The sequence below is a fragment of the Streptomyces cadmiisoli genome (assembly GCF_003261055.1).
Lineage (GTDB): Bacteria > Actinomycetota > Actinomycetes > Streptomycetales > Streptomycetaceae > Streptomyces > Streptomyces cadmiisoli.
Window position 1 is genome coordinate 748386 of the sequence record NZ_CP030073.1, and the last position, 115343, is coordinate 863728.

Consider the following 115343-nt stretch of genomic DNA (forward strand, 5'->3'; position numbering starts at 1 on the left):
TGCTCGCCGGCCTCAGTCATGGCTCGTGTCCTTGTCGGTGTGCAGCAGGTCGAGCGCGAGAGCGGCCGTCCAGGAGAAGTTGCGGGCGCCGCGGGCCTCGCCGGTTGCCGGGTCGATGTATTCGGCGAACCCGGAGCGTCCGGCCTCCGTGACGACGGCTCGGCTCAGGCGCCGGGCGTCTTCGTGCCGGCCGTGCGTACGCAGTCCGCGTTCGATCAGCCAGGCTGTGTTGAACCAGGCCGGGCCGCGCCAGTATCGCTTGGGGTCGAAGCTGGGTCCGGTCAGGTCGTAGCTGGGGACCAGGTCGGTGGCCGGTGCCCGGAAGCCGGGTCCGTTCAGAGTCTCCACCAGAGCGTTCACCAGGTCGGTGGGCAGGCCGGGGATGATGAGCGGGACGAGGCCGGCGACGCTGCGTTCGTCGATGAGGGTGTCGTCGACGAGGTCGCGGGCGCGGAAGAGGCCGGACTTGTCGTCCCACAGGCGGTCGACGACGGTCCGGGTCAGCTGGGCGGCTCGCTCCGTGTGCGGTTCGGGGGAACGACCGAGGTGTGCGGCGATGCGCGCCAGGGCGAGCTCGCTCGTTACCAGCAGGGCGTTGAAGGCCGGGTCCTCGACGGCGAAGCGGTGAGTCGCCGTCCGGTCGTCGTAGTTGGCGGCGCGATAGCTTTCGGCCAGGCGGACGTAGCGGCCGTAGTCGAGGTCGGTGGGGCGGTCGGCGGGGTTGCCGTTGGCGAGGTCGGCGCGGCGGAAGGCGTCGGCGGGCTCGACACGGGCGAGCGGCCGGTCCCAGCAGGGGCTGTTGTCCATGCCGGGCTCCCACGGGTGGATCACGGCGGCCAGTCCCCCGTCGGCCAGTCGGCGCCGGGTGAGGAGGTAGTCGTGCCAGGCAGTCAGCCCGGGGTACATCCTGCTCAGGAAGCCGCGGCGGTCCGACTCGGCGGGGTCGGAGCAGTGCACCAGCCATGCGGCGAGGGCGTGCACCGGGGGCTGGACGATGCCGGAGGTCTCGGGGGAGGCCGGGGCGCCCCCGGCCCGACCGGCCTGGGAGGACTGCCAGAAGTCGGGGCTCGGGAAATAGGCGCCGTACGGCACACGCGGGTTGAACACGATGTGCGGGAGGCGGCCGTCCGCCCATTGTCCGGCCAGCAGGGACTCGAGTTCCTGCTGGGCGCGGCGTACCGAGAAATGGCGCAGCCCTATGGCGATGAACGCGGAGTCCCAGCTCCACTGGTGGGGGTAGAGGGTGCGCGAGGGCACCGTGGAGCTACCCGTCCAGTTGTCGATGAGGACCCGCGCCGCACCGCGCCGCAGTGTCAGGTGGTCTGCGGGCGCGGTGGGCGCGGGCTGTTCCAGGAGGGACTTCACGCGCCGGACCTCTTGAGGAAGGCGGGAACGGAACGGACGGCGTCGACGGGGTCGCCGGTCAATCGGCACTCGGCGGCGAGGTATCCGTCGTAGGCGATGGTGTGCAGGGCGCCGAGCCAGGCGGGCCAGTCGAGGTGTCCGGCGCCGGGCTGGAAGCGGTTGGAGTCGGAGACCTGGGCGTGGCCGATGACGTCCGCGTGGGCGAGTATCGCGGCGGCGGGGTCGGACTCCTCGATGTTCATGTGGTAGCTGTCGATGCCGATCCTGACCGAGTCGAGGCCGGTGGCCCGGATCAGGTCGGCGGCCTGGTCGAGCCGGTTGACCATGTGGTCCTCGTAGCGGTTCAGCGGTTCCAGGAAGAGCGTTACGCCTTCGCTGCGCGCGTGTTCGCCGAGTTCGGTGAGACCCGCCAGCAGGATGTCGCGGTCTTCCTCCTCGGTACGAGGGGGCTCGAAGGGGGGCAGGCGGCGGGAGAACATGCCGTAGGACGCGGGGGTCTGGGCGCCCAGGCCGCCGATCTCGCCCATCACGGTGAGCTGCGACTTCATCTGACGGATGGCGTCGCGGCGCAGCTCCGGGTCGAAGGCACCGAAGAAGTGCAGCATCTCGACGCAGACGGTGGGCATGACCACACCGTCCTTGCGTGCCTGCTTGAGTTCGTCGAGCCGGGAAGCGAAGTGCTGGTCGCCCTTGCCGCGCAACTCGATGGCGTCGTAGCCGGCGTTCTGCGCGAACTCCCATTTGGCCTGCAGGGTGTCTCCGGGCAGGAGTTGCTCCTGTGCGGCGGTCTTGAGCATGTGGGGGCCTTTCAGGGCTCTCAGAATTCCAGGACGACCTGAAGCGCCTCGGCGGGGCGCTCGTCCAGCAGTACGTAGGCGTCGGCGGCGTCGGCGACCGGGATCACATGGCTGACCAGGGAGGTCACGTCCACGGATCCGTCGGCGATCAGCCGCAGGAAGGTCTGCTGAAGGCGCTCGACGCTCCAGCGGTTCGACAGCTGAGGGGGGACGCCGCCGATCTGGGAGCAGATGAGCTGCACGCGGTTGTGGTGGAACTCGTCGCCCAGGCGAAGGCCGATGCCGTCGCCCTGGTAGAAGCCGGAGGCCACCACGCGGCCTCCGACGGCGACGGAGCGGAGGGCGTCGTGCAGGGCGGGGTAGGCGCCGCTGATTTCGATGGCGAGGTCGGCACCGGCGCCGGCGGTGGCCTCGCGGATCCGTTCGGCGACCTGGTCGGTGCGGGCGTTGAGGGTGTGCTGCGCGCCGTAGCGCCGGGCGGTCTCCAGCCGGCTGTCGAGTGCGTCGACGGCGGTGACGCGGGCGCCGCTGAGCTGGGCGAGGCGGGTGGTGAGCAGGCCGATCACACCTTGTCCGAAGACGGCGACGTCCTCGCCCAGGTGGATGTCACCGGCCAGGACGGCGTTGTAGGCGATGGCACCGACGCGGGCGAAGGCGCCGCCCAGCGGCTCCAGTCCGGCCGGGAGGGTGTGGCCCACCATGCGCTCGGCGGGGACGATGCCTTCGCTGCGGTGGCCCCAGATGCCCCACACCAGGTCGCCGGGGACCGGCATACCCGCGGTGCCGGCCAGCTCCGGCGACACCTCGACCACCTCGCCGACCTCGGAGTAGCCCCACCCGGCCACCGGGTACTCGATGCCGGCCGCGCCTTCGCGGAAGAGGCGGGCTTCGGGGTCCCAGGTCCGCGTCAGGTACGGGTTGGTGCCCCGGTAAGCGGTGAGCTCGGTGCCGGCCGAGATGCCCGAGTAGAGGGTGCGAACCCGCAGATGCCCGAGGGGCAGTTCGGCTCTGACCTGCTCGGTTACCTCCACCTGGCGAGGGCCGGTGAACTGGACGACGCGTTCCACGAAGGGCTCCGGATGGTGCGATGGGCTGTGCGATCAACTGGTTGCGTCGACGATATCTCGAACTTATGTCTTGTCAACCAGCAAAAGTGATGCTGAGATGCGTGACCAGTAGACGTAAGTGGGAACGAGGACACGCATGCGCATCAGGACCCTGCGGTCAAGGATGACCGTGGCCGGCGTCACAGCCGCCCTGGGCACCGGGCTACTGGCCGGCTGCTCCACCGGCGGCACCGGGCCTGGCACGCCGGACCGGCAGATCACGGTCTGGTCACAGGAAAACCTTCCGGACCGCATCGCGGCGACGCAGAAGATCATCGACGGGTTCGAGAACGAGACCGGGATCAAGGTCAAGCTCGTCGGTGTCGACGAGGGCCAGATGCCGCAGCTGATCATGTCGGCCGCCGCCGCGGGCAAACTGCCGGACGTCATCGGCGCCGCGCCGATGGGCCAGGTCTGGCAGATGTACAGCAACGGCCTGCTCAACACCGACATACCGAAGAAGATCATCTCCGGTCTCGGGCGGGACACCTTCAACGCCAACGCCGTCGACCTGACGTCCGACGGGGCCACCAGTCTGAGTGTCCCTTCCGACGCCTGGCTCCAACTGCTGGTCTACCGCAAGGACCAGTTCGGGCAGAAGAACCTGGCGACCCCGGACACGTACGCACACGCCGTATCCGCGGCCAAGGCCCTCACCGGCAAGGGCAACGACGGCATCTCGGCGGCCACCGACCCGAGCGACGTCTTCACCTCGCAGAGCTTCGAGAGCATCGCCCTGGCCAACGACTGCCAACTGGTCGACGACCGGCACGAGGTCGCCCTCGACTCCCCGCGGTGCGCGACCGCGTTCCGCACCTACGACCAGCTCACCCGTGCCTACGGTGCACCGGGCACCCAGACGGTGGACTCCACCCGAGCCACCTACTTCTCCGGCCGGTCCTCGATGATCATCTGGTCGTCGTTCCTGCTGGACGAGCTCGCAGGACTGCGCAAGGACGCCCTGCCCAGTTGTCCCGAGTGCCGCGACGACTCGCGATACCTGTCGGACAACAGCGGCATCGTCACCGCCATGAAGGGCCCTGACGCCCGCGAGGCGGCGCAGTTCGGCGAGATCACCTCCTGGGTGACCACCAAGACAGCGGAGACCGACGCCTCCCGCGAGTTCATCGAGTACATGATGGGCAGCGGCTACGAGTCCTGGTTCGGCATGTCCCCCGAGGGCAAGATCCCGGTCCGCAAAGGCACCGCCGCCGAGCCCGACCGCTATATCGACGCATGGCGGCACAGCGAGATCGGCGTCGACACGAAGAAGCCCTTCGACCAGGTCTTCCCCACGAGTCTGCTCAACCAGCTCGCCGACGGCGTCAGCAACATGCGCCGCTGGGGCATCACCCAGGGCGAGGGAGCACTCGTCGGCGCGACCAACGGCGAACTGCCCGTTCCCAAGGCCATCGGCGCCATGAGCGGCGGCCAGACCTCCCCCTCCGAAGCGGCACGCGAAGCCGACGACGAGATCTCCGCCCTGCAGAAGTCTCTCCAGTAGCCGCCCGCATGCACGTCACGAAGGTCCCCTCATGACAACTGTCCCCACCGGCACGCCGAAGCGCCGGGACATCAGCCCCCCGTCCACCGGCGGGCCGGCCCCCACCGGGCGACGCCCCATGACCGCCAGCCGACGCGCCAACCGCGCGGGCCTGGCATTCGTATCGCCCACCTTCCTCGTCGTCCTGGTGGTCGTCGTCCTGCCCATCCTGTGGACCGTCCTGCTGGCGTTCCAGGACGCCAAACTGGTCGACATCCAGGGCATGAGCCTGCTCGGCAACTGGTCCCTGGACAACTTCACCCAGGTCTTCGACTCCGCCGGATTCTGGTCCAGCCTCAACACGACCCTGATCTACACCGCGGGCAGCACAGCCGGGTCGGTCCTGCTCGGTCTGATCGCCGCGCTCGCCCTGCGCACACCGTTCCGGGGCCGCGGACTGCTGCGCGCCGCCATGCTGCTGCCCTACGTCGCACCGGTCGTGGCGGTGGCGTTCGTCTGGGAGGTCGCCCTCAGCCCGCAGTACGGCATCATCAACAACTGGGGCCAGCGCTTCTTCGGCTGGGACGACCCCCTGGCCTTCCTCTCCACCCGCTCGTACGAAGTCGACTTCCTCGGGCTGCACTTCGGCATTCCGCTGGCCCTGCTGACCGTCATCGCCTTCGAGATATGGCGCTACTTCCCCTTCGCGTTCCTGTTCATCCTGGCCCGGCTGCAAGCCGTCCCCGACGGCCTGGAGGAGGCCGCCCTGGTGGACGGCGCCACGCCGACCCAGCGCTTCCGGCACATCCTGCTCCCGCAGCTGATGCCCGTCATCGCCCTGCTCTGTGTGCTCCGGTTCATCCTGACCTTCAACAAGTTCGACGACGTCTACCTGCTGACCGGAGGCGGCGCCGGCACCGACCTGGCAGCCATCCGCGTCTACGACTTCCTCACCTCCCGCTACGACGTGGGAGCCGCGGCAGCCCAGGCACTCGTCCTCGCCATCTCGCTGATGATCCTGCTGGGCCTCTACTTCAAGTTCTTCGGCAACAAGGTCCAGGAGGAATCGTGACCCGCAAGGCCGCCCTGACAAGGGCCCAGTTCGAGGACAGGTTCTTCGGCGTCCTGCGCTGGGTGGTCATCGCGTTCCTCGCCGTGATCACCGTCCTGCCCTTCTACTACATGGTGCTGCTGTCCCTGAAGCCCATCGACGCCCTCCTGCTCGACCCGGGATCGCTGTGGGTCTCGGCGAAGGACTTCACACTCGCCACCTACCGCGACGTGCTCAAGTCCACCGACTCCGGCGGCCAGGGCTTCATGAAGTTCCTGATCAACTCCGCACTGGTGTCACTGGGAACGGTCCTGCTGACCCTGCTGGCGGCCGTGCCGGGCGCCTACGCGGTCAGCCGGCTGAAGTTCTTCGGACGGCGACAGGTCAGCGCCCTCTTCCTGGCCGTCTACATGTTCCCAGCGACCCTGCTGGCCGTCCCGCTGTTCGTCATCTTCGCCAAGCTGGGCCTCTCCTCCAGCCTGTTCGGACTCGCCGTCGTCTACGTCGCGCAGACCGTCCCGGTGTCCATCTACATGCTGAAGAACTACCTCACCACCATCCCCTACTCCATCGAGGAGGCGGCGGCGCTCGACGGTTGCAGCAGGCTCCAGACGGTCCGCAAGGTGATCCTGCCGCTCGCCCTGCCCTCCCTGATGGCGACCGGACTCTACGTCTTCATGATCGCCTGGAACGAGTTCCTCTTCGCGCTGCTCTTCCTGGCCGCCGAACCCGACAGCTGGACGGTCTCCCTGGGCCTGGCGCAGCTGTCCAACGGCATCGAAGTCTCCAAGACCGTGCTCATGGCGGGTTCCGTGGTGCTGACGATCCCGGTGGTCCTGCTGTTCTTCGCCGCCGAACGCCTGCTGACCGAGGGCCTGACCAGCGGCGCCGACAAGAGCTGAAACGTAGGGGACATTGTGACAACGCCGAGCCAGGTCAGCGCGGGAGAACTGCTGCAGCTCATCCGCAGCGGCCACGCCAACACCCGCGCCGACCTGCTTCGGGCGACCGGTCTGTCGCGCTCCACCATCGGGCAGCGACTCGACCTGCTCAACCGGGCAGGTTGGCTGCGGTCCACCACGGGCGCCTCCACCGGGGGCCGCCCGTCGGAGCAGATCGTCTTCGACACCAGCCACGCCTACGTCATCGCCGTGGACCTGGAGACCCGGCACGCCCGCGCCGCCGTACTCGACCTCGCGGGTCACATCATGGCCGAGCACACCGGCCCGATGGACATCACCGACGGGCCCGAGCAGGTCCTGGACCAGATCACCACCTGGTTCCCGGACCTGATCACGGCGGCGGGTGTCGACGCCACCCGGATCGGCGGGATCGGCCTGTCCGTGCCCGGGCCCGTCGACTGGGAGGCCGGTCATGTCGCGGAACCGCCCATCATGCCCGGCTGGGACCGGTATCCCATCCGCGAGCGCCTGCAGAAGGCCTACACCCACACTGTAGGCGCACGGCGCGAAGAGGGACCGGTCCCCGTCTTCATCGACAACGACGCCAACTTGATGGCACTGGCCGAGCAGCAGGCCAACCACCGCGACTGCTCCGCCTTCGTCCTCGTCAAAGTCTCCACCGGCATCGGCGCCGGTGTCGTGATCAACAACGAGGTGTACCGCGGCATCGACGGAGGCGCCGGCGACATCGGCCACATCCGCCTTCACGACGAACCCGATGCCTTGTGCATGTGCGGGTCCTACGGCTGCCTGGCGGCGGTCGCCAGCGGCCGCGCCCTCGCCAAGAAGCTCTCCGCCCTGCACACCGACACCGTGTCCGGCTCCGACGTGAGGCGTCTGCTCAGCGAAGGACACCCGGCTGCGGTCCGACTGGCCAGGGAAGCGGGCCGACGCGTCGGAGAAGTCCTCGGCACCGTCATCACCCTTCTCAACCCCGGCGTACTGATGCTCGCCGGCGACCTTTCCGGGGTGCCGTTCATGACCGGGGTACGCGAACTGCTGTACCAGCGCGCCATGCCCCGCACCACGGCCAACCTGCAGATCGTCATCTCACAGCTCGGCGAGCACGCCGCGCTGACCGGGGCGGCGACCATGGTGGTCGAATCCCTCTACTCCCCCGCCCGGGCCGACGCCCGGCTGGGCGCTTTGGCCCCCTCCCCGCAGACAGGAACAACGTGACCACCTCTCCCGCCCCCTGGGCGCATCGCCCTGTCGAGGTCGGCCTCGTCGGCGCCGGCCCCTGGGCCCGAGCCATGCACGCCCGCATGCTGGCGACGGGCCCGGAGACCCGCCTCGCCGCCGTCTGGGCCCGGCGCACCGAAGCCGCCGAGCAGACCGCCGCACCCTACGCGGCACCGGTCGCGCACAGCTTCGAGGAGCTGCTCGACCGGTGTGAAGCGGTGGCCTTCGCCGTCCCGCCCGCGGTCCAGGCCGAACTGGCGCCGCTCGCGGCGAAGAAGGGCAAGGCACTGCTGCTGGAAAAGCCTCTCGGGCCGGATCTGGCCGCCGCCCGACGTGTGGCGGACGCCGTCGCCGAGACCGGCGTCGTCTCCCAACTGGTGCTGACCAAGCGCTACCACCCGGCCACCCGGGCCTTCCTCACCGCCGCCCGGCGCCTCGACATCACCGGCGCCCGTTCCTGCTACCTCCACGGTGCCTTCCTGGGCGGCGACTTCGCCACCGGCTGGCGCCTGGAGCAGGGTGCGCTGCTGGACCTGGGACCGCACCTTCTCGACCTCCTGGACGCGGCGATCGGCCCCATCACAGCGATCCGCAGCTCGGGTGACTCACGACGCTGGACAGAGCTGACACTCGATCACGAGAACGGTGCGGTCAGCCAGGCATCCCTGTCGGGGGCGGTGAATGTCTCCCGCCCCATCACCCGCGTCGAACTCTTCGGTTCCGAACCCGACCTGAGCTACGACACCGCAGGCATCGATCACGAAGAGTGCTGGCCGGTCCTGCGACAGGAGTTCGCCGCAGCCGTACGCACGAACACCGCGCCCGAACTGGACGCGGCCCGCGGCCTTTATCTCCAAGAGCTGATCGAGCAGGCTCTGAACAACTGAACTCGTCAACGGATCAAGCGCAGGGATCCGGCACGCCCGAAAGCCCTGGCGGGGCAGCATTCTCCTTGCTTCGCGGCCGACTGCCCGGTCCCTGAATTCCTTTTCCCTGAAAAGGAAAACGTGATGTCTCCTGTCTCGGTGACAGGAGACACCACGTCTGAAAACGATCTCATGGATGGGTCTGAGTGACAGTCCCCGTCAAAATCCACAAGCCATGAATGCCGGTCCCGGCATCAGCGGTCGGTGGAGGCGAGTTGCTGCGGCGTGTATCGTGCGCCACTGACCGTGTCCGGCCGAATGACACTCTCCAACGACGAGAGTTCCTCCGCCGTCAATTCGATGTCGGCCGCCGCAGCGTTCTCCGCGAGGAATCCACGTCGCTTGGTTCCCGGGATGGGAACCGCACCCTGCGCCGCCACCCACGCCAGTGCCACCTGAGCAGGCGTTGCTCCCCGCTGTTCCGCGATCCCCCGCACATGGTCGACCAGGACCAGGTTGGCCTCGATGTTCTCGGGCGAGAACCGGGGCAGCCCTCGTCGGGAATCGTCGGGATCCAGGTCGTCCACGCTGCGGATGGAGCCCGAGAGGAAGCCTCGCCCCATCGGCGAGTAGGCCACGAGACCGATCCCCAGTTCATCCATGGTCGCCTTCGTCCCGTTGTCCAGCAGATCACGGCTGAACAGCGACATCTCCGACTGCACCGCGGTCAGCGGATGTACCGCGTGGGCGCGCCGGATCGTTGCCGCGGAGACCTCCGACAGGCCGATGTACCGTACCTTCCCCGCCTCGACCAGCTCCGCCATGCCCCCGATCGTCTCCTCGATGGGGGTGTTCGGGTCCACCCGATGCATGTAGTAGAGGTCGATCACGTCGGTGTTCAACCGTCGCAGCGATCGTTCCACGGCCCGGCGTATGTGAGCCGGTCTGCCGTCCAGCGGGCCGGGCTGCCCGTCGTCCGAGAAGTCGAGGCCGAACTTCGTCGCCAGATGAATTTCGTCCCGGCGATGACCGAGTGCGCGGCCGAGGAGCCGTTCGTTCTCGAACGGGCCGTAGGATTCCGCCGTGTCGAAGAAGTTGATGCCGAGGTCCACCGCATGATTGAGCGTGGCAATGGACTCACTGTCATCGCGGCGCGACCCGTACTCCCCGCTCATCCCCATCGCGCCGAATCCCTGCGCGGAAACTCCCAGTCCCTGACTTCCCAGTTCGACTGTCTTCACCGCTGTCGTCGTCTCCCGCCTGCGCGATATCGCACGGTGCTACTGATCTCTCGGCCCGGACGCGGGGTCGCGGCTTTCCCCACCACGCGTCTTCAGCCTGAATCTGTGCGCTGTTGGCAGGGGGTCCACGACCGGCCCGCCCATGCACATGAAACTCTACACAACGTTTCGAACCAAAACACTTAATGGTGGATCCGAACAGTGTGACTCGGCTGCGAGTACGGCATCCGAGCGGTGCGCAACAAGGGGAAGGATCGCCCGGCAGCGACCAGCGGGCTCGATACCCGCCCGGTCGGCAGGGGCGGCAGCCGTGGCGGACAGCTCACGTCGCCACGGCCGGCCCAGCGGTCAACTGTGTTCTGGGAGCGGCATCTTTCACCACTCGCACAGGCACTTCACCGTCTCTCGAGTTCGTGTGAGGTCCTCAGGCTGACAGCAGGCGGTTGAAGAACGACCGGTACTTCCGCAGGGCCCTGCGCAGGTCTTCGGTGTTCGCCTCCTCACCGCGGTTCCACTGCCCCTCCAGGTCCTTCTTGTGCTCGGCGAACGTTGCCGCCATCGTCTGCATCACGTCCGCGACCAGTGTGTCCGCAGCTCGGACGGCTTCACGAGGGTCGTCGACGAACTCGTTCTGGATCTCATGCCAGCGGGCGTGGAAGTTCTCCTCGTCCTCCGACGGCAGGAGTTACACCTCTTCCTCCGCCATCGGCATGGCCTCGTCCCGAGCGGGAGGTGCCGTGGATTCACCGGCCGGTTCGGTGGCTTCGCCGGGAAAGGCGGGGGACCCCGTCCGGCCTTCGTCTTCGATGCTGCCGCGGGGGGTGGCGAGGTCCTCGGTGGACAGGCCGCTCCCGCCGGATCCTGAAGTGTGCTCGCGTCGCATCTCTCCTCCGCTCATCGTGTGTGTCCGGTCGGAAGTTCCGATGTCCGTCCGACGTGGTCACGCTCGGGCGTGCCGGGCCTGGCCACCATCTGAAAGCAGTTCCTCGAACAGCACGCGGTAGTGCACCATGGCACCCCTCAGCTGCTCCGTGGTCGCCTTGTGCGTCCTGCTGAGCTGGTTGACCTCATGAGCCGCGCGATAGTGCTCGAGCGTACGGCCGTGCTCGACGGAGAGGTCCTTGAGGCGCTGTGACACACCCTCGGTGGGGTAGCCGCGCTCACGCATCAGTGAGGTCACCAGGATGTCGGCGTCCTGCACGGCGTCCTCGGGGCGGTCCACGAACTCTCCCTGGACGCTCCGCCAGTCCTCGGCATACCGCTCCCGGACGCCGGTGGACAGCGGCCGGATGTCCAGCTCGTCGTGGCGCTTCTGGCGGGCCTCGAGGTCACGCTCCGCCGCGCGCCGACTGCCGGTGTCCTCGACCGCACGCTCGTACTCAGGGCCGAACCGTTCACGCAGGCGCTGCCGCCGCATGACGAAGAGGCCTGCCACGGCAAGCACCGCAACCACGATGACGATGGGAAGGATGATCGCTAGGAGGGTCTCTGTTGACATCGGACCGACCTCCTCACAGGCGCCGAATCTGCTTCAAGCTGTGTCCGCACGATGCGGAGATGCCGTCCCGAGCAGGCCTGTCACCGCACCGGCGACGACTTCCGGCAGTGGTTCGTTCCGTCTCCGGATCCGGAATGGCTACACACACCGGACTCCCCACCACTCAAAAGAACAAACATCGCATTTCAGGCTGCGGCTCACCATGGCCGGCTGCGCCGTGCGCATGACACGCAGGTTCTCCGAACGCTGTCACAACCGCGGCCAGGGGCGGGGGTTGACCGTCACAGCAACGGTCGTGACCCACGGCCGCCACTCGGCGAGTTGCTCCCCGGTGGGTGGCGTCTCGCGAACGAACGCATTCGCCGCGCACCGCAGAAGGCTCAAGGGCCCTGCGCCTGTTACGCCTTCAGCTTGGCGGCGACCGGCCGGTGGTCGCTGCCGGTGGCGGGGAGGGTCCAGGCGTCGGTGGGGGTGACGCCCCGGGTGAGGATGTGGTCGATACGGGCGACCGGGAACGCGGCGGGCCAGCTGAACCCGAAGCCCCTGCCGGCTTCGTCCTGGACGGACGTGAGCCGGGAGTTGAGCGGGGCCAGGGCCCGGTCGGTGGTGGCACCGTTGAGATCGCCCATCAGCAGGACCTTCTGCTGCCGTTCCTGGCCAACCGCGTGATCGAGTGCGGTCAGGACGTGGTCGCGCCGTGCGGTGGCGAAACCGGAGACGCCGACGCGAACGGAGGGCAGGTGCACCACATAGACCGCGAGCGGGCCCTTCGGGCCCTGGACGCGGGCGCGCAGGGAACGGCTCCAGCCGGGGTCGATGGTGACGCGCTCCGAAGCGGTGACGGGGTAGCGGCTCCACAGGGCAACGGTGCCGACGCGGACCGAGTACGTGAGCCGATGGTCCAGCACCTTCCGGTAGACGGGCAGCGTGTCGTCGGTGATCTCTTCCAGGGCCACCAGATCGGGGTCGGCGGCGAGCAGCGTGCGGGCGGTTCCCACAGGGTCGGCGTTGGCAGCGCCTACGTTGTGGGTGACGACCGTCAGATTCGCCCCGGCGTCCGACTGCCGGCCGAGAAGCAGTGGCCCGAACATCGCAGCCCATGTGGCACCGAGAAGGAGGACGGCGACTCCGGCCGGCACCGACCTGCGGAGGAAAGCGGCCGACAGCAGCACAGGTACGGCCAAGCCCGTCCAGGGCAGCAGGGTTTCGAGCAGGCTGCCGAGACGGCCGACCGAATTGGGCACCAGCGAGTGACAGGTCAGCACGATCCAAGCCACAAGCGCGAGGACGGTCGGCACCCGGTCTCTGTGCCGTCCCCGACCACGCCAAGCGGATGTACGGCCCGGCTGGTCGGGTGCCGGCTCAGGGTGAGGTGATCGCTGCCCGGCCCCGTGCGGGTCAGCCGGCGGCATTGTTCCGGGGCGTGGGACAGGTGCCGCCGGGGCTGGTCAGCAACTCGAAGTGCCACAACTCGTTGGCGTATGCCTGGCACAGGCCGTACGCGGAGCCGAAGCGGATGAGCCAGTCGTCGGCGTCGGTGGGGCCGATGTCCACCGCTTCCCCGGACACATGAGTCGACTTCTCCGGGGTGTTCACGAATTCCCGCGCCTTCTCCAGACTCCCGTACTTCTCGATGCCTTCCTCCAGCAGCCGCTGCTGATGTTCCTTGCTGCGCCATCCCGACGTGACCACGAACGCGACGCCGTCTTCGCGGGCATCACGGGCCGCTTCCTGCACCGCCTTCAGCAGACGCCTTTCCAGACGGCTGACGGCCGGGTGCCAGGTGTCGAAAGGGGTGATGTCACGGTCGGCCGGCAGGGCACCGTCGTCGTCCGCCTCGGGAGGGACGGCCGTGGGCGCCACGCCACCGTCCGGCGAATGCGCTGTTGGCGCGGTTGCCCGCGCGGCAGGTTCGCTCCAGGTCGTCACGACCCATGTGGCCGACAGCACCAGCACGGCGAACGCGCAGATTCCCGCCACCAGTGAGCCGCGGGATCGGCGCGCAGCCGTGACTGAGGGGCTCGCCCCGTGGTCGTTGTACATCGTGGCCTCCAGGCGTCTGCGACGGAGCGGCGGGTTCCGCTCGGTGCTGCCTGGAGTCAAGGACCGGCCGCGTTTCCGGGCCGTCTCGATTTCCCGATACGTTTTCGATACGCCCGAACCGCTCGAATGGACAGGGCCGGACACGGCGCCGGCCGCCGGTCCGGCGCACGGCGGGAAGGTCGGCGGGGGCGTTCCGCAGCACGGAGATCACTCTTCGTGATCGCCGCTCGTCGAGCCGTACGCTGGACCGTCAGCCGAATATCGGCTGGTTTGCGACAAGAGCGGGAGAGGCCGTATGCGCGTGCTGATTGTCGAGGACGAGCTGTATCTCGCCGAGGCGGTGCAGGCCGGTCTGAGGCTCGAAGCCATCGCTTCCGACATCGCCGGGGACGGCGACACCGCCTTGGAGCGCCTCGACGTGAACGAGTACGACGTCGTCGTCCTCGACCGCGACATCCCCGGCACGCACGGCGACGACGTGTGCCGGACCATCGTGGAGCGCCGCCTCGGCTGCCGCGTGCTGATGCTGACGGCGGCGGGCCTGCTCAACGAGAAGGTCACCGGGTTCGAGATCGGCGCCGACGACTACCTGACCAAGCCTTTCGACCTCAAGGAGCTGGTCGTACGGCTCCGGTCGCTGGCCCGCCGGCCCAAGGACAGCACTCCCCCTGTCATCGAGTACGCCGGAATCCGGCTGGACCCGTTCCGTCGTGAAGTCTTCCGCGACGGGAAATACGTGGCGCTCACCAGGAAGCAGTTCGCCGTCCTGGAAGTCCTCATGACGGCCCGGGGCGGGGTCGTCAGCGCGGAGACGCTGCTGGAGCGTGCCTGGGACGAGAACGTCGACCCGTTCACCAACGCGGTCCGCATCACCATGTCCACGCTCCGCAAACGGCTGGGCGAGCCGTGGTCGATCCACACCGTGCCCGGCGTCGGATACCGGCTCGCCGAACCGGCGGAGCACAGCCGGTGAACCCGCGATCAGGACGCCACCCGGCCGCCGTCTCGGCACCGGCGGCGGACGACCCGGCACGCCCCCTTCGGCCCCGGCGGCTGACCGCCCGCATGAAGCTCACCCTCACGTACGCCCTGTTCGTCGTCGTCGCGGGCGCCTTCACCCTGGCTGTCATCTACCTGGCCATGCGCTTCGTACCCAACTACCCCCTGACCGCCGCGAACCCACGGGACGAAGGCGGCGCCCCCTCCCGGCAGGAGATCCTGGAGACCCTGCTCGAAGCCTCCGGCATCACCCTGCTCCTGCTGGCGCTCGTCGGGGTGGGCGGCGGATGGTTCATCGCGGGCCGCGTCCTGCGCCCCTTGCAGGACATCACCCGAGCGGCCAGGCGGGCTGCCGACGGCTCCCTGGACCACCGTGTCGGACTCACCGGTCCGCGCGACGAGTTCACGGACCTCTCCGACACCTTCGACACCATGCTCGCCCGACTGCAGCGGTCCTTCGACGCGCAGCAACGCTTCGCCGCGAACGCCTCGCACGAGCTGCGCACCCCGCTCGCCATCAACCGCACCATGCTCGACGTCGCCACCGCCGACCCCGACGGCCAGGACTACCCCCGACTCGTGGCCCGGCTGCGTGAGACGAACCAGCGCGGTATCGAGGTCACAGACGCCCTGCTGCAACTCTCGGTCCTCGAGAACACGCCGCCCACCACCCAGCCGCTCGATCTGGCGGACACCGGAAGCGAAGCCCTCGACCTCGTCCGCGAGGAGGCCGGGACCCGGGATGTCACCCTGTTCACCGACATCCGCCCCGCCCCGGCGACCGGCGACGTCGTACTGCTCCGGCAGCTCACCCTGAACCTGCTCCACAACGCCCTGAGGCACAACCTGCCCACCGGCGGATCGCTCACCCTGACCACCGGCGTCGATCCGGCACACCCCGGGCGCGCCGTCCTGACCGTCAGCAACACCGGACCCCTCCTGCCCGATACGGTCGACCACCTGACCGAACCGTTCCTGCGTGGCAGCGGGCGCCTGGCCGAGAAGGATCCCGTACGCCGCGGGCACGGCCTCGGTCTGGCCATCGTCGCCGGCATCGTCCGGGCCCACCACGGCGATCTGCTGCTGACACCCGACCCCGGCGGCGGACTCACCGTCCGTGTGTCACTCCCGGCGGGTGTGCCGGCTTAGCGGCTGATCTCGGAGGAGACCGGCTCCGCCTTCGGATCGTCCGGCGACGAACGGGTTCATCGGGCAGGCGGGAGACGAACGGCCAGGAGGGCGATGTCGTCGTTGCTGCCGCCCGCGAGCCCGGCGAGCAGTTCGTCGCAGAAGGTGGACAGCGGTTCTCGGGCCAGGGCGGCGGCGTGTTCACGCAGCCGGGCCAGGCCGCGGTCGATGTCTTCGCCGGGGCGCTCGATCAGACCGTCGGTGTAGAGGAGCAACGTGGAGGCCGGCGGCAAGGTGTGGATCCTGCTGGGACGGGGGGTGTGCGGGTCGATGCCGAGCAGAACGCCGTTGTGCGTGTCCAGATAGCAGGTGTCGCCGTCGTGCGCCACGAGCAGTGGGGGCGGATGCCCGGCGTTGGCGATGTCGAGTTGCCAGCGGCCCTGCGGGGCGGGCTGGGGAACGGGTTGCAGGTGCGCGTAGATACAGGTCGCGGTGTGTCCGCCGTAGAGGGTGTGGGCGATGGCGTCCAGGCGGCGCAGGATGTCGCCGGGCGGTTCGAGCCGGTCGCAGACGAGAGCGCGGAGCATGTTGCGCAGTTGCCCCATGGTGACCGCGGCCGACAGGTCGTGACCGGTCACATCTCCGATGATCAGCGCTGTCGCGCCGTCCGGGAGCGGGAAACAGTCGTACCAGTCCCCGCCCACCTCCACCGCGGCACGAGCGGGCACATACCGAGCGGCGACGCTCAACGGAGTCACATCGGGCAACACCGGCAGCAGGGAGCGCTGGAGGTGTTCGGCGGTGCTCTGCACCGAGGTGTACAGACGGCTGTTGTCGACGGCCAGGGCGGTGCGGTGGGCCAGGTCTTCCACCAGCGCGAGGTCGTTCTCGGTGAGGGCCAGGGCCTCGCCGGTGCGCGCCAGCGTCAGGGCCCCGAGGACCTGCCGCCGGGCCCGCAGCGGCGCGATCACCGCTGAGCGGGCACCCAGACGGGAGAACAGCGCGACCTGCTCCGTATGGAGGGCGCTGTCGTCGACCATCGAGGTCATCGCGGACGGATCGACCAGCAGCGGGCCCGCACCGCGGAGTACCCGCGCCAGCGGATCGGCCGACGTCTCCGGTACGGGTGGGAGCTGCCCCTCCAGATGAGAGGTGGGCAGCCGCTCCCAGTGCGCCACCACCACCCGGCGGGGACGCCGGTGCTCATCGAGCAGATCCGCCGCGCACCAGTCGCCCAGCTGCGGCAGGAGGACCTGGCACAGCCGCCGCAGAGCCAGCGTGCCGTCCAGGGTGCTCGACAGGGCATCGGTGGCCTCGGCCAGCAGGGCGAGGCGCTGCAAGGCCGCCTGCAACACGCCGTCGACGTCGCTCCCGCCGTCGACATGCTCCTCATCCACCATCCGCTCATCGTCACACGCGACACGTGACGGATCGCGGCGACACAGGCTGCCTCAGGCAGCCCGGCACGATGATCGCGGCGCCTCGCATCGGGGGCCGGCCGTCCAGCTCACCGAGCTCGGCACGGGCCGCGGCCGAGGACGACAAGAGCATCAGAGGCGGGCTTCCGCAGCCATCCTGCGGTGATCATCCGCGATCTGTACGGCCAGCGACTCGGGCACCCTGCCGCTGTCCAGCCCGCATGTGCACCGCACCACCGCGCACCCGGTCGGGTCGTGCTCGACCCACCCACCCCGGTGAGTCCTGTCCCGGACAACGGCATGCACGACGGTCGTGTGTTCCACCATTCGCCCAGGCTGAGGGCCGAAACCCGGCCCTGCCAACCCCACGGCCGCCAATCGAGTCGGCACACGTCGTTCCCCGCGGGCTGTCACGCGGTGCGCCGGACGTGGAGCCCGTCGGGCGGACGCCCTCGCAGCCGTCACGACGCCGATGCGTCATCAGGTCGGCATGTCGGGGGTCAGCTCGCCTGTGACCAGGTAGACCACGCGCTGCGCCATCGACACCGCGTGATCGGCGAACCGCTCGTAGTACCGGCCGACGAGCGTGACGTCCACGGCCGTCTCCACCCCGTGCTGCCACCGGTCGTCCATCAGATGCTGGAAGATCACCCGGTGCAGTTCGTCCATCCGGTCGTCGTCCTTCTCCAACTGCAGCGCCGCGTCGACGTCCTCCGTCACGACCACTTCGGCGGCCTGCGCCATCAGGCGCTGCGCCAGTTGGCCCATCTCCAGCACGGTGCGGCGCAGGTCACGCGGCACGGGGCGTGCGGGGTAGCGCATCCGGGCCAGCTTGGCCACGTGCTGAGCCAGCACCCCGCAGCGTTCCAGGTCCGCGCTCATCCGCAGGGACGTGACCACGACCCGTAGATCCCTGGCGACAGGCTGCTGCCGCGCCAGCACCGCGACCGCCCGGTTCTCGAGGTCGCGCTGGAGGTCGTCCAGCTTCTCACCGGTGGCGATGACACTCTCGGCCAGCCCCAGATCCGCATCCAGCAGAGCCGTCGTCGCCAGGCCCATGGACGAACCGACGAGATTCGCCAGCTCCACCAGGCCGTCCCTGATCTCGTCCAGCTCCCCGTGATAGGCCTCCCGCATAGCGTCCTCACCGCCCGTTCGTGCACTTGTCGGCCGTCCCCCGAATGCCAGGCTCGCACAGAACCCCGCGGGGCAGGCGTCGAGGCGATACGGCTGGCTGATCCGAGGCGGGGACCCGGCCACAAGCGTCCGAAAGCGCTCCGGGCATGCGCACTGGGCAGAGGGCCGTCCGTACACCGGCCGGGCCCTCCGGCCGGCCGCGGTCGCCGGCGTCGGCATCAAGCACACGGATGTCACGTCTCGCTTCCCGATGCACTCACCGTCGGCGATCGCGTTCCCGGCCGCCCGCCGTGCGGGATGTGCCGGCTGCCGTCCCGGCCGGGTCGATGGCGATGACGCGCCGCTGCTACCCCGCTGGGGGGCTGACCGGCGGCTCGGTCGTGGGCAGCCACACGCGCATCGTCGAGGGCCCGCGGTTCGCCCAGGAGTGGTAGGGGACCAAGGTGATGCCGGTGCGCTCCGCCGTGGTGGGGGTGGCGGGCTCGTCCGGGCCGTCCGTGGGCGGCTCGGTCGGCCCGTCGAGCGGACGGTAGGGCCATGGAGTGTCCCGCGCCTGGTCAGATGTGATGAGCTCGCCCTGTACGACGACGGTGCCCTGCGGTCCGTCCACCGGCTCTGCGGACCGGTCCACTCGCACCGCGTCCACCTCGTGCCCTGTCGGCAGGTCCACCGACTCCGCGCAGTGGACGAGGGGGCCCCGCTGGACGGCCAGGGTGCCGCGGATCGCGTCGACGCGCGGATCGGGTGCGATCCAGCGGGGGGTCACAGGCAGTTCGAGACGGATCTCGTCCCCGGGCCGGAAACGTCGCGTGACCTCGGCGGTGCCCGGGGCGACGGCCCGGCGTGTGCCGTCCGGCTCGGTCAGCCATGCCGTGGTGCCCTCGGTCCACGCGGGGACCCGCAGTGACAGGGTCCAAGAGTGACCGGGTGAGCTGCTGATGCCTACGGTCACACGTCCGCCCGAGGGGTAGTCCGTACGGACCTGGAGCGCGACGCCCTGGGTGGCGATGTCCATGTCGGTGTACTGGTGCAGTTGGATGCCGTGGTCGTCCGTCGTCGCCAGGTACGCGGGGAGCACGGCCAGGGTTCGGGCCACGTTCGTCGGGCAGCAGGACACCGCGAACCACGGTGCGCGCAGGCTCGATTCGGCGCGTGGGCTGTCGGTGCCGGCGGGCGGTACGGTGCCCCGACGGCGCCGGTGGAGGGTGTTGGCGTAGAAGAAGGAGCGGCCGTCCTCGGACGGTGAGGCGGCGACCACGTTGAACAGGGTCCGTTCGGCGAGGTCGGCGAAGCGCGGCTCGCCGGTGGCCAGCAGGAGGCGCCAGCAGAGCATGACGGAGGCGACACCGGCGCAGGTCTCGGAGTAGGCGCGGTCGGGCGGCAGGACGAAGTCGTCGCCGAAGGCCTCGTCGCGGTGGTGGGAGCCCATGCCGCCGGTGAGGTAGGTGCGGCGGGCGACGGTCGCCTCCCACTGCCGGACGACGGCGGCCAGCAGGTCGTCGTCGCCGGTCTCCACCGCCACGTCGACGGCGCCGGCCGCGAGGTAGAGGGCGCGGACGGCGTGGCCGCGCAGGATCGTGGCCTCCCGCACGGGCATGTCGTCCTGGTAGTAGGCGCGACCGAACTCGGGGTCGGCGAGAGTGCCGCGGCCCCGGCGGTCCACGAAGAGGGCGGCCTGGCCGAGGTAGCGCTGCTCCCCCGTCGCCCGGGCCAGCTCCACCAGGGCGGTCTCGATCTGCGGGTGTCCGCAGACGCCCTCGATGCCGCCCGGCCCGAAGGTGGCGCAGACGTGGTCGGCGGCCCGGCGGGCGATCTTGGCGAGCGCGCCTTCGCCCCGCGCCCGTGTCTGGGCGACGCCGGCCTGGATCATGTGGCCGTAGCAGTACAGTTCGTGGCCCCATTCGAGGTCGCCGTAGCGGGGGCCCTGACCGGGCCGGCCGAAGGCGGTGTTGAGGTAGCCGTCCGGTTCCTGCACGGGGGCGATCGCGTCGGTGATGGTGTCGAGTGCTGCACCGGCGTCGGGGCCGCGCTCCCAGGCCATGGCTTCGAGGAGCTTGTAGACGTCGGAGTCGGCGAACTCGCGGCCACGCCGGTCCTTTGGGAGGCGGCCCTCGGCGGCGGCCCGGAAGTTGCCGATCCAGCCGACGCGTTCCATCCAGTCGTGGCAGTGGCCGAGGGTGGCGGTCGTGTTGATGTGGCGGCGCCGGGCCCAGAAGCCGGAGGTGATCGTGACCTCGTCCAGGCCCAGGGGGCGCAGCCGTCCCCGGGTCGGCGCCACGGGCAGGACGGTCGACGGCTGTGTGTTGTCCTTCACGCGTTCATGCCTTCGGTAGGTCCTTCCGGTTGTCCGTCAGGTGGTGGGGGTGCCGCGGAATTCAGCCTTGATCGGTATTCAGCCCTTGAGCGCGCCCGACATGAAGCCGCGTACGTAGTGCCGTTGCAGCAGCAGGAAGACCAGCAGGCAGGGGACGGCGAGGACGACCACACCGGCTTCGGTCGCCCCGTAGTCGACGGCTCCCATGCTCTGCTGCCGCAGGTTGGCGACGGCCAGCGGCAACGGCGCCTTCTCGCTGTCGGAGATGAGGATCAGGGGTGCGATGAAGTCGTTCCAGGCGGCGAGGAAGGCGAACAGTCCCACGGTGATCAGCCCGGGGCGTACCGCTGGGAGGAGGACGCGGCGCAGCGCGCCGGCCGTGCCGCAGCCGTCGACGAGCGCGGACTCCTCCAGTTCGCGTGGTACCGCCTCGAAGGAGATCCGCATCATGAAGGTGGCGAACGGCAGTTGGAACACGGCCAGGACGAGGCTCAGTCCCACCAGCGAGTTCTGGAGGTGGATCCTGTCGAGCAGCACATAGAGCGGGATGAGGAGCGTGGCGTAGGGGACCATCAGGATGGCCAGGGTGAGCAGGAACAGCGCGTTCCTGCCGGGGAAGTCGAAGCGGGCGAAGGCGTAGCCGCCGAGCAGCGACACGCCGAGGGTGACCGCGACGGTGAGCGCCGAGACGGCGGTGCTGTTGAGGAGGTAGCGCCACAGTCCGGCGTCGTAGTCGAGCAGGGTGCGATAGTTGCCGAGTCCGTAGCCGGACTGCTGGGCGGTGCCGGGCTGGGGGCTGACCGAGGCCCAGGTGTTCCACAGCAGCGGGAAGAGGAAGAGGACGGCCAGTCCTCCGGCGACGATGTAGTGGGGTGTGCGGCCGAGGGCACGGTTGAGCACGGCCGGGTCCCTCCTCATGACTCGTCGGCGCGGCGCAGGCCACGGAACTGCAGGACGTTGAGCAGGAGCAGCGCGCCGAGCACGATGATCGACAGGGCCGCCGCGGTGCCGAGGTCCAGCCGCTGGAACGCCTCGCGGTAGATCAACTGCACGATCGTGACCGTGCTGTTGTCGGGTCCCCCCTTGGTGAGGATGAAGAACTGGTCGAAGGCCAGCAGCGAGCCCGTGACGCAGAGCAGCAGGGACAGGGCGAGGGAGGGGCGCAGCAGCGGAAGGGTGATGGAGCGGAAGATCTGCCCTCGGCTCGCGCCGTCCGTCCGGGCCGCCTCGTACACCTCGTGGGGGATGCGCTGGAGACCCACGAGGAGGATGAGCATGTAGAAGCCGGCGAACTTCCAGACGACCAGGAACACGGTCGACAGCAGGGCGGAGGTCGGCGAGCCCAGGAACGAGACGGGGTCGTCGACGAGTCCCAGGCTTTCCAGGATCCGGCTGAGGGGGCCGGTCGTGGGGCTGTAGAGGCCCCAGAACAGCAGGGAGGCGGAGGCCAGTCCGACGGCCCCGGGCAGGAAGTAGACCGTGCGGAAGAAGCCCGCGGCGGGGCGGGATTCCTGGACGAGCAGGGCGAGCAGGAGCGCCAGGCCGAGGAGTACGACCGTGACGAGCACGGTGTAGAGGAGCGTGAAGCGGATCGCGGGCCAGAACAGAGGGCTGTCGGTGACGTCGGTGTAGTTCTCAGGGGCGTTGCCGCCCCGGTCGCCCGCGAGCAGGGGCCAGTCGCTGAGCGACATCTGTCCGACGAGCAGGAGCGGCAACAGGAAGAAGACGGCCACGAACACGGCCGTGGGGGCGGCGTACGCGAGGCCCTGGGCGGTGCGGGACCTCCACAGGGGCGTGGTCGGTCGGGGGCGGACGGGGTGCTCCGGCCGGGCAGGTGACGCATGGGTCGCCCGGCCGGGCGCCTTGACCTGCATGGCTCTCCTCTGCCGATGGACGTGGGAGGTGGCGTGCCGGGTTGAGCTTCTGCCGGCGGGCCGGGTGCAGCGGTACCGGTCAGTCGCCCAGGGAGGCCGTGACCGCATCGTTGTCCTTCGCCACGGACGATCCGTCGCCGAACACCGCGTCGCGCATCAGGGCCAGCCAGGGCCCGTTGGGATCGTTGAAGGTCTGGCCGAACTTCAACGCGTAGGGGGTCCGGCCGTGCGCGACGAGTTCGTTGATCGTCACCAGCCGCGGGTCCGCCTCGGAGTGCTTGTTGGAGGCCAGATCGGTGCGTGCCACGACATCTTTGTTGGCGGCGACCACGTCCACCTGCGCCTCGTCGTCGAGGGACCAGGCGAGGAAGTTCCAGGCCTGGTCGGCGGACTTGCTGGTGGCGGAGATACCGACGGCGTCGCCGCCGACGAACGTGGACTTGCCGCCGTCGGGTCCCGGGATGGGGGCGACCCCGAGGTCGAGGTCCTCGGGCATCAGGCCGAGGGTGGTCGACGGCATGGGCATCACGCCGACCTTGCCCTTGGGGAACACGCCGGTCCAGGTCGCGCCCGTCTCGTCGCGGGCACCGGGCGCCACGATGTCGTCCTGGACCCATCCGCGGTAGGTGTCGTAGACCTTCCGCGCGGTGTCGGAGGCGAGGTCGGCCTCGGTGCCCTCCTCGTTCAGCACGTCCTCGTCGGCGGCCCAGATGGACGGCCACCAGGTGAAGACACCGCAGCCGCCGCAGTTGCCGCCGAAGAACGTGCCGCTGACGTCGCCGCCCAGCGCGTCCACGGCGCGTGCCTGCTCGTCCCACTCGGCGAGCGTGGTCGGCGGCTTCTCCGGGTCGAGCTTCGCCTCGCGGTACAGGTCCTTGTTGTAGAAGAGGACCGAGAGGTCGAGGGTGTGCGGCACGACGTACTTCTTGCCCTCGTACGTACCGGCCTTGATGTGCGACTGGGCGAGGGAGTCGGCGAACGGCAGGGCGTCGACACGGTCGGTGAGGTCGGAGAAGAGGCCGCTGGAGGTGTAGTTCGGCACGAACACCACGTCCGAGGCGAACAGGTCGGGCAGATCGCCGGAGCCGGCCGCTGCGCCCACCTTGGCCTGGTAGTCGTCGGTGGGGATGACGGTCAGTTCGATCTCGTTGTCGTGGTTCGCGTTGTACGCCTTGACCAGCGCCTCGCTCTGCGGGCGGGTCGCGGCCCGGGTCCACATCGTCAGCTTCGTGCCGTCGTCGACGCCCTTCGCGTTCGCCGCGCCGCCTCCTCCGTTCCCGCCGCCCGAGCCACCGTCCCCCGATCCGCAGGCAGTGATCAGGCCCACGGCGGCCAGGAGCGCGACGGCGCCGGTGGCGATCCGGTGTACGGGCCTGCGTGGTCCGGTCGTGCTCCCCATGGCGACTCCCCCTCTGTGATCGGCTTCCACAACGATGTGCGCCGAGGCAGAAACAGCCCGAAAAGGCTTTCAGAAAGCTAGGACGGGCCTGATGCCCCGTCAATCCCTGCGGAGCACACTGGTACAGCCCTCCGCCGAAACCTGCGGAAACTGCCAGGACACCTCGTCGCCGAAAGTTCTCGCGTACGGTTTACGCACGCGGCGTGAGACAGGAGAACACCCCATGGCACAGGCCACCGGCCCCTCTCGTTCGTATCCCGCCACGCTCAGCGACGTCGCCCGGCTCGCGGGAGTCTCCGTCGCCACCGCGTCCAAGGCCCTCAACGGCCGCAGCCAGGTGCGCGCGGAGACCAGGCAGCGAGTGATCGACGCAGCCGAGCGGCTGTCGTTCCGGCCCAACCAGTTGGCCCGCGGTCTGCTCGCCGGGCGTACGGGCACCGTCGGCCTGCTCACCAGTGATCTGGAGGGCCGGTTCAGCATTCCGATCCTCATGGGCGCCGAGGACGCGTTCGGCGCCGGCGAGGTCGCCGTGTTCCTCTGCGACGCCCGCGGAGACGCGATCCGCGAGCAGCACCATGTGCGCGCGCTGCTCGGAAGGCGCGTCGACGGACTCATCGTGGTGGGCAGCCGGACCGACCCGCGTCCGTCCCTCGGCCGTGAACTGCCCGTCCCCGTCGTCTACGCGTACGCCCCGTCGCAGGACCCGGCCGATGTGTCGATCGTTCCGGACAACGTCGGCGCCGGACGGATCGCCGTGGAGCATCTGCTCGCCTGCGGCCGCACCCGGATCGCGCACATCACCGGAGACCCCGGATACCTCGCGGCACGCGACCGGGCCGAAGGCGCGCTGGCCGCGCTTGCCGATGCCGGCCTGTCGCCGGTCGGCGAGCCGCGCTTCGGGGCGTGGTCGGAGGGGTGGGGGCGAGCGGCCACCGCGCTCCTGCTCGACCGGCATCCGGATGTGGACGCGGTGCTGTGCGGCAGCGATCAGATCGCGCGCGGCGTCATGGAGGTCCTGCGTGAGCGCGGACATCGCGTCCCGGAGGACGTGGCGGTCATGGGCTTCGACAACTGGCAGGTCCTGACGTCCGGTGCACGGCCGCCGCTGACCAGCGTCGACATGAACTTCGAACAGGTCGGGCGCGCCGCCGCGCACGCCCTGTTCGGCGCGATCGACGGCGGCCGCCGAGCGGGGGTCGAGGCCCTGCCCTGCCGGGTGGTGATCAGGGGGTCGACGGCGGCGCTGTCCTGAGCCGCCGTCGGGCGGCTCGACGTCAGTGTGCAGGTCCGGTCGTTCCCCTGAGGGACCAACCGCCGTCTCGGAGGACGCTCAGTCGAGACAGAACTCGTTGCCCTCGATGTCCTGCATCACGATGCACGACTCGTTGTCCTCATCGGCAGTCAGCAGTCGCACGCGTACCGCACCGAGCGCGACCAGTCGAGTGCATTCGGCTTCGAGCGTGGCCAGGCGCTCCTCACCCACGAGTCCGGTGCCGACGCGCACATCGAGATGCACCCGATTCTTGACGACCTTGCCCTCCGGAACGCGCTGAAAGTACAGCCGCGGGCCCACACCTGAGGGATCACTGCACGCGAACCATGAACCCCGCTCCTCAGCCGGCAGTGAGCGATTGAAATCGTCCCAAGTGGCGAACCCTTCCGGTGGCTGCGGTACGACATAACCCAACACCTCGCACCAAAAACGAGCGACGCGCTCAGGCTCTGCGCAGTCGAAAGTGACTTGGAACTGCTTCACCGATGACATCGGCCCACCGTAGCAGGGAAGCTCTGTTACGCACTTTCCGGTTGCCGCACAAGAACCGCCGCCGACGACCCCTCACCGTCGCCACGCCCGCGTCCCCGCCGGGCCGTCGACCACCCTGGACAACAGCCAATCAAACCGGACAGTCCGCCAGAATTCATGGGTTTGGGAAGCGGACAGCAATCACCGATCAGGGAATCAATCCCACTTCTCACACCGCATCGAAGCGGAGTATGGCACCTCACCTGAACCAGGCAAATCAACCAACGGTCGCCGCCACCAACGGACCTGACGAACCCGCCCTTCACCTCAGATTCACTGCGCAGTCGTGAGCGGTTCATGCTAGCTTTGCAACCCCTCCGGCACCCTTCCGCAGGTATGTGAATTTCTCCCAACGGCCTTGTCGCCACTACAAGAGATGCTCCGGCAGGGAGGGGCCCCGCATTTCCGGGAGAGCATGACGATGACCGGCCCGACCGTTTCGGTAATCATCGCCGCGTACAATGCGATGCCTTATCTGACGCGCTGCGTTTCATCAGCCGCCGAGCAAAGCATCGGCCGGGACGCGTTGGAAATCATCGTGGTGAACGACGGCTCGACCGACGGCACCGCCGCCGAACTCAAGCGTCTGGCCGATGAGTACCCGGGGCTGCTGCGCCTCTTCGACCAGCCGAACTCGGGTGGACCGTCGGTACCGCGCAACGTCGGGCTCGATCACGCCCGTGGCCGCTTCGTCTTCTTCCTGGACGCCGACGACCACCTCGGGCCCGAAGCCCTGGAACGCATGGTCGCCATGGCAGAGGAGAACGACACCGACATCGTTGTCGGCAAGATGGTGGGCGTCGGCGGCCGTAAGGCACCCACCTCGATGTTCCGCCACAACCAGCCGAAGACCGACGTCTTCTCGTCCCGCGTGTACTGGACGCTCAACCCGATGAAACTGTTCCGTCGGGACTTGCTGGAGCGGCACGAACTGCGCTTCCCCACCGACCTTTCCATCGGCGAGGACCAGCTGTTCGTGGGCGCCGCCTACCTCCACGCCGCCGGTGTCTCCGTACTGGCCGACTACGACTGCCTGTTCTGGATGCTGCGCGAGGACGAGAGCAACATCACCGTGCAGTCCGGAGGCTCCGAACCCCGCCTGCGATACCTGCCACGCGTGGTCGACATGATTCTCGAGAACGTCCCACCCGGCCCTGGACGCGACCACCTGGCCCACCGGCACCTGACCGTCCCGGTGCAGAAGTTCCTCCACAATCAACTGGTCCGCGAGGACCCCGCCACCCAGCAGAAGACGCTGCGGCGACTCGCCGAGATCATCGAACCGCTGTGGCACGACGGGATGAACGAGCGCCTCTCCGCGCTGGCCCGGCTGCGCCTCCACCTGGTGCGCCACCGCAGGCTCGACGAACTCCTCGAATTCATCACCTTCGAGGAGACGCTCGCGGACAGCAGTGTGGCCACGCCGGTCCTCGTCGAGGACGGTCGGGCACTGGCCCGCTACCCGTTCCTCCGCGACCCCGCACTCGCCGTCCCCGACATCTGCTACGACGTCACCGCCCAGCTCGGCACCCGCCACCAGGTGACCCGAGCGGAGCTGTACGGCACAACCCTGCACCTGGCCGGCCATGCCTACATCCACCGGGTGGAGACCGACGACGTCACCACCGAACTCGTGCTGCGCGAACGCGACCGGGGGACGGAGTACCGGCTTCCCGTGGACCACACGGCGACGCCCGGGCTCGGCGCCGAAGAGGACGAGGGCCACTACACGTACGAGCATGCCGGTTTCGAGGCAAGCGTCGACATCACCACGGCCGCCGACGGCGAGCCACTGGACGACGGGCTGTGGGACATCTCCCTCGCGATCGGCGCACAAGGCCTGTCCCGAGAGGTCCGCATCGGCAGCAAGCGGGCCACCACCGTCTCGGGAAAGCCCACGACACATGTCGTCGACGTGACCGGAGACCTGCGGGCCATCACGCTCTACACGACCAAGCCGCACGGCAACCTCACCCTCGACCTCGGCGAGAACAAGCACACGGTGCCGGCACACCTGAGCCTGACCGGGGCCCGTTGGGCCAAGGACGCACCGAGCGAACTGGAATTCACCGGACGGTGCACACTGTCCGCGTTCCCGGACTCCACCCTGACCATCGCCCTCGACCACGGCCAGGGCGGCACCGGGCCCACCTTCCCCGTCAGTCACCTCTCGGCAGACGGGACCTTCTCGATACGGATCCCGGTCACCAGCCTCCCCGCCGGCGTGTGGCAGGGCGAGCTTCGTCTCGGTCGGTGGGCGCTGCCCCTCCCGGCCCGGCCCAGGCAAGCGGCTCCCGCCAAGTGGCGCCGCCACGGCCTGCCCTGGTACGCGAAGCCCACGACCACCGGCAACGACCACTTCGCACTGCACGTCGCACGGACCGATGTCGTACGAGCCCTGATCCGACGTTTCAAGCGTTGAGGGTCAGATATTCGCCGTCAGCTCACGAGCGGCTGCGTTCCTGCATGTCACGCAGCGCTCGCCTTCGCCTCACGAGTGTCCTGCATCGTGTTGGCATGCCTGACGGGGAGGGTTGGGCGTCAAAGGACTGATGACGTCGACTTCTTCACAAAGGGTGCTATTTTGCACAGAACTTGGCGAACTGTCGGACAGGACGGCAGCTCGGGCCGGTGGCCGAAGCACTCAGGAAAGGCGTCGATGGTTCATGTCAGGTGGATTCGGTGACACGGCACAGGATCGCCGGGTGCGTGTGCAGGGTGAGCCCGTCAACTCCTTTCCTCGGCTCGCACCGGAGGCGGAACGAGGCGAGGTGCGCCGGATCACCGTGGTGGGCGAAGAGATCCTGCATCGCCGATGCCGAGAGGTGACCGAATTCGGAAGCCCGGAGCTGGCGAAGCTCATCGACGACATGTTCGCCACCAATCAGGTGGCGGAGGGGGCGGGTCTCGCCGCCAACCAGGTCGATGTGGATCTGCAACTGTTCGTGTGGGACATCACCGACGACTGGGGTGTCCGTCATGTCGGGCACATCGCCAACCCGGTCCTGGACGAGGTGCCCGCCGAGCATCGCCGTCTGGTGGAGGAGCCCGAAGGGTGCCTGTCCGTGCCCGGCCCCTACCGCGTCGTCCCCCGCCTCGATCGTGCCGTCGTCCGGGGCCGCGACAAGGACGGCGATCCCCTGGTGATCGAAGGCCGGGGCTACTTCGCCCGGTGCCTGCAGCACGAGACCGACCACCTGCGCGGCCACTTGTACGTAGACCGTCTCGCGCAACGGGAACGCAAAGCAGCCCTCAGGGAGATGAGGGACACCCAGGACGAGGTGTTCGCCCGGCGCGCTGCTGTGGCCAGACAACTCGGCAAGTGACACCGCCGTCCCGCTGACCGCGCCGGTCCCAGGCGATCCCCACGGCTCCGCTCACAGCTGTGTCCGGCGCCAGGTCGTCGCACACCCCACTCCCGCTCACGGCGATGTGATGCGCATCGCCCATGCCGTCAGCGCGGCGAAATCGTCGGGCTCAAGGCCGCGCCTGGGGTCGACCCGGTGCAGTAGAGCAGGACCGTGGTGATGTTCCTGCACCCAGGCGTGATCTGCCTCCGAGATCTCGTCGTCGACCCAAGCGAATGGACGGCACTTCGCCCATGCCACGATCTCCGGTGTCTTCCAGAACACACCACCCGCGGGCTCGGGACGTGGTGAGGGCCAGGGTATGTAGGGCAGCGTAGGCAGCCCCAGAACCGGCGCGATGAATTCGTCGGCTTCCTCCTCCCACGTCGTCGCCCAGACGAGGTCGAAGGGAAGGGCCGTCAGCGCCGGACCGTGGTTCGGGTTCAGCCACACCCGAAGAGGCTTCACCGGCCTGTTCGGTAGTCCCCACTCGGCCAGTCTGCGTCGTTCCGCGGCCTCCCAGCGGGGCGTCATCATGCGATGCGTCTCATACCCCTCGGGCCGACGGTACGGCTTGGCCGCATACGGATTCAGCGGTCCGTCCACATCGACAAGCAGCACCGGACGCACCACCTCACCCCCTTTTCATCCTCCGTCCGCAGATTAACGGCCGACGACCGGATCACCCAGTGAGATTCCCGGGAGAACCGCTCCCGTGATCGTGTCCCCAGACGGCGTGGGCTGCCGACCGGCACGCCCGAACCTCGCACCACCCCACTCGTACTGTGATCCAAGGAGGGATCGGCCGCAGCGGGCGCGCTGTCATCAGCACGTTCAAGGTTTGTTCCAGGTTTCCGCAAGCGCCGTCGTGCAGGGTCGTGACACCACCCAAGAGGGGGTCACACGGCGGCTCCAGCCACTCTGCCGTTCGACCCGCCTCCCCGTGCAGGGGGATGACGAGGAGGAGTCGCATGCGCAGCAAGACCGCACCGACCACCACGGCTAAGGGGCGTACGGTCCCCTATCTGCTCACCACGCTCGCGTCGGCCGCGGCACTCGCGCTGGTTCCGTCTGCCGCGGGGGCGCAGACGGCCGGCACGGTCTACGGGGCCACCTACGGGGACTGCTACGAGGCCTTCGGCTGGTACGAGTGGACAGCCGACGGGTCGGCCGGGGGGTACCCGAAGTACGACACCGACGGCAGCATCGAAGTCATTCAGCTGGAGAACTGCAACAGCTGGATCGACAAGGGGATTCTCCAGTACTCCGGCAAGAAGTGGCAGAACGGCGGCTGGACGACGCTCGGTTGGCGGCAGCCGCCCGGCTTCGTCGGAGGCGACGGAAGCGGCCCCGGAGAGATCGACTACTTCGTCGACTTCAAGGACGTACGTGACATTCGCTTCCGCGTCTGCAACGTCCACGACGGCATCGTGGACGGATGCAGCTCCGTCTCCTGATCGAGCGCAGCGCAGGGACAGGGGCCGGGTCCGCGTGACCCGGGGGGCCCTTGCGATACGAGCCGCAGTGCGGGGGAGAAGGCCCGTTCGTTCAAACGCCGGCGGGGTGTTTGGGCGAACGGGCCCTTCGAGCGTGCTCCTTTGCCCTACTCGAAGAACTTCAGGCCCCACCCGGTGTCCGTGTTGGGGCCGGGGACGTTGGCGCGGCTGTAGGCGGTGTTGCCCCACCAGCAGAAGGTTCCGGTGTACCAGTACCGGTTCTGCCAGGAGTACGGCGTCCCCTTCGGTACCGCGTGGAACATCATCGGGAACGTCGGCCCGGCGGGAGGGCTGGTGGCGATGTCGCCGTCGAGCAGGACGAACGTGTGGTGGCCGGGGCCGTTGACGTGCAGGGTCGGGTCCCAACCCGCCATCATCGTGGCGCGATTGGAACCGAACAGGCAGCCGTTGGACTTGTACCAGTCCCACACGTACGTCGGGTCGCCGCCGGCCCGCAGCCGCAGATCGGCCAGACAGTACTGGTCGCTCCAGCTGCCGTTGGCGGAGTACACGATGTGCAGCTGCCCGTTGGGGTCCTTGATGGCCTCGGGTGACTCGTTGATGTACGGGTTGCCGACCACCCGCTCCCAGCTCTCCCGCGGCTGGGAGATGATGTGGCGCGCGCCGGTCGGTGTGGTCGGGCTGCTCATCCGGGCGATGTAGAGGTTCTGCTCGATGTCGGTGTCGCCGGCCCAGCCGGACCAGACGAACCAGCGCTGTCCGTTGAAGGTGAACAGGGTTCCGTCGATGGCCCATTTGTCGTCAGGCAGGGCCAGTTTCGTCTCGGCGGTGTAGCCGCTGTCCGGGGTGGCCGAGCTGATCACGTACATGCGGTGGGCGGGTCCGCGGCCGGCCGTGAAGTAGATGTAGTAGCGGCCGGTGTCGCGCACGATCTCGGGGGCCCAGACGTCGCCCAGGTTCCGGGTGTCCGACCAGACCTGCCGGGCGGGTGCCGAGGCCAGGCCGGCCGTCGAGGGGGCCTGCCGCACCGTGATGCCGGCACCGGTGGACTGCACCGCGATGTATGTGCCGCCGACTCTGATGACGCTCGGGTCCGCGGCCCGCAGCCCGGTCTGCTCCGCCCGGGCGGGTTCGGCGGATGTCAGCGCCAGTACGGCGGCGAGGACGCCGGACAGCACAAAGGCGGCTGCGCCGGAGAGACGGCGTGAAAGCTGCATGGTCCCGCCCATCGTTGGCCTCCGCTGCGACGCCCCGGCCGCCGGAGATCTTTTACATCGATGAAAGAACGCTCCCACAGCATCGTGAGCGGCGTCGGCATTGTCAACGGCCCGGAGACTGCCGAGGTCACCCGTGCAAGTGGGGCGCGGGGATCAACTGCCGTCGGTGCGGCCGTCCGTGACGGCGCGGCAGTCCAGTGATGCGAGAGGTCTGGACAGCCACCCGAGGGCGTGTTGTCATTCCGCTGTCACAGGATTTCCAACGTTGAAAGAGCCGCCTGACCGCACCCGTACCGGCGTTCTCCTGTGACCGGTTCCGGTCGAAGGCCTTCGTGCGAGGAAAGGTTCGATGACAAGACGACACATCCGCCCACGCGCCAGAGTGTGGGCGCTGCTGACCGCGGCGGCCCTGGTACTGCCTCCGAGCGGGCTGATGGCCACCGCCTCCGCCGCGGAGCCGGCCGGCCAGGCGTCCGCGCCCGGCGCCGAGCAGTCCGGCGTCGAGGTGCACGGCCTGAAGGGCGAGTACTTCAGCATGTCGGCGCCCGGCGCCCGGGACTTCGCCGAGCTCGGTGGCACCCTGCTCGATCCGCAGATCAACTTCTCCGGCCTCACCAGCACCTTCCAGGAACTGAACGGCAGGACGGAGCACACGACGGCCCGCTGGACGGGGCAGATCGAGGCACCGACCACCGGTGACTACACCTTCTACGCCATCGGCGACAACGGCTTCCGCCTCTTCATCGACGGAAAGCCGGTCATCGACCACTGGGAGCCGGACTGGGACCGGGAACAGACCAGCGCCCCGGTGAAGTTGACCGCCGGCCAGAAGTACGACTTCCGCCTGGAGATGTTCCAGGACTTCGGCGGCTCCAACATGTTCCTGCGCTGGTCCACCCCGGACCAGCCCAAGCAGCTCGTGCCCATGTCGGCGTTCACTCCGCCGGAGGGCTTCGAGGTCTACCCGGTAGAACTGTCCGTGGCAGCGGACGGCCGGCGACTGCGGGCCCGGTTCGAGGGCAGGGTCGGTGACCTCCGGACGGTCAAGGACCACCTGAAGGTCGAAGCCGACACCACGGCCATGCCCCTGAAGTCGGTCACCACCGCCCCCGGCGACCGCAACTCCCTGCTCGTGACGCTGGCCGAGCCCATCCAGAAGAACCAGCAGGTGCGGGTCACCTACGACGGTGAGGGCGGTCTGACATCGGGCGGCGAGACCGTGCCCAAGGTCATCCGCTACGCCGAGAACGCCTCCACCCACCGGCTCACCACCACCTGGGGCGACCGGCTCGACGAGAAGAACCCGCTGCCGGAGTACCCGCGCCCGCAGCAGGTGCGCTCCAAGTGGAAGAACCTCAACGGCTCCTGGCAGTTCAGCGGCGCCGAGGCGGGCGAGCAGCCGGTGTTCGGCACGGACCTCGACGAGAAGATCGTCGTACCCTTCCCGGTCGAGTCCCAGCTCTCCGGGCTGGAGCGGCACGAAGACCACATGTTCTACCGCAAGCTGGTGAACGTGCCGAAGGACTGGAAGGTCGGCAAGGACGGCAAGAGCAACCGGCTGAAGCTCAACTTCGGCGCCGTCGACTACCAGGCGCGGGTATGGGTCAACGGCACGCAGGTCGCCCAGCACACCGGCGGTTACGACGCCTTCAGCGCCGACATCACCGACGCGCTCGAGGGCAGCGGGCCGCAGGAGGTGGTGGTCGCCGTCACCGACACCGGCGGCGCCGACCAGCCGATGGGCAAGCAGTCCGTCAACCCCGGCGGCATCTTCTACACCCAGTCGTCGGGCATCTGGCAGACCGTCTGGATGGAACCGGTGGCCACTACAGCCATCGATAACGTTGTCACCACTCCGGACATCGACACGAGCAGCCTCGCCGTGACGGTGGAGTCGGACAAGGCCTCCGCCGGGGCCCGTGTCGAGGCTGTCGCCCGCGACAAGCGCGGCAAGGTCGTCGGCAAGGTGAGCGGGCCGGCCAACAAGCAGCTACGGCTGCCGGTGGCCGACCAGCACCTGTGGAGCCCGGACAACCCCTACCTCTACGACCTCGACGTCCAGCTCACCGACGGCAGGTCGACCGACAAGGTCGGCAGCTACTTCGGTATGCGGAAGATAGGCATCGAGAAGGTCGGCGGTTTCCAGAAGCTGGTCCTCAACGACAAGCCGATCTTCTCCCTCGCCACGCTCGACCAGGGCTTCTGGCCGGACGGCCTGTACACCGCGCCCAGCGACGAGGCCCTCGCGTTCGACCTCGAGGCGCACAAGGAACTGGGCTTCAACGCCGTCCGCAAGCACATCAAGGTGGAGTCGCCGCGCTGGTTCTACCACGCGGACCGGCTCGGTCTGCTGGTCTGGCAGGACTTCGTCTCCGGGAACATCACCAACGAGACCGGGCGGCGCGCCTTCGTCGACCAGGGCAGGGAAGTGATGCGGGAGCACCACAACTCGCCCTCCGTGATCAGCTGGATCGTCTTCAACGAGGGCTGGGGCGAGTGGGACCGCACAGAGACCGGCCGCATCGCCGAGTCCGTCAAGGCCGCCGACCCGTCCCGTGTCGTCAACGCCCACAGCGGTGTCAACTGCTGCAACTCGAAGGGTGACTCGGGCAAGGGCGACATCATCGACCACCACGACTACAACAACGAGGACCCGCCGTTCCCCGACCACCGGGCCGCGATGGACGGCGAGCACGGCGGCTTCGTCCTGCGTACGCCGGGCCACATGTGGCCGGGTGCCCCGACGGTGATCTACAGCGGTGTCGCCGACAAGGAAGCGCTGACCCGCAGGTACGTGGAGAACACCGAGGAGTTCTACCTCGACCAGGCCGGGGCCGAGCTGTCCGGTTCGGTCTACACCCAGATCACCGACCTGGAGAACGAGCTCAACGGCCTGTACACGTACGACCGCCGGGAGATCAAGGTCGACCCGGTCAGGGTCCGTGAGATCAACCGCAAGGTCGTCGCGGCCGGTGCCGCCGCGGGCGAGCGGCAGCCGCTGAAGGGCGGCGGCCACTGGTCCCTCGACGAGGGCAGTGGCACCACCGCGAAGGACGGCGGCCCCAAGGCCAAGTCCCTGACCCTCACCGAGGGCACCACGTGGACGCCCGGCGTCAGCGGTAGCGCCCTGACGTTCGACGGCCAGGGCCAGCACGCCGAGACCGACGGCCCCGTGCTGGACACCACCGGAAGCTACTCGGTGTCCGCCTGGGTGCGGCTGGACGAACTGCCCGGCAACTACGCCACCGCGGTCAGCCAGGACACCCGGCGCCAGGCCAGCCCCTTCTACCTCCAGTACGGCCAGGGCGCCTTCGCCTTCAGCACCCCGGGCGGGAACCGCGCCCGGCTGGTGACCGCAGCGGAGAAGGGCCGCTGGTACCACCTCGTCGGCGTCCGCGACAGCACGGACAACACGATCACGCTGTACGTCGACGGAAAGCCGGCCGCGACCGTGACCGGTGGCGCGGCCTACCCCAGCACCGGTGCCCTCACCGTCGGCCGCGCCCAGTGGGACGGCAACGACACCGACTTCTGGAACGGCTCGGTCGACGAGGTGCACGCCTATGACAAGGCGCTCACCGCCGAGGAGGTGAGCGCGCTCCACACGGACGAGATGCCGTAGCGGAGCAGTGTTGAAAGGGCCCCGGCGGGAAGCACCTTCTGTTCTAGCGGTCGTTGCAACACTGCCTGGCTCAGGTGGTGAGTAGATCACGTAGACGCTCGGCTGGTGTATCCCAGCCGAGCGTCTTGCGTGGACGGCCGTTGAGCTCCTGGGCGACGTGTTCGAGGTCTTCGGGACTGTGCAGGCTCAGGTCGGTGCCCTTGGGGAAGTACTGCCGCAACAGGCCGTTGGTGTTCTCGTTCGAGCCGCGCTGCCAGGGCGAGGCAGGATCGCAGAAGTAGACCGGCATCCCCGTGGCCATGGTGAAGTGCTTGTGACGTGCCATCTCGGTTCCCTGGTCCCAGGTGAGCGAGCCCCGTAGGTGCGGGGGCAGGTTCTGGACGGTGCGGACCAGGCCGTCACGGACTGCTGCGGCGTCGTGAGAGCTGCCGGGCAGGTGGACCAGCATGGTGTAGCGAGTGGTCCGCTCGACCAGCGTCCCGATGGCGGACCGGCCGTAGGCGCCGACGATGAGGTCGCCTTCCCAGTGACCCGGCACCGCCCGGTCTTCGACCTCGGGGGGACGGCTGCTGATCATCACCATCGGGTCGTTGAACCGGGGGGTGCGACGACCCGGGTCGCGTCGCGGCCTGCGGCGCGTGCGACCCGTGCGGACGGCTGCCTGGACTTCCCGCTTCAGACCGCCCCTGGCCTGCAAATACAGTGCCTGATAGATCGTCTCCACGCTCACCCGCATGTCCTGGTCGTCGGGATGGCTCTTGGTCAGAGCGTGGCAGATCTGTTCCGGAGACCACCGTCTGCGCAGACCGTCCTGGACGAAGTTGCGCAACGGGCTCTCGCCCACGAGTTTGCGTTGCTTCGGCCGGGGCCTGCGTGCGGCGGCGACCCTGTGTGCCGCGTAGGGGAGGTAGCCGGCGGTCCCCGAGTTGTTCCGCAGCTCGCGTGAGATGGTGCTGGCCGGGCGTCCCAGGGCGCGTCCGATGGCCCGCAGGGACTGGCCGGCGGCGCGGAGGTCGCGTATCCGCTCCCGCTCCGAGAGGGACAGGAAGCGGGGGTGCAGCTTCTTCTCAAGAGACTTGAGGCTCACTACTGGCCTGACCGGCGTCTTCATGATCACACCGGACATCGTGACGGTTCCCGTCGTGTAGTTCACACGTCGGCCGTCGGGGTAGACCCGACCATTGCCGGACTTCCGGACGCCGTAGTCCCAGTCCTTGGCCGTGCGCACGTGCACTCCGACCCGTTCGGCAGCCTCCCGTCGCGAGACGCCCCGGGCTCGCAGCTCGACGTACTCCTCGCGCCGCGGATGCCCCAGATGCCCAGTGGTCATGCCCGCCTGACGGGCCAGCGTGAACGCTGTATTCAGGTTCAGCCCCAGCTCACGGGCCACGGGAGACACGCTCCCCACAACATCCAGCCGATCGAGGAAACGCCTCTTCAACGCCGGATCGAGCCTCTTACCGCCCACGGTCCTCGCAACTCCCATCGATCATGAGTGTTGCGAGGACCGCTAGAACCTAAGCACTCCCGCCGGGGCCCTTTTCGTGTGTCCTCGCACCGGCGAGACCGCGCCGCATCGTCGAGGTGACGCGCGGCCGATGGGGCGGTCCCGGGGCAATGACCATCCGGTGGGCCCCAAAGGGTCCGTCCGCCGCCGGCACGTACAGCGGTCGACGGCCGGCAACTGGCAGTGGCCACAGCCACAGCCACAGCCACAGCGCACGATGCCGTCGAACTGGGGCACGCCGAAGCGGCGGCGCGTCATCCGACACGCCGCCGCCCGCTCGGCTCTGTGCCTTACGCCCGGGTCACGGGGCCCACGGAGCCTCCACCGTCCATGTGGTGTCTTCCGTGAAGAGGGCGGGGTTGTCCCAGGTGTGCGTGCCGCCCGGCGTGGCGAGCCACAACTGGGCGTCGTAGTGGCGCAGATACTGCTCCGGGAAGTTGTACGCCGACAGCCGCACTCCCCCGTTCGCGCCGCGGACCGGGCAGAAGGTGGCGTCGGCCCGGAACAGATCGCCGCTGCCGGCCTCCTTGTAGACGCGGTACTCGCGGTGTCGCAGGTACTCACCGGGGTAGTTGCGCGACTCGAAGCTGTAGCAGGAGCTGTTGGCGAGGCCGGCCACGATCCTCCACGTGGCGTCGTTCTTCAGCAGGGCGTCGCTGGCGCTGCCGACGACCTCCGTGAAGGCTGCGCCGTCCTTGTGGCGGATGTACCGGTCGGTGAGGCCGGGGGTGGTCACGCGCAGCGACCTGTATTGGCCGGTGGGCAGTGTGAGGGGCGCCGTCGAGCCGCGGGAGGCGTCGACGAGGGCGCGGTTGGCGGCCCTGATGCGGGCCTCGTCGACCTTGACGACCTGACGGTCGTAGGTGAGCAGGCCGTTGGCCTCGTTCTCGACGTCGGTGATCTCGGTGTACACGGACGCGGACAGGCCGCGCGGCATGCGTACCTCGCGGATCGCGTCCAGCAGGCCGGTCAGGCGGTTGTTCAGGTGGGCCGCGCTGGGCTGGTCCTCGTAGCTGAAGCCGCCCCCGGGGTACCACTCGTGGCCGGCGACCTTGAGACCCAGGCCGCCGAACTCACCCAGGACGGCGGCCCGGGTGGCGCTGGGCACGGTGGTGCCCGGACCGACGTAGACATGGTGGTCGACGATGTCGCCGTTGCCGCCGTCGACGGCACCGCAGCAGTTGACGCCGCTCATGTTGTTGACCAGCCGGGAGGGGTCGTAGGCCTTCACCTCGGTGGCGATACGGGCCTGGTCGTACTGGCCCCAGCCCTCGTTCTGGTTGACCCACATGATCAGTGAGGGTGAGCTGCGGTGCTGGTCGATGACACGGTCGTACTCGGCCTCCCACTGGGTGCGGGCGGCGGCGTCGGGGGTGCGCAGGTCCATGGAGGGCATGTCCTGCCAGACCAGCAGCCCGAGCCGGTCGGCCCAGTAGAACCAGCGCTGCGGCTCGACCTTGATGTGCTTGCGGACCATGTTGAAGCCCAGGTCCTTGTGCTTCTGGAGGTCGTGGCGGAGGGCCGCGTCGGTGGGCGCGGTGTAGATGCCGTCCGGCCAGTAGCCCTGGTCGAGCGTGCCGGTCTGGAAGACGAACTGCCCGTTGAGGACCGGGCGCAGGAGTCCGTCGACGCGGGCCAGTCCGACGGAACGCATACCGGTGTAGCTGCCGACGGAATCGACGGTCGTACCGCCGGAAAGCAGGTCGGCCCGCACGTCGTAGAGGAACGGGTCTTCGGGGGTCCACAGGCGCGGGTTCGGGACCGGGACGGTGAACTCGGCGCCGACCGGGCCGGTGGCCGTGCCGACCGTGCTGCCGCCGGTGGAGACGGTGACGCGGGCCTGGTGGCCGTTGGTGCCGGCGCCCCGGACGGTGACCTTGAGGCGGTTGTTCGCCAGGTCGGGGACCATGTCCAGACGCGTGATGTGCGCGGGGGCCGTGGGTTCGAGCCACACCGTCTGCCAGATGCCGGACGCGGCCGTGTAGAAGATGCCGCCGCCGGGGTGCGGGGCGACGTCGCGGATCCGCTGCTTGCCGACCGCCTGGCCACCGGTCTCGGTCGGGTCCCACACGGAGACGACGATCGTGTTGGTGCCGCCGTTGAGGAGGTCCGTGATGTCGTGGGAGAAGGCGTCGAAGCCTCCGCTGTGCGCGGCACCCGCCTGGCGGCCGTTGACCCACACGGTGGTACGCCAGTCGCTGGCGCCGAAGTGCAGTTGGACTCGGCGGCCGTTCCAGCCGGCAGGGACGGTGAAGGTGCGCTTGTACCAGAGCTTGTCGTTCTGGGTGATCCGGCGCTGGATGCCGGAGAGCGCGGACTCGGCGACGAACGGGACGCGGATCTGCTCCGTGAATGTCGCGGGCTGGCCGGCGTCGGCCGAGGTGACGGCGAAGTCCCAGATGCCGTTGAGATTCGCCCAGTCGGGGCGGGTGAGCTGAGGGCGCGGATATTCCGGGAGCGGGGTGGTGGTGGGGACCTCGTTGGTCCAGGGAGTGGTCATCGGGGACGGTTTGGGTGTCCACGCCTGGGGCGCGGCCGTCGCCGTGCCGGTGGCGGTGAGGGCCGTACCGCCGACCAGGGTCAGGGCGGCGAGAGCGGTGGTGGCCCACCGCGCCCGCCGTCTGAGCCAGGTACCCGGCCGGCGTAGTGCGGGTGACATGGGACGCATCGTGACTCCTTCACTAGTGGGGGTGCGGAGACGTGCGTGTGCGGAAGGCGGCCGGGACCTGAGGTTCCGGCCGCCTGGATCCGGACGCGGCAGACGCGATCGCGAGTTGCACGCCTGCCGTGTCCGGGGCTCTCACATCAGCTGCCGTCTGCGGCCCAGCCAGGTCTGGGCGACGACGACGACAGCCAGGAAGGCACCGCTGACGACCTGCTGGTACGAGGAGTCGAGGGAGCCGATCTGGTTGATGACGTTCTGGATCACCTTCAGCAGCAGGACGCCGACCAGCGAGCCGCTGACGTAGCCGAGGCCGCCGGTCAGCAGGGTGCCGCCGATGACGACGGCGGAGATGGCCTCCAGTTCCATGCCGTTGCCGAGGATGGTGACGCCGGAGGCGAGCCAGGCGGCGTTGAGCGCGCCGGCCAGCCCGGCCAGCAGCCCGGACAGCGTGTAGACCAGGATCTTGGTGCGGGCGACGGGGGCGCCCATCAGGGCCGCCGCGTCCTCGTTGCCGCCGACGGCGTAGACGTGCTGTCCGAAGCGGGTGCGGCGCAGCACCAGGGCTCCGGCGGCGAACAGCGCCAGCGTGATCCACACGGGGTTGCCGAGGCCGAGGGTGGTGCCCTGGCCCAGTTCGGCAAGGAGGGAGCCCTTGCCGATCAGGAAGGTGTCCGCGCCCTCGTCCGTGATGGCCAGCATCAGACCGCGTGCGCCGAGCATGGCGGCCAGCGTGACGATGAAGGGGGCCAGGCGGGACCGGGCCACGAGCAGCCCGTTGACGACGCCGATCAGCCCGCACACCGCCAGCGGCAGGAGCAGCGCCACCAGGGTGCCGTGGCGCGATCCCCAGGCGGCCAGGACACCGCCGAGCGCGAAGAGGGAACCGACCGACAGGTCGATGCCACCGGTGATGATCACGAAGGTCATGCCGAGGGCGACGATGGCCAGGAACGCCGAACTGGTCCCCATGTTGCCGATGTTGTCGCCGGTGGCGAAGGAGTCGAAGCTGAACGAGGCCACCAGGCAGACGATCATCAGCACGGCCAGCGCGCCGTGCTGCTGGACGAGGGCGCTGATCCGCTCGGAGCGGGCGGAGCCGACCGGTTCGGTCTCCTCCGACGGCTGCTTGCTCGCGGTGGTCACGGGTGCGTCCGTTCTCGTGGCGGTCATCGCTTCCCCCGTCCCCGTGCCGCGTACACGGCGGCGACGATCACTATGGCCTGGGCGATCTGGGTCCACGAGGGCGGCAGATCGTGCTTGATGAGCGTGGCCGTCAGCAGCTGGATCAGGACGGCTCCCGCCACGGTGCCGGCGATGTTGACCCGGCCGCCGGTCAGCGGGGTGCCGCCGACCACGACCGCGGTGATGGCGGACAGTTCCATCAAGTTGCCCAGGGAGGTCGGGTCGCTCGCCTGGAGGCGGGCGGTGGCGAGCACGCCCGCCACGGCGGCGAGCAGCGCGCAGACGACGTACACGATGATCAGTACGCGGCGTACGGGCAGTCCGGCGAGCTGGGCCGCGGGGCGGCTGTCGCCGATGGCGAGCAGTTGGCGCCCGAAGGTGGTGCGGCGGACCACGAAGGCGAGCAGCAGCGCCAGGGCGGTGGCGATCAGGATCAGATACGGGATGCCGAGGACGTCGCCGGAGCCGAGGGAGGCGAGCGACGGGTTGCGCAGGTCCTCCAGTTGCGGGAGCAGGACCAGCGCGAGGCCCCGGCCGCCGACCATGAGCGCCAGGGTCGCCACGATCGGCTGTACCCCGACGAACGCGACCAGTGCCCCGTTGGCCAGGCCGACTCCGGCCGCGAACACCGCCACCACCAGCAGGGCCGGCAGCAGCCCGTAGCCGAGGTAGAGGGCGGTGACGGAGGCGGCCAGTGCCATCACGGCGCCGACCGAGAGGTCGACGCCCTCGGTGCCGATGACCAGGGCCATGCCGAGGGCGACGATGATGACCGGGGCGACCTGGACGGCCTGGGTGCGGAAGTTCTCCGCGGACATGAAGTGCGGGGTGATGACGATGTTGACGACGAGCAGGACCGCGACTCCGGCGTAGACGCCGTACGTCTGGAGCCATTGCAGGACGCGGGCCTTGTCCAGTGGGGCGGTGCGCAGGGTGGCTTCAGCCATCGGTCGCCGCCTCCTTGGCCACGGCGGGCGCGGGGGCGTCCCCGGCGATGGTCCGCATCAGCTTGTCCTCGGTGACGTCGTCGCCGGTCAGCTCGCCGACCACGGCACCGTCCTTCAGTACGACCACGCGGTCGGACCCTTCGATCAGTTCCTCCAGGTCGGAGGAGATGAGCAGGACGCCCAGGCCGTCGGCGGCCAGTTCGTCGACGAGCTTTTGCACCTCGGCCTTGGCGCCGACGTCGATGCCGCGGGTGGGCTCGTCCAGCAGCAGCACCTTGGGGTTCATCGCGAGCCAGCGGGCGAGCAGCACCTTCTGCTGGTTGCCGCCGGAGAGTTCGCCGACCTTCTGATGCGGGGAGGACGCCTTGATCCGCAGTCGCTCGACGAAGGTGTCCACGATGCTGTCGACGCGGGCCTCGGAGACGAGGCCGAAGCGGGACAGCCGGGGCAGGACGGCGAGCGCGATGTTCTCGCGGACCGACAGGCCGGGGACGATGCCCTCGCTCTTGCGGTCCTCGGGCAGCAGGCTGACGCCCGCCCGGATGGCGGCCGGTGTCGAGCCGCCGCGCAGAGGGACGCCGGCCACGGTCACACGGCCCGAACGCACCGGCAGGGCACCGGAGATGGCCTTCGCCGTCTCGGTGCGTCCGGAGCCGAGCAGACCGCCCAGCCCGACGACCTCACCGGGCCGGATGCTCAGGCTGACCCCGTGCAGCTGGTGCGGGACCGTCAGTTCCTCGGCCTCCAGCACCGGTCGGGTGCCTGCCGCTGCGTGGTCGCCGGTGAACTTCGTCAGGCCCTCCTTGCGGACCTCGCCGAGGTCCCGGCCGAGCATGGTCGACACCAGGGTGAGCCGGTCGAGGTCGGCCAGCCGGCCGTGGTGGACGCGACGGCCGTCGCGCAGCACGGTGACGGTGCTGCACACGGCGTACAGCTCGTCCAGGCGGTGGCTGACGTAGACGACCGCGATGCCCTCGTCACGCAGGCGCCGGATCACCGAGAACAGCGTCTCCACCTCGCGTGGTTCGAGGGAGGAGGTCGGTTCGTCCATGACGACGATCCGCGCGTCGGTGGCCACGGCGCGGGCGAGGGCCACCATCTGCTGGGCGCCGACGCCGAGGCTGCGCAGCGGGCGGCGGACGTCCACCCGGACGCCGTAGGTGCGCAGGATCTCCTCGGCCTGGCGGTTCATGCGGGCGACGTCGAGGACTCCGATGCGGTTGCGGGGCTCGCGGCCCAGGAAGAGGTTGCGGGCGACGCTGAGCAGCGGGATCAGGTTGACCTCTTGGTAGATGGTCGAGATCCCCGCCTTCTGCGCGTCCAGGGGGGTGGCGAAGGAGACCTTGCGGCCCTGGAAGGTGATCTCGCCGGCGTCGGGCCGGTACACGCCGGTCAGGAGCTTGATGAGGGTCGACTTGCCGGCGCCGTTCTCGCCGATGAGTGCGTGGACCTCACCCGCGTGCAGGGTGAGGTCCACGTCGTCCAGGGCCCGGACGCCGGGGAAGGTCTTGCTCAGGCCGCGGACGGCGAGGACTTCGGCGGGTGGTGCCGCCACCTGTGCCTCCAGAAGGAATGGGTCGAGGGAGGACGGTGGGGGCCCGGAGCGGACGTCCGGGCCCCTGGGGTGATCAGTAGGCCTTGCCGATGTCCGTCTTCGCGTTGTCCGCGGTGTAGGCGCCGTCCTCGATGATGACGTCCTGCGCGACTTCCTCGCCCTTGGTGAAGGTGTCGAGGGTCTGGAACGCCAGCGGCCCGAAGCGCGGGTTGGACTCGATGACGCCGCTGATCCAGCCGTCGACGATGCCCTGGACGGCGTTGCGGGTGCCGTCGACCGTGACGATCTTGACGTCGCCCGGCTTCTTGCCGGCGCCCTTGAGCGCGGCCACCGCGCCCAGGCCCATCTCGTCGTTCTCCGCGTAGATGCCCTTGATGCCGGGCTTCGACTGGATGAGCTGCTCGGTGACCTGCTGGCCCTTCTCGCGGGCGAAGTCGCCGGTCTGCTCGAACACCACCTTCAGATCGGGCGCCTTCTCGGCGATCCGGTCCTTGAAGCCCTTGGTGCGTTCGGTGGTGACGTTGTTGCCGGCCGAGCCGAGCAGGATCGCGACCTCGCCCTTGCCGCCCGTGGCCTCGATCATCTGGTCGGCGGCGCGCCGCCCCTGCTCGACGAAGTCCGAGGCGATGAAAGAGACGTAGTCCTTGCAGGCGGTGGCGTTGATCTTGCGGTCGATCGTGACGATCGGGACCTTCTTGGCGGCGGCGGCCTGCAGCACCGGGTCCCAGCCGTCGGAGTTGAGCGGGGCGATGACCAGCAGGTCGGCGCCCTTCGCGAGCAGGTCCTGGACGTCGCTGATCTGCTTGGAGAACTGCGACTGGGCGTTGGCCGTCAGCAGCTTGACACCCCGCTTCTCGGCCTCGTCCTTGATGGACTGGGTCTCCGCGATGCGGAACGGGTTGGCCTCCTTCTCCGACTGGGAGAAGCCGACGGTCGCGTTCTCGAGGTCCAGCTTCTGGCCGCCGTAGGCGTCGACGGTGCAGGTCTTGCTGCCCGGCTTGGGCGTGGCGACCTTCTGCTCGGCGCCGGCGGCGGCCGGGGACTTGCTGCCGGTCGCCGCGTCGTCCTCCGACTTGGCGCAGGCGGTGGCGGTCAGGGCCACCGCGGCGGCCAGGGCCACGACCGTGGGACGGCTGAGGAGGCGAGGACGGTGAGTTGTGCGCTGCATGGTGACCCCGATCCGGGCGACGCTGAAAGGGAACTGGGGGCGAGCTGGTCAAGCAGGAACAGTGCTCTCCCCCCGGCGGAAATCGTTGTCAGGTCCGCCGCAATGAGGTTTTTACATCGTTGGAAGGATGCTGTAAACCCCCTCTGCACTCGCGCACTTGGACTACGCCGACGCCCAATTCCCCGCAACGGGCGCCGAATTCCGCCGTACGGACGCGCTCTTCCGCCGTACGGACGCCGGGTCCCGCCGTACGGACGCCGAGCCCTCCCTCTGCAGGAACGTCCGCCCTACCGTCGCCCCACCGTGCTCTCGCGCTCCACCAGCGTGTAGTCCGCCCGGATCCGCCGGGGTTCGGGTACCGCACCACCGAGCCGGGCCAGCACGGACTCGACCGCGAGCCTGCCGATGGCTTCCTTGTCGGGCGACACGGATGTGAGGGTCACCGCGCCGAAACGCCCCTCGACGACGTCGTCGAAACCGACGACCGCGATGTCCTCGGGAATCCGCAGGCCCCGCTCGTGCAGCACCCGCATCGCGCCGATCGCCATGGGGTCGTTGTAGGCGAACACCGCGTCGGGACGCCGCCCGCTGTCCAGGATGCGGCTCATGGCCGCCGCGCCGTCCGCGTGCCCCCAGCCGTCCGTCTCCGCCACGAGCCCGTCGTCGGCCGGGAGTCCCGCGGCGCCCAACTCCTCACGCCAGCCGCGCACACGCAGTTGCGCCGGCTCACTGCGGGCGCGCCGGGCGCCGATGAAGGCCACCTCGCGGCGCCCCAGCCCGACCAGGTGCCGTACCGCGGCGCGGGCCGCGTCGACGTTGTCGATGGCGATGTGGTCGTACGGCAGGTCGTACTCCCGCTCGCCCAGCAGCACCAGCGGCACCTGCTCCGAGCGGTGGCGCAGATCCTCGGTCTCCAACTCGATCGGGCTGAGGATGAGCCCGTCGATGACGCGTGCCCGGAAACCCTGACTGACCAGCACCTCCTGTTCACGGCGGCCGCCGGTGTGGTCCAGCAGCACGATGTAGTCGTGCGCGGCGGCGGCGTTGATGACGGCCGCGGTCAGTTCGGCGAAGTAGGGGTTGCCGAGTTCCGGCAGGGCCAGCGCGATGATGCCGGTGCGGCCCTTGCGGAGGTGTCGGGCGGTCAGATTGGGCTGGTAGCCGAGCGCGTCGATGGACCGCTGGACGCGATCGCGCATGGCCGGTGTGACGTGCTGGTAGTTGTTCACCACGTTGGAGACGGTCTTGATGGAGACCCCAGCGTGCGCGGCGACGTCCTTGAGGCTGACCCGCAAGGCATTCCCTTCGAAGTGGCCCCGACTCGGGTGGTCGGTGTGGGTGTGGTGTCGTCACCGTGAGCCGTTCGCCGAGTCCCTGAGGGTAAGTTTTACAACGTTATATCGCCGGGGTCGTCGCACTGACAAGGCGCCGGAGGGTACGTTCCGGCTGGGCCCCGGCACCGTCCGGCCGGCGGGGCGAAGGCCAGGTGGGGCGAGGGCGGGGGGCCTGGGGCGCCTTGCCTCAGGGGGCCGCTGGTCCCCGGTTGGGGGGGCGGTGGCGGTCGCGGGTGGCGGTGACGGTGGCGGCCGGGGAGGCCCGACCGGCTGCGGAGCCCGCGCGTGGTGGCCGAGCTGTGGGTCAAGAGGGCAGCGCCGGCGCCCGTCGCCCTCCGGCACCGCGACGACTGCTTCGCCGCGCCGGCGCCGAGTTGATCGTGCCTACTTCGCGTCGAGCTGGTGGTCGGCCCACACGTAGCTGTCGGGGAGCAAGTCGGTGATGGCGACGGTGCGGACTCGGTCGTTTTCGCCGACGATGACGTTGAGGGTCGGGAAGTAGTCCAGAAGGACCTGCCGGCACCGGCCGCACGGAGGGACGACCCCCCGCTCGCGGTCGCCCACGGCGACGACCGTGTCCAGGTCATAGACGCCCTGAGCGGCTGCCGCGCCGATGAGGACCAGTTCGGCGCAGGGGCCTCCGGTGAAGTGGTAGGCGTTCACCGCAGTGACGATCCGGCCGTCCCGGGCGCGGCCGGCGGCCGCCATGGTGTGGTTGTCGCCCCGGCAGCGACTGCGAGCGACGTTCGCCGCCGCCTGGATGAGGTCGTGGTCGACGTGGTGGGTCTGCATGATCGTCTTCTCTGCCTTCGTCGGGTTTCACGTGACGTTGACCCGACTGACGCGGGCGCGCAAGTCAATATGAAGGCGCACTTGCACCGCGGGGCGATTTGCGGCGGTTCGCGCAGCCGCGTTCCTTGGCCCTCGGCCTGGTACCGGCACCATCACCATCCCGTCGAGCCACCCCCGGCATACGTGTTCGTCTCGCGTGAGCGGCCCGATTCACCGCGCCGCCTTCGGCGTCCACCGAAGAGTCATGTCGGGCAGGTTCTCCATGTTGCGAGCGCCGACGTCGGTGTCGAGGACGGTGAAGCCGTGGCGCGCGTAGAACGCGCGGGCATCGGTGTTCTGCTGAAACACGTGCAGGGACAGCCCGTCCGGGCTGTGCCGCCTGACCTCGTCGAGCAGCAGCGTACCGATGCCCTGACGGCGGATGTCCGGACGCAGATAGAGGTGTTCGAGCATGTCACCGTCCAAAGACGCGTAACCGCTGATCTCCCCATCGCGCACCGCGACCCAGGTGCGGCCCTGCTTGAGCACAACGTCCCGGACCCAGCGGGTCACCTGCTCGGGACTACGCGTCTGCGGAGGCAGATACGGCATGGTGGCCGACCGAGAGGCCAGGTGGACGCGCGCGATCACGGCTGCATCCGCCTCTTCCGCGCACCTGATCAGAGTCTTGGCGTCATCACTCACGCCGGGAACCTACAAGGTGGGTTGCGCCTTGATCCAGGGGTCGACCGGGTGGTTGCAGCCGACGACAGCTCCGGCTGCGATCGAGGCAGCCGGACGATCACCAAGCCGAGTACCGAGACGGAACCCGTGTACAACTCGGGTGACGGCGGACAACGGTCGGCGCTACGTTGCAGCAGTGGTCAACGATGGGGCAGGCCGCTTGGGCGCCGAGGCCGCACGGCGCTTGGCGCAAACCGGGCTCTACGAGTTCGAGCCAGGGCTGACCGACGCGGAGTTCGCGCGCGTCGAGCGGGAGTACGGCTTCGAGTTCGCGGACGACCATCGAGCGTTCCTTGCCACCGGCCTTCCGGTCAACGTTCCTCCTTCCGAGGGTCAGACGTGGTCCAAGCCATGGCCCGAGTGGCGCAGCGGCGATCCAGACACGTTGCGGAATCAAATCGGCCGGCCGGTTGAGGGCGTTCTTTTCGATGTCGAGAGCAACATGTTCTGGCACGAGGCATGGGGCGAGCGTCCGGCCGGTGCTGCGGCTGCCCTGGCCGCAGCACGACGCCGGCTCGCGGAGGTACCGGTGCTCGTGCCGGTCTACGCCCACCGATATCTTCCCGCCGGCCGGGGAAACTTCGGTCACCCTGTGCTCTCGATCTGGCAGACCGACATCATCTACTACGGGCTGGACCTGGCCGACTACATGCGCCAGGAGTTCAACGAGGCACGAGGCGACGTCGACGAGACATGGGATCCGAGGGCAACGGTCCCCTTCTGGCGTGATCTTGTGTGACTCCTGAGGAGCGTGCCGACATCTGCGTGGGCTTTCGAGCACGCGGGTGAAGAAATTCGACACGCAAGCGGTGGCCGGGGAGCTGCCGGTGAGTAGCGTGCCTCGTATGGGATGGGGCGAACTGATCACCCGGGCGTTCCAGATTCCCGCCGCAGTCGACGGAGGTCAGGACGTCGTGCCAAGTGACGTCGATTTCGACGTCAGTGCCATCAGGAAGGCCGGGAGCCAGATCCGCGGCGAGCGCGGCAGCCCGCTCGGCCGCCGCCCGGTCGGGGTGCCACTGAGGATCGGTCGGAAGGATCGACAAGACATCGTCGCTCAATGGGCTCACTCGATTCTTCGCGCTCACTGCGTTCGGCCGGTCCGGCGATCGTCGAGCCACATGGGAATTCGGGCCGTTCCGGCGCTGATACCAGGGCCCACGGCAGCCCAGGCCCGACGGCCGGCTCACCCTGTGGCGGCTCTCCCGGCGGAACGGGAGCGTCACGCCGCACGGCACGCAGCATCGGGAACCCAGCGTGATGGTGGTCGAACAGCGTGGGGCTCGTGGAGCAGAAAGCCGCAGCGGGTCACTTCGATGATGCGGGCCATGATGGGGGGCGGGTAGTGCAGTTGCAGCGTCATTCCGGCATCGACGGCGAGCCGGGATGACGTGATGAAGGCGCTGAGTCCGCTGGCGTCGCAGAAGGTGACCGCCGTGAGGTCGACGTCGGTGGTGCGGATGCCGTCGTGCACGCATGCGGCGAGGGCGGTGCGCACGAGCGGGGCGGTGGCCAGGTCGATCTCTCCAGCAAGGGTGATGAGTGCGCGTGAGGTGTGGTCATGGCGGTAGACGTTCAGCAGTGGGAGAGGCATGGTTCCTCGGCTCGGAGTGTCTGCCGGAGGGTGCCGCGTGGCCGGGCTCCGGGCCGGGCCCCTTTCGGCGTGGCGCCCGTACGGGTGTGTGGGGCAGGGCCTGAACGGCCGGTGCGGCGACCCAGGTCGGCGAGCGAGTCCTGGCCCGTCGGCAGGCCTTCCGTCGAGTCGACGGAGCCGGTCTCGCAACATGCATCCCGGATGGCCGTGATGGAAGCCGGTGACGCAATGGCTGTGCCGTGAGTTGAGCAAGTGGAGGTGGCGCACCTTGAGAACTCATTCCCCGGATCACGGCCACGGTCGCCTGTGTCTCCACGGTCCGCACCTTCCCATCGGCTGCAGCGACGTCTTGGCGGTCGTGGTCCGGATCCGTGGACGTGCCCTCTGATCGCGGGACCGTTGCTCACCTTGGGCGTTCATGACCGTTTCAACAGCCCCGCCGCTCCTGCGCAGCGTCCGCAGACGCGCCGCCTCTTCCATCAAGCGGCTTGCGGTCGACGTGCCGAGTGGGTCACTCGCGGCGGCCATCAGCCAAGCGGCAGACTCAGGAGTCGTCTCCGGCGGGACCACCAGAAGGTTCCAACGGCCCATGCGGTACGAGAACAACAGCAGCTCGTGCGGGTCCTGCTCGGCCAGGAACCACCCAACGGTCACGACGTGCCCGGCGACGGGCACCTTGCGCGGAACGACCGGCCAATGGGTCGGATTCACCGTGACCCGGGTGATCCGCCCGCGCAGGGGATCCAGTGCCGCGGTCAGGGAGGGGAGTTCCGCCCCGAGATCACGGGAGCGCGGCCACCACGCGCCGTCCAACACAGGCGGTACGGAACTTGCCGGAGCCAGCAGCAGACGCACCGAGAACGAGAAGAACCAGTAATCGGCGTCGGCCTTCGACGGGTGGGAGATGGGCCCAGTCATGACCCGAACCTTGCCCCGGGCCAGCCGCGACCGGCCCGTCGTATTCGATCGCCGAAAACGACACAAGCCCGGAAGCCGGTGCGCGAAGTATCCTCGGTGATTTCAGGGTACTCCTCGGACAGTCTCGACGTGGCCCGTCGGCCGCCGCCGTTCGACCCGGCCCAGCCGAGGACCTCCAGCACGGCAAAATCCGCATGTCCTGGCCGGAGACCAGTTCCTCGAAGGTCACCTGCAGGGGATGGGACCGGAGTCCCCGGAACCGTCCGCTCGGCTCTTTCGGGGAGTAGCGTGAGCATATCGGGAGCATTTCGCGCACCGACTCCGACGCCGGTGTCGTTCCCGGTTTGGGACGACACCGGCCGGCTACGCTCGCGCAGTGGGCCGGAGACAGGTTTGCACGATGCTCGCGACCACTTCTCAGCCCGCAGTGCGGGCTGTCCCCTTCAGGGCCCCTACCGCGCGCCTCGCGCTCAAATCCGAGAGCCCTTCCGCAGGCCGCGCCGGGCTGGACGGCGCCTGGTGGCCTCGTTCACGTGACCTGCAGAGCGAGCTCTGCGACCTGGCGGACGTGCTGGATCCGCTGTGGGGGCGGATCACCCGTATCGCCGTCAACCCCCGCTTCTGGCCGCTGCTCCTGCCGAGGATCTTCGTCAACGGCCATGTGGTGAACGTCGGTTCATTTACCTCGAAGCTGGATCCGCACAAGATTCTCTTGCTCTCCTACACCGCGGGCCGCTGGGACCTTTTGGTGATCCCCCCGGAGACCGGCGCCACCACGGCCGCCCGGCTGATGGCCGCGGCAAGTGCGGACACCGGCCCGGCGATGACCGCGACCGCGCTCCTGCGGGCGGAGAAGGCCCGCCAGGCGCGCCTGGTGCACCGCTTCGACGCACTTCACCGGCAACGGATCGCCGCCGCGGCGGGGCAGAGCGTGGCGGGTCCCGTCGCGTCCCCTCACGCGTGATCGCCCGCGGCGGCCGCCATGAGCGGTTCCGCGACCTCCTCGGTCGTGTCCGGAGGCACGACCACCAGGTCCCAGCGTCCGCGGCCGGCGGCGAGCAGCACAACTGTGTGCGGAGCGGACGCCGTGAGGGTCCTGTGCAGTCGTACGACCTGATTGAAGAGGAGCATCCGGCCGGGCAACGCGGACCACGCCGCGCCGTTGACGGTGACACTGGTGATGTGGCCCCACGTACGCGGCAACCCGGCAAGGAGCGACGGGAGTTCCTCGAGCAGGTCGTACGACCGAGGCCACCACGCCCCGTCGATGGGCCGGGGCAGGCCGCCGTGGGGCGCCAGGCGCAGGCGGAGGAGGGGGTGGGACGGCAGTGGGGGCTGCGTTGCGGTTGTCATGAAAGCTCCTGTCGACTGCTGTGCAGCGGAGGAAGTGAGTGTTCGGTGTCAGGGCTGACGGCGCCACCGGTTGGTGGCCTGGTCGTGACGCCGGGTTCGGAACGGGCGCTCACCGGGCATGCGGCAGCGAGGCTTCACGCTCCGGCCGACGTGGTGAAGCAGCGCGATGCGTACAAGTCCCGCGACGAACAGGACGGTTACGCCGTACACCCACATACCGCCGATGCCCCGGACCGTTGCGAACGGCAGGGCGGGCATGAGGACGCACAGCGGAGGGACGGCGCGCACCCTGGCACGGACGTCGCCGTCGACGCTCCGGAGAGGAGCCTGACGATCTGATTGCCGTGGGAGTGTTCGGGCTGAATGACACAGAGGTCTCCGTGGCCTGGATGCGGATGACGCGACCGAGGTCACGGGCTGACCGTGCGAGGGCGGATGGCGTGCTGTGGCAGGTGCGTGGTCCGGTGGACTCCGGAGCACGAGACGACCATCCGGTGTCGGGCCGATTCCGGCATAGGAAAGATCCTCGTTTTCTCCACCTTACTCCCGTCCGGATGCCTGGCGCCGCTGTTCGTAAGCGGCGCCGCGTTCATGCAGGACGGCATCGGACGTTGCTCACGGCACTGACAGGGGCCCTGAGGAGACCCCTGGTAGCGGGCACCTGCTCGGGGCCGTGGCCGGAGTAGAGTGAACACCGAGAGTCAGTCCTTCGCACCCCGGCGTCCAACGCTGTCTGCGGGGTCCGCACGAGTGGCGGCGACCATGGCAACACTGCACCAGCGGAAGAACTACCGCGAAGCAATCATGAAATCCCTGTACAAGGGCATGGAAGGCAGTGGTGTCCCTGACACCCCCGGGGCCAGGCTGCGTGACGATCTGGCGATTCCCGAGCAGGACCTCGCCGCGGCCTGCACCTATCTCGTGGAAGAAGGGCTCGTCACGGTGCGCTGGGCTCACGGAGACACACCCGCCACGGTCACGCTGACTCATCAGGGGATCCGTGTCATGGAAGCCGAAGAGGAGGATCACGGCTGACCGGGCGGTGCCCTGCAATGAGTGGAGGGCGGCGTGGTGAAGGATGTGCCCGGCGCGCGGGATGCGGGATGGTCGTGGACGGCCGAGCCGGGCTTTTGGCAGCAGGTCGTCGAGCAGCTGACCACGGCCCTGATGGTCGTGGATCCGGCCGGACGCATCCTCGCCGTCAACCCGACCGCCGAACGGCTGCTGCGCCGTGACGCGGCCGCGATGCGCGGAAAGGACGCACACGATCTGCTGCACCGGGATGCGGGCGGTGGCACGCTCCGCCAGGAGCAGTGCCCGCTGCTCCGGGCCTTGGCCGAGGGGGTCGCCGCGCAGGGGGAAGGCGACAGTTTTCTACGCGGTGACCATCGCCTGGTCATGATCTCCTGGTCCGCTTCACCGCTGGCGGACGAGGGCTCCTTCAAGGGCATGGCCGTGCTGTTCACCGACATCACGGGCGACCACGGCGCGCATCGGGAACGTGCGGCCCGTACGAGGGCTCTGGAGGACCTCACCGAGCGGCTCACGCTGGTCGCGGAGATCACCGACGTGCTCGGCCAGACCCTGGAAACCGACGAGGCCCTGGCACGGCTGGGGCGCCTGCTCGTTCCGCGCCTCGCCGACTGGGCGGCGGTGGACCTCCGAACCAGTTCCGAGCAGGTCAACCGGGTCGCGGTCACCAGTATCGCGGGCCGGGACCCCGCGCTGGAGGGCCGCTGCGAACGCCTTCCCGGGGCTGAGGCGGCAGATCGGTCGCCTCTTGTCCAGGTGCTACACGGCGGCGATCCTGTGCTGCAAACCGAGGTACGGACGGCCGGACCAGCCGACTCTCCCCTGGCAGCCGTCCACAGCGACTTCCTGCGGACGGTGGGCGCGACGTCGGCCATGACGGTGCCGCTGGGTTCCAGACGGCAGATCACCGGCGCCCTGTCCGTGGTGCGTACCGACCCGGCGCACCCCTTCGACACCGACGACCTGGAGGTGGTGAGCGACATCGGCCGACGAGTCGGCCTGGTCATCGACAACGCACGCCGCTTCGGCCGCCAGCGCGCCGTCGCCGAGGCCATGCAGCGGAATCTGCTCGCCCCACTCCCCCAGCCCGGCCGCCTGCGGCTGGCCGCCCGCTACCAGCCCGCCCCGGCCGGCTCCCAGGTCGGCGGCGACTGGTACGACGCGTTCGTGTTGAAGGACGGTACGCTCGCGCTGGTGATCGGCGACGTGGTCGGCCACGACCTGACCGCGGCGGCCGGCATGGCCCAACTGCACGGCATCCTGCGCTCACTGGCCTGGGACCACACGGGACCGCCCGGCTCCGTCATCGACCGGCTCGACGACGCCATGCCCGCCATCACCACCGTCCCCATGGCCACCCTCGTCCTCGCCCGGGTCGAAGGTCACCCGAACATCGGCCCGTGGACTGTGCGATGGACCAGCGCCGGACATCCGCCGCCTCTCCTGCTGACACCCGGCGGGCACGCGCAGTATCTCGAAGCCGGCCAGGGACTCGTCCTCGGCGCTCCCGTGGACAGCAGCACCAGCCGACCGAACGGCATACGGTCCCTGCGGCCGGGTTCCACCCTGCTGCTCTACACCGACGGCCTGATCGAGATCCCCGGGAGCGACCTGGACACCGGCTTGGGCCGCCTGCGCCGCCACGCCCTCGCGCTCGCCCAGGCACCGCTGGACACACTGTGCGACCAACTGCTCGCCCGTATGCCGCCCGGCAGTGCCGACGACGTGGCCCTCCTCGCTCTGCGCCTTCCTTCCGACACCATGACAGAGGACGGGATGGTGCGCTGAACCTCCAGGACGCCGGGGGGGTGATGCCGTGGTCGGCGAGGACAGTCCACGAGCGCCGGGCGTCCTGGGCACGCCCGAACTGCTCAGCACTGGCGCGGCCCATGCGTGCACGCATCTCCGACAGGCCGATGTCGAACCGCCGTTGACATACCTGTGGCCGTCGATGGCCGCCACGCACCGCCGATCGGCGCGACCGGCCGGAGCAGTGTGTACACACCCGGTCCGTGCGAATGGCTGCTCCGATGACGGCACGTCATTTCACGGCCTCAGCACCCGCCCCCTACCAGTAGTGCCGTCGCCCGGCGACGGCGTGACCCATCGCGCCGAGGGCCCACAGGACCACTCCCACGGCTACGAGGATGATTCCTATGGTCCACAGGATGGACAGCCCGGCGACGAGGCCGATGACGAGCAGAATGACACCCAAGACGATCATGATGTCTCCTTATGAGGAGTGGAATCTGTGCCCCTTCGAGGTACGAGAGACCGCGAGGGACCGGCACGGGAACGGTCGTCCTCCTCACTCCGCCCGGTGCGGTTTGTGGCGAGCGACTTCCAGACGGACCTCCGTGGGTATGGGCCCGGACCCGGTCGACCGACCGGCGGTGCGGAGCGGACCTTCACGGAGGGCTTCGAGGGCGGCGTCGGGTTCCGTCTGCGGGCTGAGGACGAGCCGGACGCGGGTCAGGGGACGGGCTGGCCGGCCCGTGATGCGTACGGCCGCGTCCTCGATCCCCGGCAGGGCACCCGCTTCTGCGGCGATCGCGTCGCTGAGCACGCGGTCGCGCAGCTCGACACCGTCCTGCGGGGGTGTATTGCCGACCGGCAGGGCGCCGGGACGGCGTTGGCGCAGTTGGGCGAGCAGCCACCACAGGGCCAGCAGGGCGACGAGAACGAGGGCGGCGATGACCGCGGGCCACCACCACCAGCCCTGACTGCTCCAGCGGGCCCGGTCGGCGGAGCCGAGCAGGACGTCGTCCGGAGTGGTCAGGGGCCAGCCGACCGGTGGGACCACACCGTGCCGCCGGTAGATGTCGAGCCCGGCGAAGAGGATCAGCAGACCGCCGCCGAGCAGAACCAGCCCGGCGAGGGCCAGCAGACTGCGGTTGAGTACGGGGCGCGGCGTCATGGTGCGGACTCCGGTCTGGATGCGGTCGGTCAGTCGGTGCGTCGCCGCACCCGTACGCCGATGCGGGGAGGGTGGGCGAGGGCGAGTCGGTCGGACTCGTCGTCCAGGACGGCGGTGAGGTCGTCCCTCACTTGCTGAAGGTCACGGAAGCGGACGTCCGCGCGGGCTTTCACTCTATGGCGGCGCACCCGGATCCGAGCCCTGCTGACCCCGGGTACCCGCATAGCGGCGTCACGCAACAAATCAGCGGCGCCGTCACGATTCAGGAAGGCCCGCAGCCGGGGGCCGTCGGCGCGGGACCGCAGGGGCAGCCAGTGGCGCAGGCCGGGGGTGAGAGCCAGGACGACCAACCAGACGCCGACGACGGCGGCCACGCCGGCTCCCACGAGCATCCATACGTCGTCCACGGGACGGGTGGCCAGGGCGTCGGCCAGGTGCCGTCGCCATGCCGCCGCGGGGCGTCCGGCCCGTACGGCGATGACGTCGACCAGTGCCCCGACGGCCAGCACGAGGATCACCGCGGCGACCAGTGCGGCCGGGATGCGGCGCACGGACCACGGGCGGTGGGCCCGGTGCCGTCCGTCGTGCTCCTCGGCCGTCAGGTTCGGCGGAGGCGCGTCGTGTTCGGGCGGACCCTGCTCCGCCGGGTCTCTGGGCTCCTTCGTCAGCGGCACGGTGGCACCGTTCGCGGACGGCGCGGGGCTGCGGTCGGGAGAGTCCGGGTCGGAGTTCATGTCCGGTCCTCCTTGCGGCGTCGTGTGGCCGGCGGCATGGGCAGGGTCGCGGCTCACAGGACCCGCCCGCGGCGGGCTGCGGTGGCCACCAGCCGCCGGATGGTGAGGGTCACCTCTCCCACGTCCAGCCCGGTCAGTTGACCCACCCGCTCGGCCACGTCGCGCCGGATCCGCTCGCAGACCTGAGGGATGTCGGTGGGGTAGGGCATGTCCATGGTCAGGTGCAGGCGCACCGATCCGGTGCGAACGGCCGCGGAGGCGCCGGGTGCCTTCGGTCCTCCCCCACCGGGAGGCAGGGCGGCACACCGCGACTGGGCCGTGCGTGCGGCCTGGGCAGCGATGCGGGCGACCACCTTTTCCGGGATGACGGTGGCGCCTCGCTCTGCCGGGGGCGGCAGGCCGACCGGCCGCGACAGTGGGCTGGACTCCTCATCGCGGGTCGGTGAAGCGGGCCGGGTCGTCACCGCTGCCTCCGTGCGTGGAGGTCGAGGTCGCCCTGTACTGCGAGGCCGACGATCAGCCCCACCGCTCCCAGGACCAGGACCAGCAGAAATGCCCAGAAGCCGCCGAAGTAGCCGGCGAAGCCGAGTGCCATACCGGCCGCGAGGCCCGTCGTTGCTGCGTTCATCTTGCACTCACCCGTCTTACGAACGTACGTCGCCGTCCGTGTGAGGTGTTCACCCGTGCTCGCTCAGGGCGCGCCGGCTGATCACCTCACGCGGCCCTCGTCCGGCTCGGCCTCTTCCTCCTCCTCGTCGGGCAGGTGCACGTCGTCGACGACGATGTTCACCTCGACGACCTCCAGCCCGGTCATCCGTTCCACCGCGCTGATCACGTTGGTGCGTACGTCGCCGGCGACGTCGACGATGGAGACGCCGTACTCGACGACGACATCGAGGTCCAACGCGGCCTGGCGTTCGCCCACCTCGACCTTCACTCCACGTGTGACGCCGCTGCCTCCGCCCGGGACGCGTTCGCGCATGGCGCCGAGGGCGCGGGCCATGCCGGCCCCAAGGTTGTGGATGCCCGGTACCTCGCGGGTGGCCGTGCCCGCGATCTTGGCCACCACACCGTCCGCGATGGTCGTCCTGCCCCGTGTCTCGGCCGGAGCCCCGGCCCCCGTACGGCCCTTGAGCGCGCTCACGCCCGAATCGGACCGGTTGCCCCCGCCGACGCTGGTGATGTTGTTCGTCATGGCGGTCGCCTCGATCGCTAGGACACCTGCGTGGTGCCGTCGAAACGTTTGACATCGGGGACGCCGCACCTCTCACACCGAAATCATGTGACATGCATCACATTCCCGTGCGGGGGTACACGCTCGTTCCGAGCCCGCGCGGGAGCGTCATGATCGAACAAACTGCTTCCCCACGGCTGGGATGCGATGCGCCGGACGCGCTGCTGGCCGTACGAGCGGCCGAGGGAGACGAGGACTCCTTCGCCGTTCTCGTCCAGCGGCACAGCCGGTCCCTCCTGGCCCTGGCCCGCTGCATGCTCGGCAACGCCCAGGACGCCGAGGACGCCGTGCAGGACGCCTTCGTCAGCGCTTGGCGGCGTCTACCGGAATACCGTCACGGCGCCGAGTTCCGCACGTGGATGTACCGCATCACCGTCAACCGCTGCCTGACCATGCGCCGGCGCCGACCGCCGTCGCTCTCCCTGGACTCGGTCCTCGAACCCGCGACGGGCGACGCCTGGAGCCAGCCCGCCCGGGCCGCCGAGCGGGACGCGGCCACGGCCGCGCTGTCCGACGCGCTCGCCGAACTGGATGCCGGGCAGCGGGTCTGCTGGATCCTGAGGGAGGTCCAGGGCATGCCGTACAAGGAGATCGCCCATGTGACGCGGAGCAGTGAGCAGACGGTGCGCGGCAGACTGTACAGGGCACGCCGGTCCCTTCAGGAGGCGATGGGCCCATGGCGCTAGACGACCCGCACGGGCGACCTCCCGAACCGCCCGGAGCCGACGGGACCCACGCCGGACGAGTCGCCGCCGGCGTGTCCGCGTTCGCGGGTGACGAGGTACTGGCCTGCGGCCGACTGCTCAGCCGGGTGTGGGAACAGGCGCAGGACACCGGGCCGACCCCGGACCCCCACCCCACGTCGTGTCCCCACTGCCGCGACGCCGTCGAAGGACTGGCCCCGGTGAACGCGGCCACCCGGGCGCTGCGCACCGAGACCTCCCCCAGCCTGTACGCACTCGTCGATCGCATCATGAACGTCGTCAGGGCCGAAGTGCGGCTGGGCCGGTTGCTGCCCCTGGCCGACCCGGTCCGGGACCTGCGCATCGCCGAGAGCGCCGCCGCGAGGGTACTGCGGCAGGCGGCCGACGCGATCCCCGGTGCCCGGGCCGCGAACTGCCGGCTCGTCCGCGCGGAACAAGACACCGAGGTGCGGGTGACCATGACTCTGGCCGCCGCCCTCGACCGGCCGCTGACCGAGCGGGTCCACCAGGTGCGCCGATCGGTCCTCGACGCGGCCGGGCGGGAACTGGGGCTCGTCGTCGTCGCCGTCGACATCACCGTGGTCGACGTACTGGAGACGGGGCCGACACCCGGCCCCGCCCTCTCCGTCCGCGGTGGTGCCTCATGACCGCCGCGGACGCGACCACGCTCCTCGGTGTCACGGCCGAGGCTGCCCTCGCGGTTCACGGTGTGGCAGGCCTGCAGCCCCGCCTCGCCCATCGCCTCGCGGCAGCCGCGGCACGCACCCGTTCGGAGAGCACGCCTCAGCACACGTCGCCCGAGGCGGGCATACGCGCCGAACGCGCCCCGGACGGATCGGGATGGCACATCGAGGTGCGCTGCGTCCTGGCCGAGGGCCGGCGGGCGCTGGACATCGCCCGGAGCGTTCACGACCGTGTGAGGGCCGCCGCCGTCTCCCACCTCGCCGCTCTCGGTACCGCGGAACAGGTCACCGTGGCGGTCACGGTGACACGGATCGCCGCCCGGCACGACACGCCCTGAACCTTCCGCCTGCGACGGCGTTGTCACACCTTGCACGTGTCGCCGGTCTTCTGTGACGACAGTGATCGCCACCTGCGGTGCAAGCCTTCAGTGGCCGGCAACTCATCCTGACAGGGAAACACCATGACCACCGTGGCCCCGGAGCACCGCGGAAGTCACCGCCGCACATGATCGAGGCGCGCGACGACCACCGTAGTTCCGACCGGGGCCCCGCTGATCGGTGGCCGGCCGGGCAGCACGGTCGCAGCCGATGAAGCAGGGGACCAACGCCGAGGAGGCGGAGGGACCTTGCGACATTGCCGCCGAGCCACCGCGGGGATCGCAGACCGCCCGTGTGGGTGACCTTGCATCAACCGCGCTGTCGCCGTGAACAATCCCGAACGACAAGGAAACCTCAGCAGTGACCACTCCCGTCAAGCTCGCCGTCATCTACTACTCCTCCACAGGCACCGTCGCCACCATCGCCCAGGAGATCGCCCGGGCCGCGGAGAAGGCCGGCGCCGAGGTCCGTCTGCTCAAGGCCGCCGAGCTGGCCCCCCAGGCGGCGATCGACTCCAACCCCGCCTGGGCCGCGAACGCCGCCGCGACGGCCGACATCCCCGTCGCGACGCCGGACGACATGGTGTGGGCCGACGCCGTGATCTTCGGTTCGCCCACCCGCTTCGGCAACATCACCTCGCAGCTCAAGCAGTTCATCGACACCCTCGGTGGCCTCTGGGCACAGGGCATGCTGGCCGACAAGGTCTACAGCGGCTTCACCTCCACCGCCACCACCCACGGCGGCCAGGAGTCCACCCTCCTCGCGCTCTACAACTCCGTCCACCACTTCGGCGGCATCCTCGTGACCCCCGGTTACACCGACCCGGCCAAGTTCACCGACGGCAACCCCTACGGCACCTCCCACGTGGACGCCCAGGGCAACAACCCGGTCGGCGACACCACCCGCACCGCCGCGCGGGTCCAGGCCGAGCGCGTGGTCAAGGTCGCGGCCGGCCTCAAGGCCGGTGCCTCTGCCGTCTGAGCGTCATCGCCCGGGTCGCGTGAACCGTGCGCGCCGCGCTCGCGCGACCCGGCAGATGTGAGCGGCATCGACTCCGCGTCAGTGACCCGTGAAGCAACGTCATGGACCAACGGTGGGTCAGGTCCTGGGATTGTTGTGTGCCCGCGCCCTGACGGTGCACCGAAGGTGGCACTGGACGGTCGGTGCCGGCCGTGAGTTGACGGTGTGCCCCTGCCGGCAGCGCCTGGCGGGGGCGTCCTCGGCGAAGCGCGACACGGAGGTGTCGCGGGCCGTCAGCCCTGCCGCCCCAAGCATCCAGAACCTCCGGAGCTTTCCAGCCAATCCGTGACCGCGGCCATGCCCACTTTCGACCGTTGACTGACGCCGATGGCATGCCACTCAGTGTGTCACACACGACAACGTCATCGGTCCGGCTCAAAGAGGCCCGTAAATCCGTCATAGTTTGGGGTAGTTCGCACCTCCCGGGCCGAGTCGCAATAGTGACATGGCACTTGCAGGACACGATCAAACGTTGTGTCTTGTTCATCGTGGCGTCACGCTGTCACTCCATGACCCCTACGAACAACCCACGGCGCCCGAGGGTCCACAGACCCCGGTCGCGGTATGTAGCGGCTGCTACGCTCGCGGCGTTGCTGGCCGGCCTGTCCACCACACCAGGTTCCGCTCAGAACGCCGATCAGGCCGGCTCGCCACAGCAGAGCAATCAGGCCACCGGTGCACCCGGCGTCACCCGGCACCACGTCACTCTGATCACGGGTGACCGCGTCACAGTGGAGAAGGACCCGGCGGGCCGAGCGGCCGTCTCGGTGAAGCCCGCCGAGGGCCGCGAGCACATCCAGTTCGTCAAGGAGCAGGTCGGCGACAACTGGACGGTCATACCTGCCGACGCGCTGCCCCTCCTGGCGGCCGACCGCCTCGACAGGGCCCTGTTCGACGTATCGGCCCTGGTCAAGGAGAAGTACGCGGATCGGGCGAGCCTGCCGCTGATCGTCGAGTACGCGGGTGACGCGGGCACGGTCGAGCGTCGGCTCGCCGCAGCGGGGGCTGACAAGGTCGACGCCATCCCTGGTACGTCCTTCGCGACGCTGGGCGAAGGACGCAAGAACGCCGCGGAGTTCTGGGACAGCATCGCCCCCGCGAAGGCGGGCGCCTCGTCCTTCGGCGCCGGCATTCGCCGGGTCTGGCTCGACGGCCGCGCCGAGGTCTCCCTCGACCGGACGGTGCCGCACATCGGTGCACCCCAGGCCTGGGCGAAGGGCTACAAGGGCGAGGGAGTCAAGGTCGCGGTGCTCGACACCGGCTACGACCCGAACCACCCCGACCTCAAGGGCCTCATCGCGGACGCCGAGAACTTCACCGAAGAGGCGAACACCGACGACCTGCACGGCCACGGCACTCACGTGACGTCGACCGTCGCCGGATCCGGCGCGGCCTCCGACGGCCGGCTCAAGGGTGTCGCACCCGGCGTGCAGATCCTGTCCGGCAAGGTCTGCACGGCCAACGGCTCGTGCGACAACTCCGACATCATGGAGGGCATGGCCTGGGCGGCGCAGAACGGCGCCAAGGTGATCAACCTCAGCCTCGGCGACATCGACACCCCGGGCACCGACGCCATGGAGGCCCTGGTCGAGACCGTGACGCGTGACTACGGCGTCCTGGTCGTGGTCGCCGCCGGCAACGACGGCACGCAGGTCTCCACCCCCGCCTCCGCCGACAGCGCGCTCGCTGTGGGCGCCATCCAGGTGGAGGACGAGGATCTCGCCATCTTCACCTCGCCCGGCCCCCGTGTGGGCGACTTCGGTCTCAAGCCGGACATCGCCGCCCCCGGTGTCGGCGTCGTCGCCGCCCGGGCGGGCGGGACGACCGCCGAGGACGGCTACTGGGAGATGAGCGGCACCTCGATGGCGACACCGCACGTCGCCGGGGCCGCCGCCATCCTGTTCCAGCAGCACCCCGACTGGACGGCGGAGCAGGTCAAGCGCCAGCTGATGCAGAGCACGACGGGCGGTCGCGAACGAGGCGCCTACTTCCAGGGCGCGGGACGGGTCGACATCGCCCGAGCGATCAGCCAGCAGGTCACCGCCGAGCCCACCGGTCTGGACTACGGGCAGATCCGCTGGTCCGACAACGGGCGTCCGCCCGTGAAGAAGACGGTCACCTACCGCAACCCGGGCAGCGAGCCGGTCACGCTCGACCTTTCGCTCAATGTGACCTACAAGAAGCACAAGCCCGCACCGGACGGCATGTTCCGCCTGAGCGCGGACAAGGTCACCGTGCCCGCGCACGGCACCGCGGACGTCACCGTCACCGCGACGCCGGAGATCGCCACGGAATACGCGGCGTACAGCGGCGTGGTCATCGCCTCCACACCGGACCAGAAGGTCTCGGTACGCGTCCCGCTCGGCATGGACGTCGAGCAGCCGTCCCGCAGCCTCCGCATCACCATGAAGGACCGCTCGGGCAAGGCTCCCGACTACTCCTTCCTGCGTCTCCACACGGACAGCCGCGACACCTACTGGGAGGAGATGCTCGGCCAGGGCAGCACCGAACTGAGGCTCCCGGTCGGTCAGACCTTCTCGCTGAGCGGCATCTTCTTCGACGAGGAGTTCACCGAAGGCACCATGGTGGGTGCGCCGGAGTTCGTGATGGACACCGACCGGGACATCACCATCGACGCGAGGCAGGCCAAGCCCGTCAAGGTGTCCGCTCCCAGCCGCTCGGCCCGCATCGCCCTCGCCGAATTCGGCACCATCGGCCACAGCGGGCACATGTTCTCCGTGTTCGCGAACGGCTCGATCGGCAGCGACCACGTCGAGGGGCTCTACGCCACCCCCACGGCCCAGGTCAAGGGCGCCAAGTACACCTACCTGGTCAACACGATCTGGCAGGAGCCCGCCGGTGACGGCCCGAACTCCCCGACCTACTACTACCTCGCCCGGCCGGTGACCGGCGGCATCCCCGCGGATCCCTCCTACCAACCCCGCAAGTCCGACCTGGCAGAGGTGAACACCACCTTCGCCGCCACCGCATCAGGAACGACCGCCTATCGCGCCGTCTGGATGTGGGTCGGCACCCTTCGCTTCTACCACGGCCTGAACGGACTGCCGGTCCCCCACCGGCGGGTCGACTACTTCTCGACGGCCGAGAGTCTCCGCTGGGTGACCGTCTTCGACCAGAACCTCTTGGAAACTCCGGACGTACACGGGCAGTTCTTCATGAGCACCATGCACGGCTACAAGGCCGGGACCAAGGTGAACGAGCACTGGAACAACGGCGTGCAGGCCGTCGGGTTCTCCCCCTTGATGTCGAATGCCTACCGTCAGGGCGACTACCTCCGCCTCTCCGTGCAGACCGCTGCGAACAAGGATGTCCACGAGTACGCCGAGACGCAGATGAGCGGTCAGTCGACGTGGGAGGTCCGACGCAACGGTGAAGCGGTTCCGGTGGAGGGGAACTACGCCCAACTGCCGGCCGATCGCACTCCCGCGGACTACCACCTGACGTTCCGGCAGGAACGCGACCTCGGTCCGCAGTCCACCATCTCCACCAAGGTCCGTTCCGACTGGCAGTTCCGGTCGCAGACCACGGACAGCCAGCGGGCGCTGCCGCTCTACGCGGTGCGCATGTCGCCGGAGCTGGACGAGTGGAACCGGGCCGAGGACGGCCGCAAGTTCGACATCCCGGTCCTGCTCCAGCGCCAGGTGGGCGCAACGGAGTCGCCGATCCGCACCTTCACCACCGAGGTCTCCTACGACGAGGGCAAGACCTGGCACTCCGCCAAGGTCAAGGGTTCCGGTGAGAAGCGCACCGTGACCGTGCACCACCCGCACCGCTCCTCGGACGGCTCGGTCTCGCTGCGCACCTACGTCAAGGACGCCGCGGGCAACACGTTCAAGCAGACCGTCATCAAGGCCTACCTCCTCAAGTAGTCACCTGACGGCAACACGGGCCCGGCGGAACCCTTCCGCCGGGCCCTCTCCGCTCCGCCCGACCGACATCACCGCGGTGGAGAACTGCCCTGCGCTACCCATGAAGGGACCCCGTTGAAGCCACACCTCGGACGCTGGAGCGTGCCGGTCGTCGCCGGCGCGTCGATCCTCGCGCTGACCAGTCCACTCACCGCGACGGCCGCGCCGCCCGCCGCGCCGCCTCCCTCCTCGGCCGCCGCGGACGGTGTGCCGGCCGGCGAACACACGGTCACACTGATCACCGGTGACGTGGTGACCACTCGTCAGGCCCCCGGTGCCCGGGCCGGGTCCGGGGGTGTCGTCACCGTCCGGGACCCGGACGGGCGTCCGGCGCGCACCCGGATCTCGGAGTCGAACGGCGACCTCTACGTGTATCCGGAGTCCGCGCTGCCGTTCGTGGCGCGGGGCATCCTGGACCGGCAGTTGTTCAACGTCACCGACCTGATCGCGGACGGGTACGACGACGCCCACCGCGACCGGCTGCCGCTGATCGTCTCCTACACCGAAGCCGATGCCGCACGTCGCGCGTCAGCCGTTCCCGAGGGAGCGACCCGGGTGCGCGAGCTGGAGAGCATCCAGGGCGCCGCGCTGTCCGCGGAGCGCTCGCACGCGGACGACTTCTGGAAGTCCGTGGTGGGTTCCGCGGCAGCCGACGGGACACGGGCGAAGGACGTCCGGCCGTCCTTCGGCCGCGGCATAGCGCGCATCTGGCTCGACGGCCTGGTCCGCGCCGACCTGGCCGAGAGCACGACGCAGATCGGTGCGCCGAAGGTCTGGGCGGACGGGAACACCGGTGAGGGCGTGGACGTCGCGGTCCTCGACACCGGCATCGACGCCGGCCACCCCGATCTCGCGGACCGTGTCGCGTCGCGGCAGAGCTTCGTGCCGGACGAGAACACGGACGACCGCTCCGGGCACGGCACACACGTGGCATCGATCATCGCCGGCACCGGTGCGGCCTCCGACGGGCAGGAGAAGGGCGTCGCCCCCGGCGCGCGGCTCCGTGTCGGCAAGGTGCTCGGCGACGACGGATCCGGGCAGATCTCGTGGGCGCTGGCGGGCATGGAATGGGCGGCGGTCGACCAGCAGGCCAAGATCGTCAACATGAGCCTCGGCACCTCGCAGCCGTCCGACGGGACGGACCCGCTCAGCCAGGCCGTCGACCGGCTGAGCGCCCGGACCGGCGCGCTGTTCGTCATCGCCGCGGGCAACGAGGGGACGCCGGGCAGCATCGGCGGGCCTGGAGCGGCGACCTCCGCGCTGACCGTGGGCGCGGTCGGTGCCGACGACACGGTCGCCGAGTTCTCCAGCCAGGGCCCTCGTGTCGACGGCGCTCTCAAGCCGGAGATCACCGCGCCGGGAGTCGACATCCTCGCGGCCAACTCCCGGTTCAGTGAGAACGGCCTGGGCGCCTATCGGGCCCTGAGCGGCACCTCCATGGCCACGCCCCACGTCGCGGGCGCCGCCGCTCTGCTCGCCGCGTCCCGTCCGGAGCTCGCCGCCGCCCAGTTGAAGGACCTGCTGGCCAGCAGTTCCCGGCAGATCACGCGATACGACGCCTTCCAGGCGGGCAGCGGCCGGCTGGACGTCGCCGCGGCGGCCCGGGCCGATGTCTTCGCCACGGCGACCGCCTACGCGGCGCACAGCACGGGCGGACCCGTCCAGCGCCCGGTGACCTACACCAACACCACCGACGCGCCGATCACCCTGGACCTGACCGTCGAGGCGCCCCGCGCCCCGCAGGGCATGTTCCGTCTGTCGGACTCCCGTGTGGTCGTCCCCGCCCACGGCACCGCCGCGGTCACGGTGACGATCGACGGCTCCGAGAACACCGTCGGCGGCCGTCACACCGGCCAGGTGCTGGCGACGGACACGGCCGGTGAGGTCGCGGCGCACACCGCCGTCTCCTTCGGCACCGCGCTGCGCAAGCTGACCCTGACCTTCAAGGACGCCGCGGGCAAACCCATGGACGGCGAGGTCGAGCTGATCAGATCGGGCGAGGGCATGGGCATGCCGGTCTACGTCGACCCGTCCGGCACCCTCGACCTCTTCCTGCCCGAGGGCGTGTACTCGGCGCTCTCCTTCCGGCAGATCCAGGGTCTGGGCGGGCCCGGTTCACGGGGCTTGGCCCTGCTCGGCGACCCGGAGATCGTCCTGGACCGCGACACCACCGTCACGTTCGACGCCTCCGAGGTCAAGCGCATCGACATGACGACCCCGCAGCGCAGCGAGGCGACCTTCCAGCGGGTGGTCTATCACCGCACCTTGGAGGGCGTGCCGTCGTCCAGCTCCGTCGACACGCTGTACTACGACAGTCTCTGGGCCCAGCCGACCACCCGGAAGGTCGAACACGGCGACTTCCGTCTGACCGCCCGCTGGCGCAAGGAGAAGCCCGCGCTGCGGGTCTCCACCCGTACCGGCGAGCTCTCGGGCGTCCTGCGCCAGACCGGCGTCACTCCGTTGCCCGAGGGCAGTCACAAGCTGCCGCTGGTCTTCGCCGGCCAGGGTGCGAGCGCGGACTACTCCCACCTCGACGTACGCGGCAAGGCCGTGGTGGTCCGGCGCAACGACGACGTCAGCGACATGGACCAAGCGGCCCACGCCGTGGCCGCGGGCGCCGGACTCCTGCTGGTCGTCGAGAACGAGGCCGGGCGTCATGTGCGCGACTACCGCGGGTGGGACGAGCCCCCCGTCAAGATCGATGTGGGACTGCTCAGCCGAGCGGAGGGCGAGAAGCTGATCGAGCGGGCCGAGGACCGCAAGGCCCACATCACCGTCGACTCCACGCGCGAGAGCCCGTACGTCTACGACGTCGCCCAGAGTTGGCACAACGAGATCCCCTCGCAGCTGACGGCGCGGGGCGGTACGAAGAACCTGGCCCGCGTCGACGTCGCGTTCGAGAACCCGGTGCCGAACAGGACGGGCGGTGAGTTCCGCTACGACTGGGCAGGCGACGACAACTGGACTTCCGGCACTCCCATGCCGGAGCCGATGAACGGGAAGCGGACCGACTGGGTGTCCACCACCGGCGGCGTCCGCTGGCACCAGGTGGCGTACGTCGGCGGCGTGCTCTTCGAGACCGGTCCGAAGACCGCCTACCGGCCGGGCAGCAGGCAGTCCGAGGAGTGGTTCAAGCCGATCCAGCGGCCTTTCCTGAACGATGCCTTCCGCCGGCCGACCCGCAGCGGCGACCACCTGTACATCGACATCCCGGGCTGGGGCAGCCGGAACCACGTCGGCATGGACCAGTACGGCTCCGGAGTCACCCAGCAGCAGACCCTGTATCAGGGCAGCACCGAACTGGGTCAGGGCAACTTCACCTCCGTGTCGGGCGACGCCCCCGGCGCGGGCAAGCTGCCGTACCGGCTGGTCGTCACGGGTGAGCGCGATGTGCCCTTCACCCCGTACTCGTCCAGCACGCGCACCGAGTGGGGCTTCACGTCGAAGGCCGCGGCGGACGGCGCCGAGGCGGTGCTGCCGCTGCTGCAGCTCGATCACCGGATCGGCACCGACGGCGCGGGACGCGCCGGGCGGCACGACACCCTGTCCGTCACGGCCGCTCATCTGCCGGGCGCGGCCGGGGCCGGGAAGGTCGGCCGGGTCGGTGTGGAACTGTCCTACGACGACGGACGGACCTGGCACAGAGCCGACAGCGCCGGCGACGGGCGATTCCGTCTGGACGCTCCGCGGAAGGCGTCGTTCGTCTCCCTGAGGGCCTACGCCGAGGACTCGGCGGGCAACTCGGTGCGCCAGACGGTGATCAGAGCGTTCGGCCTGCGCTGACACACGAAGGGGCCCGGGACCGCGCAACCGGTCCCGGGCCCCTGCCTGCGCGCTGTCCGACACAGGGGTCCGGCCGCGGCGAGATGCTCTCGCCGCGGCCGGACCTTGCCGTACGGCCGCGCCGGCCGCTGCCGGATACCGCGGCCCTGCGGTGTCGACCGATCAGTCGAGGCCGGTCGCCCGGATGACGGTCTGCGTCACGGTGTTGCCCTTCGTGTCCGAGGCACGGACCCGCAGGGACAGGAAGCCGGCACGGCGCGGCGCGTCCAGCTCGACGCGTACGGCACCGTCCTCAGCGTCACGCAACTCGGCACGGTGCCAGGTCCGGCCGTCGTCGTAGGACAACTCCACCGTGTCGGTGCCGACCCGGGCTGACGACACACCCTTGATGTGCGACGGTGTCACGACGAGTTCGGCGTCACGCCGCGCCGACCCGTCGGCCGAGGTGGGGAGGGCGTAGTCCAACTGCACCAGCGGGAGCGCCTGCTTCGTCCCGGCCTGCGGGGCGCTCGAGGAGAAGCCCCACTCGGTGCGGGTGGCGATGGAGTACGGGTGCCCCTCGGTGCGCTCCGTGGTGGTCACCAGCCTGTAGTGGCCGGTGGAGGCGGGGAGTTCGGCGTCCAGCCAGTTTCCCTCGGCACGGTTGAGCAGCGTCCCGTCCCGACGGACCTCGATGGCCTGCGTCGTGGTGCCCGGGCCCAGGGTTCCGGCGTGGTTGCGACCGCCGTCACCGAAGGCGGATATGAGTCCCGACACGGTGTTGCCCGAACGCCGCGGCAGGTCCTGGCTCTCGTTCAGCCGGGGATGCTCGATCGGACCGAACCACTGCACGTCCGTGGTACGTCCCGCCGGGTAGCCGACGTGACCGGAGTGCTGGAACGAGGTGCCGGCCTCGTAGGCCTCTTCCCGCCAGGTGGCGTCGGGGGCCGCGGTGACCCAGTCGGTGCGGTGCGTGCCCGCGGTCGACACCCGCTGGCTGTCCAGCCGGAAGACCTGATAGGGCTGGATGTCGAAGCGGTTCTCCATCACGCCGTGGCCGGGCGCGTTGCGGAACTCGACGTCGACCCGGGCGAGTTCACGCTGCTCGGGTGCGTAGCGCCGGGTCTGGGGGATGCCACCTCGCCAGGTGCGGACCAGGTCGTAGAGGTACTCGGTCTCGGAGTGACCGACGATCCGCAGCGGCACCGAACCCGAACCGCTGTTCCGGATCCGGCTGATCAGGGTCTCGCCCTCGGTCCGGGAGAGACCGGCGACGACCAGAGGAGTGCGGTCCCCGATCTCGAACAGTCGCCCGTCCTGCTTGTTGACCTGGACCAGCATGGCCACGCCCGCCTTCTCCGCGGCCACCACCTGAGCCTCGCCCGCGTGGCGGACGACGGCCACCTTGCCGCGCGCGCCGGCCGCCTGGTACTCCTCCGGCTTGCCGTCACCGGCGAAGACCGCCGGCAGGGTGCGGGTGCGCTCCTCGGGCCGCGCCGACCACGGCTGCAACCACAGGTCGTCGAACACCTGGGAGCCCGAGGACAGGCTCAGCAGCGGCTGTTCCTGCCGCGCGCGGACGGTGTACAGCAGATCACCGCCGGCGGGCTTGCCGGCGGGCAGCGCCCACAGGCTGTCGTACTGGGTACCGGTGATCGTGGTGTCGCTGACGGCCGGTGAGCCGTCCTTGAAGGACTGGCTGAAGTCGGTACGGATGTGCGCGGCCTCGGTGGTCCGGGGAGTGACGATCTCGGTCTGTCGGAGCCCGGTGCCGTCGAGGGTGACCTCGGTGTCCGAGCCGCCGACCTCGACACCGGTCCTGACCAGCAGTGCCTGGCCGAGTGAGGAGGCACCGTGCGTGCCCCGGACGGTGCCCCACATCCACACCGTGTAGGTGCCGTTCGGCACCACCATGTCGATGTCGCCCTGCGCGTCGGTCGCACCTGCCATGGGGTACGGGTCGCCCTTGCGCTGGAGGTACAGGAGGTCGGACAGCGGTTCGCCGTCGCGGCCCTGGACGTGCACGCGCAGGTGGTGCATCTCCTCGCGGGTGCTGACGGCGAGCAGGGTCCGTGTGACGGTCTTGCCGTCCACCAGTCCCGTGAGCTGCCCGGTGAAGCGGGAGCCGGCCGGGGCGTGGTCGAGGACGGTGGTGACCGTGGTGGCCGCGGTGCCCTTCGCGGGCACGGTGATCACACGGTCGGCGACGGTGAACAGGCCCTGCGGCGCGTCGGGTGCGTCGACCCGCAGGGAGACGGTGACGTCCCGGTCGGCGTTGTTGGCCCACTCGACCCGGCGCGTCACGGTCTCCCCCGGCGCTCCGCCCAGGGAGTGGATGCCGGCGTCCGAGGTCCCGGTGGCCACCAGGTCCGTACCGGCCGCCGCGGCGGCGTCCACCCGTCCGTTGCCACCCTCGTCCGCCGCGTTGGCGGGCGTCGCCGTGGCCGTGCTGACAAGGGCGTCCTTGATCCGGGCACCGTTCCAGTCCGGATGGCGGGCGGCCACGAGCGCGGCGGCACCGGCGACGTGCGGGGTGGCCATCGAGGTGCCGTTCAGCGAGGCGTAGGAGCCGCTGCCGAAGGTGGCGTACTGCGAACGGGCCGCGAGGATGCCGACGCCGGGCGCGGTGATCTCGGGCTTGATCGCGTCGTCCCGGAAGCGGGGGCCGCGGCTGGAGAACGCGGCCATCGCGTCCTGCGCGTCGACGGCGCCGACGGTCAGCGCCGAGTCCGCCGCGCCCGGTGCCGCGACGGTGGACGCGCCGGGCCCGTCGTTGCCCGCGGCAACGGTGAACAGTGCACCTGTCTCGGCGCTGAGCGCGTCCACGGCCTGGCTCATCGGGTCGGTTCCGTCCGACGGGAACGACCCGCCGAGGCTCATGCTGATCACCCGCGCCCCGGTCTCGCGGGCCGCCCATTCCATTCCGGCGATGGCCATGGAGAAGTCGCCGGAACCGCTGTTGCCCAGCACCTTGCCCACGTGCAGTCGGACACCGGGCGCGACGCCCTTCTCCTTGCCGTCGGAGGCGGCGCCGCTGCCGGCGATGGTGGAGGCGACATGGGTGCCGTGGCCGTTGCGGTCCACGACGTCCTCGTCGGGGACAAAACTGCGCGAGGAGGCGACGACGCCCGCGAGATCCGGGTGTCCGGTGTCGTAGCCGGTGTCGAGGACGGCCACGTCCACGCCCTGGCCGGTGTTTCCGCGCTGCCACACGTCGGGGGCGCCGATCTGCGCGACACTCGACTCCAGGTCGGCGGTGATCTTGGCATCCAGCCAGACCTTCTCGACCCCGCCGTTCAGGGCCGGTGCCTGCTCGGCGGCCCTTGCCGCACCGGACTTCGCGTCGGCCGCGCCGGTGAGGTCGGCCCAGAACCGGGCGGCATCGTCGTGGCTCTCCTTCACCGCGGTGCTGTTGATACTGGTCAATGACCGCGCACCGGTGGCGCCCTCCGGCAGGGACGCCAGGTCCTTCTTGCGCAGGGAGTCCGAGGAGTAGCTCAGGATGACGGGCAGTCCCCGCGAGCGGGAGTCGTCGTAGCCGTCGGCGACGAGCCGTGTGACGTTGAACAGTGCCTCGTCGAGGAGGTCGGCGGCCACATGCCGTTCGGCCACCGCGGGAAAGACGTAGACGTCGCCGTCCCGGGTGGTGACGCGTGCGTCCGCCCGGCCCCCGTTCGCGCCCGCCACCGTCACGGTCGCCGGGCCGGAGCCGCCGGGGGTGACCGTGACGCGGTCACCGGTGATCAGGGTGACGGTCCGCGGGCTGGAGCCGAAGGAACCGGCGTCGGCCATGACCGTGCCGCCCGGCGGGGAGTTGTCTCGGTCGCCGGCCGCTGCCGGGGGAACAACTGTCAGCAACGCCGTCACAGCCACAAGAAGGGGCAGGCGCTGCCGCGCTGGTGTATGGGGTCTCACACGCATCCTCGGTCAGGTCGACAAACCATTGGTCACAACGTGTTGGCGATGACACCAACGGTGCATTTACGCATGCGTGTTGTGGTCTTGACCAGGCCTACAGATCGGACGCCGCCCACCCAAAAGGGACTACCCAGCGGTTGCCTTCCTCGCCTTGGCTGCCGGCCGGTCGGTCATGTTCGACCGGCCGACCGACAGCACCCCCGCGAGGCTGCCGCAGTGCCCTACGACCCTGCGTTCGGCACTTCGAGGAACGGCGCGAACACCGGCTTGGCGATACGGCCCTTGCCCACCTCCACCACGGTCACCGGAGCACCGATCACACCCTCCGGCAGTTTCAGGGTGAGGAGGTACACGCCCGGTTCCACATGGGCGAAGCCGAACCAGCCCGAACCGTCGCTGAGCCGCGTGGTCTCCTCGCCACGGGGGGTGAGCGGGTCGAGCGTCACCGGCACCTGGTCCAGTGGGCCGCCGCCCCGGAGCGTGAGGGTGCCCGTCACGTGCCCGTCCCGGGGAGCCGACTTCCACGGCATTCCGGGCACCACCGCTTCGTCCCTGAACGGCGCGTCCTCGCCCTGCGTCAGCGCCTGCACCAGCTTGGCCCGCTCGGCCGCCAGGCCGTTGGCCGCCACATCCTGGCTGGGACCGGCGTACGAGTAACCGCTCCAGCCGGCCGCCGTGTTGCCCGCCGCGCTGGGCCGCAGAGCCTCCCTGACCTGGCTGAGCGAGTCGGCGACGCTGTTCAGGTACAGCGCGGGTCCGTTGACGGCCTGCCGTTCGCCCTGGTGGTCGGCCAGGAACTCGGACCATTCGGAGAACATCAGCGCCTGGTCCGGATTCCAGTTGCGCTTGTAGTTCATGGTCACGGCGGTGTCCATGATTCCCTCGTCCAGCCACCCCGCCCAGTCCTGGAGGACCTCGGCGTAGGTGCGTGTGGCCTGCCAGCCGCCGACCGCCTGCGGCCCGTGTCCGTAGGTGATGGCGTCCATGGACAGCCGGGCCCGCGGGTCGACCTGCCAGATACCCAGGTAGATCTTGCGGACCAGACCGGTGACCTGGCTGCGTCGCCAGTCGCTCCAGGCCGCGTCGGACGGGAGGGGTACGTCCGTGCGGCCTGTCGCTCGCTGGAAGCGGGCCACGGACACGTCGTTGTAGCCCCAGTCGCTGTGCGTGGTGGTGGAACTGCCGTCGGGGTAGCGGACGTAGTCGAGGTTGATACCGTCCACGTCGTAGTTGCGGACGATGCTCTGGACGCCGCGGACGATGTAGTCGACGGCTGCCGGGTGGCCCGGGTCGACATAGGCGTTGGCGCCCACCAGTTCCTGGCCGTTGGCCTTCTTGTTGAGCCAGCGGTCGGAGCCGGTCGCGCCCGGGCCGTGCTGGTTGAAGACGTGGTCCGGGGAACGGGGCGGAGTGGCGCTGTTCCACATGGTGTTGACGTTGACCCAGGCGTGCACCTGGAGTCCGGCGGCGTGTCCCTGCCGGACGATCTCCGCCAGCGGATCGTAGGGCGCCGGGGCGATCGCGGCGTCGGTGCGCGGGTACAGGGCGTTGTTGCAGAAGCAGTCGTAGCGCCGGGCCGTCTGCACGATCAGAGCATTGGCGTTGACGTCCAACGCGTCGTCGACCAGCGTCGCGACCTGTGCGGGTGTGTAGATGCCCGCGTTGAACGCGTCCACCCAGTAGCTGCGCCACTGGGCCGGAGCGGCCGCTCCGTCGTCGGCGCGGGCGGGCGGCGCCGTGAGCGCGCCGAGGAGCAGGCCGAGGCCCGCCGCCAGGGTGGTGAGTACGCGAGACAAGCGCATGTGGTGTGTCCCCTGTGTAGTTCGTCGGCTACGGGCGTACGTACGGGGGATGGAGAAGGTGGCGGGCCCCGGCTGTTCCTAGGCGAACGTGGCGCCCCAGGTGGCCGGCCCCACGATGCCGTCCACGCTCAGGCCCCTGGCCGCCTGGAAGTTGCGGCAGGCGGAGTCGGAGCCCGGTCCGTACTGGCCGTCCACGGAGAGGGAATAGCCGTGCGCGCTGTTCATCCGGTACTGCCAGGTCGCGACGCTGGCGTGTTCGAAGGTGGGAGGCTGACGGAAGCTGACTCCGGGGTACGGCAGAGGTCCGCCGCCCGGATTGACCTCACCGCTGAGCACCCGGGAGTACAGGTTGCCCGGGCAGGCGGTCGCGTGATGGTCCCGGTGGCCGGTGATGGCCTGCGCGGCGCCGCCCGACACCCGCAGGCGGTTGATCCCGTAGCGGACGGCGTCGATGAGTCCGGCGGTGATGGTGTCGTAGTTGCTGCTGGTGCCGCCGGTCAGCGCGCATACCGCGTACCAGTCGTCGTTGCCCTGCGTGGTGCCCTGGGCGGCGGTGCGGACATGCTCGCCGCGGCCCTGGAAGAGGTAGCCGTGGACGCAGGCGAGGTGGCTGTAGGCGATGTCCGACCAGCCGTTGGAGTCCATGTGGTAGTTCTGGATGCCGCGCACCTGGGCGGCGCAGTCGGCATGGTTGGCCTTGGCCACCTTGACCGCGTCGACGTGATGGACGACCACGCCGCCCTGCGCGGGGGTGATGTTGTTGCCGACGCTGATGGGCGCCCGGGCGCCCCACTGGGAGCGGGTGACGAACGTGGCCATCAGCTCCGCCCTCCTCGGCCCAGGGCGCAACCGACGGTGGCGTTGAGCGGTTCGGCATGGGCGCTGCGCGCCGCCGCGGCTCCGTAGACGGCGCCGGGGTGGCGGGGGTGCGTGACGATGGGGAGTTCACGGCGGTCCGACGGGAGGGCGGTGGCGGCCCGCGCGGGTCCGGAACATATGACGGGCAGAGCGAGCGCACCGGCGGCTGCCGCCATCAGCGTCGCGCGGCGAGAGGGGCGTTGAGTCAACGGTCCTCCAAACAGGAGTGAAGTGGAGTGATTGTCAAGCGTTGACAGGTGCTCGTCAAGGTTGTGTTGTGTCCGAATGCGTTCGGCGGCAAGGCAGTTGTGGCGGAGCGATGGGGAGTGATGTGCGTTCGGGCGACCGGAAGGTGCGGCCCCCCTGCCGCGGCGCGTGGCTGCGCGGTCCGCCACCGTGCCTGGTGCCGCGGCACAGGCACCGAGGCGACATGGTGCATGCATCCTGCGCAGCCCGGCTGCGCCGTGGGGTCACGAATGTCGGCGGCTGTACGGAACGGTGGCGTCCGCGCCGGTCGTCTGCTGAGAGCGCTGTCGGGGTGGGCGCTTGCGGACGCCTCGCCCAGGACGGCCGCCCATGTCGCGCCATTCTCGCCTCAGCCCCGCCAGGGTCGTGGTGAGGAAGTAGGTGGCTCCGCCGGCCAGCAGAACCGGAACGAGTCCTACGGACGCCACCGCAGCCCCGGCGATCAACCCGCCGAGAGGGATGCCGGCCCAGGCCAGCGAGTCCCCGAGCGCGTTGACCCGGCCGAGCATCCGGCGCGGCACCCGCTCGAACAGGACGGCCCCGAGCACCGGGTTGATGAAGCCCGCACCGAATCCACTGAGCGCGAAGACGAGCAGAACCGGCGCCATCGGCGCGTCGAGGGCGAGGACCAGGAATCTCGGTGCCCCGGCCAGCAGGAACCCGGTGAAGAACACGGCCCGGCGCGGCAGACGGTGCGCGGCCACGGCGGCGATCAGGCTGCCGACGACCGCCGCCGCTCCCATGGCGCTGCCCATCAGACCGATCGCGGTGGGCCCGTTGCCGGACTCTTCCGCCCAGACGGGCATGAGCACGCTGGCGATCCCCGCGTCCAGCAGGTTGGTGATCCCGACCATGACGATGACGGTCAGCAGCAACGGCTCGCCCCGCAGGAAGGTGAAGCCCTCCCGGAACCGTCGCCAGTAGCCGGGACCCGGCTCGCCCTGTGACGGAGCTTCCTCGACAGCGCGCCCCAGGCCTCGCGGCAGCGCCAGCCCGATGATCACCGATCCGAGGGCGAAGCAGCTCGCGTTGACGAGGAGTCCGGTCAGGGGGCCGGCCAGCGCCACCAGCGAACCGCCGGCCGCAGGACCGATGGTGGAGGCCAGCCGCTCGGTCACACCGGTCAGACCGGTGGCGCGCTCCAGCGGCACCCCGCCGCGCTCGGCGGCCTCCGGGACCATGACCTCCTTGGCGAGATCACCAGGTCCTCGGGACGCTCCGATCAGTGCGACGAGGGCCAGCAGTACAGGCAGGGACAGCATGTTCAGCGCGTGCAACAACGGAACCGCGGCGGCGGCACTCGCGCTGGCCAGGTCGGTGGTCCAGGAAACGGAACGCGGGCCGATGCGGTCCACCAGTGGCCCGGTGAGCGCCTTGAGCACGACATAGGGAGTCATCTCGCAGAAGGCCACGAGTCCGGTCCGGGTGGCGCTGCCGGTCGTGACGAGCACGAACCAGGGCAGGGCGACGGCCGAGACGCGGGTGCCGCTCAGGGACACGGCCATGGCCGCCAGTACGCCGACGAGCGGCCGTAAGGACCGGTTTCCGGCACCGTGATCGGCGTCCGGGACACCCTTCGTCACGGCGCGTCCGCACCTGTCGGCGCCTCAGGACCGGGGGAGGTCTCCGACGCCGCGGTGGGGGCGTCCAGTTCGGGCAGGAGCTGCGTGATCACGGCGATGCGCTCGGCTCCCTCGGGGGCACGCGCCGCCTCCTCCGGGGTGTCTCTCCGGTAGCGGGTGACGACCGCCCTCAGCTCCTGGCGCAGCGCGACGGCTTCTTCGGGCGTGAGCCGCAGGGCGCAGTCGCTCATGTCGAAGGTGTCCCGCCACGCGCGGGGCATCGTCCCCAGCTCATTGAGGGTGCGCTGCGTGCGAAGGGTGTAGATCGCGGCGACGGACTGGAGGTAGGCGAGTGTGGCCTCGGGCTCTCGATCGGCCAGGTCCCGGTCGCTCAGCTCCGTCGTCCGGTGAACCGCGCGCCACCAGCGCTCTCTCGCGTTGCCGCGTTCCACGTCCTCCTCGACGAAGCCGGCAGCGCCGAGCTGACGCAGGTGATAGCTGGCCGTACCGGAGTTCACGCCGAGCCGCTCCGCGAGGCGGGTGGCCGTCGACGGGCCGTGCTTCCGGAGCAGTCCGACCAACTGCACGCGTACGGGGTGCGCCAGGGCACGCAGCCCCTTGGCATCGAGAACAACCGTGTCTGCTTCGACCTGCGGGTCATCGCGTCCCGCCTTTGAGTCAGCCATGGCGCGACTGTAGACCCCCAACAGTTCTTCGCAAAGACTTCTTCGCGAAGAAGTCTTTGCGAAGAACTGTTGGGGGTCCGAAACCGTTCGGGGGCCGGTTCTGCCCGACACCGCCGACGCGGTGCCGGGCCCGCTGGAACCGTGGTGGCCGTCAGCCCTGACGGGCCTTGAAGCGCGGGTCCTTCTTGTTGATCACGAACGTCACGCCGCGACGACGCACCACCTGCGCACCGGGCTTGTCCTTCAAAGAGCGCAGCGAATTACGCACCTTCATGGTGGTCTCCTTCTTCGGAATCGAAATCGGTCCGCCGTCGGCGTGGCGGACGGGAGCGACGAGAGCGCCGCTCCGAGGGCTCCACGGGTCCCACGACGCCCTCGGCGAGCGAGGCAGCTGTCGGGACGGGCGTCGAGCGTCGACGCGACAGCGGTGTCGAGATCGGATCCCTGGAGCCGGGCGAGAGCCGGTCACCCGACCCTGCGGGCGCGGACGTCTCCAGGCGGGACACGGCGTGTCGGCCGTGGCTCATACGGTGTCGCACTTCGTGACCTTCACCGCCGGGCGGCGAAGGCGAGGGGTCATCGCTCTTCGCGGAAGAGGACGTGCTCGCCGGCGACCGGGTCGTACTTGCGCAGGACCAGCCGGTCGGGATCGTTCAGACGGCTCTTGCGGGTCACGTAGGTGACACCCGTACCGGCCGTGGACTTCAGGCGGACGACAGGACGCGTCGTACTGCGTGCCATGAGGTGCTGCTCCTTCCACCACCGAGTCGATTGACTCTTGCATGTCAGACATCTCCCACAACATCGCCCGCCCCCACCGCATTCCCGCCGCTCGCCGCTCTCGGTGAGTGACGACCGCAGTACGTTCCGGCATCGGGCCGGTCTCCGCTCGCGCCGGTGGCGGCGCCCGGTTCTCGATCCCCGGCCGCGGCCCGGTGTCACCCGAGCGGGGCCCGCACTCCCCGGCCTCAGCAATCCGCCGCGTGCACGGCCACGAGTGCCACGTCGTCGTTCAGGCGGCCCTGCGTATGACGGAGCAGGTCGTCCTGAACCTGCTGGAGCAAGACCTGCGGATCAGCGGCCGTACGCCAGGCGATGTCGCGTTCGGTGACCGAGTAGAACGCTCCGGCGCCGTCCCTGGCCTCGGCGAGACCGTCGGTGTACAGCAAGAACGCGTCACCCGGCGCGTACCGGAACGTGTCCTGCCGATACGCCTCGGGGTCGACACCCGCCAGGCCGAGCGGCGGCGCGGGCCTGCTCCCCCTCAGCGCGGTGACGCGGTTGCCGCGCACGAACAGCGGCAGGGGATGTCCGCAGCTGACGGACCTCATGACGCAGCCACCGGCCGGGAACTCGACGAGCAGGGCCGTGATGAAGCGCTCCGCCGCGTCCGCGTCGGACTGCGCGGCCTCCGCCACATGACGCCGGACGCTCACCTCCAGCGCCGCGGCCAACTCGGGCAGGCTGGCGTGCTGGTGCGCCGCCTCACGGAACGCTCCCAGCACCGCCGCTGTGCCGTCCAACGCCGCGATCCCCTTGCCTTTCACATCACCGATGAGGAACCGGGTGCCGTTCGGGGTCCTCGCGACCGCGTACAGATCGCCGCCGACCTCGGCCAGAGGGTCGGCGGCCCGGTAGACGGAGCCGATCCTCAGATCCGCGATACGGCGGGGAAGCGGCCGGAGCACGACGCGCTGCGCCGCCTGGGAGATCGCTCGCAGCCGGCTCGTCTCCCGGTGACTGCGCTCGTGCGACCGGCAGAAGACGAGGGTGAGCAGTGAAGCCCCCATGAGTGAGGCCAGGTGACCGATCCAGTGCACCGTCGTGTGCGGAGCGGAGGCGGTCGCGGAACGGTGCGCATACATGTCGAGTCACCTTCTTCCCTCGCACCGGGAGCGGTGCTCGGGTACTGCTGAGATCGGACGGGGTACGTGAGTCCATCGAGACGTGTCGTGTTCGATGTGCCTTCACCCTCCCCCGGGTCCGGCAACCGCGTCCGCTACCGCATGGCCGACAAGTCCTCGAAATCGGTCATGCCCCGCTTCCGTCCCGCGCGCGGAACGGTGGTGATCCACCCGCACGAGGCGGCTGAGGCAGCACCGGCCGACGACGGAAACCGGCATCCGTCGTAGGATCTCGCAGGTGACGGACGGGAGGCCGAGGTGGCGGAAACGACGCTGACAGCGACGACGGTGTCCGAAGTGATGGCCGAGCTGGCCGCACTCGAGGACCCGAAGATGCGCCAGGTGAACGAGAAGCACGGTGACGATCACGGTGTGAACCTCACCAAGCTGCGCGCGCTCGCGAAGCGGCTCAAGACGCAGCAGGAACTCGCGCGGGGTCTCTGGGCGACGGACGACACCGCGGCGAGGCTGCTGGCCCTCCTGATCTGCCGCCCCAAGGCGTTCGAGCGTGACGAGCTGGACACCATGCTGCGCGAGGCGCGCACACCCAAGGTGCACGACTGGCTCGTGAACTACGTGGTCAAGAAGAACCCGCACTCCGAGGAACTGCGCTCGGCCTGGTTCGCCGATCCGGATCCGGTGGTCGCGAGTGCCGGCTGGGCGCTGACCACGGAACGCGTGGCGAAGAAGCCCGAGGGCCTGGACCTCGCGGGACTGCTCGACATCATCGAGTCGGAGATGAAGGACGCCCCGGAGCGCCTGCAATGGGCGATGAACCACTGCCTGGCTCAGATCGGGATCGAGCAGGCCGGGTACCGCACGCGTGCGATCGGCATCGGTGAGCGACTGGAAGTCCTAAGGGACTACCCGACGTCGCCGGGCTGCACGTCTCCCTTCGCGCCCGTCTGGATCACCGAGATGGTGCGCAGGCAGCAGGACAAGTAGCGGGACCTGCCCGCGCCGGTCCCTTGTCGGTCCCGCGTCGGTGAAGGGTCTCGGCCGACGGCGCCGTGCCCCCATGAACGCCGCACCACGACGGCGCCCGCAGCCACCCCTGAGTACGCCTACTCATGCCGGCCGGCACCTGGCCGGGGACGATGGGCCGGGACAGCGTACGCGACAGGAGGCGGGGGCATGGGCAGGTTTCTCGTGGGGGTGGTGGCCGTCATGGCGGCGGGCGCGGCATTGGTCTTCGCCTACATGGCCGGGGCGCCGCCGACGGTCGTCTTCGCCGTCGGGGCAGGTGTACTGAGCCTTCTGTGGCTGTTGCTCCTGCTCACCGTGCCCTGGAACCTCTACTTCCGGGCGCATGCGGTGCTCAGCGAGATCGCGACGAGCCGCGAGAAGGGGATGAAAGTCTCCCCCGCCCGGGACGCCGAAGCGGCGCGTATCGCCCGCATGATGCTCCGGGCGGCGATCGCCGGCCACGTCCTGACAGCGGCCGTCGTCGTCGCGGTCACCTGGGCGACCGGTGATTTCACCGGTTACTGGTTCGCCGCGTTCTTCCTGTTGAGCACCCTCTTCCGGCCGGCCGGCGCCTATTTCGGCCAGCTCCGGCGTCGCCTGGGAACCCTTCTCAAGGATGTCACCTATCCACGGGACGATGTTGTCGAGCTGCACGCCCGGTTGAAGCGCGCCGAGGCCGGAACGCGCGTCCTGGAGGAGAAGGCGGAGGAACAGTACCGAGCCCTCGCCGAACTGCGCCGTGCCGTGGACGCCCTGGGCATGAGCACGTACGAGCGGGCCGAAGAGGCGGACCGCAGAATCACCGCGCTGGGGCGGGAGTTCGAGTCCACCGTCAACCGCCTCACCGACAACCAGGAGATCATCACGGGCGTGAAGGCGTTCCTGCGGCTGCTGCGCTCCACCGACGCGGTCGACGGAGCACCGGCCTCGGGGTGAGCGGGGCAGCAGCCGCGGCACGGTATCCCTGGGCCTGGGGCGTGCCCCTCGTTCACTCCCAGACGTATCCGTCCGGGTCGGTGAAGGGGCCCGCGGTGCTGCCGACGACGATGCGGCGCGAGCCGGTGCCGTCGGCGGGGACGCCGAGGTCCTTGGCCAGGCCGCGGCGCTTGTACAGAGCCAGCTTGACCGGGCTGGACTCGTCGGAGGCGAATTCGGCGTACTTTCCGCCGAAGCTCCTGGCGACGGCCAGGCCCCGGTCGACGTAGAACTGCTTGCCGGCCTTCACGTCCTCGACGCCGAGCAGGAGGACGATCTCGTCGATCTCCCCGGTCGCCGGGCCGGTGTCCTTCTTCTCCGGGGTCGCGGCCTTCCAGATCGTCCCGTCCGGTGCCTGGACGACACCGCCGTAGCCCCACAGCGACTTCGCGGCGGGCTTCAGCACGGTGGCGCCGGCGTCCACGGCCGCGCCGAGGAAGCTGTCGACGGTGGCCGGCCGGGACACCGTGAGCGCCAGGGTGAAGCCCCGGAATCCGGTGGAGGGTGCTTCGGAGGCCCGCAGGCGAATGTACGTGTTCACTCCGAAGGCGGTGTAGAAGCGAGCGGCGGCCTCGGGGTCGGGCACCTCGAGGGTGACGGACGTGATGGACACAGCGGCTGCGGTCGATGCGGTGGTTGCCATGACCATCACGTTAGGAGTCGCTCGGTGGCCGGGGCTTCTCGATTCCTGACCGATCGCCCCGGACGGCATGCCGACCGGATCGCCGCAGCGGGTCCTGAACGTCTCCGGCGACGCACAGCCGACCGCGCGGCACACCTCGGGGACACCGGGTGTGCCGCGTGTCTCAGCGAAGCTCCTGGATGCGGACCATATTGCCCGCCGGGTCGCGCAAGGCACAGTCGCGGATGCCGTACGGCTGCTCGGTCGGCTCCTGGACGACCTCGGTGTCACCGGCCTGCACCTTCTCGAAGGTGGCGTCGAGGTCGCGGGTGGCCAGCAGGATCCAGCCGTAGGTGCCCTTGGCCATCATCTCGGTGATGGTGCGGCGCTCGTCCTCGGTGACCCCCGGGTCCGCGGCCGGCGGCGCCAGCAGGATGGACGTGCCGGGCTGACCGGCCGGCCCGACGGTGATCCAGCGCATCTTGCCCTGGCCGACGTCGCTGCGGACTTCGAAGCCGAGGACGTCGCGGTAGAAGGCGAGCGACGCGTCCGGGTCGTCGTGGGGCAGGGCACACGTATGAATGGTGATGTCCATGGCGATCAGGCTAGAACCGACTCGTGCCGCGCGCTTCCCCATTCCTCGACCGGGACACACCAGGACGTTTCTCGTGCACGGTCACCGCCGGGTGTCAGGTCGACCAGACGACCCTGCCGTTGTGCACGATGACCACCTCGGCATCGGATCTGAGGACGAGCTGGGCGCCCTCGTTGCCATGACTCCTCGACGCCCAGATGGGACGGTCGGCGGCGTTGTGGATGACGAGGTTGCCGTCGGTCTGGAAGATCGCCCGGTGGTTCTCCCCGAAGGTCATGGACGCCCAGACGGGTTTGCCCTGCTCGTTGTAGACGACGAGGTTGCCGTCGGTCTGCATGACCATGCGGATGCGGTTGGTGGTCCAGGCCTGGTTGACCTCCAGGACGCTGGTCGCGAAGACCGTCTCGGTGCTCCAGTCCGGCTTCGGGGTCGCCTTCGGCGTGGGCTCGGGTCCGGCCTTGGGCTTCTTCGGGGCCGGGCTGCTCGTACTGGGCCGAGGCGCGGCGGGAGCAGCGGGTACGGACGCGGGCGGGGCCTCGGTCTTCTTCGCCTTGTCGTCGCTCGGGGAGGCGCTGGGCTTCGCGGCCACGTAGTCGTCGGGGGCGGCGGGCGCGGACTCCGCGTTCAGCACGGTGTCGGATCCAGTCGTCAGGCCCTTGCCCGAGCCTCGGGGCTCCTCGTCCTTCGCGCCGCCGGCCATCAGCAGCGGTACGGCGACCAGGACGACGCCGGCGATCGCGGCCGCCGCCAGGACCGGCTTGCGTGGCCGTCCGCGGTCGACGCCGGTGCCGGTCCCGGTCTCGGGTGGCGCCGTCCCGACGGCCGCCGCCACACCGAGTCCTGCCTCGGGCGCCTCGGTGGTACGGGCGGCAGCCGGGGGTCCGGCAGCACCGGACTCCCCCTCCGCGGCAGCGGGTTCCCCGGACGCCGGTGCACCCTCCTGCCCTTCCTCGACCGGTGCCTCGCCGGACGAGGCCGTAACCGCCTCCGGAGCAACGGCCTCCCCGGACGCCGCGCCTCCCGGTTCCGAATCGGACTCCGCCTCCGCGACCACCTCCGACGCGGCCGGAGCGGCACCCGGCCGCGCCCCCGCAGCAACACGCCGCCCGGACGCCGTGCCACCCGGCTCCGTCTCGGCGGTCGCGACCGGGCTCGGCGGCTCCTCGGTCGAGGTGGGGGACGCGGGCGCGGGCCCGGCCCTCTCTCCGCTGGGGGCGGCGGCCGGTTCCGCGTTTTCGCCAGGGGTGTGGTGCTCGGGCGACATTCGGTGACTCCTCCTCGGTGGCGGAGCTGTCGGTGACGGGTGGGGGCTCCGCGCGGCAGCCGGGCCCAACGACCGTCACAAACATTGGTGTTGGGAGCGTCTTGCGTGGAGCCGGTGTCGACTCGGTCCGGACATCGAGCTCCGCGTGCCCCGGCGCGGTGACGGCCCAGGGCTGGTGCGACGTCGTTCCGAGCTGGGGGTCTTGCCGTACGGCTGTGCCCGGGACGTCCGGCCATGTGACAGGTGTGACCGAGGAGCCGATGGTGCACCCAACCTAGCCGGTCGTGCGGGTGTCAGCCGCTCACCCCGGGTGAACCACCCCATCGCTTTGTCCGGCCGCGTCCTCACTGCTCCCGGAAAGTTCTCCGCCCGCGCAGCGAACTGGCCTGCAATCGGCCGAAACAGACCTCTGGCGAAGGCCCACGCCTGGGGCCGGTGTGGCATCCTGTTGGCTCCCCGGCTTGATCAATGTCGGTGTGTGCGCGTGCCGTTGGGCACCCCAGGATTCGTACGGAACCGAAGAGTTCAGGTGGAGATGCGGCCCGGAGAACGGCAAGAGGACCGGCATGGCGCCCTGTCCGCGGCGTCCGGTACCTCCCTCCCGACCGTCGGTCATGAGGCACCTGCCTCCGACACCACCGAGGCCGCCGACGCCCCCGAGACACCCGACATACCCGAGGCCGTACGAGCCGCGGCCCGCCGGGCGCCGGGGCACTGGATCGGGATGGTGGACCCGGAGTGGACCGACGAGGGGACGCCGCCGGAGTGGGCGGTGCTGGGCGAATGGCAGTCGGACGACAGCGGGGATGTCGGCGAGTTCCGCGGCAATCCGGCCTACCGGCCCTCGGCCCGTGTCCTCGGCTGGCCCGAGCCCTCCGACCCGGTGGACGCCGCGGCGCAGCGGGCGGCCACCGGCTACGGCTCGGTGGACGAGGCCCTGGCGGCGCTCGCGGAGGCGGAGATCACCGTGGTACGTGGTCCGCACGGCGGGCCCCTCACTGCCGCCGGGCGGGACGGTGCGCCGGTGGTGCTGTTGTTCACCTCCCCGGCACACGAGTTCATGTCCTCGACGCTTCACCATGACACCCTGCCGGCGCAGGAGTTGGCGCGATCACTGAGCGGTCCCGGCAGCATGCTGCTGGTCAACGCCGCGGCGGCGGCGCCCCTGCTCGTTCCCGCGGACCGTCTGCTCGGTGGAGCGGGCGGGGTGAGCGACGACGCGGCGCTCGCGGCGGACACTACGGCGACGGGCACCAGCACCCCCACCGAAACGACAGGCACCAGCATCCTTACCGCAGCAACGGCCGACACCCCCACCGGCGCGACGGACACCGGTGCCCCGGCTCCGGCCTCCTCCGCGGACCGAACAGACAGCTCTGCTCAACCCTGGACCCACAGCACAGGGAGGACCTCGTGACGCGCTCGGCCCAGCAAACCCCCGCTCCCTCGGAGGACGGCGCGGAGTCCGGTTCCGACGGCGAGAAGACGGCGGCAACCGCCGTGGCCACCACTCGCGCCGAGTCCGGGCCCGGCCTCAACTCCGAGCCGGCAGAGACGAAGGCGGCGGCCACGTCCGGTGGTCCGGTGGCCGCCCGGCCCCGTACGCCGGTTTCCGGGGCGGGCCAGGAGGCCGGGGAAGACGAAGCGACGGAGCCCGAGACCGGCCCCGAGTCCGGAACCGCGTCCGCTCCCCGGCCCGAATCCGGTACCGCCCCTGACACGCGGTCCGAGGCCGGAAACACCCCGGTCACGCGACCGGAGACCGAGTCCGCCCCCGCCAACCGGTCCGAGACCGAGGCCGACCCCGGTGCGGCAGCGGCGGCCAAGAGCCGGCTGCCCTCGCTCGTACGGACCATGACCGCGACCGCGATCGACCGGCCGCAGCAGCAGAGCGGACCGGTGGGGCGGCCGGGCAAGGCGATGCTGGCCGGGGCTGCGGTCGCGGGAGCGCTGCTCGTGTCGGTGCCGTTCCTGGTGCTCGCCGGGAACGACGACAAGGACGCCAAGGCGACCCCTGCCGGCGGAACCGTGCTCGGCGGCGGATCGCAGGACGCGCCGGGCGAGTTCGTGGTGACCGAGCCCGAGGCCGGCTCCTCGGGCTCGGCCGAGAAGGAGTCCGCCAAGCCCGGCAAGCCCGCCCGGAAGGCCCCCGCGGGCATCCCGGCACGGGACACGGGCGGGACCTCCACGAAGCAGGACGCCGGTCAGGGCAGCCGCACCGACGGCGGCGCCGACCAGCAGGAACAGCCGAAGAAGCAGACCGACAAGGAGCCCTCCGGCGGCCAGAAGACGTCGTCCGGCGGTGACGACGCCGAGCCCGCGAAGACCGGTTCGGGCGTGACCTTCAGTGCCCCCGTCTCCTTCCGCAGTCATCTCTCCGGTCGCTGCGTCGACGTACCGGCGGGCGACTTCAGCGACGGCCAGAAGCTGTTCGTGTGGGACTGCAACAACGGCGCGGCGCAGAAGTGGCGGTTCGCCTCCGACGGCACCATCCGCATCAAGGACAAGTGCCTGGACGTCGCCAACGCGAACTTCAACAACGGCTCCCCCATCCAGATCGCCTGGTGCAACGGCAACGCCGCCCAGCAGTTCACCCTCAACGACCGCCACGACCTGGTGAACACCGTCGTCGGCAAGTGCGTCGACATCAAGGACAACAACCGCGGCAACGGCGCCTGGCTGCAACTGTGGAGCTGCGCGGGCACCGACAACCAGAAGTGGAGCGTCTGACCGGACGCCCCTGACGGGAGCACCGCCCTCGGCAGCCGCGTGTCCGCAGGGCGAGGCATGATGGCTCCGTCGGCTCGCCGACATGCGCCCCGGCTCAGGGGGGCGCCCGCTGAAGACGCCACCGAGGCAAGGAGGTTGGTGCGTGTCGCGCCAGGTACTGACGGTCGGTTCCGGGGACCGGGACCGCTACCGGACGATCGGTGAGGCACTCGCGGCTGCCCGTACCGGTGCGCTGATCAGCGTCCGGCCCGGGACGTACGCGGAGAACCTGGTGATCAACACCAGGGTCACCCTCACCGCCGCCGAGGGGCGGGGCACGGTCGAGGTCCGGCCGCGCACGGGCAGCGTGGTCACGCTGCGCGCCGACGCCGTGATGCTCGCCGAACTGACCTTGCGGGGCGGCGACGCCGAGCTGCCGGCCGTGGACGTGCGCCGCGGGCAGGCCGCCCTCGACGGCTGCGAGGTCGTCGGTGCCGCCTGGACCGCGATGCTCGCCGGGGGAACGGGTTCCCTCGCGCTGCGGGACTGCCGGGTGAGCAACCCGCAGGGCGCGGGCATCGTGGTGACCTCGACCACGCCGACCACCGTGGAGTCCTGCACGCTGGAGCACCTGGGCACCAGCGGCCTGGTCCTCGCCGAGCAGGGCGAGGCACGTATCCGGGACTGCACGGTGCGCGACGCCCGCGGCAACGGCCTGCTCGCCAACGGCGAGGCCCGCGGCCTCGTCGAGGACTGCGACATCTCCTCCACGGACAAGCCCTCCCTCGCCCTGGAGGAGAACTGCGCCCTGTCCGTGGTCCGCACCGTGGTGCACGACACCAGCACCGGTGTGCACCTGAGCAGCGCGGGCCGTACGACGCTGGAGGACGTCCGGGTCACCGGGGCGTCCGGCAACGGGATCGCGCTGGCCGGCGGCACCGACCCGGTGCTGCGCCGCTGCCGCGTCTCGCGGGCCCGCGGCCACGGTGTGCTGGTCACGGACCGGGCGCGGGGCACCTTCGAGGACTGCTGGGTGGACGGCGCGCAGGGCGCGGCGCTACGGGTCGCCGGGGCGGCGTCCCCGGCGCTGACCGGTCTGACGGTCCGTGACTGCGAGCGGACGGCGCTGCTCCTGGAGGAGGACTCCGCGCCGGAGCTGGACCGCCTGGAGGTGATCGGCGGCTCGCCCGCGATCGCGGTCCGCGGCGGCGCGAACCCGCTGCTGCGCCGGGCCCGGCTGGTGGAGCCCGCCGGCGACGGCATCGCGGCCGTCAAGGACGCCCGCGGTCGCGTGGAGGACTGCGAGATCGTCCGGCCGAAGGGCGCTGGCGTGCGCGTGGGCTCGGGAAGCACGCTGTACCTGGCCGGCGGCGGTGTCTCCGACACCGCGACCAGCGGTCTGGTCGTGGAGGACGGCGGCAACGTCACCGTCCGGGACTTCCGCGTGGAGATGTCCGGTGAGGACGGTGTGGTGGTCGCCGCGGGGGGCGAGCTGACCGCGAACCGCACGGCGGTGCACGCCGCGCAGGGCCACGGCTTCCTGCTGCACGAGGGTGCGCTCGCCTCGCTCAGCGGCTGCGAGGTCACCGGCGGCGCGCAGGACGGCTTCCGGATCGAGTCGACCGCGCCGGTCTCGCTCGTGAACTGCCTCGCCCGGGAGAACGAGGGCGGCGGACTCGTGCAGACCGCGCCCGGAGAACGGCTCGCCGTGGAGGGCCTGAACAGCGTCGGCAACGGCAAGCGGGACGCCTGGGGCACCGGCAGCGCCGAGAACACCGACCCGGCCGGATCCGGCGCCGCGGACGCGCCCCCGCCGGACCGCGCGGACGGCCCGCTCGGCGCCCTCAACGCGCTGATCGGCCTGGAGAACGTCAAGCAGCAGGTACGCACCCTGGTCAACCTGACCCAGCTGGCCCAGCGCCGTGAACAGCTCGGAATGGCAGCCCCGCCGATGAGCCGGCACCTGATCTTCGCGGGACCCCCCGGCACCGGCAAGACCACCGTCGCCCGCCTCTACGGGGCGATCCTGGCCGAACTGGGGTCGCTGCGCAGCGGACACCTGGTGGAGGTCTCACGCGCCGACCTGGTCGCGCAGGTCGTCGGCGGTACCGCGATCAAGACCACGGAGACCTTCCAGCGGGCGCTCGGCGGCGTCCTGTTCGTCGACGAGGCGTACACGCTGGCCGCCGACAGCGGCAACGGCGGTGCCGACTTCGGCCGCGAGGCCGTGGACACCCTGCTGAAACTGATGGAGGACCACCGCGACGACGTGGTGGTGGTCGCGGCCGGCTACTCCCGGGAGATGGATTCGTTCCTCGGCTCCAACCCCGGTCTCGCCTCCCGATTCTCACGGACCGTCGAGTTCGAGAACTACTCCGTGCCCGAACTGGTCGCGATCATGGAGAACATGTGCAACCAGCACCAGTACGAGCTGGCTGAGGGCACCGCGGCGGCGCTGGCCGCGCACTTCGAGGCGATGCCGCGGGACGCCGGCTTCGGCAACGGCCGTGCCGCCCGCGGGGTGTTCGAGGAGATGGTGGACAGACAGGCGGTACGGCTTGCCGCCCAGGCGCAGGTGGGAGAGCACGATCTGCGGCTGCTGCTGCCGGAGGACGTCTCCGTGACCGCCGCAGCGAAGGCCGCCGAGACCTCCGTCCCCGAGGACGACCCGCTGACCCGCCTGGGCGACATGATCGGCCTCACCGAGGTGAAGCGCGACGTCACGGGTCTGGTCAACCTCATCACCACGGCCCGCCACCGGGCCGCCGCCGGACTGCCGGTGCCCTCGCTCAGCCACCACCTGGTGTTCACGGGCCCGCCCGGCACCGGCAAGACCACCGTCGCCCGTCTCTACGGGCAGATCCTGGCCCAGCTGGGCATCCTCGGGCGGGGCCAGTTGGTCGAGGCGGCCCGGGCCGACCTGGTCGGCCGCTACATCGGCCACACCGCCCAGCTCACCCGCGAGGTCTTCGAACGGGCCCGCGGCGGCGTCCTGTTCATCGACGAGGCCTACACCCTCACCCCGCAGGGCGGCGGCGCCGACTTCGGCCAGGAGGCGGTGGACACCCTGCTGAAGCTGATGGAGGACCACCGCGACGAGGTGGTCGTGATCGTCGCCGGCTACACCGACGAGATGGAGCGCTTCCTCGCCTCCAACCCGGGCCTCTCCTCCCGTTTCCCGCGGCGGATCGCCTTCGCCGACTACTCCTCCGAGGAACTGGTCACGATCGTGCGCGCCCAGTCCGCGAGCATGGGCTACGAGTGCGGGCCCGGCACCGGCCCGCTGCTCAAGGAGTACTTCGACTCGCTGCCCCGGGACCGGTCGTTCGGCAACGCCCGACTGGCCCGTCAGGTGGTCGAGTCGATGGTCACCCGCCAGGCCGGACGGCTCAGTTCGCTGGCCGCGCCCACCTTGGACGACCTGCGCATCCTCCTACCTGAGGACGTGGCCACGGCCCCGAAGGCGGCTCCCCGATGAAGGCGCGTGCCCGCGGGGTCGCCCGCCTGCTGTCCGGCGCAGGCCTCGCCGCCTCCCTGCTGCTGCCCGCGTCCGCCGCGGCCCAGGCTGCGCCCCTGTCGCGTACCCCTGCGGCAGACGGGCAGCAGGGCCAGGAACTGCCCGGGATGCCCTCGGCGCTCGATCCGCGCGCCGAGCAGGCGGTCTGCACCCCCGCCTCCCGTGCGACGGCGAAGAAGCAGGACTGGTCCCGCCACCGCCTCGATCTGGACCGGCTGCGCCGGCACGGCACCGGTGCCGGTGTGACGGTCGCCCTGATCGGCAGCGGCGTGGCGCCCGACGCCGTGGGGCTCAGCGGCCGGGTCACCGCCCGGGGCGCGGCCGGTGACGACTGCGTGGGGCACGGCACGTTCCTGGCCGGGCTGATCGCCGGTACCGGCGGGGGCAGCCCTCGTCTCGCCGGAGTCGCACCGGGTGCGAGGATCCTGGCCCTGCGCGGCACCGACACACGTGGTGCGGCCGGCGCCGCCCTGGTCACGGAGGCACTGCGCGAGGCGACCGAGGCCGGGGCCGACGTGATCGCGGTCGCGGTGGCCGTGCCACGTCGTGACGCGGCACTGAGCCGTGCGGTCGCCGAGGCCCAGCGCTCGGGCGCCGTCGTGATCGCCGCGGCCACTCCCGACCCGCCCCGGGGCGGCACCGACAAGATCCCCTCCCGGACCTACTGGCCCGCCGGTGAACCCGGCGTCCTCTCGGTCGCCGACATGGTCCCCGGCGGCACCCGCCCGAAGGGTTCCCTGCCCACCGACGGCATCGACCTGGTCGCTCCCGGCGCCGCGGTGGTCTCCGGCGGTCCGCGCGGGGCCGGCCACTACCTCGGCGGTGGCGCCTCGGCGGCCACCGCCTACGCCGCCGGGGCCGCCGCCGTCGTCCGCGCCGCCCACCCGGACGAACCCGCCACCGCCGTACTGCGACGTCTGACCGGCAGCGCCTACCCCGCCTACATCCCCCAACTGGACCCCTACGCGGCCGTCACCACCGTCCTCGACGACTCCACCGGTTCTACCGGGGTCGATCGCGCCGCCGGTCCCGTCACCGTGCGGGACACCTCCGCCGGCGACCGTGCCACGAACCGCGCCCTGCTCTTCGTCCTGCTCGGCACCTCCGCCGTCCTCGCCGTCCTCTGGGCCGCCTTCGCCCTCCCCCGGGCCCGTGCCCGCGGCTGGCGTCCGGCGGAGGCCGAAGCAGAAACGGGAGCGGCGGGCAGGCAGTGAGCTGAGATCCGGGGGACCGAGGCGACCGGCCACCCGTGGCTACGGGAGTCGGGCCGGTCACCCGCTCCGACCGGAACCGCTTCTGACCCGAACGGGGGCCACTTCAGGTGGCCCCCGCTGGTCGTCGGCGCGCGTTCTTCGTTGTCGTGTTCCCTCAGTCCGGCCGGCCGTCCTCCACCAGTGCCGTCTGCATCAACCGCGCCCGGCGGCGGGCGATGTGCAGGGCTCGGCCGGGAGGGAGGTTGAGGGGTTTCGTGTTGCCGAACAGACGGCCCTCGGTGGGCGGGCAGGACAGCAGGACGGCGGGGTTGTTGGCCTCGTCGAGGCGGCGGATCAGGCCGTCGCTGAGGCCGCGCCCGGCACCCATGGCGCTGCGGGCGACGATCAGGTGCAGGCCCGTCTCGAAGCCGAGGGTCAGATGCTCGAACAGCGGCTCGAAGGGGCTCTGGAAGGAGTTGCCGGACACCATGTCGTAGTCGTCGACCAGGATGAACAGCCGCGGGCCGGTCCACCAGTCGCACCGGCGCATGCGGGCGGGGGCGATGTCCGCGCCGGGGACCCGGGTCTTCATCGCGCGGGCGGCGCCGTCGATGGTCTCCTTGAGGTTGTCCAGCGAGATCACATGCCCGATGCGGTAGTCCTCGGGAATGGCGTCGACCAGGGTACGGCGGTAGTCCACCACGATGATCTTCGCCTCGTTCGGGGCGTAGCGCGCGGTGATGCCCTCGGTGACCCGGCGCAGCAGGTTGGTCTTGCCGCTCTCGGTGTCGCCGACCACGATCAGGTGCGGGGTGCGGCTGAAGTCGTGCCAGACCGGTTCCAGGGCGTCCTGGTCGATGCCGAGCGCAAGACGCATGCCGCCGCCCTCGGTGGTCTCGGGTGCGGGGAGTTCGGCCAGCGCAAGCCGGTGCGGCAGCATCCGGACCTGCGGGGCCACCGGGCCGGACCAGTGCCGGGAGACTTCGGCGACCAGGTGGGCGACGCCGTCGCCGAGGTCGTCGAGGGAACCGCTGCCGTCCAGGCGCGGCAGGCCGGCGAGGAAGTGCATCTTGCTGTCGGCGGTGATGCCGCGGCCGCCGCTGCGCGGCACCGAGCGGGCCTTTCGGGTGTCCACCTCGGAGTCCATCGGGTCGCCCATCCGCAACTCGAGACGAGTGGCGGACTGGTCGCGGACCTGCGCCGACAACTCCACCCAGCGGGTGGTGGTGATGAGCAGATGGATGCCGTAGTTCAGGCCGCGGGCGGCGAGTTCATTGAACTTCGGGACCAGGTCGTCGTAGTCCTGGCGGACCGTGGACCAGCCGTCCACCACCATGAACACGTCGCCGAAGGGCTCGTCGGGGAACTCCCCGGCGGCGCGGCGACGGCGGTAGGACTGCATGGAGTCGATGGTGTGGTCCACGAAGAACTGCTCGCGGCGGGCGAGCAGCGTCATCACCTCGGCCACGGCCCGGTGCACCCGTTCCGGGTTGAGGCGGGCCGCGACGCCGCCGACGTGCGGGAGCGCGGCGAACTGAGAGAGGCCGCCGCCGCCGAAGTCGAGGCAGTAGAACTGGATCTCGGCGGGTGTGTGGGTGAGGGCGAGGGCGGCGATCAGTGTGCGGGCCAGAGTGGATTTGCCGCTCTGCGAACCGCCCGCGATGGCGACGTGTCCACCGGCCCCGGACAGGTCCACGATCAGCGGGTCGCGGCGCTGCTCGAACGGCTTGTCCACCAGGCCGACCGGCACCCGCAGCCTGCCGGTCCCGGACCAGCCGGCCGCGCTCAGTCCGCGCTCGGCGTCGGGGGCGATGCCCGGCAGCAGCGCGTCCAGCGGGGAAGGCTCGTCCAGCGGCGGCAACCACACCTGGTGGGCGGCGGGGCCGGAGTCGCGCAGCCGGTCCAGGGCCACGTCGAGCAGGGTCTCCTGGTCGCCGGTCTCCTCGGTCTCCGGCTCCGGATCGGGCGAGGTCTCCAAAGTGCGCGGCACCACCCATCCGCTGGTCCACGGCACGACCTGGCTGGCCACCCGGGCCTGCACCACCGCGCCGGTGCGGCGCCGGTACGTCCCGGAGGAATAGCCGGCGCGGAACCGGGTCAGGGCCTCCACGCCGGACTTCAGGTAGCCGCTGCCGGGCTGGGCCGGCAGCTCGTAGGCGTCCGGCACGCCGAGTACGCCGCGGCTCTCCATGGCGGAGAAGGTGCGCAGGCCGATGCGGTACGACAGATGGCTCTCCAGCTGGTGCATCCGGCCCTCGTCCAGGCGCTGCGAGGCGAGCAGCAGATGCACCCCGAGAGACCGGCCGAGGCGGCCGATCATCACGAACAGGTCCATGAACTCCCGGTGGGAGGACAGCAGTTCACTGAACTCGTCGACCACCACGAACAGGCTGGGCAGCGGGGCGAGGTCCGCTCCGGCGGCGCGCGCCCGCTCGTACTCCAGGGCGGAGGTGTAGTTGCCGGCGGCGCGCAGCAGTTCCTGGCGGCGGATCAGCTCGCCGTGCAGGGCGTCCTGCATACGTTCCACCAGGGCGACCTCGTCGGCCAGGTTGGTGATGACCGCGGAGGTGTGCGGGAGTTCCTCCAGGCCCAGGAAGGTGGCGCCGCCCTTGAAGTCGACCAGGACGAAGTTGAGGGTCTCGGAGGAGTTGGTGAGGGCGAGGCCGAGGACGAGGGTGCGCAGGAGTTCGCTCTTGCCGGAGCCGGTGGCTCCGATGAGCATGCCGTGCGGGCCCATGCCTCCCTGCGCGGACTCCTTGATGTCGAGGTCCACGGGGCGGCCGTCCACACCGACCGCGATCGGCACCCGGAGCCGGGCGGAGCCGGTGTTCCGTTCGAAGAGGACCTTCGGGTCGTGCCGGTGCAGGTCGGGGATGCCGAGCAGCGTGGTCAGCTCGACGTCGCTGTCCAGCGGCTGCGCGATGTCGGTGCCCAGACTCATCCGGCGGGGGGTGAGCAGCCGGGCCAGTGACTCCGCGCCGAGCGGGCCGAGCCGGTCCGGGCGGCCGAGCGGCACCGAGCGCTCCTTGCGGCTGCGGTCGGTCCGCACCAGGCTCACCTGATCCGGTCCGACGGTCAGCCGCAGCGTGTTGCGGCCGGGCCGCCAGCGCAACGCCCCCGAGACGTCGAGGACCACGGCGTTCCGGTAGCCGTGGCCCTCCCAGCGGTGGCCCTCGGGGACGGTGATGCCGTCCAGGACGATGACCGTGTAGGGCTCGTCACGGCCGGGGCGGGCGTCCGGGTCGAAGCCGGGACGCTCGGCGAACTCCACGCCGAGCAGGTCGTCGAGCTCGGTGAGGTCGGCGGTGATCCGGCGGACCTGGCCGGCGCCGTCCTCCTCGTGCGGGTGCAGCGCGTGCGGCAGCCACTTGACCCACTCCCAGTCGGACCGCCGCTCGTCACTGACGCAGACCGCCAGCCACAGCTCCTCGGGCGCGTGGAACACCGCGAGCTGGCCGAGCACGGCGCGCACCAGGGCGCGTACCGCGTCGGCGCCGGGGTCGGCGGCCGGTTCGCCGCCCGCCCGGGTGCCGCCGCTCTGCCCGGACGGCGGTGCGCCGGGCTCGGCGGCGTCACCGCCGGGCATCTCCTCGGGGCGCAGCAAAACCCGGGCCGAGGAGCGCAGGTACAGGCCCAGAGGCTGTTCGGGGATGGTGGAGTAGGCGCGGATGAAGCGGCGCAGGGCGTGCGCGCAGAGCGGTTCGAGGTCCTCCACCGGGCGGGTGGAGACCGGATTCAGGGTGAGCGCGAGCTGCTGTTCGCCGACCGCGAGCCGGACCTCGCCGAAGTCCTCGTCGGCCGGGCGGCGTTCCCACAGACGCGAGGTGCGGGCCAGTGAGCGCAGGGAGGCGGGCTCCGGATGGCGCCAGGCGAGCGCACGCTGCTGTTCCACGATGGTGGCGCGGACCCGCCGGCGCGTCTGGGCCAGGTAGCGCAGGTAGTCGCGGCGTTCGCCCTTCAGTCGCTGCTTGCGCTCACTGGAGCGGCGCATCAGCTGCCCCAGCAGCATGGCCGCGGCGGACAGCACCATGACCCCCAGGGCCAGATACATGAAGACGCCGTTCCCGCCGCCGGGGCGCAGGAACATCAGCATCATCGACACCGACATCAGGGCCATCGGCAAATAGGTCCATATCGCCGAGGTGTCGGGCACCGTCTCGGCGAGGACCGGCGGTTCCTGGAGGGTCAATTGCCCCTCGGGCATCTCGGGTCCGCGCCGGCGGGCCGGCCGGCGAAACAGCACGACACTCAAGGAACAGAACCTCCGGGTTCACTGGCTTTCCGGCCCGCACCGAATACCGGCGCACCGGTGGCGGGAATGACCGAACCGCGCTCATTCTCCGCACCCCGGGCAAGGGGGTGAACGGCGGGTGAATGTTCCGAGCGGAAAGCGGGGGACGGTCAACTCCCGAGACGTTCAACTCAATACAGGACATCGAGTCCGGCCCACAGCACGATCCGGCGGACGCAGGCAGTAGTCTGCATTCACCGAGCGCGGCCTGTCCACGCGGGAGCGGTGCCAATCGGACGGGTGGACGCAATTCCCCTGTCCGGACCCCCGGTTCGGGGCGGCGAGGACCTTCCGTATTCTTCGCACGTCCCCTCTTCCGAGGGGTCCTCCTGTCAAAGCCCCAACGGAAGACGAGAGTTCAGCTGATGACCGACAGCGCGGTGTCCGAGCTGTGCCGCCTGACCGTACGTGCGCCGAGCGTCTCCGTCGATCTGGCCGTGCCCGCCGACGTGCCGGTCGCCGATCTGCTGCCCACGCTGCTGCGTTATGTCGGCGAGGAGGCCGAGGAGGCGGGACTCGACCACGCCGGCTGGGTCCTCCAGCGACTCGGCGACGCCCCGCTCGACGAGGAGACCACCCTCGCCCGCGCCGGGCTCGCCGACGGCGCCGTGCTCCATCTGCGGCCGCACACCGAGGCACTGCCGGAGGCGCGCCTCGACGACCTGGTGGACGGGATAGCCGACACCGCGGGCCGGCGGCTGCACACCTGGCATCCCGGCGCGGCGCGCGGGCTGCTGGTGGGCAGCGTGGTGGCGACGGTGGTGGCCGCTCTGGTGCTGGTGTTCCGGCCCGGTGTGACCGGCTCCGCGTCCCGGGCCGTCTGCGCGGCCGTGGCCGGGCTGCTGCTGCTGGCGGGTGCGGGCTCCGCGAGCCGCGCGGTCGGCGACCGTCTCTCCGCGACCGCGCTCGGTCTGCTGGTCGCGCCCTGTCTGGCGCTGGCCGGCTGGGTACTGCCCGGCGGTGACCTGACGGGCCCGGACGCGGCGCGCGTCGCGGGCGCACGGCTGCTCGCGGCAGGTGCGGCCGGCGCGGGGGGCGCGGTCCTCGCGCTCGCCGCCACCGCGGTCGGCGCCCCGGCCCTGCTGGCCACCGCGGTCGTCGCGGTGGCCACCGCGGTCTCCGGGGCCCTGATCGGCTACACGGGCCTGGACGTGCCGGCCTCGGTGGCGCTGGTGGCGACGGTGGTCGTGCTGGCGGCCGGGGCGGTGGCACCGTTCGCCTTCAAACTGGCCGGAATGCGCATGCCGTCGCTGCCGTCCTCCGCCGGCCAGTTGCAGGAGGGCATCGAGCCGTACGCGGGCAACGAGGTCGCCGAGCGCACCGAGCTGGCCGGACGCTGGGTCGCCGCCCTCTTCGCCGCCACCGGCACCGTGGCCGCGGCAGCGCTGGTCGTCCTCGCCGAGAATCCTGACCTGCCCGAGGTGCTCACGGCCCTGGCGCTGAGCCTGCTGCTGCTCCTGCACTCCCGCGGTCTGGTGCACATCGGGCAGCGACTGACCCTGGCGGTTCCCGGCATCTGGGGACTGCTGCTGCTGGCCCGCGCCTGGGCGGTGAGCAGCGACGGCGACGGGCGCCTCGTCGTCTTCGCGGTACTGCTCGCCGCCGCGGCCGCACTCGTGATCGCCGCCTGGACGGTGCCCGGCCGCCGGGTCCTGCCGTACTGGGGCCGCGCTGCGGAAATGGCGCACACCGGCCTCGCCGTCGCGCTGCTGCCGCTGACCCTGTGGGTGGCGGGTCTCTTCGGCTGGCTGCGCGGCCTGTTCGGCTGAGCACACCGGCACGCCGGGAGTGGACGACGACTTGAGGAGAGGCTGTGCAGTCCAAACGCGACCAGGTGCACGCCCACAGTTTCATGATGGGCAGGCTCAGCTCGGGCCTGCTGATGGCCGACCCGGACGCACCGGAGAGCCCGCTCGGGCGCACCACCCGGGGCGTCGTCTTCGGAGTGCTGGCGACGGTCCTGATCGGCGCGGGCGCCACGGTCTACGGGCTGCTGCGCCCCGGCGGGAACGACGCCTGGCGCGAGGGTGAGCACCTCGTGGTCAACCACGACACCGGCGCGACCTACCTGTGGACCGGCATCGACGGCGTGCTGCACCCGGTCCGCAACTACGCCTCGGCGCGGCTGATCGGCGGCTCCGACCTGGCGACCGTGGACGTGGGCACCAACTCGTTGCGGGACGTACCGGTGGGCGCCCCGGTCGGCATCCCGGGCGCCCCGGACACCGTGCCTGCCCGCGACCGGCTCGACGGCGGCGCCTGGCACCTCTGCGTCACCGGGCCGGACGGGGCGCTGCCCAGTACCTCCGGTCTCGTGCCGGACACCGGGGTGGACGAGCCGGGGGCCACCACCCTGGTGGCCGGTGCGCCGCTGGACTCGCGCGGCATCGGCGGCGACCGAGCGGTGCTGGTGAGCGGCCCGGACGACACCGAGTACCTGGTGTGGCGGGGCAGCAGGTTGCCGCTGGACCGTGCCTCGGACGCCCGCACCGCGCTCGGGTACGGCTCCGAGCGGCCGATGCCGGTCTCGGCGGCCTTCCTCGACGCGCTCGCACCGGGCCCGGTCCTGGCACCGCCCGACGTGCCGGGACGCGGCGAGGAGGGCCCGGTGCTCGGTGGCGAGGCCAGCCGGATCGGCCAGTTGTTCAAGGTCAGCGTTCCGGGCGGCGACAGCACGTACCACCTGCTGCGCAAGGACGGCCTGGTGCCGCTGACCCGGCTCGGCGCCGCCCTGGTGCTCGGCGACCCGGCCACCCAGAAGGACGCCTACGAGGGGCGGTCGCCGCAGGCGCGCACGGTCGGCGCGGACGCGCTGCGCGAGCACGGGGCGAAGGGCTCCGGGCCGGTCGGCTCCGCGGAGCTGCCCGACGCGCCGCCGGCGCCCCGGTCCGCGCCGCGCGGCACCGCGCTCTGCGCGCAGGTGGACGGCGGCAACGGCGGCGCCCGGATCACGTCCGTCCTCGTGCCGCTGGCCGGGCTCGCCCCGGTCGCGGTGTCCGAGGGCACCGCTCAGCCTCTGAGGCCGGCCTGTTCCCCGACGGACGCGACCGTGGTCCGGCCGGGACGTGGGGCGCTCGTCCGGGCCCTGAACGCGAGCGGTGCCGCCCACGCGGGGACCACCTATCTCGTGGCGGAGAACGGCGTGAAGTACCGGGTTTCCGCCAAGAACTCGCTCGAAGCACTCGGTTACCAGATCGGAGACATCGGCTCCGTCCCCGCACCGCTGCTCGCGGCCCTCCCGACCGGCGCCGACCTGGACCCGGCCGCCGCCACGGGCGCCGCGCAGCCCAGGGTGACGGCGCCGGACTGCGGTGCCGGCGCCCGCCAGGAGCAGCCCGAGAGCACCGACGAGCTGGACACGTCGGACACATCCGGCACAGTTCGCGCGGCCGGCACGGTCGACGCAGCGGACACCGCCGCCGAAAAAGGTCAGGACCGCATATAGCACCTGAGGAAAAGAAAAGGACGGAACGCGGCAGGGAAAACTTCAAGCCGAACTCGGAGCCGACTGAACGGTGTCGGCGGAACCGTTACGGCCCGGGTGTCGAGTGGAACCTCAGAAAAAGCTCAGAAAAAGCGAGCCGGCCGCACCCGAGGAATCCCATGCCGCTGCCGGGAACGGCCCTTGGCGACGACCGTTCGTGTTCTTCCCGTGCCCGTTCTCCGCCCGCTTCACTGCCGGAGGACGGTTCACCGCACACTGCCCCGACCGGGCGGGCAGCGGGTGTTCATCACACCGAAACAAACCGGCAACTCCCCTGCCCGGCAACGAATTACGGCGAGCTGACCTAAGCTCAAATCTTCCCTGCACGCGTTGCGCGGAACACCGGCTTCTCCATAGCCTCAGCGGGCAACGGTGCAACAAGACTCACCTGAACGAAGGGAGCGCGGCATGGCGGACAGTGGCGCGAGGAGAGCGGACCATGCCAAGGGCCTGGCGGGCGTCACCTCACTGGAGACGGCCCGGGACCAGGTGGAGAAGGCTCAGAACAACGTCGCCGGGATCGCGGCTAGTTCAGGCGTCGGCGGCGACGAGGGCGCCGCACTGCTGAAGCTGTTCCGCAGCTGGAACACCGAGGCGCAGAAGGTCGTCGTCCAGATCAGCAAGATGATCGACGCGCTCCAGGAGAACGTGGCCTCCGCCGACCGCCTGGCGAAGGAGAACCAGGACCTGACCGAGGTCCTCAACAGCAAGACCAGCCAGGGCGTCTTCGACGCGCTGCGCTGACCCCGCGGCACCGGCCCCTTGCGGCGCGGCCGCGGACGGCCGCGCCCCGTGAGCTTCCCGGGCACCGACGCCCGGCCACCCCAGAGGAGACGTCATGGCCGACGGCATCATCGACCTGCAGTACCCCAAGGTCCAGCAGACCGTCGAGGAATTGATGGAGCAGACCCGGCAGATCATCACGACCCTCAACAACCTGGAGGACGAGCTGAAGCCGCTCGTCAGCTCCTGGGAGGGTACCGACCAGGAGATGTACCTCCAGGTCCAGGCGGAGTGGGACCAGGCCACCAAGAACATGGCCGCACTGCTGGGCGACAACGGCGAGCTGATCCGGACGATCCACGACAACCACTCCCGCGACGAGCGCAGGAGCGCAGACAACTGGGGCGGTGTGCGGGCCCGCTAGGGCCAAATCGCGGGGCAGGCGGGAATTTGACGACCGGCCCCGGTACCCGCAGTTCGACCGAGTCCGTCCCGTGGGCGGACCCCGGCGTCCGATGCCGGTGGTCGGCAGGCGTCGAACCGCCCGCACGGCGCGCACGCGCCGTGCGGCAACGCGTCGGGGGTCCCCGCTGCGGACAGCCCGCGCAGCCCGCGCCTGACACCTGCGGGCAGGCCGGTGGCCTCCGGACGTGCCGCGGGGCCCACCCGGCACCGTGGCGCGGCGCCGGACATCGCTCCGGCCCGCTTCCGTCGGCCCTCCGACTCCCTGCGGCGCGCCCACCGGGCCGTCCGACCCCCGGCGGGCTCCGCCGGGCCACGAAGTCCCCGTCCGGCACCGAGCGGCAGGAGAACGTCACATGGCCGGTGAGAAGGCCGACGTCAAGCATTTCGACCTCAAGCAGATGGAGAACTTCCGGGACAACGAGGTGCAGCCGGTGTACCTCGCCGCGAAGAAGCACCGCGAGGACGGCGACGGGGCGCACATCCGCCCGCTCGGCCACCTCGTCGACGGGCACACCACCCCGGAGAACCTCGCCCAGGACAAGCAGCTCCTGCGCATCGGCAGGATGGTCACAGAACCCCTGGTGTCGGGCCCGAAGCTGATCGAGGGCATCCGCACCGCGGCCGTGGCCATCGACAATCTGCTCGGCGACCAGATGGAACTCTTCAAGGAGCTGAAGGAAGCGCTCACCGAGACCATCGACGAGGCCAACAGGACCAGGGGCAAGAACCTGAACGCGATCGACGCGCAGACACTGCTCCAGACCTTCGACGAGGTCGACGTCCTCACCTCCGGCAGCACCGGCGAGACCGACGACTCCTGAGCCCGTACCGCACGCGGGCCGCGCGTGCCGCGCCCGCCCCGGCACGCGCGGGGAGAAGCACCCGGCCGCACACCCGCAACAGCACCCGGGTGCGCCGGTACGGCAGAACAACCGACCAGAAAGGGCCCCCGGTGGCCGATCGGTACGATCCCAACTCAGTCGCCAACATCGACAAGTTCGACAATGCCCGCGACCCGTCGACCGACACCTGGGCCACCCTGGTCACCCACATCACCGGCTATCCGGTGCCGGACCGCAACACCGTCTTCGACTCGCTCCGGTCCGACCACGGCGGCAAGCTCTTTCGGATGGACATCCCGGAGCGCAGCCTCAGCGCACTCGTCAAGGACTCCGGCTTCCTGACGAACAAGGGCGAGGACTACGACATCTGGTTCTTCGACGGCGGCAAGCGGCGGTCGATCATGCAGGCCCGGATCGTCTTCGAGGGCCGCGTGAAGGTCGACGACGAGATCATCTTCGCCGGCCCCAACTCCACCAACGTCAACGACGCGCAGGTCCGCGAGGGCAACGAGTTCACCGACTACAACAAGCAGAAGCTGAGCACGATCCCGCTCGCCCGGTACATGAACGGGCCGCGGGCGGCGCTCCTCGCCCTGCTGGGCGGCAGCACACAGGACGCCCGGTTCAGCAACCTCGGTGTACCCGGCAACGACGTCGTGGACCTCAACTCCTTCACCACCACCGGGGAATCCTTCGACTTCGCGGCCAAGTTCTTCAGGGACCACGCGGTGGTGCTCAAGGACTGGGAGGACCGCTTCGGCCGCGACGACGCGAGCTGGCAGGGCGAGGCCGCGGAGGTCTTCCGCAGCCTGCTGAGGAAGATCCGCGAGAACTACGACAGCTACGTCGAGACCTTCGACTCCACACCCGGTTCCGGCGACGAGACCGGCACCGGCAACACGGTGTACTCACGGGCCCTGTCCCTGGGCCGCAAGTACCTGGAGGACGCGGCCAGAACCCTGTTGCAGGCATGGATCGACTGGGCGAACTCGCCGTACTACGACCCCCACCGGGTGCTCCGCTACGTCCTGGACGACCTGGCCCAGTGGGTGGACGCGAACAACGTCGCCAAGACGAACATCACGTCGACGACCACCCGCTACACCACGTCCATCAGCCACACCCCGCAGGCCGGCTTCTCCCAGGTGCATCCGGAGTACGGCGAGCTCACCGACATCGCGAACTGGGCGAAGGTCGGCGACAAGGCGGTCAGGATCTGGAGCCAGGGCGTCGACGAGTATCTGGGCAAGCCCGCCGCCCAGGTCCAGTCGGCCCTCAACAACCACTTCATCGAGCTGGGCGAGGACTTCTCCGACAACGTTCCCCGGCCGAAGTCGACCAGCACCGCTTCGGAGGAGTACGAGGAGAAGAAGATCAAGGAGGGAGAGGACGAGCTCAACCGGCAGAACGAGGAGAACCGCAGGTACCAGGACGAGCTGCGGGAGGAGCAGGAACGCCAGCGCGAGGAGGACCGCCGGTACCAGGAGGAGTTGCGCGGAGAGCAGAACAGGCAGCGGGAGGAGGACCGCAGGTATCAGGAGGAGCTGCGTGAGGAGCAGCGGCGCCAGCAGGAGGAGGCCGAACGTGAGGCCGAGGAGCAGCGCAAGGCCGTGGAGAAGAGCCTCGGCGGTCTCAACGACCCCAACGCGGTCGACGAGCAGAACCTCGGCAGCCTCGACGACCTGCTGAACGGGAACAAGCCGGTCACCGAGAGCCTCGGCGACGGCGGGCAGTCGGGTCCGGGACCGATCACCCAGAACCTCGGCAACCTCGGCGCGCTCAACAACGGACCGGGCGGGAACAAGAACTCCACCGACGCGGCCAACGAGGCGGTCACCCAGAACCTCGGCAACCTCGACGGTCTCAACAACGGCTCAGACGGCACCCTCGAAACCCCGACGGGCGGCACCACCCAGCTCACCGACGGCAAGGTCACCACCGACTTCCCGGACGGCAGCAGCACCACCTTCGACCCGGCGAGCGGGGAACTCACCACCACGCACCCCGACGGCTCCACCACCACACAGGATCTGGGCGACGGCACCAGGGTGACCAACCCGGACGGCTCGGTCACCTCCCTCGGCGACGACGGGAAGCTGACCACCACCTTCCCCGACGGCACCGTCCAGACCATCGACCCCGAGACCGGCCAGGCCACCACCACGCACCCCGACGGCACCACCACCACCCAGAACCTCGGCAGTCCGGGCAACCTCAACGGCCGGAACGACCTCGGGGACCTGGGCGACCTCGGCGACATCAACTCGGACGTCACCACCGAGTCGATCGGCGACCTGGGCAACCTCAACAGCGGGCAGTCCGGGCTGGAGACCCCCACAGGCGGCCACACCGCCGTCGTGGACGGCGACTTCACCACCACCTACCCGGACGGCAGCACAGCCACGTTCGACCCGGAGAGCGGGTTGCTCACCACGACCCACCCGGACGGCACCACCACGACCACCGACCTCACCCACGGGGCACAGGTGACCAACCCGGACGGCTCCACCACCGTCCTGGACAACGGCAAACTGACCACCACCTTCCCGGACGGCAGCACCCAGGTCATCGACCCTGAAACCGGCATCGCCACCATCACCGACCCTCAGGGCAACACCGAGACGGTCAATCTGCACGACCTCAACTCGACCGGCGGCAACGGCAGCTCCGGCGGTCTCGGCGGCGGTGCCCAGAACGGCTTCGGAGCCGGTGCGGCTCCTCTCTCGGACGGAGTCGCCGGCGGCGCGGGCAGCCCGCTCGCCGCCGCTGCCGGCGCGCCCGGCGCGCCCGGCATGCCCGGCACCCCCGGAATGCCGATGGGCGGCATGGGCGGCATGGGCGCGGGCGGTGACCGGGGCAACGGCGAGCGGGTGCGGGCCGTCCTGGTCGACGCGGCGGAGGAGAGCGAGCGCCGCAACCGCCGCAGGCGCAGCCCGTGGAACCGCCAGGAGGACAGCGACACGTTCCTGGCCCCGGCCTCCCGGGTGGCGACCACCGGAGGCGACACCCCCGAGGAAGAGGCGGAGCCGAGTCGCAGGTCCACCAGTTCCGCCGACTACCTGGAGGAGGACACGGACGTGTGGGGCACCGAGGAGGGCGGCACACCGGCCGTCATCGGACGGTGACCGCCACGAGTTCAGGCGCGACCGCGGCGGCGAGACGAACACCACCCGACCCCGGCTTCCGCATCGGGCACTTCACCCGGCAAGATCGGCACGGCAGTTGGCGTCGGAGAAGGCAGGAGCGGGCGTGACGGAACCGCTGGAGAAGCGACTGGAGAAGGCGATGGCCGAACTCCAGGCCGCCCAGGAGGCGGTCGCTCGGACCGAGCGCGAACTGCGGCAGGCCTCGTTCGCGGTGCTCTCCTCCGACCGCGCGGTACGCGCCACCGTGGGCCCGCAGGGCGAACTGGCCGGGATCGAGTTCCTGGAGAACAAGTACCGCGACATGTCACCCCAGGAGCTGGCCGCCAGCGTCCTGGAGGCGGCGAGCGCGGCGCGGCTGAAGATGAACCGGCACGTGCTGAAGGCGATGGCGCCCTTCGCCGAGCCGAGCAGCAACGTGCCGGAGCTGAAGGGCTTCGAGCTGGACTGGGAGCGGATCTTCGGCTCCGAGGTGCTGCGCGAGGACAACGAGGACACGGCACGCGACGACCGGGCCACCCCCGGCTGGCGCGACGCGCTCGGCGAGGACGGGGAGGACTGATCGTGGGACAGCGGTACTACGTCGCCCCTGGGCGGATCGAGGCCCTGGCGCGGCAGCTGGAGGAGATCGGCACCTTGTCCAGGAACATGACCGAGGAGTTCCTAGACGAGCTGGCCCTCACCGTCAGATGGCCCGGTACGGAGGGCGAGTTCGCCGAGAAGGCCAGACCGCAGGAGCAGAAGGAGCGCCAGACCACCAAGGAGACGATGATGGCCGTCCGCGACGTGCTGGTGGGCATCACCGACGCGACGGTGCTCCAGGTCCGGATGATGAAGGACACCCGCGACCGCAACCTGGAGGGGATCGAGCGGCACAACAACCGCACCAACACGGGTGGAGTGTACGGCGAGGGCAACCCGGGCGGGCATGGCCGCCGCTGATCTCCGCACCGTGGGCCGCCCGACGTCGGCTCGGGCGGGCACGGCCGCCTCGCCCGGCACCGCGGGCCGCTCCGGTACCAGGCCGGGAGCGGCCGCCCCGTCCTGCCTGCGCGGCCCCCGGAGCGGCCCCCGATGAGCATCAAGGCATCGCCCGAGGTCAACGCGATGATCTTCATCCTCACCGGGGAAAGACTCATCGACGCCGACGAGGACCTCGCCTTCGACAGCCGTCTCGCCTACTCCGGCCTGGGCCGCAAGATCGACCGGCTCTCCTCTCTGATCGACAAGTCGGTCCACGACATCGCCGATTCCATGCCCGACGATCTGTCCAAGGCGTACGCCAAGGCGATGGGCATGCTCATCGACGACGGAGGCAAGAACTTCCTCCGCGAGTTCGCCGAACAGCTCGACAAGATCGCCGAGGGCCGGCGCAAGACCTCCATGGACATCATGGAGTCCAAGTGGCAGGTCATCGCCGAGGTCATCCGGCTGCTCATCGAGATCGCCATCTATCTGGCGCTGTCGTTCTTCACCGGCGGTGCCACGGCCGGCCAGATCATGATGGCCAAGCTGCGCAGCCGGTTCCTCATCCTCACCACGCTCAGCCATCTGCTCCAGCGACTGCACCTGGCGCCCTCGCTCACCGAGGCGTTCGCCGAGGCGTTCACCACCTTCGCGGTGCGTCTGGCGATGATGAACTTCGCTCCGGAGGGCCGCCGCCCCGACGGCTTCGACTGGAACGACATCCTCAAGTCCGCGGCGTTCGGCGCCGCGGCGGGTTTCTTCACCAGCATCTTCGACGACTTCGCGAAGCGCATCGTCAAGAGCTACGACAACAACTACCTGAAGAACGGCCCGGACCTCGAGTTCAAGAACAACCCCGGCTGGCGGAACACCCCGGGCCTCGAATTCCGGAACAACACCCCGAACCCCAAGCCGAACCCCGATCCCACCCCCAACCCCCAGCGCGACAACCCGCCGAGCAACCGGCCCTCCCCCAGCCCTCACCCCGACAACACACCTCTCACGTTCCGGAACAATCCGCTCTCCTTCCGGAACAACCCCAACCTGTGGCGGAACAACCAGCTCCTGCGCAACAACGCCGACCGCCCTGGCGCGCTGGCCGGACACTACGGACTCAAGGGCACGGCGGACTTCCTCGCGGCCGGCTCCGGCGAGGCGCTCGCGGAGATCCTGATCAAGGGCGCCTTCGACGGCGACTGGTCCACCAGCTGGTCCACGTTCGTCGGGGCGGGCATCAGCAGCCAGGTCGAGGCCACCCTCACCGACACCGCCCTGAACAGCGGTGCCGAACTGCGGCACGCGATCGACAAGCTGCGCAACCAGCCGGCCACCGTCTCCGGCGACACCGGGGACTCCGACACGCGGGACTCCGGCGGCTCCTCACGCGCGGAGGGAGGCGACGACTCCGACCGCACGGACGGCACCCCGCGCACGGACAGCGCGGCCGGAGAAGGCTCCGTACTCAATTCGCCCCCGCCCTACGCCGCGGGCAACCCGCCGCCGTACTCCCCCGGCACACTTCCCATGAGTGCGGCCGAGATCGAACTGTGGCAGGAGGTCCACAACGGATCCGCCGAGGTCCGCGAGCAGGCACTGCGCGAGCTCGCCGCGCTGCGCGGCGACCAGCCGGGCAGCACCGAGATCGGCGTCCGCGACAGCCTGCACGGCAATCTCTCGCAGCAGCCCGAGATCAGAGTGGTGCCCGCCGGGAACAGCCCCGCCGCCCAGATCGACGCCGACGAGGTACGCCGCGCCCTCGACGGTTTCGGAACCCCGATCACGGTGGACACCCCGATCACCACCGGCCAGGCCGAAACGGACGACCTTACGACCACGGCGCCGGGGCAGGCGGCCGGCAGTCCTGTCACGTCCTCCGGCCCCGACCCGTCGGCCACAGGCCGTCCCAGCCCCTCCCCGGCAGCCGGTCCGAATTCCTCCGCCACGCCCGGCACGAGCACCGCCGCCCGGCCGGGCGGCATCCCCACCGCCGGCGCCACGCCGACTCCCTCCACCGCATCGCCGCAGGGCAACGCCCGCGCCGAGGCGGACACCGACACCGGGGCACGGACCGGCACCACCTCGGAGACCGCCGTGTCTCCGGAGACCATCGCGCTCTCGGAGACGGGCGCGACCCCGGAGACCATGTCGTCCCCGGAATCGGCGAACTCGGCCGGAACCACGGTCACTTCGGAGCCGGGAGGCGATGTCCCGACAACGGCCGACGACAGCACCGCCGATCCGCCGAAGGTGAGCACCATCGGCTCGTACACCGACGGCGGTGCGGCGGGCGACACCGACGGCGCGCTCGATACGGGCGACATGCGCGGCAGCGGCAGCGTGCGGGACGTGAAGGCCGGACCCAACCCCGCCGGGAACCCCCTGCCCACCCAGGCGCCACCGCTGACGATCGTCGTCTCGGCCGGCCCGCCACCGGGAGAGGGGTCACCGGAGGCGGACGAGCTGCTGGACGGGGCCGGGACCGACCGGGCCGTGGTGCTCGGGCCGGCGGTCACACCGGACGGAGCGGGGCGCCCGGTACGCGCCGCCGTCGAGCTGACCCGTGAGGGGCCGGGCGCCCCGGTCCGGGTCCGTACGCTGTCCGGCCCGGCGGCCACCGCGGCCCCGACGCCCACCACGGACACCACGGACACCGCGGACGCCACGAGCACCACGGTCGCCGCGGACCCCGCGAACGCCTCGTTCCCCGGCGCGGACGTGCTGCTGCCGCTCGCCGACGCCCTGGGCCGGGCCCCCGCCCCCGCTCCCCGCCCCGCCACCCAGAGCGCCGCGAAGGCCGACGTCGACCCCGTCGTGACCACCCGGGCGCCCCTTCCGAAGTCGCTCGAGGAAGCGCCGGCGGAGCCGAGCGCGGAGCCGGCACCTCCCGCACCCGGCAACGGAGTCGACCCCGGTCCCGCGGCCACCACCGTGCCCGCCGCGGCCAAGCTCGCCGCCCTGTCCCGCCCGTGGACCGATCCCGCCACCGACCTGTACCTGGAGTCGGGCACCGGCGGCGGAGGCGACACACGTGTGCCCGGCCCCGGCGGCCGGCGCGGAACCGGGAACGGCGGCACCCCGCCCCCGGCCACCACCGACCACGCCCCGGCCACACCCCCCGCAGCGCCCTCACCACCGGTGCGGATCGTCGTACGGCCCGCGGACACCGCCGACGGCAACGGCCCGGCGCGGCCCGTAGGCGAGCCGGTGGTCACCACCCTGGACGGACACACGGTGCCCCTCGCACAGCTACGGCGCTGGATGCCGGATGCCGCTGTGAAACCCCCACCGGGGCGTGCCGTCCGGACGCTGACCATCTCGCAGAGCCCGGCCGAGGACGGTACGGCGCACAGCGCGGGGCGCCGCGCGCTGCTCGGCCAGGACACCTTCCGCGGCGTGCGCACCACGTCCACGCCCCAGGACCCGCAGACCGCCACGGTCCCGCGCGCCCCGCGTACCGTTTTCACCGGTCCGCCGACCGCGCTTCCCGGTTCGGGCACCGAGCAAGGCGCCGACTACTTCGCGGGGCACGGCACCTCCCGCACCGTCACCCTCGGCACGGACGACGCGGCGTACCCCACCGTGAAGGTCAGCGGTGTGCAGCTCGGCGAGGTGCTCAAGTCCTGGACACGGGACAGCGACCAGGACCGGCCGCTGGTGCTGTTCTCCTGCGAGACCGGACGGCAGCCGGAGGTGGCGGGGCTGCCGGTGGCACAGCACGTCGCGAACCGGACCGGGCGCCCCGTGTACGCGCCGACCACCGAGGTGGGCACGGCCCGCGACCGGGACGGCCATGTCCGTGCGGTGCTCACCGAGGGCGCGGACGGGCCGGGACGGTGGCGGCTGTTCACCCCGGAGCCCAGCGGCACCGCACTGGACGACCTGGCGCGCGACGCCGGCCTGCACGCCGGCCCGGAGCCGGCCGACCCGTTCACCCGGGCCCGTACGCTCCAGCAGATCCGCACGCTGCGCGAGACGCTCGGCCCCGACGCCGAGCAACGGCCGGAGAACCGGGAGCTGCTCGCCGGGCTCGCCTATGTGGACGGTCTGCGCTGGCTCGGCGCGGACACCGCCGCCCGCTACGGCGACGGCCGGATGACCCCGGACCTGCTCCGGCGCATGGTGGTCGACCGGCGCGCCGCCACGGGCATCACCACGTCCGATCCGACAGCCGAACCGACGACCGACCCCACCGCCGAGCAGTACACGGAATTCCTGCGCGCCGCGGCCGGGTTGCGTACCACCGCCGGGCCCGGCACCACCCTCGACGCCCTGCTGCCGCCGCCCCCGCCCACCCTGCCGCCGACCACCCTGGTCTCACCGGAGGACGTGCACGGCCTCTCCTACGCACCGTCCGCGCAGATCACCTGGTCGCTCTCCAGCACCCCGCTGCCCCTGTCCGAGCTCGCCTTGAGCCCCGAGGACGCCGCCGAACTCGCCCGCCGCAGGCCCGACCTGGCGCCCCCGCCGAGCCGCCCGGAGAGCATCGCGGAGGAACTGACGGTGTTCAGCAAGGCCCCGAACCCGGCCGGCCCGGCTGTCATCGTGCGGGCGGACGGCCTGGCCTTCAACCAGCTGACCACCCCGGGCGGCGGGAACTGCCTCTTCCGAGCGCTGCTCGACGCAGCGGGCGGACAGAGAAGCGCCGAACAGCCCGCGTGGGTCGGCGAAGACGTCGCCGGGCTGCGCGCGCTGCTGCGCGACCGGATCACCGCTGAAGACCTGCGCACCGTGGTGAACGATCTGATCCCGGACCCGGTGTTCACCGTGGTGGACGACCTGCGGATGCAGGCCCTCGCCGGAGAGCGGGACCCGCACGAGCAGCGCCGGATCACCGACGAGTGGAACAGCGTCGCTCAGGCCGTCGTCACCGACGGGGACGCCGAGCGGTGGCGGCAGATCCTCCGGAACAGTCAGTACTCGGAGCTCGCCGTGGTGGCACCCACGCCCGCCGACGCGCGACGACTCGGCGGGGGCCTGCTGCTCGCCGCGGCCGCCGAACGCTCCGAGCTGTGGTCCTCCCCCATCGCCGACCTGCTCCCGGAGGCCCTGGCACACGCCCTCCACCTCGATCTTCGGCTCGTCCGGCCCGACCCGCACGCACCGGACGGCTTCCTCGTCACGACGCTGAACCCCGGTGGCCAGGGCGGCACCCTGCATCTGGCGTACAACGGAACCGACCACTACGACGCCCTGATCCCCGCGTCGGCCGTCCCCGCCCCTGCGGCGACCGTGTCCCAGGGCCAGGACGGATCCGACCACTCCGGGGCGTCGGTACCGCTGGAGACCCAGCTCGACCGGCACCGCCCGGCGCGGCTGCTCACCGGCGAGGAGGCCCCGCCCCCGGGCCCGGCACCGAACGGCGTCACCTTCCAGGACGGCAGCCGGCTGCCCGTCGTCCTGATCAACCCGGACGCCGATCCCGGCGACGGCACACCGGGCGGGCGCGTGGACGGGGCTCCGCACAGCACACCCACCGGGCTCCTCACCGGCCCCGGCGTCCTCACCCTGCGCTCGCCCGAGCAAGTGGCGCGGGAGATCCTCGGCCGGCTGCCGCAGAAACTCCGTGCCCAGTTCGACGAGGCGGAACTGCTGCGCCTGCTCACCGACCAGCCCGCCGCGTTCACCGCCCCGCGCGGTGCGCGCCTGGTGGGCCGGGAGAAGTCCGGGGTCGGCCACGAAATGACGGTCGAGGCCATTCCGTACCACCGCTGGGAGCGCTTCTCCGACGTGCACGGCGGCACCGTCCGGCTGGACACCATGCGGCGCGGCCAGGCGGGTACGGGCGGCGGACGCAGCGTCGGCCACGGGCGCCGGATCGCCGCCGCGCTGAGCATGGGACCTCCCCTCAGCTGGCTGCTGAAGATCGGTGTCTCACTCGGCTGGACCCGCCGGACGGACTACACCCTGGGTACCCAGGCGTTCCACCAGAGCGAGTACCGGGCGGTGGAGGGTTCGCACCTGCACCTGGACGACGTCTTCTACCGGGTGCGGGTGGAGCGGGTCACCGAGGCGCCGAAGACCACCGGCCAGGACAATGCCGACCGGGCGGACGCGGCCGACCCGGCCGGCTCGCCCACACCTGGCCCCCGCTGGCTGCGCGGCACGGTGCACACCTCGGAGTTCGCCGTGCGGGACGGGCTGAGCTGGCGGCTGCCGGACGACTTCACGGTGTCCTTCACGGGGCCCCGGCGAGCGCCGCAGACACTCACGTTCCCGGACGGAGTGGAACCGCGTGTCACCGACATCACCGGACTCCACCTGACCGACGCACCCGAGGACGTGGCGCTCGCCGTCTCTGAGGCGCGGCCCGGCAGTTCGGCGCACCGCACCCTGGTCTCCTACGTGCGCCCGGGGCGCCTGCTCGCTCTGTTCGGCCGGTTGTCCGGGCCCGTGAGCGGACCCGAGCTGACCCGGGGCAGCGGCCGGCATCCGCTGGGGCACCTGATCGTGGAGCGGTCGGTGGCGCACCGGGGCACCCTGGTCAACGAGTCGGTCAAGGCGGAACTGCGCGAACTCACCCAGACCACGTACCAGAACCAGCGCGGACACGTCCGCGACACCAACTTCGGCATCCAGGTCACCTCCGGCCCGAACCACACCCTGGTCGGCCCGGATACCGACGTTCGCCTCCAGGGCGGGCCGCTGGTGCGCGCGGACCTGAGCTCCGGGCGGGGCCACTACCTCGGCACCGACGCGGCCCGCAAGACCACCGGCCGGGTACGCAACCATCCGGTCGCGCTCTACCGGGTGGAGCGCACTCTGATGGTGCGCCGGGCGGGTGAACCGGCGTCCGCGGCCCGCCCGATCCGGGTGGTCACCCTGGACTGGATGTCCACCCAGGACGCCCGCGAGCTCGCGGGCTGGGACAGCCGCACGCCCGGCCGGACGGGTCCGAATCCGGACGCCGAACCGCCGGTTCCCTGGTACCTCACGCGTGAGGACCCGGTGCATCTGAGCGGTCAGGTCCGTGCGGAGGGCTTCCGCCCCCTGCCGCGGAACCAAGCCCAGCAGCAGCCCGCGGCCCAGGCGCAACCACCGGCACAGCAGCCCGCGGCCCAGGTCCAACCACCGGCACAGCAGGGCCAGGACGGGCAGCCCGCCCCCCAGGACCCCATGCGGGCCTTCGCCGACGCGGTACTGGAAACCCTGCACCGTTCGTACCCGTCGCTGTTCGTACCGCCGCTGATGCTGCGGCACCCGCGGCTGGCCAAGTTCTGGTACGGCGACGGGCGGATCCGGACCGCGCTGCACAACGACCGCCAGGTGCGCGAAGCGCTGAACCGGACCACGCTGGCGCAGAGCCTGGACGACCTCACCACCACCGGTGTGCCGGTCACGCTCACCGAGGACGGCAAGGTACGCCGCGGTCACCACACCCTGATCCTGCGGGCGCGCCTCACCGACCGACGGTTCGAGACCACCATGAGCGAACGCTCGCTGCGCAACGCGGTCATCGGCACCGAGCTCTCCGGCCAGGGACAGCAGGCGTCCAGCACCCTCTCCGGCGGTGTGGAGCTGGGCATTTCGCCACGTGACCACGACACTGTGCCCGGGGCCGGCGGGCCGCGCCAGACCGGCAACGTGGCCGTCGGCGCCCGCTACGCCAGGACGAACCAGAAGGCCACCCGGAACACGGTCGCGGTCGTGCACGACCACCTGACGTACCAGAACAACGCGGACCTCTACAGCTACCAGGTGGAACTGGGCGCCACGTTCGAGGGTCACCGCCGGCCACGCGGCTGGACCCGGCTCGTGTCCGTCGGTGTGCTCGGCGCGGGCCTCTTCGTCAGCAAGGTCGAGGAACGCCCGCTGTTTCGCGGGGGCAGCGAGACGGTGGGCCGGGTGGAACTGGCCGTGCCCGCGGCGCACGGCTCCGACCGCCACGCGCCGGCGGACCCCCCGCCCGGCGGCCCGACACCCGAGCCCGAGCCGGAGGTGCTCCCCGCCGAAGAAGCGGACCAGCTCCTGGACGGCACCCGCCCTTCATCGAGCACCGACTCGGCCCCGGACAGCACCTCGCCCTCGTCGAACACCGACTCGGCCCCGGACGACACCCGCCCATCGCCCACCGCGGACTCCGACGACGGACAGCTCACCAAGAGGCTGCTGAGCGCCCCGCACGCGGTGCTCAGCACCGAAGGCGGCCGACAGCGCCAGCAGCTCATGCAGGACACCGCCGACCGTGCCTCGGGCACCTCCTGGCACGTCAGCGCCCCCGGCGCACCGATTCGCACCGCGCTGCGCCGGACGATGGCGAACCTCGGTGTGGCCGGGCAACTCGGCCAGTACCTGGGTCCGTTCGGCTCCCGCATCACCGGACTCATCGGTGCCGGCCCCTTCCAGACCCACTATCTGAAGGCCGCGGTCCGTGGCGAGCTGCGCAACCTGCGTGTCATGAGCGACCCGAAGCCGGCCAGCCTGGAGGCGACGCTCGGCAACGAGCACCGCGTTCTCGGCAGCGCGAGCACCACCTCCCGCACCACCCTCGGCCTCCAGGGCGCCGACATGCCGCTTCAGCAGGCCCCGGGCCGACAGGCGGTGTCCGGCTCCTACTCGGCCGCCCTCCAGTACGCCTGGGGCACCGGCCGCAGCATCTCGCAGACCCTCACCCGGGGCCGTAACACCACCCTCACCTTCGCCGGGCGCATGTACCTCGTGGTCGCTGACGTCGCCGAGACCATCGCGGTGCGGGACCGATGGACGGCCGCGATGGGCGCCATGGGCACCCGCGCCGGTACCGGGATCAGCTCCGCCGCCGGACGGCTCTCCGAGCGTCTCGGCCGCGGCCTCGCCCCCCGCCGTGCCGCTGCCGCGCTCCACCGCATCCGTGACGCGGTGATGTTCCACCTGCCGATGCAGGACGCCATCGGAGCGGGGCTCGCCCCCGACGGCCTGGGCACCGAAACCCCGCGCAACCTCGGCGACGGCTACCAGGTCCCCGACTTCCTGCGTGACCGGCGGTTCCCCAGCCATCCCAGCGGCCAACTCGACGCGAGCGACACGGCGCAGAAGCTCCGTGCGCATCTGGAAGCCCACGGTGTCCCGTCGCACGACCGGGAGCAGATCCTTCAGCGGCTCTCACCGGACTTCCTCCGTGCCCACCTCCATGAACTGACCACGGACGGGATGTCCCTCCCGATCCGCCACCGCACCTGGTACAGCCCGCACCACGTGCCGGTCGGCGGCAGCACCGGTCAGGTCCGGTTCAGGCTGACCCCGGTCACCACCACCGTGGAACGGCTGCGCACCGGCTTCGAGCTGGAGGACTACCGCAACACGTCCCGTGACGACGCGATCGTCGCCACCCAGGACCGCGGTGGCGACGTGACACTCGGTACCGGACAGCGAATGTCGGACGGTGCCCTCGCCGCCAATCCCTCTCTCCAGGGCACCGCGGCCAAGCAACGGTCGAACGTCCGCACCGAGACCACGGGCAGGATCTCGATGCCGGTGATCGCCACCACCCAGGTGCACGCCGAGATCGTCACCAGTTACCGGCTGACCGTCACCGTGACGGACGCGACCGGCGAACCGCTCTTTCCCCAAGTCGTCTCCGACGTCGGCACCCTCAACGAGATCCTCCCGGCGAGTCTGCTCACACCGAAGGGCAAGGGGGCCGACGGCGCGCTCACCGAGCAGAAAATGCCTCAACCGGCCCCCGGTGTCGCACTGTTGACCGCCGCGCAGGCCCGGCCGGAGGGCATCGCGGCCTGGCGTACCTCCGCCGCCGACGACGGCAGCCCCGACCCGGACGTCCTGACCTTCGACGACCGGATCGGATCCGGCATCCTCGCCGTGGACATCCGCGGAGCGGCCGGCGTGCAGGACGCCCTGACCCTCGCCACCGCCCGCGCCGACGGCCTGGGCGACGGCGACCTCGGCAAGCGGCACACCGAAGAACTCGCCGCACAGGTGCGCAAGGCCCGCCGCACTCCGCTCACCGGCCTCGGCACCGCCCCCGCCCAGGCCCAGTCGGAGGCGACCTCGCAAGGCGGCCTGACCGCAGGCTTCCGCGAAGCGCTCGGCGCGAACGGCTCACCACTGCCCACCCAGTCGTCCGCTCGCCTCTTCGGCCAGTCCCACACCGCTGACTCACGCCTCTACGCGAGGATGCACCGGAGCGGCGCCCGACTGCTCGCCGTCGAGAGCAAACCGCGTATGGAGGCGATGCAGCGGGCGAAGACCTCCGACGCGCTGGACATCGGCATCACCGACAACGTCGAGGCCGCGGTGGGCACCTCGCCGCTGGCGGGGACCAGCAAAGCCGGCGTGATCAACCCCGGTGCCACGGTCCCGATCGGCGGCGCGAACGACACCACCGCCCTCAAGGCCACCGTGGACACCACGCTCGGCACCCACCTCAAGGTCGTGACCGACCGCAGCATGCTCTTCGCGCTGCCGGTGAGCTGGCTGGCGGTGGCGGAGGTGAACCACCGGATCACCGACGGCCGCCCGCTGCGCGCGCTCGGCAAGGCCAAGCGCGGACCGCGTGCCGCTCAGGCCGAGACCACCGCCCTGGTGTGGCTGCGCGAGGACATCGCCCGCGACTACGGCCTCCTGGACGACACCACGTTCCCGACCGAGGTCCGCACGGCCTGGGACGCCATGGCGAAGGCCGCGGCCGATCTCGCCACGGCCGAGAAGCGCTACTACGACGCCCGGGCGCGCGCCCGCGAGACCTGGCTCAACCTCAGCGCGGAAGAACAGGCGGCGCTCGGCGACGACCGGCCCGACCTGGCCACCGTCCTGCCGCAGGACACGGCCCGGTCTTCGGCCGTTGCCGCCTGGCAGGCCGCCCGTGAGGAGGTACGCCGCTGGGAGCGGCACACCGACGCCGCCGCAGCGGACCATCACCGGCTGCACCTGGCCGCCACCCGCCTCACCGCCCACTCCCGGGGCAGGCCCTCCGACCCGCTGGGGGACCCGCCGCAGGAGTACACCGAGCCGACCTGGCGCTCCGAGGCGCCCCAGCCCTACCGGATCACCAGCGCCACCGGCTCGACCCCGCGCACCCTCAGCTCCCCGGACGACACCACGGTGCGCGAGGTGCACGACATGCCGCACGACGGCGCGTCCTTCTTCCACGCGCTGCTCGCCGTCGCCCAGCACCGCCCCGGCCTCACCCACCTGATGGAGCCCGACCTGGCGGCCCGGTTCACCACGGCCCCCGG

86 protein-coding genes (2 of these 86 cut by a window edge) are annotated in these 115343 nt (G+C 70.4%); 37 read left to right on the forward strand and 49 right to left on the reverse strand.

Translation table 11 applies throughout. The features are described 5' to 3' along the window. The 4 genes in view from DN051_RS03120 to DN051_RS03135 are tightly spaced (at most 20 nt apart) and all read right to left on the reverse strand, a layout consistent with a single transcriptional unit that may run on beyond the window. On the reverse strand, positions 1-20 hold the start of the coding sequence (locus tag DN051_RS03120) for an amylo-alpha-1,6-glucosidase (RefSeq protein WP_112437905.1). The gene continues 1897 nt to the left of window position 1, outside the view; the window shows 20 of its 1917 coding nt (coding positions 1-20); the start codon lies at positions 18-20; its stop codon lies off the left edge, out of view. Further along, a complete protein-coding gene (locus DN051_RS03125; protein ID WP_112437906.1) occupies positions 13-1365 on the reverse strand; it encodes an MGH1-like glycoside hydrolase domain-containing protein in 1353 nt (450 codons plus the stop codon). Before DN051_RS03125 ends, DN051_RS03120 begins: the two co-directional genes overlap by 8 nt. Then, positions 1362-2162: a sugar phosphate isomerase/epimerase family protein gene (locus DN051_RS03130; RefSeq protein WP_053756818.1), complete on the reverse strand. Its 801-nt coding sequence runs from the start codon at positions 2160-2162 to the stop codon at positions 1362-1364. Before DN051_RS03130 ends, DN051_RS03125 begins: the two co-directional genes overlap by 4 nt. A gap of 20 nt (positions 2163-2182) precedes the next feature. Continuing rightward, entirely contained in the window at positions 2183-3229 is a 1047-nt protein-coding gene (locus DN051_RS03135; protein ID WP_112437907.1) for a zinc-dependent alcohol dehydrogenase, read from the reverse strand. 136 nt (positions 3230-3365) lie between these two features. Here DN051_RS03135 and DN051_RS03140 point away from each other — a divergent pair, with 136 nt between their 5' ends. The 5 genes from DN051_RS03140 (at position 3366) to DN051_RS03160 (ending at position 8833) form a co-directional block, all read left to right on the forward strand. Next, on the forward strand, positions 3366-4772 hold the full coding sequence (locus DN051_RS03140; protein WP_112437908.1) for an ABC transporter substrate-binding protein: 1407 nt from the start codon (positions 3366-3368) through the stop codon (positions 4770-4772). Between the two features lie 31 nt (positions 4773-4803). Next, positions 4804-5823: a carbohydrate ABC transporter permease gene (locus tag DN051_RS03145; protein WP_112437909.1), complete on the forward strand. Its 1020-nt coding sequence runs from the start codon at positions 4804-4806 to the stop codon at positions 5821-5823. Continuing rightward, on the forward strand, positions 5820-6704 hold the full coding sequence (locus DN051_RS03150; RefSeq protein ID WP_112437910.1) for a carbohydrate ABC transporter permease: 885 nt from the start codon (positions 5820-5822) through the stop codon (positions 6702-6704). The genes DN051_RS03145 and DN051_RS03150 overlap by 4 nt, the downstream gene beginning before the upstream one ends. Positions 6705-6719: 15 nt before the next feature. After that, positions 6720-7943, forward strand: a complete 1224-nt coding sequence (locus DN051_RS03155; RefSeq protein ID WP_112437911.1) for an ROK family transcriptional regulator — start codon at positions 6720-6722, stop codon at positions 7941-7943. A gap of 74 nt (positions 7944-8017) precedes the next feature. Further along, positions 8018-8833, forward strand: a complete 816-nt coding sequence (locus tag DN051_RS03160; protein ID WP_425471803.1) for a Gfo/Idh/MocA family protein — start codon at positions 8018-8020, stop codon at positions 8831-8833. Positions 8834-9066: 233 nt separating this feature from the next. Here the strand turns inward: DN051_RS03160 and DN051_RS03165 are convergent, their stop codons facing one another. The 6 genes from DN051_RS03165 to DN051_RS03185 all read right to left on the reverse strand — a co-directional run bounded on the left by DN051_RS03165 (position 9067) and on the right by DN051_RS03185 (position 13414). Beyond that, a complete protein-coding gene (locus DN051_RS03165) occupies positions 9067-10053 on the reverse strand; it encodes an aldo/keto reductase (protein ID WP_112437913.1) in 987 nt (328 codons plus the stop codon). A gap of 424 nt (positions 10054-10477) precedes the next feature. Then, positions 10478-10624 (reverse strand): hypothetical protein, encoded by a 147-nt coding sequence (locus DN051_RS46345; protein WP_246040891.1) that lies wholly within the window; start codon positions 10622-10624, stop codon positions 10478-10480. Positions 10625-10738: 114 nt separating this feature from the next. After that, on the reverse strand, positions 10739-10936 hold the full coding sequence (locus tag DN051_RS46350; protein WP_246040892.1) for a hypothetical protein: 198 nt from the start codon (positions 10934-10936) through the stop codon (positions 10739-10741). A 57-nt stretch (positions 10937-10993) separates the two neighbouring features. Further along, the gene (locus DN051_RS03175; protein ID WP_112437914.1) at positions 10994-11551 is read right to left on the reverse strand and encodes a hypothetical protein; all 558 of its coding nucleotides are present in this window, start codon (positions 11549-11551) and stop codon (positions 10994-10996) included. A 398-nt stretch (positions 11552-11949) separates the two neighbouring features. After that, the gene (locus DN051_RS03180; RefSeq protein WP_112437915.1) at positions 11950-12963 is read right to left on the reverse strand and encodes an endonuclease/exonuclease/phosphatase family protein; all 1014 of its coding nucleotides are present in this window, start codon (positions 12961-12963) and stop codon (positions 11950-11952) included. Next, the gene (locus DN051_RS03185) at positions 12950-13414 is read right to left on the reverse strand and encodes a M15 family metallopeptidase (RefSeq protein ID WP_246040894.1); all 465 of its coding nucleotides are present in this window, start codon (positions 13412-13414) and stop codon (positions 12950-12952) included. The genes DN051_RS03180 and DN051_RS03185 overlap by 14 nt, the downstream gene beginning before the upstream one ends. 475 nt (positions 13415-13889) lie before the next feature. On the opposite strand from DN051_RS03185, the gene DN051_RS03190 reads away from it, so the two are divergent. Both DN051_RS03190 and DN051_RS03195 read left to right on the forward strand, forming a co-directional pair. Then, positions 13890-14567 (forward strand): response regulator transcription factor, encoded by a 678-nt coding sequence (locus DN051_RS03190; protein WP_112437917.1) that lies wholly within the window; start codon positions 13890-13892, stop codon positions 14565-14567. Then, entirely contained in the window at positions 14564-15742 is a 1179-nt protein-coding gene (locus DN051_RS03195; protein ID WP_246040896.1) for a sensor histidine kinase, read from the forward strand. Before DN051_RS03190 ends, DN051_RS03195 begins: the two co-directional genes overlap by 4 nt. Positions 15743-15798: 56 nt before the next feature. On the opposite strand, the gene DN051_RS03200 is transcribed toward DN051_RS03195, so the two are convergent. The 6 genes from DN051_RS03200 to DN051_RS03230 all read right to left on the reverse strand — a co-directional run bounded on the left by DN051_RS03200 (position 15799) and on the right by DN051_RS03230 (position 23863). Further along, entirely contained in the window at positions 15799-17121 is a 1323-nt protein-coding gene (locus DN051_RS03200; protein WP_112437919.1) for a PP2C family protein-serine/threonine phosphatase, read from the reverse strand. Positions 17122-17619: 498 nt separating this feature from the next. After that, positions 17620-18276, reverse strand: a complete 657-nt coding sequence (gene phoU, locus DN051_RS03210; RefSeq protein WP_112437921.1) for a phosphate signaling complex protein PhoU — start codon at positions 18274-18276, stop codon at positions 17620-17622. A 346-nt stretch (positions 18277-18622) separates the two neighbouring features. Then, complete coding sequence (locus tag DN051_RS03215) at positions 18623-20590, reverse strand: glycoside hydrolase family 127 protein (protein ID WP_199314866.1); 1968 nt, start codon at positions 20588-20590, stop codon at positions 18623-18625. Positions 20591-20668: 78 nt separating this feature from the next. Further along, positions 20669-21490: a carbohydrate ABC transporter permease gene (locus DN051_RS03220; protein ID WP_112437922.1), complete on the reverse strand. Its 822-nt coding sequence runs from the start codon at positions 21488-21490 to the stop codon at positions 20669-20671. A 14-nt stretch (positions 21491-21504) separates the two neighbouring features. Next, positions 21505-22464: a carbohydrate ABC transporter permease gene (locus DN051_RS03225; protein WP_053756834.1), complete on the reverse strand. Its 960-nt coding sequence runs from the start codon at positions 22462-22464 to the stop codon at positions 21505-21507. 79 nt (positions 22465-22543) lie between these two features. Then, positions 22544-23863 (reverse strand): ABC transporter substrate-binding protein, encoded by a 1320-nt coding sequence (locus DN051_RS03230; RefSeq protein ID WP_112437923.1) that lies wholly within the window; start codon positions 23861-23863, stop codon positions 22544-22546. Between the two features lie 223 nt (positions 23864-24086). Here DN051_RS03230 and DN051_RS03235 point away from each other — a divergent pair, with 223 nt between their 5' ends. After that, positions 24087-25115 carry a LacI family DNA-binding transcriptional regulator gene (locus DN051_RS03235; RefSeq protein WP_053756836.1) on the forward strand — a complete coding sequence of 343 codons (1029 nt, stop codon included), beginning with the start codon at positions 24087-24089 and terminating at the stop codon, positions 25113-25115. A 78-nt stretch (positions 25116-25193) separates the two neighbouring features. Here DN051_RS03235 and DN051_RS03240 read toward each other — a convergent pair whose 3' ends face one another. Continuing rightward, positions 25194-25628 (reverse strand): VOC family protein, encoded by a 435-nt coding sequence (locus DN051_RS03240; RefSeq protein WP_053756837.1) that lies wholly within the window; start codon positions 25626-25628, stop codon positions 25194-25196. Between the two features lie 505 nt (positions 25629-26133). Between DN051_RS03240 and DN051_RS03245 the strand changes: the two genes are divergently transcribed. Together DN051_RS03245 and def are read left to right on the forward strand one after the other, a co-directional pair. Next, positions 26134-28089 (forward strand): glycosyltransferase family 2 protein, encoded by a 1956-nt coding sequence (locus DN051_RS03245; protein ID WP_246040898.1) that lies wholly within the window; start codon positions 26134-26136, stop codon positions 28087-28089. 289 nt (positions 28090-28378) lie between these two features. Continuing rightward, positions 28379-28993 (forward strand): peptide deformylase, encoded by a 615-nt coding sequence (gene def, locus DN051_RS03250; RefSeq protein WP_112442006.1) that lies wholly within the window; start codon positions 28379-28381, stop codon positions 28991-28993. Positions 28994-29089: 96 nt separating this feature from the next. On the opposite strand, the gene DN051_RS03255 is transcribed toward def, so the two are convergent. After that, positions 29090-29647: an HAD domain-containing protein gene (locus tag DN051_RS03255; protein WP_053756840.1), complete on the reverse strand. Its 558-nt coding sequence runs from the start codon at positions 29645-29647 to the stop codon at positions 29090-29092. Positions 29648-29985: 338 nt separating this feature from the next. Between DN051_RS03255 and DN051_RS03260 the strand changes: the two genes are divergently transcribed. Continuing rightward, positions 29986-30471 (forward strand): hypothetical protein, encoded by a 486-nt coding sequence (locus DN051_RS03260; RefSeq protein ID WP_112437924.1) that lies wholly within the window; start codon positions 29986-29988, stop codon positions 30469-30471. Positions 30472-30617: 146 nt separating this feature from the next. Here the strand turns inward: DN051_RS03260 and DN051_RS03265 are convergent, their stop codons facing one another. Continuing rightward, positions 30618-31688: a glycoside hydrolase family 43 protein gene (locus DN051_RS03265; RefSeq protein WP_112442008.1), complete on the reverse strand. Its 1071-nt coding sequence runs from the start codon at positions 31686-31688 to the stop codon at positions 30618-30620. 349 nt (positions 31689-32037) lie between these two features. Between DN051_RS03265 and DN051_RS03270 the strand changes: the two genes are divergently transcribed. Next, the gene (locus tag DN051_RS03270) at positions 32038-35310 is read left to right on the forward strand and encodes a LamG-like jellyroll fold domain-containing protein (RefSeq protein ID WP_112437925.1); all 3273 of its coding nucleotides are present in this window, start codon (positions 32038-32040) and stop codon (positions 35308-35310) included. Between the two features lie 70 nt (positions 35311-35380). On the opposite strand, the gene DN051_RS03275 is transcribed toward DN051_RS03270, so the two are convergent. From DN051_RS03275 to DN051_RS03315, 9 genes are all read right to left on the reverse strand, one after another. Next, positions 35381-36640, reverse strand: coding sequence for an IS30 family transposase (locus tag DN051_RS03275; protein ID WP_425471804.1), 1260 nt, complete (start codon positions 36638-36640; stop codon positions 35381-35383). A gap of 478 nt (positions 36641-37118) precedes the next feature. Continuing rightward, positions 37119-39485: an AbfB domain-containing protein gene (locus DN051_RS03280; RefSeq protein WP_112437926.1), complete on the reverse strand. Its 2367-nt coding sequence runs from the start codon at positions 39483-39485 to the stop codon at positions 37119-37121. 132 nt (positions 39486-39617) lie between these two features. Next, positions 39618-40652 (reverse strand): ABC transporter permease, encoded by a 1035-nt coding sequence (locus DN051_RS03285; RefSeq protein ID WP_199314869.1) that lies wholly within the window; start codon positions 40650-40652, stop codon positions 39618-39620. Further along, positions 40649-41611: an ABC transporter permease gene (locus DN051_RS03290; RefSeq protein ID WP_112437927.1), complete on the reverse strand. Its 963-nt coding sequence runs from the start codon at positions 41609-41611 to the stop codon at positions 40649-40651. Before DN051_RS03290 ends, DN051_RS03285 begins: the two co-directional genes overlap by 4 nt. Continuing rightward, entirely contained in the window at positions 41604-43166 is a 1563-nt protein-coding gene (locus DN051_RS03295) for a sugar ABC transporter ATP-binding protein (protein ID WP_112437928.1), read from the reverse strand. Before DN051_RS03295 ends, DN051_RS03290 begins: the two co-directional genes overlap by 8 nt. Before the next feature lie 73 nt (positions 43167-43239). After that, complete coding sequence (locus DN051_RS03300; RefSeq protein WP_112437929.1) at positions 43240-44334, reverse strand: ABC transporter substrate-binding protein; 1095 nt, start codon at positions 44332-44334, stop codon at positions 43240-43242. Between the two features lie 287 nt (positions 44335-44621). After that, on the reverse strand, positions 44622-45629 hold the full coding sequence (locus DN051_RS03305; protein ID WP_053756848.1) for a LacI family DNA-binding transcriptional regulator: 1008 nt from the start codon (positions 45627-45629) through the stop codon (positions 44622-44624). A gap of 423 nt (positions 45630-46052) precedes the next feature. Then, positions 46053-46460, reverse strand: coding sequence for a cytidine/deoxycytidylate deaminase family protein (locus DN051_RS03310; RefSeq protein WP_053756849.1), 408 nt, complete (start codon positions 46458-46460; stop codon positions 46053-46055). A 210-nt stretch (positions 46461-46670) separates the two neighbouring features. Beyond that, positions 46671-47144, reverse strand: coding sequence for a GNAT family N-acetyltransferase (locus DN051_RS03315; RefSeq protein ID WP_112437930.1), 474 nt, complete (start codon positions 47142-47144; stop codon positions 46671-46673). A 175-nt stretch (positions 47145-47319) separates the two neighbouring features. On the opposite strand from DN051_RS03315, the gene DN051_RS03320 reads away from it, so the two are divergent. Continuing rightward, the gene (locus tag DN051_RS03320; RefSeq protein ID WP_112437931.1) at positions 47320-47922 is read left to right on the forward strand and encodes a hypothetical protein; all 603 of its coding nucleotides are present in this window, start codon (positions 47320-47322) and stop codon (positions 47920-47922) included. Positions 47923-48405: 483 nt separating this feature from the next. Here DN051_RS03320 and DN051_RS03325 read toward each other — a convergent pair whose 3' ends face one another. Next, positions 48406-48777, reverse strand: coding sequence for an STAS domain-containing protein (locus DN051_RS03325; RefSeq protein ID WP_053756852.1), 372 nt, complete (start codon positions 48775-48777; stop codon positions 48406-48408). A gap of 288 nt (positions 48778-49065) precedes the next feature. Further along, positions 49066-49695 (reverse strand): DUF5994 family protein, encoded by a 630-nt coding sequence (locus DN051_RS46100; RefSeq protein WP_053756853.1) that lies wholly within the window; start codon positions 49693-49695, stop codon positions 49066-49068. A 427-nt stretch (positions 49696-50122) separates the two neighbouring features. Here DN051_RS46100 and DN051_RS03335 point away from each other — a divergent pair, with 427 nt between their 5' ends. Beyond that, positions 50123-50659 (forward strand): DUF5994 family protein, encoded by a 537-nt coding sequence (locus DN051_RS03335; protein ID WP_381283714.1) that lies wholly within the window; start codon positions 50123-50125, stop codon positions 50657-50659. Here DN051_RS03335 and DN051_RS03340 read toward each other — a convergent pair. After that, positions 50650-51048, reverse strand: a complete 399-nt coding sequence (locus tag DN051_RS03340; protein WP_053756855.1) for a DUF5994 family protein — start codon at positions 51046-51048, stop codon at positions 50650-50652. The genes DN051_RS03335 and DN051_RS03340 overlap by 10 nt on opposite strands. Positions 51049-51810: 762 nt before the next feature. On the opposite strand from DN051_RS03340, the gene DN051_RS03350 reads away from it, so the two are divergent. Next, complete coding sequence (locus DN051_RS03350) at positions 51811-52083, forward strand: hypothetical protein (protein WP_053756857.1); 273 nt, start codon at positions 51811-51813, stop codon at positions 52081-52083. A gap of 33 nt (positions 52084-52116) precedes the next feature. Then, positions 52117-53868, forward strand: a complete 1752-nt coding sequence (locus tag DN051_RS03355) for a GAF domain-containing SpoIIE family protein phosphatase (RefSeq protein ID WP_234388652.1) — start codon at positions 52117-52119, stop codon at positions 53866-53868. A gap of 280 nt (positions 53869-54148) precedes the next feature. Here DN051_RS03355 and DN051_RS45720 read toward each other — a convergent pair whose 3' ends face one another. The 6 genes from DN051_RS45720 to DN051_RS03375 form a co-directional block, all read right to left on the reverse strand. Next, positions 54149-54304 (reverse strand): DUF6131 family protein, encoded by a 156-nt coding sequence (locus DN051_RS45720; RefSeq protein WP_199314871.1) that lies wholly within the window; start codon positions 54302-54304, stop codon positions 54149-54151. 84 nt (positions 54305-54388) lie between these two features. Next, complete coding sequence (locus DN051_RS03360) at positions 54389-54997, reverse strand: hypothetical protein (RefSeq protein ID WP_053756858.1); 609 nt, start codon at positions 54995-54997, stop codon at positions 54389-54391. Between the two features lie 29 nt (positions 54998-55026). Then, positions 55027-55731, reverse strand: coding sequence for a DUF6286 domain-containing protein (locus DN051_RS03365; protein WP_053756859.1), 705 nt, complete (start codon positions 55729-55731; stop codon positions 55027-55029). 53 nt (positions 55732-55784) lie between these two features. Then, positions 55785-56195, reverse strand: coding sequence for an Asp23/Gls24 family envelope stress response protein (locus DN051_RS03370; protein ID WP_107093805.1), 411 nt, complete (start codon positions 56193-56195; stop codon positions 55785-55787). Beyond that, positions 56192-56359 (reverse strand): hypothetical protein, encoded by a 168-nt coding sequence (locus DN051_RS45725; RefSeq protein ID WP_199314873.1) that lies wholly within the window; start codon positions 56357-56359, stop codon positions 56192-56194. The genes DN051_RS03370 and DN051_RS45725 overlap by 4 nt, the downstream gene beginning before the upstream one ends. 81 nt (positions 56360-56440) lie before the next feature. Beyond that, positions 56441-56926 carry an Asp23/Gls24 family envelope stress response protein gene (locus tag DN051_RS03375; protein WP_053756860.1) on the reverse strand — a complete coding sequence of 162 codons (486 nt, stop codon included), beginning with the start codon at positions 56924-56926 and terminating at the stop codon, positions 56441-56443. Positions 56927-57075: 149 nt separating this feature from the next. On the opposite strand from DN051_RS03375, the gene DN051_RS03380 reads away from it, so the two are divergent. The 6 genes from DN051_RS03380 (at position 57076) to DN051_RS03405 (ending at position 67462) form a co-directional block, all read left to right on the forward strand. Beyond that, complete coding sequence (locus DN051_RS03380) at positions 57076-57651, forward strand: RNA polymerase sigma factor (RefSeq protein WP_053756861.1); 576 nt, start codon at positions 57076-57078, stop codon at positions 57649-57651. Continuing rightward, a complete protein-coding gene (locus tag DN051_RS03385; RefSeq protein WP_053756862.1) occupies positions 57642-58316 on the forward strand; it encodes a hypothetical protein in 675 nt (224 codons plus the stop codon). The genes DN051_RS03380 and DN051_RS03385 overlap by 10 nt, the downstream gene beginning before the upstream one ends. After that, positions 58313-58690: a hypothetical protein gene (locus tag DN051_RS03390; protein ID WP_053756863.1), complete on the forward strand. Its 378-nt coding sequence runs from the start codon at positions 58313-58315 to the stop codon at positions 58688-58690. The genes DN051_RS03385 and DN051_RS03390 overlap by 4 nt, the downstream gene beginning before the upstream one ends. Before the next feature lie 400 nt (positions 58691-59090). After that, positions 59091-59711: an NAD(P)H:quinone oxidoreductase gene (wrbA, locus tag DN051_RS03395; protein ID WP_112437932.1), complete on the forward strand. Its 621-nt coding sequence runs from the start codon at positions 59091-59093 to the stop codon at positions 59709-59711. Positions 59712-60340: 629 nt separating this feature from the next. After that, on the forward strand, positions 60341-63640 hold the full coding sequence (locus DN051_RS03400; protein ID WP_053756865.1) for a S8 family peptidase: 3300 nt from the start codon (positions 60341-60343) through the stop codon (positions 63638-63640). 114 nt (positions 63641-63754) lie between these two features. Further along, on the forward strand, positions 63755-67462 hold the full coding sequence (locus tag DN051_RS03405) for a S8 family serine peptidase (RefSeq protein ID WP_246040900.1): 3708 nt from the start codon (positions 63755-63757) through the stop codon (positions 67460-67462). A 162-nt stretch (positions 67463-67624) separates the two neighbouring features. Here the strand turns inward: DN051_RS03405 and DN051_RS03410 are convergent, their stop codons facing one another. The 8 genes from DN051_RS03410 to DN051_RS03450 all read right to left on the reverse strand — a co-directional run bounded on the left by DN051_RS03410 (position 67625) and on the right by DN051_RS03450 (position 78378). Next, positions 67625-71308, reverse strand: coding sequence for a S8 family serine peptidase (locus DN051_RS03410; RefSeq protein WP_162624827.1), 3684 nt, complete (start codon positions 71306-71308; stop codon positions 67625-67627). 272 nt (positions 71309-71580) lie between these two features. Then, positions 71581-73161 (reverse strand): glycoside hydrolase family 10-like protein, encoded by a 1581-nt coding sequence (locus DN051_RS03415; RefSeq protein ID WP_112437934.1) that lies wholly within the window; start codon positions 73159-73161, stop codon positions 71581-71583. A gap of 78 nt (positions 73162-73239) precedes the next feature. Continuing rightward, complete coding sequence (locus DN051_RS03420) at positions 73240-73980, reverse strand: peptidoglycan recognition protein family protein (protein ID WP_053756869.1); 741 nt, start codon at positions 73978-73980, stop codon at positions 73240-73242. A gap of 509 nt (positions 73981-74489) precedes the next feature. Then, positions 74490-75848 carry an MFS transporter gene (locus DN051_RS03430; protein ID WP_246040901.1) on the reverse strand — a complete coding sequence of 453 codons (1359 nt, stop codon included), beginning with the start codon at positions 75846-75848 and terminating at the stop codon, positions 74490-74492. Further along, positions 75845-76513, reverse strand: coding sequence for an ArsR/SmtB family transcription factor (locus tag DN051_RS03435; RefSeq protein ID WP_112437936.1), 669 nt, complete (start codon positions 76511-76513; stop codon positions 75845-75847). Before DN051_RS03435 ends, DN051_RS03430 begins: the two co-directional genes overlap by 4 nt. Positions 76514-76664: 151 nt before the next feature. Further along, the gene (gene ykgO, locus DN051_RS03440; RefSeq protein WP_053756873.1) at positions 76665-76787 is read right to left on the reverse strand and encodes a type B 50S ribosomal protein L36; all 123 of its coding nucleotides are present in this window, start codon (positions 76785-76787) and stop codon (positions 76665-76667) included. A gap of 302 nt (positions 76788-77089) precedes the next feature. Continuing rightward, positions 77090-77254 carry a 50S ribosomal protein L33 gene (rpmG, locus tag DN051_RS03445; RefSeq protein WP_053756874.1) on the reverse strand — a complete coding sequence of 55 codons (165 nt, stop codon included), beginning with the start codon at positions 77252-77254 and terminating at the stop codon, positions 77090-77092. A gap of 227 nt (positions 77255-77481) precedes the next feature. Next, a complete protein-coding gene (locus DN051_RS03450) occupies positions 77482-78378 on the reverse strand; it encodes a PP2C family protein-serine/threonine phosphatase (RefSeq protein ID WP_112437937.1) in 897 nt (298 codons plus the stop codon). A gap of 339 nt (positions 78379-78717) precedes the next feature. On the opposite strand from DN051_RS03450, the gene DN051_RS03460 reads away from it, so the two are divergent. Both DN051_RS03460 and DN051_RS03465 read left to right on the forward strand, forming a co-directional pair. Then, entirely contained in the window at positions 78718-79362 is a 645-nt protein-coding gene (locus tag DN051_RS03460; RefSeq protein WP_199314971.1) for a DNA alkylation repair protein, read from the forward strand. 189 nt (positions 79363-79551) lie between these two features. Beyond that, a complete protein-coding gene (locus DN051_RS03465) occupies positions 79552-80319 on the forward strand; it encodes a hypothetical protein (protein WP_112437940.1) in 768 nt (255 codons plus the stop codon). A 52-nt stretch (positions 80320-80371) separates the two neighbouring features. On the opposite strand, the gene DN051_RS03470 is transcribed toward DN051_RS03465, so the two are convergent. The 3 genes from DN051_RS03470 to DN051_RS47515 form a co-directional block, all read right to left on the reverse strand. Further along, positions 80372-81007, reverse strand: a complete 636-nt coding sequence (locus DN051_RS03470; RefSeq protein ID WP_112442016.1) for a VOC family protein — start codon at positions 81005-81007, stop codon at positions 80372-80374. Between the two features lie 157 nt (positions 81008-81164). After that, positions 81165-81575: a VOC family protein gene (locus DN051_RS03475; RefSeq protein ID WP_053756879.1), complete on the reverse strand. Its 411-nt coding sequence runs from the start codon at positions 81573-81575 to the stop codon at positions 81165-81167. A gap of 94 nt (positions 81576-81669) precedes the next feature. Continuing rightward, complete coding sequence (locus DN051_RS47515) at positions 81670-82407, reverse strand: mannose-binding protein (RefSeq protein WP_342781529.1); 738 nt, start codon at positions 82405-82407, stop codon at positions 81670-81672. A gap of 967 nt (positions 82408-83374) precedes the next feature. On the opposite strand from DN051_RS47515, the gene DN051_RS47730 reads away from it, so the two are divergent. From DN051_RS47730 to DN051_RS03500, 4 genes are all read left to right on the forward strand, one after another. Further along, the gene (locus DN051_RS47730) at positions 83375-84256 is read left to right on the forward strand and encodes a type VII secretion system-associated protein (protein ID WP_112442018.1); all 882 of its coding nucleotides are present in this window, start codon (positions 83375-83377) and stop codon (positions 84254-84256) included. Further along, a complete protein-coding gene (locus DN051_RS03490; protein WP_199314875.1) occupies positions 84253-85569 on the forward strand; it encodes an RICIN domain-containing protein in 1317 nt (438 codons plus the stop codon). The genes DN051_RS47730 and DN051_RS03490 overlap by 4 nt, the downstream gene beginning before the upstream one ends. A 142-nt stretch (positions 85570-85711) precedes the next feature. Beyond that, complete coding sequence (locus DN051_RS03495) at positions 85712-89026, forward strand: right-handed parallel beta-helix repeat-containing protein (protein WP_112437942.1); 3315 nt, start codon at positions 85712-85714, stop codon at positions 89024-89026. Next, complete coding sequence (locus DN051_RS03500) at positions 89023-90279, forward strand: S8 family serine peptidase (protein WP_112437943.1); 1257 nt, start codon at positions 89023-89025, stop codon at positions 90277-90279. The genes DN051_RS03495 and DN051_RS03500 overlap by 4 nt, the downstream gene beginning before the upstream one ends. A 154-nt stretch (positions 90280-90433) precedes the next feature. On the opposite strand, the gene eccCa is transcribed toward DN051_RS03500, so the two are convergent. Next, positions 90434-94510, reverse strand: coding sequence for a type VII secretion protein EccCa (eccCa, locus tag DN051_RS03505; protein ID WP_246040902.1), 4077 nt, complete (start codon positions 94508-94510; stop codon positions 90434-90436). Between the two features lie 404 nt (positions 94511-94914). Between eccCa and eccD the strand changes: the two genes are divergently transcribed. From eccD to DN051_RS03550, 9 genes are all read left to right on the forward strand, one after another. Beyond that, the gene (eccD, locus tag DN051_RS03510; RefSeq protein ID WP_112437945.1) at positions 94915-96318 is read left to right on the forward strand and encodes a type VII secretion integral membrane protein EccD; all 1404 of its coding nucleotides are present in this window, start codon (positions 94915-94917) and stop codon (positions 96316-96318) included. 44 nt (positions 96319-96362) lie between these two features. Next, positions 96363-97994, forward strand: coding sequence for a type VII secretion protein EccB (gene eccB / locus DN051_RS03515; protein WP_112437946.1), 1632 nt, complete (start codon positions 96363-96365; stop codon positions 97992-97994). Between the two features lie 447 nt (positions 97995-98441). After that, entirely contained in the window at positions 98442-98777 is a 336-nt protein-coding gene (locus tag DN051_RS03520; protein WP_053756885.1) for a hypothetical protein, read from the forward strand. A gap of 94 nt (positions 98778-98871) precedes the next feature. Then, a complete protein-coding gene (locus tag DN051_RS03525) occupies positions 98872-99180 on the forward strand; it encodes a WXG100 family type VII secretion target (RefSeq protein WP_053756886.1) in 309 nt (102 codons plus the stop codon). A gap of 394 nt (positions 99181-99574) precedes the next feature. Continuing rightward, positions 99575-100042 (forward strand): type VII secretion system-associated protein, encoded by a 468-nt coding sequence (locus DN051_RS03530; protein WP_053756887.1) that lies wholly within the window; start codon positions 99575-99577, stop codon positions 100040-100042. Between the two features lie 131 nt (positions 100043-100173). Next, the gene (locus DN051_RS03535) at positions 100174-103188 is read left to right on the forward strand and encodes an AAWKG family protein (RefSeq protein WP_112437947.1); all 3015 of its coding nucleotides are present in this window, start codon (positions 100174-100176) and stop codon (positions 103186-103188) included. Positions 103189-103312: 124 nt separating this feature from the next. Next, positions 103313-103768, forward strand: coding sequence for a YbaB/EbfC family nucleoid-associated protein (locus tag DN051_RS03540; RefSeq protein ID WP_053756889.1), 456 nt, complete (start codon positions 103313-103315; stop codon positions 103766-103768). A gap of 2 nt (positions 103769-103770) precedes the next feature. Next, a complete protein-coding gene (locus DN051_RS03545; RefSeq protein WP_112437948.1) occupies positions 103771-104148 on the forward strand; it encodes a hypothetical protein in 378 nt (125 codons plus the stop codon). A 132-nt stretch (positions 104149-104280) separates the two neighbouring features. After that, positions 104281-115343 carry the 5' portion of a WXG100-like domain-containing protein gene (locus DN051_RS03550; protein ID WP_246040903.1) on the forward strand. 6340 nt of this gene lie beyond the right edge of the window, so the window shows 11063 of its 17403 coding nt (coding positions 1-11063); its start codon is at positions 104281-104283; the stop codon falls past the right edge of the window.

Coding starts and splice junctions, on each gene's coding strand:
- DN051_RS03290 (WP_112437927.1), bottom strand. CDS start 41,611: ATGGCTGAAGCCACCCTGCGCACCGCCCCACTGGACAAGGCCCGCGTC.
- DN051_RS03230 (WP_112437923.1), bottom strand. CDS start 23,863: ATGGGGAGCACGACCGGACCACGCAGGCCCGTACACCGGATCGCCACC.
- DN051_RS03200 (WP_112437919.1), bottom strand. CDS start 17,121: ATGGTGGATGAGGAGCATGTCGACGGCGGGAGCGACGTCGACGGCGTG.
- rpmG (WP_053756874.1), bottom strand. CDS start 77,254: ATGGCACGCAGTACGACGCGTCCTGTCGTCCGCCTGAAGTCCACGGCC.
- DN051_RS03300 (WP_112437929.1), bottom strand. CDS start 44,334: ATGCAGCGCACAACTCACCGTCCTCGCCTCCTCAGCCGTCCCACGGTC.
- DN051_RS03275 (WP_425471804.1), bottom strand. CDS start 36,640: ATGACCACTGGGCATCTGGGGCATCCGCGGCGCGAGGAGTACGTCGAG.
- DN051_RS03530 (WP_053756887.1), top strand. CDS start 99,575: ATGGCCGGTGAGAAGGCCGACGTCAAGCATTTCGACCTCAAGCAGATG.
- DN051_RS03475 (WP_053756879.1), bottom strand. CDS start 81,575: ATGGACATCACCATTCATACGTGTGCCCTGCCCCACGACGACCCGGAC.
- DN051_RS03500 (WP_112437943.1), top strand. CDS start 89,023: ATGAAGGCGCGTGCCCGCGGGGTCGCCCGCCTGCTGTCCGGCGCAGGC.
- DN051_RS03520 (WP_053756885.1), top strand. CDS start 98,442: ATGGCGGACAGTGGCGCGAGGAGAGCGGACCATGCCAAGGGCCTGGCG.
- DN051_RS03340 (WP_053756855.1), bottom strand. CDS start 51,048: ATGACAACCGCAACGCAGCCCCCACTGCCGTCCCACCCCCTCCTCCGC.
- DN051_RS03385 (WP_053756862.1), top strand. CDS start 57,642: ATGGCGCTAGACGACCCGCACGGGCGACCTCCCGAACCGCCCGGAGCC.
- DN051_RS03380 (WP_053756861.1), top strand. CDS start 57,076: ATGATCGAACAAACTGCTTCCCCACGGCTGGGATGCGATGCGCCGGAC.
- DN051_RS03420 (WP_053756869.1), bottom strand. CDS start 73,980: ATGGCCACGTTCGTCACCCGCTCCCAGTGGGGCGCCCGGGCGCCCATC.
- DN051_RS03175 (WP_112437914.1), bottom strand. CDS start 11,551: ATGTCAACAGAGACCCTCCTAGCGATCATCCTTCCCATCGTCATCGTG.
- DN051_RS45720 (WP_199314871.1), bottom strand. CDS start 54,304: ATGATCGTCTTGGGTGTCATTCTGCTCGTCATCGGCCTCGTCGCCGGG.
- eccD (WP_112437945.1), top strand. CDS start 94,915: ATGACCGACAGCGCGGTGTCCGAGCTGTGCCGCCTGACCGTACGTGCG.
- DN051_RS03350 (WP_053756857.1), top strand. CDS start 51,811: ATGGCAACACTGCACCAGCGGAAGAACTACCGCGAAGCAATCATGAAA.
- DN051_RS45725 (WP_199314873.1), bottom strand. CDS start 56,359: ATGAACGCAGCAACGACGGGCCTCGCGGCCGGTATGGCACTCGGCTTC.
- DN051_RS03450 (WP_112437937.1), bottom strand. CDS start 78,378: ATGTATGCGCACCGTTCCGCGACCGCCTCCGCTCCGCACACGACGGTG.
- DN051_RS03270 (WP_112437925.1), top strand. CDS start 32,038: ATGACAAGACGACACATCCGCCCACGCGCCAGAGTGTGGGCGCTGCTG.
- DN051_RS03265 (WP_112442008.1), bottom strand. CDS start 31,688: ATGCAGCTTTCACGCCGTCTCTCCGGCGCAGCCGCCTTTGTGCTGTCC.
- DN051_RS03160 (WP_425471803.1), top strand. CDS start 8,018: ATGCACGCCCGCATGCTGGCGACGGGCCCGGAGACCCGCCTCGCCGCC.
- DN051_RS03260 (WP_112437924.1), top strand. CDS start 29,986: ATGCGCAGCAAGACCGCACCGACCACCACGGCTAAGGGGCGTACGGTC.
- DN051_RS03390 (WP_053756863.1), top strand. CDS start 58,313: ATGACCGCCGCGGACGCGACCACGCTCCTCGGTGTCACGGCCGAGGCT.
- DN051_RS03245 (WP_246040898.1), top strand. CDS start 26,134: ATGCCTTATCTGACGCGCTGCGTTTCATCAGCCGCCGAGCAAAGCATC.
- DN051_RS46100 (WP_053756853.1), bottom strand. CDS start 49,695: ATGACTGGGCCCATCTCCCACCCGTCGAAGGCCGACGCCGATTACTGG.
- DN051_RS03415 (WP_112437934.1), bottom strand. CDS start 73,161: ATGCGCTTGTCTCGCGTACTCACCACCCTGGCGGCGGGCCTCGGCCTG.
- DN051_RS03235 (WP_053756836.1), top strand. CDS start 24,087: ATGGCACAGGCCACCGGCCCCTCTCGTTCGTATCCCGCCACGCTCAGC.
- DN051_RS47730 (WP_112442018.1), top strand. CDS start 83,375: ATGCGGCCCGGAGAACGGCAAGAGGACCGGCATGGCGCCCTGTCCGCG.
- DN051_RS03465 (WP_112437940.1), top strand. CDS start 79,552: ATGGGCAGGTTTCTCGTGGGGGTGGTGGCCGTCATGGCGGCGGGCGCG.
- DN051_RS03145 (WP_112437909.1), top strand. CDS start 4,804: ATGACAACTGTCCCCACCGGCACGCCGAAGCGCCGGGACATCAGCCCC.
- DN051_RS03130 (WP_053756818.1), bottom strand. CDS start 2,162: ATGCTCAAGACCGCCGCACAGGAGCAACTCCTGCCCGGAGACACCCTG.
- DN051_RS03375 (WP_053756860.1), bottom strand. CDS start 56,926: ATGACGAACAACATCACCAGCGTCGGCGGGGGCAACCGGTCCGATTCG.
- DN051_RS03190 (WP_112437917.1), top strand. CDS start 13,890: ATGCGCGTGCTGATTGTCGAGGACGAGCTGTATCTCGCCGAGGCGGTG.
- DN051_RS03460 (WP_199314971.1), top strand. CDS start 78,718: ATGGCCGAGCTGGCCGCACTCGAGGACCCGAAGATGCGCCAGGTGAAC.
- DN051_RS03525 (WP_053756886.1), top strand. CDS start 98,872: ATGGCCGACGGCATCATCGACCTGCAGTACCCCAAGGTCCAGCAGACC.
- DN051_RS03225 (WP_053756834.1), bottom strand. CDS start 22,464: ATGCAGGTCAAGGCGCCCGGCCGGGCGACCCATGCGTCACCTGCCCGG.
- DN051_RS03365 (WP_053756859.1), bottom strand. CDS start 55,731: ATGAACTCCGACCCGGACTCTCCCGACCGCAGCCCCGCGCCGTCCGCG.
- DN051_RS03285 (WP_199314869.1), bottom strand. CDS start 40,652: ATGACCGCCACGAGAACGGACGCACCCGTGACCACCGCGAGCAAGCAG.
- DN051_RS03240 (WP_053756837.1), bottom strand. CDS start 25,628: ATGTCATCGGTGAAGCAGTTCCAAGTCACTTTCGACTGCGCAGAGCCT.
- DN051_RS03140 (WP_112437908.1), top strand. CDS start 3,366: ATGCGCATCAGGACCCTGCGGTCAAGGATGACCGTGGCCGGCGTCACA.
- DN051_RS03435 (WP_112437936.1), bottom strand. CDS start 76,513: ATGGCTGACTCAAAGGCGGGACGCGATGACCCGCAGGTCGAAGCAGAC.
- DN051_RS03310 (WP_053756849.1), bottom strand. CDS start 46,460: ATGCAGACCCACCACGTCGACCACGACCTCATCCAGGCGGCGGCGAAC.
- DN051_RS03325 (WP_053756852.1), bottom strand. CDS start 48,777: ATGCCTCTCCCACTGCTGAACGTCTACCGCCATGACCACACCTCACGC.
- DN051_RS03180 (WP_112437915.1), bottom strand. CDS start 12,963: ATGCCGCCGGCTGACCCGCACGGGGCCGGGCAGCGATCACCTCACCCT.
- phoU (WP_112437921.1), bottom strand. CDS start 18,276: ATGCGGGAGGCCTATCACGGGGAGCTGGACGAGATCAGGGACGGCCTG.
- ykgO (WP_053756873.1), bottom strand. CDS start 76,787: ATGAAGGTGCGTAATTCGCTGCGCTCTTTGAAGGACAAGCCCGGTGCG.
- DN051_RS03280 (WP_112437926.1), bottom strand. CDS start 39,485: ATGCGTCCCATGTCACCCGCACTACGCCGGCCGGGTACCTGGCTCAGA.
- DN051_RS46350 (WP_246040892.1), bottom strand. CDS start 10,936: ATGCGACGCGAGCACACTTCAGGATCCGGCGGGAGCGGCCTGTCCACC.
- DN051_RS03360 (WP_053756858.1), bottom strand. CDS start 54,997: ATGACGCCGCGCCCCGTACTCAACCGCAGTCTGCTGGCCCTCGCCGGG.
- DN051_RS03470 (WP_112442016.1), bottom strand. CDS start 81,007: ATGGTCATGGCAACCACCGCATCGACCGCAGCCGCTGTGTCCATCACG.